Annotated in this window: 104 protein-coding genes and 1 tRNA gene (2 of these 105 only partly in view); 44 read left to right on the top strand and 61 right to left on the bottom strand. The window is 36.7% G+C overall.

What is annotated here, in order from left to right; genetic code table 11:
* The 4 genes in view from MR054_RS01030 to MR054_RS01045 are tightly spaced (at most 20 nt apart) and all read right to left on the bottom strand, a layout consistent with a single transcriptional unit that may run on beyond the window.
* On the bottom strand, positions 1–900 hold the 5' portion of the coding sequence (locus MR054_RS01030) for a UDP-glucose--hexose-1-phosphate uridylyltransferase (protein WP_242155339.1). It extends 123 nt beyond the left edge of the window; 900 of the gene's 1,023 nt are visible here — the first part of the coding sequence; the start codon lies at positions 898–900; the stop codon falls past the left edge of the window.
* Between the two features lie 20 nt (positions 901–920).
* Entirely contained in the window at positions 921–2,069 is a 1,149-nt protein-coding gene (galK, locus tag MR054_RS01035) for a galactokinase (protein WP_242085667.1), read from the bottom strand.
* Positions 2,070–2,080: 11 nt separating this feature from the next.
* A complete protein-coding gene (locus tag MR054_RS01040; protein WP_242155341.1) occupies positions 2,081–2,974 on the bottom strand; it encodes an aldose 1-epimerase in 894 nt (297 codons plus the stop codon).
* Between the two features lie 14 nt (positions 2,975–2,988).
* On the bottom strand, positions 2,989–3,981 hold the full coding sequence (locus tag MR054_RS01045; protein ID WP_242155349.1) for a GntR family transcriptional regulator: 993 nt from the start codon (positions 3,979–3,981) through the stop codon (positions 2,989–2,991).
* A gap of 138 nt (positions 3,982–4,119) precedes the next feature.
* Here MR054_RS01045 and MR054_RS01050 point away from each other — a divergent pair, with 138 nt between their 5' ends.
* Both MR054_RS01050 and MR054_RS01055 read left to right on the top strand, forming a co-directional pair.
* The gene (locus tag MR054_RS01050; RefSeq protein ID WP_242085664.1) at positions 4,120–5,769 is read left to right on the top strand and encodes a sodium/sugar symporter; all 1,650 of its coding nucleotides are present in this window, start codon (positions 4,120–4,122) and stop codon (positions 5,767–5,769) included.
* A gap of 147 nt (positions 5,770–5,916) precedes the next feature.
* Positions 5,917–6,777 (top strand): alpha/beta hydrolase, encoded by an 861-nt coding sequence (locus MR054_RS01055; RefSeq protein WP_242155350.1) that lies wholly within the window; start codon positions 5,917–5,919, stop codon positions 6,775–6,777.
* A 17-nt stretch (positions 6,778–6,794) separates the two neighbouring features.
* Here MR054_RS01055 and MR054_RS01060 read toward each other — a convergent pair whose 3' ends face one another.
* On the bottom strand, positions 6,795–7,214 hold the full coding sequence (locus tag MR054_RS01060; protein WP_242085662.1) for a (4Fe-4S)-binding protein: 420 nt from the start codon (positions 7,212–7,214) through the stop codon (positions 6,795–6,797).
* 114 nt (positions 7,215–7,328) lie between these two features.
* Between MR054_RS01060 and kynU the strand changes: the two genes are divergently transcribed.
* From kynU to MR054_RS01100, 8 genes are all read left to right on the top strand, one after another.
* On the top strand, positions 7,329–8,603 hold the full coding sequence (kynU, locus tag MR054_RS01065; RefSeq protein ID WP_242156351.1) for a kynureninase: 1,275 nt from the start codon (positions 7,329–7,331) through the stop codon (positions 8,601–8,603).
* Positions 8,596–9,993 carry an FAD-dependent oxidoreductase gene (locus MR054_RS01070; protein ID WP_242085661.1) on the top strand — a complete coding sequence of 466 codons (1,398 nt, stop codon included), beginning with the start codon at positions 8,596–8,598 and terminating at the stop codon, positions 9,991–9,993. The genes kynU and MR054_RS01070 overlap by 8 nt, the downstream gene beginning before the upstream one ends.
* Positions 9,994–10,109: 116 nt before the next feature.
* Complete coding sequence (locus MR054_RS01075; RefSeq protein ID WP_242155351.1) at positions 10,110–10,526, top strand: RidA family protein; 417 nt, start codon at positions 10,110–10,112, stop codon at positions 10,524–10,526.
* Between the two features lie 13 nt (positions 10,527–10,539).
* Positions 10,540–11,985, top strand: coding sequence for an aldehyde dehydrogenase (locus MR054_RS01080; RefSeq protein WP_242155352.1), 1,446 nt, complete (start codon positions 10,540–10,542; stop codon positions 11,983–11,985).
* A gap of 92 nt (positions 11,986–12,077) precedes the next feature.
* A complete protein-coding gene (locus tag MR054_RS01085; protein WP_242155356.1) occupies positions 12,078–12,860 on the top strand; it encodes an SDR family oxidoreductase in 783 nt (260 codons plus the stop codon).
* A gap of 57 nt (positions 12,861–12,917) precedes the next feature.
* Positions 12,918–13,451: a 3-hydroxyanthranilate 3,4-dioxygenase gene (locus tag MR054_RS01090; RefSeq protein ID WP_242155357.1), complete on the top strand. Its 534-nt coding sequence runs from the start codon at positions 12,918–12,920 to the stop codon at positions 13,449–13,451.
* A gap of 95 nt (positions 13,452–13,546) precedes the next feature.
* The gene (locus tag MR054_RS01095) at positions 13,547–14,650 is read left to right on the top strand and encodes an amidohydrolase family protein (RefSeq protein ID WP_242085656.1); all 1,104 of its coding nucleotides are present in this window, start codon (positions 13,547–13,549) and stop codon (positions 14,648–14,650) included.
* Between the two features lie 70 nt (positions 14,651–14,720).
* Positions 14,721–15,365 (top strand): O-methyltransferase, encoded by a 645-nt coding sequence (locus tag MR054_RS01100; protein ID WP_242155359.1) that lies wholly within the window; start codon positions 14,721–14,723, stop codon positions 15,363–15,365.
* On the opposite strand, the gene MR054_RS01105 is transcribed toward MR054_RS01100, so the two are convergent.
* The 3 genes from MR054_RS01105 to MR054_RS01115 all read right to left on the bottom strand — a co-directional run bounded on the left by MR054_RS01105 (position 15,360) and on the right by MR054_RS01115 (position 18,594).
* The gene (locus MR054_RS01105) at positions 15,360–15,647 is read right to left on the bottom strand and encodes a Sec-independent protein translocase subunit TatA/TatB (protein WP_338081489.1); all 288 of its coding nucleotides are present in this window, start codon (positions 15,645–15,647) and stop codon (positions 15,360–15,362) included. The two genes, MR054_RS01100 and MR054_RS01105, sit on opposite strands and share 6 nt — an antisense overlap.
* Positions 15,648–15,724: 77 nt before the next feature.
* A complete protein-coding gene (locus tag MR054_RS01110; RefSeq protein WP_420868303.1) occupies positions 15,725–17,950 on the bottom strand; it encodes a M1 family metallopeptidase in 2,226 nt (741 codons plus the stop codon).
* 146 nt (positions 17,951–18,096) lie between these two features.
* A complete protein-coding gene (locus MR054_RS01115) occupies positions 18,097–18,594 on the bottom strand; it encodes a DUF6702 family protein (protein ID WP_242155363.1) in 498 nt (165 codons plus the stop codon).
* Between the two features lie 186 nt (positions 18,595–18,780).
* Between MR054_RS01115 and pepE the strand changes: the two genes are divergently transcribed.
* Complete coding sequence (gene pepE, locus MR054_RS01120; protein ID WP_242155365.1) at positions 18,781–19,488, top strand: dipeptidase PepE; 708 nt, start codon at positions 18,781–18,783, stop codon at positions 19,486–19,488.
* Between the two features lie 133 nt (positions 19,489–19,621).
* On the opposite strand, the gene MR054_RS01125 is transcribed toward pepE, so the two are convergent.
* Positions 19,622–20,044 (bottom strand): GNAT family N-acetyltransferase, encoded by a 423-nt coding sequence (locus MR054_RS01125; RefSeq protein ID WP_242155367.1) that lies wholly within the window; start codon positions 20,042–20,044, stop codon positions 19,622–19,624.
* 382 nt (positions 20,045–20,426) lie between these two features.
* On the bottom strand, positions 20,427–20,822 hold the full coding sequence (locus tag MR054_RS01130; RefSeq protein WP_242155370.1) for an ankyrin repeat domain-containing protein: 396 nt from the start codon (positions 20,820–20,822) through the stop codon (positions 20,427–20,429).
* A gap of 245 nt (positions 20,823–21,067) precedes the next feature.
* Here MR054_RS01130 and gpmI point away from each other — a divergent pair, with 245 nt between their 5' ends.
* The 4 genes from gpmI (at position 21,068) to MR054_RS01150 (ending at position 24,700) form a co-directional block, all read left to right on the top strand.
* Positions 21,068–22,585 carry a 2,3-bisphosphoglycerate-independent phosphoglycerate mutase gene (gene gpmI / locus MR054_RS01135; RefSeq protein WP_242155372.1) on the top strand — a complete coding sequence of 506 codons (1,518 nt, stop codon included), beginning with the start codon at positions 21,068–21,070 and terminating at the stop codon, positions 22,583–22,585.
* 214 nt (positions 22,586–22,799) lie between these two features.
* Entirely contained in the window at positions 22,800–23,618 is an 819-nt protein-coding gene (gene map, locus MR054_RS01140; protein ID WP_242155374.1) for a type I methionyl aminopeptidase, read from the top strand.
* Complete coding sequence (locus MR054_RS01145) at positions 23,618–23,932, top strand: cupin domain-containing protein (protein WP_242155376.1); 315 nt, start codon at positions 23,618–23,620, stop codon at positions 23,930–23,932. Before map ends, MR054_RS01145 begins: the two co-directional genes overlap by 1 nt.
* Before the next feature lie 3 nt (positions 23,933–23,935).
* Entirely contained in the window at positions 23,936–24,700 is a 765-nt protein-coding gene (locus MR054_RS01150) for a class I SAM-dependent methyltransferase (RefSeq protein ID WP_242155378.1), read from the top strand.
* Positions 24,701–24,710: 10 nt separating this feature from the next.
* Here MR054_RS01150 and MR054_RS01155 read toward each other — a convergent pair whose 3' ends face one another.
* Positions 24,711–25,685, bottom strand: coding sequence for an FAD:protein FMN transferase (locus tag MR054_RS01155; RefSeq protein ID WP_242085645.1), 975 nt, complete (start codon positions 25,683–25,685; stop codon positions 24,711–24,713).
* Positions 25,686–25,701: 16 nt separating this feature from the next.
* Complete coding sequence (locus MR054_RS01160) at positions 25,702–26,079, bottom strand: Na(+)-translocating NADH-quinone reductase subunit F (protein ID WP_242085644.1); 378 nt, start codon at positions 26,077–26,079, stop codon at positions 25,702–25,704.
* A 65-nt stretch (positions 26,080–26,144) separates the two neighbouring features.
* On the opposite strand from MR054_RS01160, the gene MR054_RS01165 reads away from it, so the two are divergent.
* Positions 26,145–26,597, top strand: coding sequence for a Na(+)-translocating NADH-quinone reductase subunit F (locus MR054_RS01165; protein WP_242155380.1), 453 nt, complete (start codon positions 26,145–26,147; stop codon positions 26,595–26,597).
* Between the two features lie 220 nt (positions 26,598–26,817).
* Here MR054_RS01165 and nqrF read toward each other — a convergent pair whose 3' ends face one another.
* The 6 genes from nqrF to MR054_RS01195 all read right to left on the bottom strand — a co-directional run bounded on the left by nqrF (position 26,818) and on the right by MR054_RS01195 (position 32,955).
* Positions 26,818–28,128 (bottom strand): NADH:ubiquinone reductase (Na(+)-transporting) subunit F, encoded by a 1,311-nt coding sequence (gene nqrF, locus MR054_RS01170; protein ID WP_242086000.1) that lies wholly within the window; start codon positions 28,126–28,128, stop codon positions 26,818–26,820.
* A gap of 1 nt (position 28,129) precedes the next feature.
* Positions 28,130–28,903, bottom strand: coding sequence for an NADH:ubiquinone reductase (Na(+)-transporting) subunit E (gene nqrE, locus MR054_RS01175; protein ID WP_242155382.1), 774 nt, complete (start codon positions 28,901–28,903; stop codon positions 28,130–28,132).
* 73 nt (positions 28,904–28,976) lie between these two features.
* Positions 28,977–29,621, bottom strand: coding sequence for an NADH:ubiquinone reductase (Na(+)-transporting) subunit D (locus MR054_RS01180; protein WP_242085641.1), 645 nt, complete (start codon positions 29,619–29,621; stop codon positions 28,977–28,979).
* A gap of 3 nt (positions 29,622–29,624) precedes the next feature.
* The gene (locus tag MR054_RS01185) at positions 29,625–30,371 is read right to left on the bottom strand and encodes a Na(+)-translocating NADH-quinone reductase subunit C (RefSeq protein ID WP_242085640.1); all 747 of its coding nucleotides are present in this window, start codon (positions 30,369–30,371) and stop codon (positions 29,625–29,627) included.
* Positions 30,372–30,373: 2 nt separating this feature from the next.
* On the bottom strand, positions 30,374–31,600 hold the full coding sequence (locus MR054_RS01190; protein ID WP_242085639.1) for an NADH:ubiquinone reductase (Na(+)-transporting) subunit B: 1,227 nt from the start codon (positions 31,598–31,600) through the stop codon (positions 30,374–30,376).
* Positions 31,600–32,955, bottom strand: a complete 1,356-nt coding sequence (locus MR054_RS01195; RefSeq protein WP_242155384.1) for a Na(+)-translocating NADH-quinone reductase subunit A — start codon at positions 32,953–32,955, stop codon at positions 31,600–31,602. The genes MR054_RS01190 and MR054_RS01195 overlap by 1 nt, the downstream gene beginning before the upstream one ends.
* A gap of 157 nt (positions 32,956–33,112) precedes the next feature.
* Between MR054_RS01195 and MR054_RS01200 the strand changes: the two genes are divergently transcribed.
* A complete protein-coding gene (locus tag MR054_RS01200; RefSeq protein ID WP_242155386.1) occupies positions 33,113–34,363 on the top strand; it encodes a type IX secretion system plug protein in 1,251 nt (416 codons plus the stop codon).
* Positions 34,364–34,448: 85 nt separating this feature from the next.
* A complete protein-coding gene (gene apaG / locus MR054_RS01205) occupies positions 34,449–34,835 on the top strand; it encodes a Co2+/Mg2+ efflux protein ApaG (protein WP_242085636.1) in 387 nt (128 codons plus the stop codon).
* Between the two features lie 181 nt (positions 34,836–35,016).
* Here the strand turns inward: apaG and MR054_RS01210 are convergent, their stop codons facing one another.
* Complete coding sequence (locus MR054_RS01210; protein WP_242155388.1) at positions 35,017–36,015, bottom strand: DUF6695 family protein; 999 nt, start codon at positions 36,013–36,015, stop codon at positions 35,017–35,019.
* Entirely contained in the window at positions 36,008–36,733 is a 726-nt protein-coding gene (locus tag MR054_RS01215) for an NRDE family protein (protein WP_242155390.1), read from the bottom strand. Before MR054_RS01215 ends, MR054_RS01210 begins: the two co-directional genes overlap by 8 nt.
* A gap of 149 nt (positions 36,734–36,882) precedes the next feature.
* Between MR054_RS01215 and pruA the strand changes: the two genes are divergently transcribed.
* Together pruA and MR054_RS01225 are read left to right on the top strand one after the other, a co-directional pair.
* A complete protein-coding gene (gene pruA / locus MR054_RS01220; protein WP_242155392.1) occupies positions 36,883–38,511 on the top strand; it encodes an L-glutamate gamma-semialdehyde dehydrogenase in 1,629 nt (542 codons plus the stop codon).
* 343 nt (positions 38,512–38,854) lie between these two features.
* Entirely contained in the window at positions 38,855–39,811 is a 957-nt protein-coding gene (locus tag MR054_RS01225) for a tetratricopeptide repeat protein (RefSeq protein ID WP_242155394.1), read from the top strand.
* A gap of 1 nt (position 39,812) precedes the next feature.
* Here the strand turns inward: MR054_RS01225 and MR054_RS01230 are convergent, their stop codons facing one another.
* Both MR054_RS01230 and rsmG read right to left on the bottom strand, forming a co-directional pair.
* On the bottom strand, positions 39,813–44,759 hold the full coding sequence (locus tag MR054_RS01230) for a DUF8202 domain-containing protein (RefSeq protein WP_242155396.1): 4,947 nt from the start codon (positions 44,757–44,759) through the stop codon (positions 39,813–39,815).
* A gap of 264 nt (positions 44,760–45,023) precedes the next feature.
* On the bottom strand, positions 45,024–45,653 hold the full coding sequence (gene rsmG, locus MR054_RS01235) for a 16S rRNA (guanine(527)-N(7))-methyltransferase RsmG (RefSeq protein ID WP_242085630.1): 630 nt from the start codon (positions 45,651–45,653) through the stop codon (positions 45,024–45,026).
* 144 nt (positions 45,654–45,797) lie between these two features.
* Here rsmG and MR054_RS01240 point away from each other — a divergent pair, with 144 nt between their 5' ends.
* A complete protein-coding gene (locus MR054_RS01240; protein WP_242155398.1) occupies positions 45,798–46,898 on the top strand; it encodes a fatty acid desaturase family protein in 1,101 nt (366 codons plus the stop codon).
* 22 nt (positions 46,899–46,920) lie between these two features.
* Complete coding sequence (locus MR054_RS01245) at positions 46,921–48,105, top strand: pyridoxal phosphate-dependent aminotransferase (protein WP_242155400.1); 1,185 nt, start codon at positions 46,921–46,923, stop codon at positions 48,103–48,105.
* Between the two features lie 141 nt (positions 48,106–48,246).
* On the opposite strand, the gene MR054_RS01250 is transcribed toward MR054_RS01245, so the two are convergent.
* Together MR054_RS01250 and trkA are read right to left on the bottom strand one after the other, a co-directional pair.
* Entirely contained in the window at positions 48,247–49,740 is a 1,494-nt protein-coding gene (locus MR054_RS01250) for a TrkH family potassium uptake protein (RefSeq protein ID WP_242155407.1), read from the bottom strand.
* Between the two features lie 18 nt (positions 49,741–49,758).
* Positions 49,759–51,108 (bottom strand): Trk system potassium transporter TrkA, encoded by a 1,350-nt coding sequence (gene trkA / locus MR054_RS01255; RefSeq protein WP_242155409.1) that lies wholly within the window; start codon positions 51,106–51,108, stop codon positions 49,759–49,761.
* Between the two features lie 178 nt (positions 51,109–51,286).
* On the opposite strand from trkA, the gene ubiE reads away from it, so the two are divergent.
* Together ubiE and porT are read left to right on the top strand one after the other, a co-directional pair.
* Positions 51,287–52,054: a bifunctional demethylmenaquinone methyltransferase/2-methoxy-6-polyprenyl-1,4-benzoquinol methylase UbiE gene (gene ubiE, locus MR054_RS01260; protein WP_242155411.1), complete on the top strand. Its 768-nt coding sequence runs from the start codon at positions 51,287–51,289 to the stop codon at positions 52,052–52,054.
* Between the two features lies 1 nt (position 52,055).
* A complete protein-coding gene (gene porT / locus MR054_RS01265; protein WP_242155413.1) occupies positions 52,056–52,784 on the top strand; it encodes a type IX secretion/gliding motility protein PorT/SprT in 729 nt (242 codons plus the stop codon).
* An 84-nt stretch (positions 52,785–52,868) separates the two neighbouring features.
* Here the strand turns inward: porT and MR054_RS01270 are convergent, their stop codons facing one another.
* Entirely contained in the window at positions 52,869–53,606 is a 738-nt protein-coding gene (locus MR054_RS01270) for a TrmH family RNA methyltransferase (protein WP_242155415.1), read from the bottom strand.
* A gap of 203 nt (positions 53,607–53,809) precedes the next feature.
* Here MR054_RS01270 and tamL point away from each other — a divergent pair, with 203 nt between their 5' ends.
* The 5 genes from tamL (at position 53,810) to MR054_RS01295 (ending at position 61,600) form a co-directional block, all read left to right on the top strand.
* Positions 53,810–56,299 carry a translocation and assembly module lipoprotein TamL gene (gene tamL, locus MR054_RS01275; RefSeq protein WP_242155416.1) on the top strand — a complete coding sequence of 830 codons (2,490 nt, stop codon included), beginning with the start codon at positions 53,810–53,812 and terminating at the stop codon, positions 56,297–56,299.
* A gap of 130 nt (positions 56,300–56,429) precedes the next feature.
* Positions 56,430–57,497, top strand: coding sequence for a class II fructose-bisphosphate aldolase (gene fbaA / locus MR054_RS01280; protein ID WP_242085622.1), 1,068 nt, complete (start codon positions 56,430–56,432; stop codon positions 57,495–57,497).
* 223 nt (positions 57,498–57,720) lie between these two features.
* Positions 57,721–58,578 (top strand): acetyl-CoA carboxylase, carboxyltransferase subunit beta, encoded by an 858-nt coding sequence (gene accD, locus MR054_RS01285; RefSeq protein WP_242085621.1) that lies wholly within the window; start codon positions 57,721–57,723, stop codon positions 58,576–58,578.
* A 219-nt stretch (positions 58,579–58,797) separates the two neighbouring features.
* Positions 58,798–59,067, top strand: coding sequence for a 30S ribosomal protein S15 (gene rpsO / locus MR054_RS01290; protein ID WP_242085620.1), 270 nt, complete (start codon positions 58,798–58,800; stop codon positions 59,065–59,067).
* Positions 59,068–59,350: 283 nt separating this feature from the next.
* Positions 59,351–61,600 (top strand): polyribonucleotide nucleotidyltransferase, encoded by a 2,250-nt coding sequence (locus MR054_RS01295; protein WP_242155419.1) that lies wholly within the window; start codon positions 59,351–59,353, stop codon positions 61,598–61,600.
* A gap of 70 nt (positions 61,601–61,670) precedes the next feature.
* On the opposite strand, the gene MR054_RS01300 is transcribed toward MR054_RS01295, so the two are convergent.
* The 9 genes from MR054_RS01300 to MR054_RS01335 form a co-directional block, all read right to left on the bottom strand.
* Positions 61,671–62,168: a hypothetical protein gene (locus tag MR054_RS01300; protein ID WP_242155420.1), complete on the bottom strand. Its 498-nt coding sequence runs from the start codon at positions 62,166–62,168 to the stop codon at positions 61,671–61,673.
* A gap of 26 nt (positions 62,169–62,194) precedes the next feature.
* Entirely contained in the window at positions 62,195–62,968 is a 774-nt protein-coding gene (locus MR054_RS01305) for a hypothetical protein (protein ID WP_242155422.1), read from the bottom strand.
* Between the two features lie 30 nt (positions 62,969–62,998).
* Positions 62,999–63,277 (bottom strand): hypothetical protein, encoded by a 279-nt coding sequence (locus MR054_RS01310; protein ID WP_242085616.1) that lies wholly within the window; start codon positions 63,275–63,277, stop codon positions 62,999–63,001.
* 134 nt (positions 63,278–63,411) lie between these two features.
* Positions 63,412–64,410 carry an NAD-dependent epimerase/dehydratase family protein gene (locus tag MR054_RS01315; protein ID WP_242155424.1) on the bottom strand — a complete coding sequence of 333 codons (999 nt, stop codon included), beginning with the start codon at positions 64,408–64,410 and terminating at the stop codon, positions 63,412–63,414.
* A gap of 138 nt (positions 64,411–64,548) precedes the next feature.
* Positions 64,549–65,340 (bottom strand): SDR family NAD(P)-dependent oxidoreductase, encoded by a 792-nt coding sequence (locus tag MR054_RS01320; RefSeq protein WP_242155427.1) that lies wholly within the window; start codon positions 65,338–65,340, stop codon positions 64,549–64,551.
* Positions 65,337–66,323, bottom strand: a complete 987-nt coding sequence (locus MR054_RS01325) for an NAD-dependent epimerase/dehydratase family protein (protein WP_242155429.1) — start codon at positions 66,321–66,323, stop codon at positions 65,337–65,339. Before MR054_RS01325 ends, MR054_RS01320 begins: the two co-directional genes overlap by 4 nt.
* Entirely contained in the window at positions 66,320–66,994 is a 675-nt protein-coding gene (locus MR054_RS16775; RefSeq protein WP_420868304.1) for a CPBP family intramembrane glutamic endopeptidase, read from the bottom strand. The genes MR054_RS01325 and MR054_RS16775 overlap by 4 nt, the downstream gene beginning before the upstream one ends.
* Positions 66,994–67,536 carry a DUF6134 family protein gene (locus MR054_RS01330; protein ID WP_242085612.1) on the bottom strand — a complete coding sequence of 181 codons (543 nt, stop codon included), beginning with the start codon at positions 67,534–67,536 and terminating at the stop codon, positions 66,994–66,996. Before MR054_RS01330 ends, MR054_RS16775 begins: the two co-directional genes overlap by 1 nt.
* 271 nt (positions 67,537–67,807) lie before the next feature.
* Complete coding sequence (locus MR054_RS01335) at positions 67,808–68,875, bottom strand: helix-turn-helix domain-containing protein (RefSeq protein ID WP_242085611.1); 1,068 nt, start codon at positions 68,873–68,875, stop codon at positions 67,808–67,810.
* Between the two features lie 386 nt (positions 68,876–69,261).
* Between MR054_RS01335 and MR054_RS01340 the strand changes: the two genes are divergently transcribed.
* The 4 genes from MR054_RS01340 to rpe all read left to right on the top strand — a co-directional run bounded on the left by MR054_RS01340 (position 69,262) and on the right by rpe (position 72,513).
* Positions 69,262–70,260, top strand: coding sequence for a hypothetical protein (locus tag MR054_RS01340; protein ID WP_242085610.1), 999 nt, complete (start codon positions 69,262–69,264; stop codon positions 70,258–70,260).
* Positions 70,261–70,326: 66 nt separating this feature from the next.
* Positions 70,327–70,701: a hypothetical protein gene (locus tag MR054_RS01345; RefSeq protein ID WP_242155431.1), complete on the top strand. Its 375-nt coding sequence runs from the start codon at positions 70,327–70,329 to the stop codon at positions 70,699–70,701.
* Positions 70,702–70,793: 92 nt separating this feature from the next.
* Complete coding sequence (locus MR054_RS01350) at positions 70,794–71,657, top strand: sigma-70 family RNA polymerase sigma factor (RefSeq protein ID WP_242085608.1); 864 nt, start codon at positions 70,794–70,796, stop codon at positions 71,655–71,657.
* 193 nt (positions 71,658–71,850) lie between these two features.
* The gene (gene rpe, locus MR054_RS01355; RefSeq protein ID WP_242155433.1) at positions 71,851–72,513 is read left to right on the top strand and encodes a ribulose-phosphate 3-epimerase; all 663 of its coding nucleotides are present in this window, start codon (positions 71,851–71,853) and stop codon (positions 72,511–72,513) included.
* On the opposite strand, the gene MR054_RS01360 is transcribed toward rpe, so the two are convergent.
* Together MR054_RS01360 and MR054_RS01365 are read right to left on the bottom strand one after the other, a co-directional pair.
* The gene (locus MR054_RS01360) at positions 72,510–72,926 is read right to left on the bottom strand and encodes a CBS domain-containing protein (RefSeq protein ID WP_242155442.1); all 417 of its coding nucleotides are present in this window, start codon (positions 72,924–72,926) and stop codon (positions 72,510–72,512) included. The genes rpe and MR054_RS01360 overlap by 4 nt on opposite strands.
* A gap of 76 nt (positions 72,927–73,002) precedes the next feature.
* The gene (locus MR054_RS01365) at positions 73,003–73,422 is read right to left on the bottom strand and encodes a CBS domain-containing protein (protein ID WP_242085605.1); all 420 of its coding nucleotides are present in this window, start codon (positions 73,420–73,422) and stop codon (positions 73,003–73,005) included.
* Positions 73,423–73,660: 238 nt separating this feature from the next.
* On the opposite strand from MR054_RS01365, the gene MR054_RS01370 reads away from it, so the two are divergent.
* Positions 73,661–74,215, top strand: a complete 555-nt coding sequence (locus MR054_RS01370) for a CHRD domain-containing protein (RefSeq protein ID WP_242155444.1) — start codon at positions 73,661–73,663, stop codon at positions 74,213–74,215.
* 93 nt (positions 74,216–74,308) lie between these two features.
* On the opposite strand, the gene MR054_RS01375 is transcribed toward MR054_RS01370, so the two are convergent.
* The 16 genes from MR054_RS01375 to mraZ form a co-directional block, all read right to left on the bottom strand.
* Complete coding sequence (locus MR054_RS01375) at positions 74,309–75,127, bottom strand: zinc-dependent peptidase (RefSeq protein ID WP_242155446.1); 819 nt, start codon at positions 75,125–75,127, stop codon at positions 74,309–74,311.
* Between the two features lie 199 nt (positions 75,128–75,326).
* Positions 75,327–75,400: transfer RNA gene (locus tag MR054_RS01380), tRNA-Arg, on the bottom strand.
* Positions 75,401–75,407: 7 nt separating this feature from the next.
* Positions 75,408–75,857 carry a GatB/YqeY domain-containing protein gene (locus MR054_RS01385; protein WP_242155447.1) on the bottom strand — a complete coding sequence of 150 codons (450 nt, stop codon included), beginning with the start codon at positions 75,855–75,857 and terminating at the stop codon, positions 75,408–75,410.
* Between the two features lie 152 nt (positions 75,858–76,009).
* The gene (gene ftsZ / locus MR054_RS01390) at positions 76,010–77,995 is read right to left on the bottom strand and encodes a cell division protein FtsZ (RefSeq protein ID WP_242155448.1); all 1,986 of its coding nucleotides are present in this window, start codon (positions 77,993–77,995) and stop codon (positions 76,010–76,012) included.
* A 62-nt stretch (positions 77,996–78,057) separates the two neighbouring features.
* Complete coding sequence (gene ftsA / locus MR054_RS01395) at positions 78,058–79,365, bottom strand: cell division protein FtsA (protein WP_242155449.1); 1,308 nt, start codon at positions 79,363–79,365, stop codon at positions 78,058–78,060.
* Between the two features lie 3 nt (positions 79,366–79,368).
* Positions 79,369–80,058, bottom strand: a complete 690-nt coding sequence (locus MR054_RS01400; RefSeq protein WP_338081505.1) for a cell division protein FtsQ/DivIB — start codon at positions 80,056–80,058, stop codon at positions 79,369–79,371.
* Between the two features lie 19 nt (positions 80,059–80,077).
* The gene (murC, locus tag MR054_RS01405; RefSeq protein ID WP_242155451.1) at positions 80,078–81,430 is read right to left on the bottom strand and encodes a UDP-N-acetylmuramate--L-alanine ligase; all 1,353 of its coding nucleotides are present in this window, start codon (positions 81,428–81,430) and stop codon (positions 80,078–80,080) included.
* Entirely contained in the window at positions 81,430–82,533 is a 1,104-nt protein-coding gene (gene murG, locus MR054_RS01410; RefSeq protein ID WP_242155452.1) for an undecaprenyldiphospho-muramoylpentapeptide beta-N-acetylglucosaminyltransferase, read from the bottom strand. Before murG ends, murC begins: the two co-directional genes overlap by 1 nt.
* 61 nt (positions 82,534–82,594) lie before the next feature.
* On the bottom strand, positions 82,595–83,788 hold the full coding sequence (locus MR054_RS01415; protein WP_242155454.1) for an FtsW/RodA/SpoVE family cell cycle protein: 1,194 nt from the start codon (positions 83,786–83,788) through the stop codon (positions 82,595–82,597).
* A gap of 29 nt (positions 83,789–83,817) precedes the next feature.
* Positions 83,818–85,152, bottom strand: coding sequence for a UDP-N-acetylmuramoyl-L-alanine--D-glutamate ligase (gene murD, locus MR054_RS01420; protein WP_242155456.1), 1,335 nt, complete (start codon positions 85,150–85,152; stop codon positions 83,818–83,820).
* Positions 85,153–85,159: 7 nt separating this feature from the next.
* Positions 85,160–86,401: a phospho-N-acetylmuramoyl-pentapeptide-transferase gene (gene mraY / locus MR054_RS01425; protein WP_242155458.1), complete on the bottom strand. Its 1,242-nt coding sequence runs from the start codon at positions 86,399–86,401 to the stop codon at positions 85,160–85,162.
* Positions 86,402–86,445: 44 nt separating this feature from the next.
* Positions 86,446–87,909 carry a UDP-N-acetylmuramoyl-L-alanyl-D-glutamate--2,6-diaminopimelate ligase gene (locus MR054_RS01430; RefSeq protein ID WP_242155460.1) on the bottom strand — a complete coding sequence of 488 codons (1,464 nt, stop codon included), beginning with the start codon at positions 87,907–87,909 and terminating at the stop codon, positions 86,446–86,448.
* On the bottom strand, positions 87,906–89,873 hold the full coding sequence (locus MR054_RS01435) for a penicillin-binding protein (RefSeq protein WP_242156352.1): 1,968 nt from the start codon (positions 89,871–89,873) through the stop codon (positions 87,906–87,908). The genes MR054_RS01430 and MR054_RS01435 overlap by 4 nt, the downstream gene beginning before the upstream one ends.
* Before the next feature lie 63 nt (positions 89,874–89,936).
* On the bottom strand, positions 89,937–90,254 hold the full coding sequence (locus MR054_RS01440) for an FtsL-like putative cell division protein (protein ID WP_242155462.1): 318 nt from the start codon (positions 90,252–90,254) through the stop codon (positions 89,937–89,939).
* Between the two features lie 120 nt (positions 90,255–90,374).
* Positions 90,375–91,283 (bottom strand): 16S rRNA (cytosine(1402)-N(4))-methyltransferase RsmH, encoded by a 909-nt coding sequence (rsmH, locus tag MR054_RS01445; RefSeq protein WP_420868306.1) that lies wholly within the window; start codon positions 91,281–91,283, stop codon positions 90,375–90,377.
* Positions 91,258–91,728 (bottom strand): division/cell wall cluster transcriptional repressor MraZ, encoded by a 471-nt coding sequence (gene mraZ / locus MR054_RS01450; protein ID WP_242155466.1) that lies wholly within the window; start codon positions 91,726–91,728, stop codon positions 91,258–91,260. Before mraZ ends, rsmH begins: the two co-directional genes overlap by 26 nt.
* Before the next feature lie 294 nt (positions 91,729–92,022).
* Between mraZ and MR054_RS01455 the strand changes: the two genes are divergently transcribed.
* The 3 genes from MR054_RS01455 (at position 92,023) to MR054_RS01465 (ending at position 93,903) form a co-directional block, all read left to right on the top strand.
* A complete protein-coding gene (locus tag MR054_RS01455) occupies positions 92,023–92,787 on the top strand; it encodes an alpha/beta fold hydrolase (protein ID WP_242085589.1) in 765 nt (254 codons plus the stop codon).
* Positions 92,788–92,899: 112 nt separating this feature from the next.
* Complete coding sequence (gene yihA, locus MR054_RS01460; protein WP_242155474.1) at positions 92,900–93,505, top strand: ribosome biogenesis GTP-binding protein YihA/YsxC; 606 nt, start codon at positions 92,900–92,902, stop codon at positions 93,503–93,505.
* A 20-nt stretch (positions 93,506–93,525) separates the two neighbouring features.
* A complete protein-coding gene (locus tag MR054_RS01465; RefSeq protein ID WP_242155476.1) occupies positions 93,526–93,903 on the top strand; it encodes a nuclear transport factor 2 family protein in 378 nt (125 codons plus the stop codon).
* Between the two features lie 96 nt (positions 93,904–93,999).
* Here MR054_RS01465 and MR054_RS01470 read toward each other — a convergent pair whose 3' ends face one another.
* Together MR054_RS01470 and MR054_RS01475 are read right to left on the bottom strand one after the other, a co-directional pair.
* Complete coding sequence (locus MR054_RS01470; protein WP_242085586.1) at positions 94,000–95,094, bottom strand: ABC transporter permease; 1,095 nt, start codon at positions 95,092–95,094, stop codon at positions 94,000–94,002.
* An 8-nt stretch (positions 95,095–95,102) separates the two neighbouring features.
* Entirely contained in the window at positions 95,103–97,250 is a 2,148-nt protein-coding gene (locus MR054_RS01475) for a carboxy terminal-processing peptidase (protein WP_242156353.1), read from the bottom strand.
* A 176-nt stretch (positions 97,251–97,426) separates the two neighbouring features.
* On the opposite strand from MR054_RS01475, the gene surE reads away from it, so the two are divergent.
* The 5 genes from surE to MR054_RS01500 all read left to right on the top strand — a co-directional run bounded on the left by surE (position 97,427) and on the right by MR054_RS01500 (position 102,369).
* Complete coding sequence (gene surE / locus MR054_RS01480; protein WP_242155478.1) at positions 97,427–98,197, top strand: 5'/3'-nucleotidase SurE; 771 nt, start codon at positions 97,427–97,429, stop codon at positions 98,195–98,197.
* A 22-nt stretch (positions 98,198–98,219) separates the two neighbouring features.
* Positions 98,220–98,501 carry a hypothetical protein gene (locus MR054_RS01485; protein ID WP_242085584.1) on the top strand — a complete coding sequence of 94 codons (282 nt, stop codon included), beginning with the start codon at positions 98,220–98,222 and terminating at the stop codon, positions 98,499–98,501.
* A gap of 74 nt (positions 98,502–98,575) precedes the next feature.
* Positions 98,576–99,697: a lipid-A-disaccharide synthase gene (gene lpxB / locus MR054_RS01490; RefSeq protein ID WP_242155481.1), complete on the top strand. Its 1,122-nt coding sequence runs from the start codon at positions 98,576–98,578 to the stop codon at positions 99,695–99,697.
* 29 nt (positions 99,698–99,726) lie between these two features.
* Positions 99,727–100,242: a C40 family peptidase gene (locus tag MR054_RS01495; RefSeq protein WP_242155483.1), complete on the top strand. Its 516-nt coding sequence runs from the start codon at positions 99,727–99,729 to the stop codon at positions 100,240–100,242.
* An 87-nt stretch (positions 100,243–100,329) separates the two neighbouring features.
* A complete protein-coding gene (locus MR054_RS01500) occupies positions 100,330–102,369 on the top strand; it encodes a ComEC/Rec2 family competence protein (protein ID WP_242155485.1) in 2,040 nt (679 codons plus the stop codon).
* A gap of 12 nt (positions 102,370–102,381) precedes the next feature.
* On the opposite strand, the gene MR054_RS01505 is transcribed toward MR054_RS01500, so the two are convergent.
* From MR054_RS01505 to MR054_RS01525, 5 genes are all read right to left on the bottom strand, one after another.
* Positions 102,382–102,921 (bottom strand): thioredoxin family protein, encoded by a 540-nt coding sequence (locus MR054_RS01505; RefSeq protein WP_242155486.1) that lies wholly within the window; start codon positions 102,919–102,921, stop codon positions 102,382–102,384.
* A gap of 1 nt (position 102,922) precedes the next feature.
* A complete protein-coding gene (locus tag MR054_RS01510) occupies positions 102,923–103,387 on the bottom strand; it encodes a thioredoxin family protein (RefSeq protein ID WP_242155488.1) in 465 nt (154 codons plus the stop codon).
* Positions 103,388–103,501: 114 nt separating this feature from the next.
* Positions 103,502–105,274 carry a peptide MFS transporter gene (locus MR054_RS01515; protein WP_242085578.1) on the bottom strand — a complete coding sequence of 591 codons (1,773 nt, stop codon included), beginning with the start codon at positions 105,272–105,274 and terminating at the stop codon, positions 103,502–103,504.
* Between the two features lie 12 nt (positions 105,275–105,286).
* A complete protein-coding gene (locus MR054_RS01520) occupies positions 105,287–106,681 on the bottom strand; it encodes a peptide MFS transporter (protein ID WP_242155490.1) in 1,395 nt (464 codons plus the stop codon).
* Between the two features lie 20 nt (positions 106,682–106,701).
* The gene (locus MR054_RS01525) at positions 106,702–108,936 is read right to left on the bottom strand and encodes a S9 family peptidase (RefSeq protein ID WP_242155492.1); all 2,235 of its coding nucleotides are present in this window, start codon (positions 108,934–108,936) and stop codon (positions 106,702–106,704) included.
* A 227-nt stretch (positions 108,937–109,163) separates the two neighbouring features.
* Here MR054_RS01525 and MR054_RS01530 point away from each other — a divergent pair, with 227 nt between their 5' ends.
* Both MR054_RS01530 and MR054_RS01540 read left to right on the top strand, forming a co-directional pair.
* The gene (locus MR054_RS01530; protein WP_338081506.1) at positions 109,164–110,510 is read left to right on the top strand and encodes a hydroxymethylglutaryl-CoA reductase, degradative; all 1,347 of its coding nucleotides are present in this window, start codon (positions 109,164–109,166) and stop codon (positions 110,508–110,510) included.
* 96 nt (positions 110,511–110,606) lie between these two features.
* On the top strand, positions 110,607–111,902 hold the full coding sequence (locus MR054_RS01540) for a GYDIA family GHMP kinase (RefSeq protein WP_338081491.1): 1,296 nt from the start codon (positions 110,607–110,609) through the stop codon (positions 111,900–111,902).
* Between the two features lie 102 nt (positions 111,903–112,004).
* On the opposite strand, the gene MR054_RS01545 is transcribed toward MR054_RS01540, so the two are convergent.
* The gene (locus MR054_RS01545) at positions 112,005–114,161 is read right to left on the bottom strand and encodes a peptidylprolyl isomerase (RefSeq protein WP_242155496.1); all 2,157 of its coding nucleotides are present in this window, start codon (positions 114,159–114,161) and stop codon (positions 112,005–112,007) included.
* Positions 114,162–114,314: 153 nt separating this feature from the next.
* Positions 114,315–115,343: the 3' portion of a hemolysin family protein gene (locus tag MR054_RS01550; protein ID WP_242155499.1), read on the bottom strand. 261 nt of this gene lie beyond the right edge of the window; only the last 1,029 of its 1,290 coding nucleotides appear in the window; its start codon lies beyond the right edge, outside the window — the gene reads right to left on this strand; it ends in the stop codon at positions 114,315–114,317.

Here is a 115,343-nt window from a genome sequence, read left to right on the forward strand (position 1 = left end):
AAAACTCATATGCCAATGCCAATGAGCATTATCTTGTCCATTGGTTGGCGCCTGGTGTATGCCACTCGAATAGGGAAAAGAAGTATTGAACAACTTATCGTATGCCTTGGTTAACACCGAAATGGCTTCTGCATAAAGAAAAGCTTCTTCATCATTCATATCCAATATACTTGGTTGGTGTTTCTTAGGGACTATCATCGCCTCAAAAGGCCAGACTGCCCAAAACGGAATTAACACGACAAAGGCATCATTCTGAAAAATAATACGTTCTTCATGTTCCAACTCCTGTTTTAAATAATCACCCAATAAACTGCTATTGTTTTTTGTATAATAGTTTAATTGTTGGGTATTTTTCTTATCTACTTCGTTAGGCAAAGTGGATTGACTCCAAATTTGTCCATGAGGATGGGGATTGCTACATCCCATAACCGCTCCTTTATTTTCAAATATCTGTACATAATTTATCAAATCGTTTGCTCCAAGTTCGGCATATTCCTTTTGCCATGCGGCAACTACTTTTTGGATGTCGACCGGATCCATATCGGCAAGACTCTTAGAATGGTCAGGACTAAAGCAAACCACTTTACAAATGCCTTTCTCACTTTGTGCAACCATTAAACCTTCCTTCAATGAAAAATTAGGTGAATCACTTTGCAATGCGGCAAAATCATTGGTAAAAATAAATACGTCTTCATACTTTGGATTGACCTCGCCATTAATTCTTGTGTTACCCGCACATAAATAGCACGTATCATCATAGGTGGGCCGTTTTTCGTTAGACACGGCCTCATTTTGCCCTTGCCAAGGCCGTTTGGCTCTGTGGGGTGACACCAAAACCCATTCCCCCGTTAATATATTCAATCGTTTATGTGAATAATCCTGTAAATCTGTATTTTTCATTATTTGATAATTTTAATAGTCTAGTGAACAATATGAGTGCCATCTGAAAGTTCTATAAAATAAATAGAACATGCTTTACCAAATGCCTTTTGATAGGCTTGAGAAACCGTATCGGCAAAAGCCTCTGTGGCGGATTTTTCAATCAAATTAATGGTGCAACCGCCGAAACCTCCACCCATCATTCTCGCTCCCAATACCTGGTTGTTCATCTTAGCTTGTTCAACTAAAAAATCTAATTCCTCACAACTAACTTTATATTGCTTCGACAAGCCATCATGCGACCCGTATATCAATTTGCCAAGGGCCACTAAATCTCCATCCTCTATTGCCTTAGAAGCCATAACAGCCCTGTTGTTTTCCTGAATTACATACAACGCCTTTTGATAATTTTCGGGTGTTACTTCAGCCCTAACTCCTTCTAAATCAATTAAGGTAGCATCTCTTAACGCTTTAACACCTAATAATTCTGCAATGCTTTCACAGGCGGAACGTCTATCATTGTAAGCACTATCCGATAAACTATGCTTTACATTGGTATTGATTAGCATTAATTGGTGGTCTTTAAAATCTATTTCATATGGCTTGGATTTTACCGTTCTGCAATCTAATAGTAGAGCATGGTTTTTCTTTCCAAACATACTTGCATATTGATCCATTATTCCGCACTTTACACCCACATAGTTATGTTCTGCCTTTTGCGAGATGAGTATCATGTCCTGCTTAGATAAGCCTAAATCAAAAAGTTCATTGAGACCAAATACCACACTATTTTCCAATGCGGCCGATGAAGACATACCGGCACCACTTGGGATATCTCCTCTAAAAATAATATTAAAGTCCCCCACAACTTTATTTCTATTTTGGATTTCGGCCACGACACCCAAAACATAGTTCTCCCAGCTTCCCTCTGCCCGAGGTTTTAATTTATCCAATTGAAATTCAATTCGACTATCCATATCCAATGCATGTGCCGATGACAAACCGGAATCACTTTTTTGTATGGCTGCCGCAATGCCTTTATCGACAGCGGCGGGAAATACAAATCCATCATTATAATCGGTATGCTCACCTATAATATTTATTCTACCTGGAGAAAAAATAAGTAGTGGCTCAACCCCATATGCCTCCACATAACGGTTCTTCACATCATTAATTAATTGTGCTTTCATTTGTATTTAGTTTAGTTATTTTCATTTATCCTCAAACTCCATGTAATACTATATAATTCATTAGGTTGTAATTCTTGTAAACCTATTTTATTATTAAAGCTGTCTGAAATACCTGTGGTAGGTTCTATGGCGATAGCATTGTTCTTTGGTGGCGTATATATTTGCAAAAAATTATTCGTCCCTGATGCATTAAACTGTAAATTGTATTTTGGAGTCCTAAATAACACCTCATCCGAATTCAATCTCCAGCAATCATCAAGTTGTTGTCCTTTAATCAATAAGGGCAGATTTGTTCTTGTTTCAGCAACACCCGTAGTTATATTACGTTCCCCCAATATGATTTTTTGGGTACTGTTGAATTGTATTGAGCTCTCATACAGGTTATCACTAATAAAATAGGGGTGCCAACCTATAGTAAATGGAAAGGCTGTTTGATCTGTATTCTTTATATGAACTCCTAAATCCAAACTGTCTATACCAAAAATATATTCCAATTGTATGGAAAATGTATAGGGAAATCCTTTTGAGGCTTTAGTCTCTATATACTCTAAAGTAATATGTGCTGTATCTGAGGTAGTTTTACAGTCAACAAGATTAAAGGTTTTATTGTACACTAACCCATGTAGGGCATTATTTTCTTCGACTTGATTTATGTCCAACTGAAAGTTCTTACCTGCATAAGCATAAACACCATCTTTAACTCGATTTGCAAATGGAAACAATATAGAGGAGGCATAGGTGCTCTCATAGGTTAAAGGGGAAAGGTCTTGAATAATGGCATGACCGTTGAGTTGGAATTCCTGCAGGCTAGCGCCATCATTTAGGCATATTTTAGCACGGTTCTTAAGACCAGGGTGTTCTACTTCAAGTTGATTTAATTCTTTATGATGAATAATTTGGTACATATAAAATAGATTGTCTAAAGTGAATTTCTAATGATTAAATTATTGGGGTTTTCTATTTGTTTATGCTCTTTGTTAAGAATCATTTTTGCCAGACGTTGACCCATGCTGTTAAAATCTGTTGATATTGTGGTTATTCCTCCACACACAATTTCTTTTAGCAAAGAATCATTATAAGATATTACACCAACATCCTTAGCAAGAGATAGATTTTTACTTTTCAATGGTTTAATGATGTACAGTAAATTTTTATCATCTGGGATAATATATACTTCACCTCGGCTAGGCGTTATATGTTTAGCTGAATTAATCACCATATTGGGCAATTTATAGGTTTCACAGAATCGTTGAAACCCTTTCAACATCCCTATGGGTTGCTTATCCTCAGGAAAGACCAACACCAACTTATCGTATTTATGAATAAGATGTTTGACCTTACTTAGGTTCTGGTAAATGGCGTCTTCAAAATTCTGGTAAATGGCTGCATAATGGGCTAAATCGTCATGAATTTGATCCAAAATATAAACCCTGTCCGAAGGCAAATTCTTAATGACCGAATTGGTATCCGATAAGTTGGCAGGCATAATCACATAATAGTTATATGCCCCGATATTATCATAAATGAGTTTGCTAAAAATATCCTTATTAAAATGATGAAAGAATATATCAACGTGAATATTTTCACCCAGTTGTTCTAAAAAGGAATTATATAAATCCTCTTTAAACGCATTAAGCTCATCGAAAAGTAAAAATATTTTTTGCTTTACGTGGATGTCTTCACTGGACACAAAATAGCCCTTACCAACAATTGACTGAATGATGCCTCGGTTTTTCAATTCATTAAATGCCATTAAAACAGTATCTCTAGACAAAGCATGCTCTTCTTTAATAGCATTAATCGAAGGAAGTCGATCTCCATTTTTAATAACACCTGCGGCAATAGCGTCTTCAATTGAATTAACAATTTGCTTGTATTTAGCTTTCCCTATATTACTTTTTATGGTGATCATCTATAGTGCAAATATACAATTTTTTTTTAAAACCCTACTACACCCTACTAGTTTGGTTTTTTTTGTTGAAATATCATTTTTAATTTATATATTTGGCTTTTGAGATTAAATTTCTAACAACTAAACAAAACTAAAACTATGACATCTGGATTTCACATTTGGGATTATATTGTCTTTATAGCATATGCCATTCTAATATTGGGCGTAGGTTTATGGGTTTCGAGAGACAAAAAAGGGCATCAAAAAAATGCTGAGGACTATTTTTTAGCCAGTAAATCCCTACCATGGTGGGCTATTGGAGCATCATTAATTGCTGCAAACATATCTGCTGAACAGTTTATAGGGATGTCAGGTTCCGGTTTTGCATCAGGATTGGCCATAGCGTCTTATGAATGGATGGCCGCCATAACCTTAATCATTGTTGGTAAATACTTTTTGCCCATATTTATTGATAAGGGACTTTATACCATTCCGGAGTTTGTGGAAAAACGCTATTCAACAAACTTAAAGACTATTTTAGCGGTTTTCTGGATTGCACTGTATGTGTTTGTCAATCTAACCACCGTATTGTACTTAGGTTCACTGGCTCTGGAGACCATTATTGGTATCCCCTTAATTTATGGTGTGATTGGTTTGGCTTTATTTGCTGCGGCTTACTCACTGTATGGGGGTCTCTCTGCGGTTGCATGGACCGATGTTATACAAGTTGTCTTTTTGGTTTTAGGTGGGTTAGTAACCACTTATCTGGCCCTGAATACTGTATCTGAAGGTCATGGTGTCATTTCAGGTTTGCGTACTGTTTTTGAAGCCGTCCCTGAACGTTTTGAAATGATATTAGACGAATCTAATCCGGAATATAGGAACCTTCCTGGTTTAGGTGTACTTGTTGGTGGAATGTGGGTTGCGAATTTATATTATTGGGGCTTCAACCAATATATTATCCAACGTACTTTAGCAGCAAAATCGTTAAAAGAAGCTCAAAAAGGTATATTATTAGCTGCCTTTTTAAAATTGGTAATTCCATTAATTGTTGTTATTCCGGGAATTGCCGCTTACGTTATGATCAATGATCCTGAAATTATGGCCAGATTAGGTGTTATAGCTCAGGAAAACCTGCCCTCTTTGGAACAAGCCGATAAAGCATACCCTTGGTTATTACAATTTTTACCAACAGGTCTCAAAGGCGTCGCTTTCGCTGCCCTTGCCGCTGCCATTGTATCATCTTTGGCCTCCATGCTTAATTCTACTTCTACTATATTTACAATGGATATTTACAAACAGTATATCAATAAAAAGGCTAGCGATAAAGCTACAGTGAACATGGGAAGACTTTCTGCTTTTATCGCCTTGGTGATTGCCTGTATTATGGCGCCGCTGTTAGGTAATCTGGATCAGGCATTCCAATTTATTCAGGAGTATACGGGAGTTGTTAGCCCTGGTATATTAGCCGTATTTTTACTAGGATTGTTCTGGAAAAAAACAACAAACCAGGGAGCCATTGTTGGTGCATTGACCTCCATACCCATTGCCATGTATTTCAAAGTAGCTCCTAAAGGATGGTCAACCTCGGCATTCTTTGTAGATGTACCTTTTATGGATCAAATGGGCTACACCCTACTTTTAACAATGGGTGTAATTGCACTTTACAGTTATCTACAGCATCGAGGTGCTGATGACGATAAAGGCATACCAATAACCAAAGCCTTGTTTAAAACCTCTCCATTGTTTAACATTGGTTCTTTTGTTGTTTTAATCATACTCACAGTATTATACGCCCTGTTTTGGTAATATCTTAATGTAAAACTTGAAACAAACCGGAACTAAGTCAACAGTTGATTTAGTTCTGGTTTGTTTTTTACGCTAATTTTTGGATTATTTCTACAATATTTCTTTATTTATCATGTTACATAGTTTTTAAAACCCTAAAATATTCAAATGAAATTAGTCTTTTGTTTTATCGTCACGACTGCTATTTGTTTAAGTTGCTCAGATGAGCGTGTTGAAAATTCTAATCCTATTGTACTGGAATATAAAACGCTAACTAATGTTCCATATGGCTCAGACAGTAACCAAACTTATGATATTTATTTACCGGAAGGCAGGGACCTAAATACTAAAGTTATGATTTTTGTTCATGGAGGAGGTTGGAATTCAGGTGATAAAAGTAGTATGGATTATTTAATAAACTTATATCGTACTGACTTTCCCGATTTAGCATTGGTAAATATCAATTATCGTCTATCGGATGACAGTAACCCACCTTATCCTATGCAAATCGATGATATTTCAACAGTTGTAAACCAATTAAAAGCTAATAGAGAAGACTATGTTATCTCAGAAAATTATGGTTTTTTAGGAGTTAGTGCCGGTGGGCATTTATCCCTATTATGGAGTTATGCGTTTGACAACCAGAAAAATGTTAAAATGATTTGTAGCATCGTTGGCCCAACCAATTTTACTGATCCAGCTTATTTGCAAAACACTGATCCTTTATTGCAAAGTTTTTTAGACACCTATGGCATTAATCCAACCATCGCATTTCTTGAGGAGATTAGTCCTCTGCATCAGGTCACGAATACGGCGCCGCCAACCATTCTGTTCTATGGCGGTCAAGATCCCTTAATCCCAACTTCGCAAGGTACAGATTTAAGGGACAGGCTAAACACATTAAACGTCACGAATGATTTTACACTTTATCCGGAGGCAGGTCATGGTTGGGGAGTAAACCCCGGTGAATTGGATTTGTTATTGGATACCTGGAATAAAATAAAAAGTTTCACACAATCCTATTTTTAGAATAATCCTATTAAAAACTAGCCTATAAAATCTTGTTTTGAGTGAGTCCCATCACAATAAGGTTTATTCTTAGAGTATCCGCATCTGCAAAATGCCGTCGATCTATGCTTTATTTCCTTCATCTTATCCTTGTGAATAACCTCTACTGTTCCATGTATTAATAGGGGTCCATTTTTTAATACTTCAATCTTGGTGCTTACAGGATCAGGTGGTTTCTCAACCCTATTATTCAAATAATAACTTAATGCGCCCGATGGACATTGCTTAACTTGATTAATTATGTTATCAGACGTAGCCGCATCAATTTTTACCCATGGCCTAAATCTTGGTCTGAATACTTCAGGGAGCCCTTTCACACAAATACCCGAATGCACACACTTCTTCGCTTCCCAAACTACAGTTACTTCCCCATTGGTATATTCTCTTTTCGTTCCCATAACAGATATTTTCCCATAAATATACAAAAAAGTCACCCCAAAAATCCCAATTTTAAAGATCCATTACTTTAGTTATAATTCTTATTTTTGTTAGAAACAGAAAAACAACCCACATTGTCAAACTACAAATTAGGATTGGATTATGCCCTTAGGCAAGACCAAAATGATGAACTAAAATCCTATAGAAACCTATTTCACATTCCAAAAGATACCAAGGGACAGACATGCATTTATATGACTGGAAATTCGCTTGGATTACAACCAAAACAAACTAAATCTTATATAAATCAGGAACTTGAAGATTGGGCTAATTTGGGAGTAAAAGGCCATACTGAAGCAACAAACCCGTGGTTAACGTACCATGAGACTTTAACCGAAAGCATGGCTAAAATTGTGGGGGCCAAACCTTTGGAAGTTGTCATCATGAATACACTTACGGCCAATCTTCATTTCATGATGGTTTCATTTTATAGACCTACCAAAACTCGTCATAAAATTCTTATCGAAAGTGATGCTTTTCCATCGGATAAATATGCTATTGAATCCCAATTAAGGCATCACTGTCAGGACTACAAAAGCGGTGTGATTCAGTGGAAACCTCGAGAAAATGAGGAATTGCTCCGTTATGATGATCTGGAGAAAATACTTGAAGTTCATGGTGATGATATAGCCCTTATTATGGTTGGTGCGGTCAACTACTATACGGGACAATTTTTAGATTTAAAACGCATTACCAAACTTGGTCATAAACATGGTTGCACGGTTGGGTTCGACTGTGCTCATGGTGCCGGTAACGTCGCTTTAGAGTTACACGATTCCGGTGCTGATTTTGCAGTTTGGTGTACCTATAAATATTTAAATTCCGGACCTGGAAGTTTAGCCGGTTGTTTTGTACATGAGCGACATGCTTATCGTAACGATTTGAACCGATTTACAGGGTGGTGGAGTCATAACAAACAGACCCGGTTTAACATGAGACAAGAATTTGAACAATTACCCGGTGCCGAAGGCTGGCAACTCAGTAACCCGCCTATTCTTTCCATGGCGGCCATAAAAGCCTCATTGGATATCTTTAATGAAGTTGGAATGGAAAAACTAACAAAGAAATCCAAAAAGTTAACCGGATATTTTCAATTTTTATTACAACAGTTAGGAGAAGATACCATTAGAATAATTACACCCAATAACCATAAAGAACGTGGTTGTCAACTCTCCATTCAGGTCAAAGATGCAGATAAGTCCTTGTACGGGAAATTAACACATGTAGGAGTGATAAGTGATTGGCGTGAACCCGATGTTATTCGATGTGCACCTGTACCATTGTACAATACTTTTGAAGACGTATATCGCCTAGTTGACAAACTGAAATCCATTCTGCTAAATGCCTAAACAACAAAACGTACTTATAATCGGCGCTGGTCTCTGTGGGAGCCTTCTGGCATTACGCTTAGGGCAACGCGGTTATAATGTATCGGTTTATGAAATGCGCCCAGACCTACGCAAGGTCAATATAAATGCAGGTCGATCCATTAATCTTGCATTCTCAGATCGCGGTAATAAAGGTATGAAATTAGTAGGATTGGAGGATAAAGTAAAATCCCTATGTATCCCTATGTATGGGAGAATGATCCACGATGTAAAAGGTAACACATTTCAATCCAATTATAGTGGTCGCGATCATGAATATATCAATTCTGTATCTCGTAGTGGTCTCAATGCATTATTACTAGATGAAGCTGAAAAACACCCTAATGTCTCTTTCTATTTCAATAAAAAATGTAAAACTGTTGACTTTCAAAAGACAACAGCCCTTTTTAAAGACTGTGATACCAATACCGATTTTATAGAGGATGCCGATGTTATCATTGCCACTGATGGCGCGGGTTCAGCCATGCGACAAAGTTATTATTTAAGCAAAAAATTCCTTTTCAGCTTTTCACAAAACTATTTAACCCATGGTTACAAAGAACTACATATTCTGCCTAACGAAAATGGTGGTTATAGGGCTTACAAAAATGCACTTCACATATGGCCTCGTGGAAATTTTATGCTCATAGCCTTACCCAACTTAGATGGTAGTTTTACCGTTACCCTATTTTTAAGTTATGATGAAGGTGAATATAACTTTAACAACTTAACTCATAGTAGTCATGTCCTTGAATTTTTTAAAACTCAGTTTCCGGATGCTTTGACTTTAATGCCTAATCTATTGGATGATTATTTCCAAAACCCAACTTCACCATTGGGCACTGTTAAATGTTCCCCATGGCATTATAAGGGCAATACCTTGTTAATGGGTGATGCTGCTCATGCCATCGTTCCATTTTATGGACAGGGTATGAACGCTTCATTTGAAGATGTCGTTGAACTTGATAGCATTTTAGAGGAAAACCATAATGACTGGGAAGCTGTTTTTGCTGCGTATCAAAAAACCAGAAAAAAAGATACCGACGCCATTGCAGAACTGGCTATAGATAATTTTTATGAAATGCGAGATCATGTGGCCAATCCTATATTTCAAAAAAAGCGTAAATTGGAGATGGCTTTGGAAAAAGAATTTCCGGAAATCTATTATTCTAAATACGCATTGGTGACATTTAATGAACACATCGGCTATAGAGAGGCCATGATAAAAGGTCGAGCACAGGATAAAGCTATATTAAAACTATTGACCAATAACGCAATACAGGAAGAGGATGATTTAAAATCCATATTAAAAAAAGTGCAACAAGAAACAGAAGCTATTCTTGAAAACGATAGGATTGCTGGTTTCAAATAGAACGTGGATATTATCAATAAATTAAGACTGTATTCCTATATCAACATAAAAAATTGAAAAAAATAGTTTTCAGTTTTCATAAATTTATATATTCTCAAATATCAAAAGCCTAAAACATGATTACAGATAAGGACAGTGTTACCCCCAGAGGTGCTTACCCTCACACAAAACGTGTTGGTGATTTTATATTCGTATCCGGTACGAGTTCAAGACAATCCGACAACAGTATCGCAGGAGTTAAAACCATTGACCAAATGGGTACAAAGCTACTCGACATTGAGATTCAGACACGGGAAGTCCTAAAAAACATTGAACTTAAATTAATACAGGAAAGTGCTACATTAAGTGATATTGTTGATGTGACCTCTTTCTTAGTAAACATGAACGACTTTGCCGGATACAATAAGGCCTATGCCGAATTCTTTGATGCGGAAACAGGCCCCACAAGAACTACCGTAGCGGTACATCAATTACCACACCCTGATTTGGTAATTGAAATTAAAGTGGTGGCGTACTTGGGAAATAGCAGGTAAATTAACCCAAAAAATGGAAAGAATACAAAATTTTATTAACGGTCAATATTATGAGCCAAATTCTAATGAATGGTTGGACAATTACTGCCCTGCTAATGGTGAGATTTATGGGCAAATTCCAAACTCATCAAGGATAGATGTGGAAAATGCCTATATTGCGGCGCAATCCGCTTTCCCGACCTGGTCACAAACCACATTAGAAGAGCGTAGTAGAATACTTATTAAAATTTCAGAGCTATTAGAAGCTAATTTAAATCATCTCGCTAAGGTAGAAAGTAAAGATAACGGTAAACCTTTGCATTTGGCCAGTCAAATTGATATTCCAAGAGCAGCAAGTAATTTTAGATTTTTTGGAAATGCCATTACTCAATTTGCGAGTGAGAGTCATGATAGTGTAGGTCATCAAGCTATTAACTTTACCTTAAGACAACCTATAGGGGTAGTTGGATGCATTTCTCCTTGGAACCTACCACTTTATCTTTTTACCTGGAAAATAGCTCCCGCCTTGGCAGCAGGTAATTGTGTAGTGGCCAAACCTAGTGAGATAACACCAATGACAGCCTATAAACTTGGTGACATTTGTAACGAAGCTCAATTACCTCCGGGGGTCTTAAACATCGTACATGGTTTAGGCTCAACAACCGGACAAGCCATTATTGAACACCCGGACATAAAAGCCATTTCATTTACGGGAGGCACAAAAACAGGGGCGCATATTGCAAAAACAACAGCTCCCCTATTTAAAAAGTTGTCATTAGAACTAGGCGGGAAAAATCCAAATACCATTTTTGCTGATTGTGATTATAAAAATATGCTTGAAACCACTGTACAGTCTTCATTTGCCAATCAAGGTCAAATTTGTTTGTGTGGCAGTCGAATTTTCGTGGAATCATCTATTTATGATACATTTAAAGTGGACTTTGTAGAAAAGGTAAAAACCCTAAAAGTTGGCCATCCTTTAAAAGATGATACGGACATAGGTGCTTTGGTTTCAGAATCTCATTTAAAAAAAGTCATGGAATATATAAGCATAGCTAGACAAGAAAATGGACGAATACTCTGTGGTGGACATTCGGTCAAGGTGAAAGGATTTGAAAAAGGCTATTATCTTGAACCGACCGTTATTGAGGTATTAACCAATACTTGCACCATAAATCAGGAAGAAGTTTTTGGTCCAGTAGTTACCATAATGCCTTTTAATTCTGAAGACCATGTACTACAAATGATGAATGAGGTGAAATATGGACTCTCTGCAACCGTTTGGACTAATGACTTACAGCGTGCAATACGAATGAGCAAACAAATTCAAGCCGGTATAGTATGGATCAATACCTGGATGATGCGTGATTTACGCACCCCATTTGGAGGCACTAAAGCCAGTGGTATTGGTCGAGAAGGCGGATTCGAAGTGCTTCGGTTTTTTACAGAACCAAAGAATGTATGTATAAAATACGGATAACATTTGCCATGAAAAATGTTCATCGGCATCTCAACATGAATTAATTAACGATTAAATTTAATAAACCCCTAAACCAAATTCAATATAAAAATATGGATTTAAAACTGAAAAATAAGAATGCTCTGGTTTGTGGAAGCACACAAGGCATAGGTAAGGCCACTGCTTTAGTATTGGCCCGAGAAGGTGCAAATGTGACACTTGTAGCCAGGAACAGGGAAAAATTAAAAAAAGTTTTGGCAGAATTAAAAGAAGGAGGAAACCATAGCTATATAGTAGCAGATTTTTCCAATCCCAGAGATTTACAAGAACAGGTTATTAAGTTTATCGAAAATCGGCATGGATTTCATATACTAATAAATAATACAGGAGGTCCCAGAAGTGGAGATATTTTGAATGCCAGCCTCGAGGAGTTTGAAAAAGCCTTTACCCAACACTTGAAATGCAATCATGTTTTGGCACAATCTACCATACCATTTATGAAAGAGGCTGGATTCGGAAGAATCATTAATGTGATATCTACCTCGGTTAAAGAACCCATTCCTGGTTTGGGTGTTAGCAATACCATTAGGGGTGCCGTTGGAAATTGGAGTAAAACTTTAGCCACCGAACTTGGTCCATTTGGTATTACGGTAAATAATATTCTTCCCGGTTTTACAGAAACCGAACGTCTTTCTGAAATTATAAAAATAAAAGCGGCCAAAGAAGAAAAAAGTTTTGAAGAAATGTCCGAGATTATGAAAAATTATACACCTGCCAAGCGTTTTGCTGAACCGAAAGAACTAGCTGATGTCATTACATTTTTGTCAAGCGAATTGGCAAGTTACGTTAACGGAATAAATGTACCAATAGATGGTGGTCGGACAAAAAGTTTGTAACTTTATAACTAAAATCATCCCAGGTAAACAAGAGGGTCACCAAAAAATAACACAGATATGAGCAAATTAGTTTCACCAATAAATTTTAAAGCTTGGATTGAGGAAAACAGACATCTGTTAAAACCACCAGTGGGAAACAAAGTAGTCTGGAAGGATACTGATTTTATCGTCATGGTTGTTGGAGGACCCAATAGCCGAAAAGATTATCATTATAATGAAACACCTGAATTTTTTTATCAAATTGAAGGAGATATTGTACTCAAAATAATTGATAAGGGTACTCCTAAAGACGTTCACATAAAAGAAGGCGATATTTACCTGTTGCCTCCTAAAGTGCCACATTCCCCTCAACGCGGTGCCAATACAGTTGGATTAGTCATAGAATATAAGCGTCCCAGTGGAATGCAAGATGCCCTTTTATGGTTTTGTGAACATTGTACAACAAAATTATATGAGGAGGGTTTTACATTAGAAAACATTGAAACTGATATGCCGAAGATCTTTGACCATTACTACACCGATAAGGAGAAAAGAACTTGCCCCAATTGTGGTGAGATCATGGAACCCCCTAAAAAGGTGAAATTGGATTAGTTCTGCATTTTTAAAGTATGCAAAACCCTTGTTGAAAACATATTTTCATTCAAGTTTAAAATAAATTAGATTCCTGCTAAGTCAGGAATAAAACTATGAATAAACGTAAGCTACGTATAAATGGTCATTCCCACCTCCTTCCTTATCCAGAGGAAATACCAAATTACATGCGTGAAAAAGGTATTTTTTGGGTTGATAAAGATCGGAAATTCATGCTTCAAAAAGATTGGAATCGTCCCATTACCGATTCTAGTTTCTTTTTACACGAAAAACTGGAATGGATGGAACGTTACAATATTGACCATGCCGTAGTTTTAAATTTATCGCAACTTTATGGCAATGGACTACGGGTTGAAGAAATGAAAACAGCGCTGCGATTTCAAAACGATTTTAACGCTCGAATACAACATGATTACCCCAGTAAATTTACCTGTGGATTTGTTGTTCACCCGGGTTTTTTAAGAAGTGCATGTTGGGAAATTGAACGCTGTGTAGAAACCCATGGTATGCAGTTGCTTTGCTTACCTACACATTACATGGACACCATAGGTACCTGGCGTTGTATTTTTGATGAAGAAAATGAACCCTTGTTCGAATTGGCCAATTCCTATAACTTAGCTATTGAAATTCATCCTTACGATGGCGAAAAATTCATAAAACTGGAAAATACGTCCTGGCGTTTCCACCTCATCTGGATGTTAGCACAATGCGCCGACGCCTATCATTTTTTAACCTTAAATGGCTATCAGGAAAAATACCCCCATATGAGAACGTGTTTCGCGCATGGCGGCCAATTGGCACAGATAAATTTAGGACGTCGTATACAAGGTTTTGACGGTAGGCCCGATTTGTTTGAAGGCAAACACCACCCTAGGAAGGCTGTGGGTCATAAAAACATCTTTTTCGATACACTGGTCCATGACACCGGGTCCTTAGAACTGTTAATTAAAAATCAAGGGGCTAAACAAGTACTTATTGGATTGGACGACCCTTATCCTTTAGGTGAAATGGAAAGTGCCAAACAGTCCTCTTATCCAGGCAAAATTTTAGACTTGGCGATAGAAAGGCATATAATAACTAAAGCTGAACGCAATGCCATGTGGGAAGATAATGTTATTCAATGGTTATACGGAGATGACAAGGTTGGCAAGGAAAATTTTTATAATAGAATTTTAAGTTTATCCCCTCCACAATCATAAATAATGGATTGTTTTTGCGTGTTATGGGTCGTATCAACCTAACTGTATTAACTTCTTAAAATATTTGAAAATGCACTTTATCCCGGAAGAAATAGACGAGTACGTCATTAAACATTCTGAAGACGAACCCGAATTATTACAACAACTCAATCGTGAAACCCATCAGAAAATCTTACAGCCCCGAATGTTAAGTGGTCATTTTCAAGGTAGAGTGTTAAGTATGATTTCCAAATTGGTAGGTCCCAAACAAATATTAGAAATTGGAACTTATACGGGCTATTCTGCATTGTGTCTTGCTGAAGGCCTAGACCCTAAAGGTGAGTTGCATACTATTGATAGTAATGAAGAACTTTTCGAATTTCAGAGAAAGTATTTTGATCAATCAAAATATGGACATCAAATAATCCAACATATGGGTGATGCTTTGGATATAATTCCTCAGCTCCATTTGAAATTCGATTTGGTATTTATTGATGCCGATAAAGAAAACTATTCGAATTATTTTAATATCATTATCGACAAATTAAACACAGGTGGTATTATTTTAAGTGATAATGTGCTGTGGAGTGGTAAAGTTTTGGACACTAAATTTAACAAGGATGATTTGGCTACACCGGCTTTAATTGAGTATAATAGAATTCTAAAAAACGATAAGCGCGTAGAAACCGTCCTTTTACCTATTCGGGATGGCTTAACCATTAGTCGTAAACTATAATTTACGTTTTACAGAACCTGTAAAATCCTCTAAGTCATCTTTTACCTTGTCCAATTCTTTTTTAACATCGGTGGTAATACTGGTATCAATACCATGTTTTTCGGCACTTTTGGTAATCTCATTCTTAATATCATTTGTGGCATCTTTTAATGTGCGCATACCTTTACCCAAACCACGAGCGATTTCAGGTAATTTATCGGCACCAAAAACCATAATGGCTATAAAAAGCACAAATGCTATTTCAGCTCCACTAATGAATAAAACTATAGGTTGATGTATCACGCTACAAATATAATGAGATGTTTGCTACAATAAAAAAAGCCGATTATAAAAAATCGGCATAAATATTAAATTTTAGGTTATCCTCTTACTTTATCCTTAAACTTATCAAATTCACTTTCCTCTATTTTTTTCGGCCAAGAATTATTGGAAGTATCCACATCAGCAGTTTCTAAATCAGGATCTATAACAATACTTGTTATGGCTTTATCCGTTTTATATACCTTAGTTACCTGGTTTTCATTGTAACGCCAAATTTGGGCCGGATACATTTTTCTTTCTTTAGTACCATCTTCATAGGTCAACTCCACAATTATGGGCATGACCAATCCACCGGGTTTTTCATAAGTAACTTGATAAAAATGTTTCGGTGCCTTTAATAATTTAGACCGTTCTTGATCGGACAGGCTTTCCAAATAAGCCTTTAAAAATGCGAAATCTTCAACCTTTTTGGCATCACTTGGCACTATTCCATTTTCCGCTTCGGCATAATAAATCAATTTGTCCTTAAAAGCATCAAGGTTCATATTATAAAGCTCGGCTAACTTCATGGCCTTTTCAGTCGGTTTATCAGTTAAATAATATTGCTTCACTTCTTTCACCCCTATATCGGTATAATCTGTTGTATAAAACCACCCTCTCCAAAACCAATCTAAATCCATGGCCGAGGCATCTTCCATAGTTCTGAAAAAATCTGCCGGTGTAGGATGTTTAAACATCCATCTTTGGGAGTAGGTTCTAAAGGCATAATCAAACAATTCCGGTCCCATAATAGTATGCCTCAGCATATATAAACCTGCTGCCGGCTTGGTATAGGCATTTGGACCAAACTGATGCACATAATCACCATGGGACATGATCGGTGAAATATATGATTGATCACCTCCCATGTATGGCACAATATCTTTCGGTAAATTACCTGTAAAAAAATTAGGGTCATAATCTAACTCGGCCAGGGTTTCAACAAAGGAATTTAATCCTTCATCCATCCAGGTCCATTGCCGCTCATCACTATTAACAATCATTGGAAAAAAATTATGACCCACTTCATGGGTTATAACCCCAATCATTCCCCTTTTGGTTCTTTCATCGTAAGTTCCGTCTGGATTAGGTCTTCCATAGTTAAAACAAATCATTGGATATTCCATACCTTGTCTTTCTGAATGGACCGATACCGCTTTATTGTATGGATAATCAAAGGTTAATTTAGAATACTCCTCCAAAGTATTGGCTACAACACGAGTGGAATGCTCCTCCCAAAGTGGGTTACCCTCTTTTGGATAAAGTGATATGGCCATTACCTCCCGTCCATTGATATTTACGGCCATGGCATCCCAAATATACTTTCTCGATGAAGCAAATGCAAAATCCCTGACTTGATTGGCTTTAAAATGCCATGTCTTTGTTTTTGTAGTTCCTCCTTTCTCTGCTTGTTCTGCTTCTTCTTGTGTTACAATAAAAACGGGGTCCTGAAATGATTTTTTCGCTTCGTTAAATCGCCTCTGTTGTTCCTTGGTCAATACATCCTTTGGATTTTGCAAATCTCCGGTGGCTTCCAAAATATGATCGGCCGGGACGGTAATCTTCACCTCAAAATCCCCGAATTCTAAAGCAAATTCACTTCGCCCCCAAAATTGCATATTTTGCCAACCTTCCACATTATCATATACACAAAGTCTGGGATAAAATTGGGCAATGGTGTAATTGTTATTCCCATCTGGAAAAGTTTCCAAGCCAGAGCGTCCTCCATCAACATTAATATCATTGATGTTATACCACCATTTAATTTGAAACTTAAACTCGGCGTCCGGAGCCAATGGTTTAGGTAAATTAATGCGCATCATGGTTTGATTGATGGTATGTGATAGATTCGAACCATCGTCATTCTTTACATATTCTATATTAAATCCACCATCGAAACGGTCTTTTAAATTGGAACTGGTAAAACTCTGCGGACCATTAAAAGCTGCATTAAATATCTCTGTATTAATATCAGGTGTTTTTGAATTTTTAGCACGCATATTCTGATCCAACTGAACCCACAGGTATTCTAAATAATCCTTTGAATTATTATGATAGGTTATTTTTTCTTCACCAAAAATTTGATTATTCGCTTCATCCAATCTAATATCCATAATATAATCAACCTTTTGCTGAGTATATGCATACCCGGGTGCTCCCGACGCCGTTCTACTTTCATTAGGTGTCGCCAATAGGTCTTTCATTTGTCTAAACTTATTCTGATTTGTATGTCCCAAGGGCCTGCCATTTTCCTGTTCTTGTGCATATGACCCAGACAAAATCATTACCATTGATAAAATAAGGAACTTCAATTTTTCCATCACTGAATGTTGATTATATAATGAATTATTAACAATAGACCTAAAATGCTATATTTTATGTAATTTTCGGGCCCCGAAAATACTAAATTTTAAACCTCTTTTATTTTTTTTTAATTAAACTTTAACATTGCAGATGGTCTTTCTTTGGTAAGTATCATACTTTTTTGACGCGAGTAAATCTTAGTTTTCACGACATTTTGTTGTTCTTCGTATATATCGAACAATACCCGATTACTTATTTCAAAAGTTTTAATTTGTGTTATCCCCTCTACTTCTATGTAGCAGCGCATAATATCCCCATCATATTCTTTCCCAATAAAAACAATGGGCATGCTTTTACCATTAATGGTTATTAAAAATTTTTCTCTTAAGTATTTTTCCAGATAAATATTAGTGTCTTTATGCTCATCTTCTATTGCTAAAACAATACTTTCATCGTAACGTTCTCTTAATAAATTCTCCATATCATCAATAAAAATTCTAGAGATTATTTGAATGGACTGCTTTTCCTCAACATAATTAATTTGTGTAACACTAACATAAAATTTATGTAAAACAGTAAATCCAAAAAATGGTATTATCAATAAACCAATGATTATCCGACCCATACTTAAATTTCATTTAATTATTGCTAAAGTAGATATTTGTAATTTAAATCTATATTTAGCATTCCAAAAAGCATTCCAAAAAAACTTAGTACAGGTAACATCACAAAAATGACTTTTTGTTTAGACCGAATACAAAACTTTTGGTTAAACCATGTTTTTCTTAGATTTACCTAAAATTCATTTAATATGAAAAAGATAATTATTGCGAGTTCATCTAATGTTTATGGCAGTGGCTTTTTGGAGTACCTTTTCGAAGAACTGGAAACGTTTTTTGAAGTTGCTGAAGAGATTTTATTTATCCCTTACGCAAGACCCGGTGGCATATCCCATGACGATTATACAGAGAAAGTTAGCCATGCATTCCGAAAGATTGAAAAAAACGTAATAGGAATTCATACCTTTGAAAATCAAAAGCAGGCAATAAAAAATGCTAAAGCAATTTTTACGGGTGGAGGAAACACCTTTGTTTTAATTAATCAATTATACAAACACCACCTTATCGAACCATTAAAAACCTCTATTTCTAAAGGTATACCTTATTTGGGAACAAGTGCCGGAAGTAATATTTGTGGGATAAACATCATGACGACAAATGATATGCCTATTGTTTATCCCCCTAACTTTAATGCACTTGGCTTGGTCCATTTTAATATTAATCCACATTATTTAGATCCGAATCCTAAAGGAAAACACATGGGTGAAACGCGCGAGGTTCGTATAAAAGAATTTCATCAATACAATACGATTCCCGTTGTTGGTTTGCGCGAAGGAAGTTGGTTGAGGGTTAATGGAGAATCGGTTGTTCTTCAGGGTAATTTAAAGGCCCGTATTTTTGAATGTGATAAAGACCCTTATGAAATTGACCCTAATACCGAATTAACACATTTGAGGTAATATTTCGTATTTTTTTTTGGTAGAACGGCCTCGAAAGAGATGTAGTAAGCTGTAACAGTCGATGTTCTTCAGGGAAAGTGACTGACGCAAGACCCCAATAAGAAACAATCGATTTTAATTTCAATAAGTAAAATTAAAGTTTTTTTAAAAAATGAAACCCCAATATATTAAAGCCTTCATTAAAGTAAAACTTATGGGATTTATAATTGCCAACGTAGGTATTTAATTCGATAGCCTCATACCCTTTTCCTATAATATATTTATAAATCCAATCAAAAAATTGTTTTCCAAGCCCTTTATTTCTATAAGCTTCAAGAATATATACATGATCTGGTTCTACACTTCTACCTGAATAATGACGCGTACAAAACCATAAACCACAAACCCCAATTATTTTGTCGTCGCTATGCATAACAGCACATTCATAATTTTGTTCGATCATTTCTGAAAAACGTTGTTTCAATAAGTCAAAAGACACATTGCTATGATTGAGCTCATGTACCAAAGGAATGACCAGATTAATGTCCGCTTTATCTAAAATTTTGAATTGAATCATATTGCCAAATTTAACAACAGAACAATAAATAAAATTAATGGTCTGACGCAACAAAATAAAGCTATTTTAAATAATAATTATTACTTTTTTACTTAGGGAAAGAAGACTTCTAAAGTAAAGGTCATTAAAATGACATAGCAGAACCTTGAATTTTTGTGCTAAAAGGCCATAACCATATGGCAGATTACATCCCGAATTACCATAATAAAAAAGGCAGTATGGATGTATGTAACTATAATGGCACATGTATTTGCTTTGTAATAAAAGGGTATAGGTCCAAGAGGAAATGTAAAGTGACATGGACATATAAATCCCTAAAAAAATGCCCTTTTTAAAAAGGGCATTTTCGAGTGACTAGCTCTAAAAATTATAACATAAAGTGTTATTTATTTTTATTGGACAAAGCATCTTTTAAAATCTCATGTGCTTCTTTGGCTTTATGAATTTCAGCATATTTCAAAGCGGTCATGCCTTTATCCGATTTTACTTTTAATTTAGCTCCACTGTCTATTAATAATCTTAATATTTCGGTCCTGTTAAACTTAGCGGCATACATAGCCGGGGTCATACCATTTGATTTGGCATTAACATCTGCACCTAAATTAATAAGTTTTTTTACCGTTTCTATATCGCCTTTAGCTATGGAAACACAGAATGGATTAACTTTATAAACCACCGTACTGGGGTTATAATCTAAATAGGAGTTTACGGATTTGGCATTAACGGTAACTACCGAAAAACATAATGCCATAGCAGAAATGATTAACGTTTTTTTCATGATGAAAGATTTTAATTTGATTAATGATTCGTTTTTTGATACACTAAAGAGACGATTTTTTTTTTAATCTGTTACATAAAAAACAGAAAATAACATGTTTTTAACGTTTCATTTGTATTTCTTTAATACTCGTAAATAATTTTTAGGAATTTAAAAAAAAAATCGGGAATTACCTTATTCATATGGGCTTTCAGGGCTTATCTAGTACATCTTTCTTATCTTTGTTACCTAAAATTTTCATTGTAATGAATAAAAAAGTTATCCTTATGATTCTTGATGGATGGGGGCATTCCCCGGATCCCAAAGTGTCTGCTATCGATCATGCCAAGACCCCGTATATAGATGGGTTATATAAAAACTACGCATCTGCTCAGCTAAGGACCGATGGTTTAAATGTTGGACTTCCAGATGGTCAAATGGGTAACAGTGAAGTTGGACATATGAATTTAGGCGCAGGCCGTATTGTTTATCAAGATTTAGTAAAAGTCAATTTGGCTGTTGAAAATAAAACCCTTGAAAAAGAGCAAACCTTGGTTGATGCATTTAACTATGCAAAAGCTAATAATAAGGATGTCCATTTTCTGGGTCTTTTAAGCGATGGTGGTGTACATTCACATATTAATCATTTATTAGGACTAATTGACGCGGCTAACCATTTTGGTTTGGAACGTACTTTTGTACATGCCTTTACAGATGGTCGTGATGTAAGTCCGACCTCTGGATCCAGTTTTGTTACTCAATTAAAAGACCATATTAAAAACAACAATACCAAACTCGCCAGTATTACGGGTCGGTATTATGCAATGGATAGGGATAAACGTTGGGAACGTGTAAAATTAGCTTATGATGCTATCGTTAATGGTATAGGAGACCCATCCGAAGATGCTGTTGCTTCCATTAAACAAAATTATGAAAAAGGGGTCACGGACGAATTCATTAAACCAATCATTATGACCGATAAAAATAACGTCCCGATTGCAAAAGTTAAAGATGGTGATGTTATTATATTTTTTAATTTCAGAACGGACAGGGGAAGAGAACTTACAGAAGTTTTGACTCAAAAAGACTTTCATGAATATAATATGCACAAACTAAATTTACATTATGTGACCCTCACTAATTATGATGATAGCTACCAAAACATTAAAGTCATTTTTAATAAAGAAAATCTAACTGAAACTTTGGGGGAAGTATTAGAAAAAGACAACAGAAAACAAATTAGAATAGCAGAAACAGAAAAATACCCTCATGTCACTTTCTTCTTTTCAGGAGGTAGGGAAACACCTTTCGAAGGTGAGGAACGTATTTTAAGAAATTCTCCGAAAGTGGCTACTTACGACTTACAACCAGAAATGAGTGCTTTCGAATTGCGGGATGCACTTATCCCTGAATTGCAAAAAGGCGATGCAGATTTTGTATGTTTAAATTTTGCAAATGGAGACATGGTTGGTCATACAGGAGTTATGGAGGCGGCGGTAAAAGCTTGTGAAGCCGTAGACGCTTGTGTAAAAGATGTCGTTAACACCGCGTTGGAACATGGTTATACCACATTATTAATTGCCGATCATGGTAATTGCGAAACCATGATTAACCCTGATGGATCACCTCACACAGCCCACACCACTAATCCTGTACCTATTATCTTAATAGATAATGAATTAAAATCAATCAAGGACGGTATATTAGGTGATGTGGCACCCACGATTCTCAAACTTATGGGTATTAATCAACCTAAGGCCATGACTGGTAATACATTGATTTAAAATACTTTAAATTTATATTCAACCTAAAATTCCATCATTTTTAAGCTTATATCGATCCCTATATTTTCTCAGTATATTTTGATCGAACGACATCGGTGAATACTTATTCAAAAATTCTAAAGGCCTTTTGGATGTTTTGAAACCGACAAATAACAATCTATATCAAAAAGATAAAAAAGTTAATTTTAAGTATCTTTGCCATTATTTTTAAAAGATGATTGTAGTAAAAACAAAGGAAGAAATAGAATTGATGCGTGAAAGTGCGTTAATAGTATCCCGAACCTTGGGTATATTGGCAAAAGAAATAAAGCCGGGGGTTACCACGCTTCAACTTGATAAAATTGCGGAAGAGCATATAAGGGACCATGGAGCTGAACCTGGTTTTTTAGGTCTGTATGATTTTCCCAACACCCTTTGTATGAGTCCGAATGCACAAGTAGTTCATGGTATCCCAAATGGTGAACCTCTGAAAGAAGGGGATATTATCTCGATTGATTGTGGTGCTTTAAAAAATGGATTTTACGGTGATCATGCTTATACCTTTGCAGTTGGTGAGATCAATCCCGAAACTAAAAAATTATTAGAAGTCACAAAAGAGTCACTTTATGTTGGCATAAGGGCCTTTAAAAAAAATAACCGTGTAGGTGACGTAGGCTTTGCCATTCAAAACTATTGTGAATCTCATGGCTATGGTGTAGTTCGTGAATTGGTTGGTCATGGTTTGGGCACAAAAATGCATGAAGACCCAGAAATGCCCAACTATGGTAAACGTGGTCGGGGCAAGAAATTTGTTGAAGGAATGGTTGTAGCCATTGAACCCATGATAAATATGGGAACACACCGTATTAAACAGCATAGCGATGGTTGGACGATAACCACTCTGGACAATAAACCAAGTGCGCATTTTGAACACAATGTGGCATTAGTTGACGGTAAACCAGAATTACTCTCCACTTTCGGGTATATATATGAGGCATTGGGGATCGTAAGTAATGAGGAAGAAGAATTTAGACAACATCAATTAGTTTTATAATGATTGAAATTACCCAAATCGAACCAAAGGAAATAATTAAAGGCTGTAAAGGACGCTTTATACATGCCGAACGTTTTACTGTAGGGTTTTGGGAGATAGAAGTTGGAGCAGTCATACCTTTGCATTCCCATAAGCATGAACAAACCACCCAAGTTACTGAAGGTGAATTTGAAATGACCATTAATGGTATAACCAACCTTTACAAAGCAGGCTCCATAGTAGTGATCCCATCAAATGTTGTTCACGGTGGAAAGGCCATAACCAATTGTACTATTACCGATGTATTTTGTCCTGTTCGTGAAGATTATAAATAAGCATTGAAAACTTTTTTTAAAGCGATTCTTAACCTTTTTCCCAGACCAATACTCATTCGGTTGAGCTTTATCGTACGTCCTATTCTAGCTGTTTTTTTAAAGGGTACCAATTATACAGATCCTATAGACCATAAAAGTTTTAAAACCTTTCTGCCTTATGGATATGGTAAACAACGTAATAATGTGTTATCCCCTTCAACGTTATCATTAGAACGGCATAGATTATTGTGGTTATATTTAAAAAATGAGACCGATTTTTTTAAATCGAACTATAAAGTATTGCATTTTGCTCCTGAGCAAGCCTTTTATCACCGCTTTAAAACTTTGGGAAATTTAGATTATACTACCATAGACCTCCATTCACCATTGGCAGATATAAAAGCAGACATCTGTAATCTCCCCTTTGCCGACAACAGTTTTGACGTTATTTTATGTAACCATGTTTTAGAGCATATTACTAATGATATTAAGGCCATGCAAGAATTGTATCGCGTTATGAAAATTGGTGGCTGGGGTATATTTCAAATTCCTCAGGATTTAAAAAGAGAATACACATACGAAGACCCGAGCATCACCGATAGAAAAGAACGCGCTAAAATATTTGGACAATACGACCACGTTAGAATTTATGGTCTCGATTATTTTAATAAGCTTCGTTCCATTGGATTTAAGGTGGTAGAATGTGACTATACGTCGACATTGACACTTGATGAAATTGACAAATACCGCTTAGCTCCTGGTGAACTCATTCCTGTGGTCTATAAATAATGTCTTCTCATTATTCAGGAAACCCATTTAGCGAAAGTGTCTCCAATTCCTGCTTATCATTCTCAAAAATTAAATAAACCTGTAATTCCGGATGCGATTTTAATAAGGTTTTTATTTTTTCAATCCCCATAGTTTTAAAAGCTGTGGCATAGGCATCGGCAATCATACAGTCATCCGCTATTACAGATATGCTCAACAAATTGGTTTTACTAGGATATCCTGTTTTGGGATCAATAATGTGTGCATAACGATTACCCCTTTTATCCACCTTAAATTTCCTATACGTTCCAGATGTTGCCATGGCTTTTTGTTCAAGAGTAATAATGTGATTTATGGATTGTGTCCCATCAAAATTTGGATTTTCCACCCCCACTTTCCAGAGTAGATTTTTTTCAGCATTAATGCCATTTGCCTTGAGTTCCCCTCCGATATCAACCAAATAATTAGTAATACCATGGGAATTTAAATACTCAGCTATAACATCAACGGCGTAGCCCTTAGCAATGGCATTAAAATCTAAAAAAGTCTCTTGGGGCTTTTTTATACGGTTAGACTCAAGGGTTACCTTTTCCAAACCTACAGAACGCATTAAGCTATCAATTGTAAGACTGTCAAGATCCATTATTTTCCCTTCAGGACCAAAATCCCAAGCATTCACAATGGCACCAATTGTTGGATCGAAAGCACCATCAGTAGCTTCATATATTTTTTTTGAAGCCTTAAATACGGTTATAAAATGATGGTCTACGGTGTTGGTTTCATTTCTATTTAGCTTTGAAATATCTGAATTTAACTGATACGTAGACATCGATTTATTAATAACGTAAAACAAGCTGTCAACCTGTTTTTGATAATTGATATCCGAAGCATAAGTCACTCTGTAATAGGTTCCAAAAACAGAGCCTTGAAGACGGGTGTTTTTGGTAGGATGGTTACATGATAAACAATAAATAACAATACAGGAAGCAGTAATTATTCGAATCATAATTATCAAGAAGCTGTTAATTCAAATTGGTTTCAATAACTTGTATACCATTGTATTCGAGCAAATATTCCTCGTTTAAATATATTGGCAAATGTTTTCCATTTAAATTTCCTAATCCAACACCAGCATACAATACCTTAGCATTTTTCTCTTCGGCATGCTTTTTAAAAGATTCCATCCATACCACATCATAGTTGTTGGGATTATCCGGTAAAATAACCACCCTAACAATAACAAAATAATATTGGTTTTTCTTATCAATACAAACAAATTGTGGGTGCTTTTTAAGCTTGCTATTAACGGCGATAAATTCAAATCCTTGTTGTTCCAAATCTTTTCCAACATGGTTCATGGCTAGATTATGCAATTCTTGTTCTGTAAGGGCTTTGCTCATAAGACAAAAATAATATTATAATTAATTCTTTTTTTGTAATTTAATACAGAAATATCAATAAAACTTTGAGGAAAACAACAAATCGCTTTGAATCTGCGTTAAAAAAACTGTATACGGCGTTTCATAACAATACCTTAAACCCCGAGTGTTGTAAGCAGTGTGCTGTAGGAAATATATTGGATAATTCAGATAGCTGGAAACATCTTTCTGACACCCATGGATCATTACAATTAAATTATATCGGTAGAGTAAATGAAGTATTTGATAAACGTTTTAATGGATACTCACCGTCTGAATTACTGCAAATTGAGGCCACTTTTTTAAAAGCCTGTGGTTATCAATTACCGCTTCACCATAAAAACAAAAAGCCTAAAAATCCCACCGCTAAAGACAATTTATTTAAAGGGCTTTCAGCAGTTATAAGTTATTTATGCTATCTCGATAACATCGATAACTTTATGGATTATATTGAACGACTTATTCCCCAAAAAACGTCTTCAGAACTGACCTTCAAATAGTAAGTCTTTTATTTTATTGAGTTGAACTCAATTTATCAAAAAACTTGAAAAAACACATTCCTTTGTTAAAACTTAGTACATGATCGCATCGCTCCTCAAATGAATTGATGGTGTTCAACAAGTAACTTTTAACATTGAAAAAGCCCCAACATTCTTATGCAGGGGCTTGTTTTATTAGGATGCTGAATCAAGTTCAACATAACCTTATTAAGTTCATTAATTATCCACCAAAATCATCAAATCTAATATGTTCATCAGGAATACCAAAATCTTCACCCATCTTTTGTACTGCTTGATTCATTAATGGAGGGCCACAAAAATACAATTCAATATCTTCCGGGGCATCATGCTTACTTAAATAGTTGTCTATCACGCAGTTATGTATAAAACCCACAAAGCCATCACCTTCTTCATCATTAATATCCTTCTTAACTTTCCAATTATCCTCAGGTAATGGTTCGGACAATGCCAAATAAAATTTGAAGTTTGAAAAATCTTTTTCCAATTGCTTAAAGTGATCTAAATAAAATAGTTCACGTTTGGAACGTCCTCCGTACCAATAAGTTACCTTTCTATTCGTTTTTAAAGTCTTAAATAAATGGTATAAATGTGATCGCATAGGCGCCATACCTGCTCCACCTCCCACATAAAGCATTTCACTCTCAGATTCGTTAATGAAGAATTCACCATAAGGTCCTGAAATCGTTACTTTATCTCCCGGCTTTTGGGCAAAAATAAATGATGACGCTACCCCTGGATTCACATCCATCCATCCATTTTTAGAACGATCCCAGGGAGGTGTGGCAATACGCACATTTAACATAATTTCACGTCCTTCCGCCGGATAAGAGGCCATGGAATAGGCGCGTTCAACCGTATCATCATTTTTCATAACTAATGGCCATAATCCAAACTTATCCCATTCGGCTTGAAACTTATCCGGTGAATCATGTTCTTCGGGGTGTGCTGTAATATCTATATCAGCATACTTAATTTGACAAGGAGGAATTTCAATTTGTATGTAACCTCCCGCTTTATAATTCATATCCTCCGGAATTTCAACGACAAATTCCTTAATAAACGAGGCTACGTTGTAGTTTCTAACAACTGTTGCTTCCCACTTTTTAATTCCAAAAACTTCTTCCGGAATGGTGATATCCATGTCTTGTTTTACTTTAACTTGACATGCTAATCGCGCACCGTGCTGTAATTCTTTCCTTGTAAAGTGCGGTGTTTCAGTTGGTAGAGCTTCTCCACCACCTGACAATACATGGCATTCGCATTGAATACAAGTGCCTCCACCTCCACAAGCTGATGGTAAAAATATTTTCTGACTACCTAAAGTGGATAACAAACTACCGCCGGAAGCGACTTCAATTTCCTTTTCACCATTTATGGTAATCTTGACCGGTCCAGATGGGGACAATTTTTCTTTTACAACTAACAATAAGGCCACCAATAATAACGTAATAACTAAAAACGCTACTACGGTTACGACCATGGTTCCTGCTGTACCTGCGGCTAAAATCATGTTACTCATTTACTTTTGTGTTGTTCGCTAATTTTTGATTTATCTGGGGACTCTGTTCTTTGTCCTCTTCAAAGGAATTGGCCGTATTAAACTCAATATCCGAATCTTCCTTAACCTCCGAGTGAACAATATTTTTATCCTCTTTAGCTCCATCGTCACCACCCGTGAGCATTCCTCCAAAACTCATAAAACCAATAGCCATTAATCCAGTGGTAATAAATGTAATTCCCAAACCTCTTAAGGCAGGAGGGACATTTGAATATCTTATTTTTTCACGTATAGCAGCAATGGCTAAAATAGCCAAAAACCACCCAATGCCTGAACCTATTCCATATACCGTTGCCAAGCCCAAACTTGGAATTTCTCTCGATTGCATAAACAATGACCCCCCTAAAATAGCACAGTTAACAGCAATTAAAGGCAAAAATATACCAAGAGAGTTATATAAGGCCGGAGAAAATTTTTCGACTACAATTTCTACCAACTGCACCATTGTAGCTATGGTTGCAATAAACATGATGAAAGATAAAAAACTTAAATCATAATTGGCATATTCTTCCCCCAGCCAAGTCAGGGCTCCCGGTTGTAGCAAATATTGGTCAAGCAACCAGTTTAAAGGCACTGTAATCGCTAAAACAAATATTACAGCTGCTCCAAGACCAACAGCAGTACTTACTTTTTTTGACACCGCCAGATAAGAACACATTCCTAAAAATGTGGCAAAAACCATATTATCTATGAATATCGACTTAAAAAATAATTCTATATATTCCATGTTCTTTTATTTTTTTAATCAGCCCCGGTTAACAGATGTTCTTTACATTGTTATTTTGAACTGCTCAATAATTTTAGTCTTCTATTAAAGCTTTATTTCTTGATCGTTGCACCCAAATGATAATTCCAACCACAATTAAGGCCATTGGTGATAACAACATAAATCCATTATTTTCATACCCAATAGCATAAATTCCTGTTTTTTCTATAGGATCTCCTAATACTTTAAATCCTAATAAGGTTCCTGATCCAAATAATTCTCTAAAGAAACCTACTATTACCAAAATAATACCATAACCCGCTGCGTTGCCAACTCCATCTAGAAATGAACGCCATGGTCCATTACCTAAAGCGAAAGCTTCAAAACGGCCCATAATAATACAGTTGGTGATAATCAATCCAACAAATACCGATAAGGTTTTACTTAATTCGTAGGCAAATGCTTTTAGCACCTGATCCACTATAATTACCAAAGTAGCCACCACAACCAATTGAACAATAATTCTTATCTTGGAAGGAATAATGTTTCGCATTAAGGAAATAACCACATTACCAAGTCCTAGCACAAATAATACAGATATAGCCATTACTATAGAGGCCTTTAATTCGGCAGTAATTGCTAAAGCTGAACATATCCCCAAAACCTGAATAGTAATTGGGTTATTATCGGTTAATGGATCTAATATTAATTTGCTATCCTTTTTAGATAAAAGTGCCATAAACTAATTATTTTTTAAATTTTCAAAATAAGGTACATAAAGCTTTAAATCACTTTTAATCATAGCAGACACACCATTACCAGTAATGGTTGCACCAGCTATAGCATCTACCTCGTTATCGGTTTTATTTTCATTTTTGGGATCGGCATTACCTTTAGCCACATCGACACCTTTGAATTCACCATTCGATTTTAAGTGCTCTCCAATAAAGTCATCCATAAAAAATCGTTCCTTAATATTAGCACCCAATCCCGGTGTTTCTCCTTTGTGATCAAAATAAGCCCCTTGTATCACCATATCTTTATCCATGGCTATATACGCCCAAATGGCATCCCATAAACCCTTACCATATATCGGAGCGATATAGTAAGTTTTACCTTCTCGCTCACCTATGAACAGGGGCAGTCTTCTTTCTAATCCCGCTTTAGCATTGGCCTGTTCCTTTTTGACATCAATCAGGTAGGCTTGATTATCCTCTGTTACTTTATCACCTTCAATAATCAATTGTTTTTTAATGTACTGATCAAATAATTGTGGTGCATCCTCAGTTGACACAAAATTAGCACTGCTTTCATCATTTTCATTAATCCCCATGGCATACAAAATATTCTGTTGCTTTTCTAGTCGCTTATTTTCATCTATATTTGGTTTTAGTGCAGAAGCCGCAAATGCTAATAACGACCCTACAACTATAACCATACCTATGGCAAATAGAATAGTGTATGAGTTTTTTTCTGTTCTTTTTTCCATCGTTAAACAGTTTTAACTTTTAAACGTTTCATTCTCTTTCTTACATTTCCTCTAACAACATAGTGATCTATGGTTGGAGCAAATACGTTCATTAACAATATCGCCAACATCACACCTTCTGGATATGCTGGGTTGAAGACCCTAATCAAAATAGAAATAAAACCAACTAAGAATCCGTAAATCCATTTTCCCTTATTGGTTTGAGAAGCCGTTACGGGATCGGTGGCCATAAAAACAGTACCAAAGGCAAAACCACCAATAATTAGGTGATGCCACCATGTTGTATTCATTAATCCGAAAAATTTACTGCCTTCTGAAATAATGCCCGCATCAACAATAACATTAAAGATTAATCCCATTACAATAGCACCTAAAACTGAAGATAACATTATCCTCCAACTTCCAATCTTTGTAAAAATCAAAAACAAACCGCCCAATAAAATCAAAAGTGCCGATGTCTCTCCAACCGAACCCGGTATAAACCCTAAAAACATTTCACTAATTGAATAATCTGGCTGTTGGCCTTGAGCTAAACTACCTAAAATAGTTTCACCAGAAATAGCATCTAAATTCGCCCCAGCTGCAATCTCTTTCGATCGCTCAACAGCACCGTGTACCCATACCTTATCCCCACTCATCCAAGTAGGATAGGCAAAGAACAAGAAGGCACGAATGGTTAAAGCTGGATTAAGAATATTCATTCCTGTACCACCAAAAATTTCCTTACCTATCACCACACCAAAAACAACAGCAACGGCTAACATCCATAAGGGAATATCCACAGGTACTATTAACGGCACCAACATTCCGGTAACCAAATACCCTTCTTCAACTTCATGGCCTTTGATAATTGCGAAGATAAATTCAATACCCAATCCAACACCATAGGACACAATAACCAAAGGAAGAATTTTCCAAAAACCAACTAAAAAGTTATCCATTGTCCAAAATTCAGGACTGAAAAACCCTTGTGTCACAGACTGAATTTCACCTAAGGCCAAATGATGTTGGTATCCGGCGTTGAACATACCAAAAATCAAACACGGTATCATAGCCATGATAACGGTATTCATAGTACGCTTTAAATCATCTGCCGCTTTAATGTGTGTTCCACCATGGGTGGTGTCATTCGGTAAGAATAAAAACGTATGAATAGCAGAAAAAGCAGGTAACCACTTTTTACCCCTATTTTTTTCTTTAAAATTATGTAACTTACTTTTTAAACCCATTATCCTATCTCTTTAAGCATTAAGTCCAAACCTGCTCTAATTATTTTTTGATGCGGTTGTTTAGACACACATATAAATTCTGTTAATGCAAAATCTTCAGGTGCGACTTCATACATGCCTAAAGCCTCCATTTCATCAAGATCTTCATACATACACGCCTTTAAAATTTGCATGGGATAAATATCAAAAGGAAATACTTCCTCATAATTACCCGTCACTACAAAAGCCCTGTGCTCTCCATTTGTGTTTGTGTTTAAATCATATTTCTTACTTGGATTTAACCACGAAAAGGTCAATGCTCTGGAAGTTGATACTTTATTGAATATAGGTTTATTCCAACCAAAAAACTCATAATCATCCCCTTCCGGAATTACAGAAATAACATTACTGTAATAGTCCAAAGCTCCATCAGGGTCGATTTGCTTTCCGGTCAGTACGTTGCCAGAAATAATACGAACATGGGCATCTTTAGCTATGCCTTTATCATAAATCATTGTGGAAACCTCACTACCTATTAGTGTTTTAAAATATCTTGGTTTTTCTACCGACGAACCTACTAAAGCGACAACACGTTCTGCATGAAACTTACCTGTTAATAACAGTTCACCAATAATAACAAGATCTTGTGGATTAACCGTCCAAACCGTTTCACCTTTATTTATTGGATCAATTTTATTGATTTGTGTCCCGACATTTCCAGATGGGTGGGGTCCGCTAACGGTATGTAAGGTTATCCCAGATAATTCTAAAAAAGGAGAATTTGTATGCTTTCCAACAGTTACATGAACGTGACCCTCAGTAAGCTTGCTCAGTGCAGTCACTGCAGCTTGCAATTCATCCGTTTTACCTTGAAGTGCGAAATCTAAATCTGCCGCTAGGGGAGCACTGGCATAACCGGAAACAAAAATGGCTTTTGGTGACTTATTCGGATTGGCAATTACATCATAAGGACGTTGTTTAATAAATGGCCAGCAGCCTGATGCCAGGAGATAATCTTTTATGGTATCGGGTTTGGCCCCATGAACATCCAACTTACCAAAATCGAAATAGGCCTGTGATTTGTCGGCTTCAATTTTAATGGCATCGATACGCCTTTTTGGTCCTCGAACCACTTCTATAACTTTACCTGAAACAGGAGAAGCGAATTTTATGGCCTCGTTATTCTTATTGAAAAACAAGGTTTGCCCGGCCTTTACCTGTGTTCCTTCTTTTGCTATAAGTTTTGGGGTGATTCCGTGAAAATCTTCTGGTCTTATGGTGCAGTAGTTACTGATTATAGCCTGTTCAAGAGTTATTTCAGCTTCACCTTTAAGTTTAATGTCCAGACCTTTTTTAATACGAATGTCGTTTGACATATTTACTATATTGAATATTAGTTGTCTAAAAATCGGTGCAAAAATACAAATTTAATACACAGTTTTTATAAAAATGGCCCATAATTTTATTTACAAAATTGTTGTTTCTCCTTAAGGAACGAATTTTGTTTATATTTACCAAAAACAATGCTGAACAATGTCTCTTAAATCTACTTTATTTGTATTTATCGGTTTACCCTTTTTGGTATTTACCCAAGTACAAGAAGTTAATCCTCCGGACTATATTAAAACCATATACTTTAAAGGCAATACACCAGAAAGTCAATTACCAGTATTAAAATTAGGCGAATATTTGGTTTTGGAATTCGATGCCCTCAATGGTAACGAAGATGATTATTATTATAAAATCACACACTACGATTTTGACTGGACCCCTTCAAAATTGGTGCAGTCGGAATATATGGATGGTTTTGATAACCAGCGTATTAGAAATTACGAGAATTCATTTAACACCTACCAAATCTACTCTCATTATAAACTTACCATTCCCAATAAACAAACCCGAAAGCTAAAAGTTTCCGGGAATTACCTCATCAGTATCTTTGACAGCTATGGGGACTTAGTGTTCTCGAGAAAGTTTATGATTTATGAACCTAAGGCCAATGTTGGTGTGACCTTAAAGCGTTCAAGGGACCTGCGATACATAGATCAAAAACAACGCGTAGAAATAGTTATTTCTCCAATTAACATGTTACTTAACAACCCTAAACAAACCGTTAATACCCTGATTGTTCAAAACAATAACCTTAACACAGCCATAAATAATCTTAAGCCCCAATTTACTGTGGGTAACCAATTGATATATAAATACGATATTGAATCCAGTTTTTGGGGTGGTAATGAATATTTGTTTTTTGAAAATAAAGATGTAAGGGCTGCCAATACCGGAGTTGAAGCGATAGAATTAAAAGATATTTATCATAATTATTTATTTACCAATTTTGAAAGAGCTTCCAGACCGTATACCTACAACCCGGATATCAATGGGAATTATTTAATCCTTAATATTGATGCCGATAACCCAGCTATTGAAGCCGATTACGTTTGGGTACATTTTTCCCTTTTACCTAACGCATCATTCAAAAATAAGTCGATCCATATTTATGGCAATTTTAATAATTACTCCATTGATGATAGCACTAAACTGGTATATGATGAGTATACTGATCACTACCATGGTGCGTTATTATTAAAGCAAGGATTTTACAATTACAAATATGTAGCTGTTAGTGATGAAAACCGTATGTTAGATGAGGGTCTTGTAAGTGGTAATTTTTATCAAACTGAGAACAACTACAAGGTATTAGTATATTATAGGGATTTAGGCGCACGTTACGATAAAATTATTGGTTTGGGAGAGGGTAGTTCGATTAACATCTCCAATTAAATACATTTTATCGGTTTTTGTAATTTACTGAAGCTAAAATTTCTTATTTTAGCCAACCTAAAGGTATTGTTTATCAGTCATTAACATGGTTCAACAAGTAACTAAAGGCATAAAGATTTCGGTTGAAACAAACTACGAAGGGTCATTTTATAAAAACTATAAAATTCAATATGCCTTTGGGTATACCGTAACCATTGAGAATCAAAGTAAGGATTCCGTCCAATTATTAGCACGTCATTGGAACATATTAGATGCCTTAAACAATCTTGAAACGGTTACCGGTGATGGTGTTATAGGCAGAAAACCGGTTTTAAAACCCGGTGAATCCCATACTTATACTTCTGGTTGTTTATTGACTTCCCCATTTGGTGCCATGTTTGGATACTACAATATGGTTAACTTTACTACCACCAAAAATTTTAAGGTATCCATTCCAACATTTAAGTTAAGTACTCCGTTTGCTATGAATTAATTCTAGCTGTTCATTATTTTGTCTTTAATGGACCATATAAAAGTCCTAAATTTTAACCTTAATGCCACATGCTATGTTGATGCCTTCTATCTTTCACCAGGGTTTCATGCAACACCTATTGATCAAGGCAAGAATGATTACTAAATGATCGGTAGATTAGTTTTGAGTTCTGACATAAGAGCTAACCTTCACGCTTTCGATCAAACCGAAAAATTTTTCCATTTTGTTTAACGTGGAAAAATTTACAGTTGGAATAATGAATAAATTCAAAATCGAGATTATAATTAAAGGAAGGGTTGTTTACTTGGTAACTGTCATACACATCAATATTCCCATAAGGTGAAATACGTTTAAAACGATAGGCCACATCATGACCACTATGGTGCAGTTCAAACCATGCCCCAGCCGCGATCCCGGAAAGCCATTGGGCTTTTTCGTGCAAATTTTCAATCATCCTGGGCTCTAAGGTCCCTACAAAATGTGGCTCATACGTTTTTAATTTATCTAAAAAACACCGCAGATTTTCACTCTTCTGAGATCCTCGAAATTCTGATATAATACCCGATTCGGACACTTCATATATATAATTTTCGGTGTCGGCTAAAATCACATTACCGATCGTACTAGGTGTGAACCATTTTAATTTTTTAAGCTTTTGTTTAATACTTAAATCCGTTACCGAGGCAATGAGACTATCCGTTACAAAACGCGCACAATTGCAGGCATCTTTTAAAAAAGCTGCATATCTTATAAAGTGTTTATTCTGCATCCCTGTGATATGAATTCTAGCTTTCTGGTAGTCAACGGCACTGCAAACTGATGCAATTAATTTGCCATCACCATGGGTTAATTTAGGATTTGTTGCCAAAAACTTTAATATATCATCCAGGTTTTTTATGACACCATTTTCTATTTTGGCTGTTATTGGAAAGTCCAATTCGCTATCGGTATCCTTACCCCTGACTCTACCTGTGGGTTCAGGTGTAATGTAACGACCAAAATCGTGGTATTCCAAAAGACCCGTTTCTTTGTCTATCAAGACTAATGCGGCATGTCCCGCACGAACATAATTTCTTTTACCAATCCCGAAATACTTTAAAAAAGGTGAAAACCATTCTTTAGACACCATTACAATGGTCTCTGGATAAGCTAGAGTTAAAATAATGCCACCTTTACTCATTAACTATTGGGGAAAGGTTGAACGTTTTTTGATAAATAGATTGATTTTGCAGATTTTCATAACGCATATCAATAACCCTCTTTTGTTTTTCAATTTGAGTTATACTTGTAGTTTTAACAAAACCTCTGTTCATAATAACCCCATAATCTTTATTGCCATTTCCTGCAGTTTTATGAAATTTCAATAAAGTAACATCATTCAATTGTTGTGTCGCTTTAAAATTCCTGAACCAATCTAGACGTTCTTCCTTCATTGTTTGACTGTAAAGGGTGGTTGATGACCAGAGCTTAGGCTCAAGAGGCAATTCGGTAAAATGGGCCGTCATTCCGTCCCAGATAAGTTCATAGAACTTTAGTCCTGCATTCCAATCTGCCAACACCATTGTAAATGGTTCTATATTTTGATAATCATAAGCTTCAACTTCATCCGTTAAGGTTTTAAAAATCAAGAAATCTTTAGCCACCAGGCCTCTGCTTTTTTTGTAAATAGGTTTTCGTTTATGTCTTATAAATCCCCCATTTAAAACACATACCACCCGATTCTTGTCACTTATACCAATCCAGGTGCCTCCAGAAACTTTGTCCTTTGGAAAAAGTAGCGATGTATCCTTAATGTTATAAAATTCTGGAGGGAGAGATTCTCTGTTCGGGGCCTCATCCCTGTTTGAAGTTAATATAAAATCATGTTCTCCCTTTGGGACTATAGTTACTGTACACATACCAAAATTAGTCTCGAAAGTGCTTGCAACTTACAAAAAATAAACAAATTTTAACGCGTATTTAGCATTTAGAAATTCTAACAATCCTTAGAAAATTCGTAATTTTGCGGACCATTTAATAATAAATCAATATTAAAAAACTGAAAATTATGGGAAAAGGCTTTTTTAACGTGCCAATTGCGATTAATGAACCTGTTAAAAGTTATGCACCAGGATCTACAGAACGCGATGCCGTGCTTACTGCATATAGAGACATGTTTAACAGTAAAGTTGATGTTCCATTATATATAAACGGTAAAGATGTTATTACAGGTAACACCAGAACAATGTCACCACCCCATGATCACCAACACATTGTAGGAACGTATCATGTTGCCGAAAAAAAACACGTGGAAGATGCCATCGCCACGGCTTTGGAAGCAAGAAAAACATGGAGCCTAATGCCATGGGAACAACGCGCTGGTATTTTTTTGAAAGCCGCCGAATTGATAGCCGGTCCTTACCGGGCTAAAATAAATGCAGCCACAATGATTGCCCAATCTAAAACGATTCATCAAGCTGAAATTGATTCAGCTTGTGAATTGATTGATTTTCTGCGCTTCAATGTTCAATATATGACTGATATTTATTCGGAACAACCTGAAAGCACCTCCGATGCCTGGAACCGAGTAGAATACCGTCCGCTGGAAGGATTTACTTATGCAGTTACACCGTTTAACTTTACGGCTATTGCTGGGAATTTACCCTCATGTATGGCACTTATGGGAAATGTGGTAGTTTGGAAACCGAGTGATAGTCAAATTTATTCTGCCAAAGTGATTATGGATGTATTTAAGGAGGCCGGAGTACCTGCAGGTGTTATTAACGTCGTTTTTGGAGACCCCGTCATGATTACCGATACCATTCTATCCAGTCCGGATTTTTCCGGCTTACATTTTACAGGGTCCACATTTGTATTTAAAGAACTATGGAAACAAATTGGTAATAATATACACCATTACAAAACCTACCCGAGGATTGTAGGTGAAACAGGTGGCAAAGATTTTATCATTGCTCATAAAACGGCAAATGCAAAACAAGTAGCCACAGCAATTGTGCGAGGTGCATTTGAATTTCAAGGTCAAAAGTGTAGCGCAGCATCCAGGGCTTACATCCCACAAAGTCTGTGGAAGGAGGTAAAAAACCATGTTATGGAAGACATAAATTCCTTTAAGATAGGATCCCCCGAAGACATGAATAATTTCATTACTGCAGTCATTCATGAAGGGTCATTTGATAAATTAACTAAATACATCGACCAAGCCAAATCCGATAGTGAGGCTAATATTATTGCCGGTGGAGGTTATGATAAAAGCAAAGGCTATTTTATTGAACCCACGGTTATAGTAACGACTAATCCTAAATACACAACGATGTGTACCGAACTTTTTGGACCTGTTATTACCATTTATGTATACGATGATGATGCCTATAAAGAAACCTTAAAATTAGTTGATGAAACCAGTGAATATGCATTAACAGGTGCTGTACTGGCAACTGACCGATATGCCATTTCAGAAGCCACAAGAGCCTTGCAAAACAGCGCCGGAAACTTTTATATAAATGACAAGCCTACAGGTGCTGTGGTAGGACAACAACCCTTTGGTGGTGCACGGGCATCAGGCACCAACGACAAAGCAGGAAGTGCACAGAACTTATTGCGCTGGGTATCTCCGCGACTGATAAAGGAAACTTTTGTTACCCCAACGGATTACCGTTATCCCTTTTTAGGGGCGTAACCTATGTTTAATATGGAGTTCAGAGCCCATTTTGGATATTTATCGAGATGGTCTCTGAATGCTACCATTAGACCCTTATTCTATTTTTTTATCATGACACGTATTGAATGAAGTCAATATGGCGTTGGTATTCCCTGAACATTATCGTCCTTTTTCAAAAATACGATTCCCATTAGAGCAGGAATTCATTTAGTCTGCAGACTTGTCCCATTTATCCTTTTAAATTGAAAAATCTCCTTAATTTTAGAACAATCTGGATTAATTCATTTTCTTATTCTTTTTAAAAAAAATAATCCTAACTTTAGTTCTTAAAAACGGCATGTTTTTTGTTAAATATATTGCGATGAAAAAGCTATTAATCACCTTATTGATTGTAGTCCCCATGCTTACATTCGGGCAAGCCAATAAATTGTTCAGACAAGCACAAAGGTCTACCGACTTAAAAGAAAAGATTGATTTATTGGATCAGGTCATCGCCTTGGAACCTAATAATCTTGACGCCTATTTTTATCGTGCCCTCGCCAAGAATGATATGGGAGATTATCAAAGCGCAATAGTTGATTATTCTAAAATTCTACTTATTGAACCAGATGCAGATACCTATTTCAATAGGGGTAATTCCAGGTATAATTTAGAGGATTTCCAAGGTGCTAAAGCAGATTATGAAAAAGCATTCGAACTGGACAATTCATTCATTGATGCACTTTATAGTCTTGCATGTACCAAATACGATTTAGGCGAATATGAGGGTGCTATTGCAGATTTCAACAAATTAACCAGAGCTATTCCCGATCTCCAAATAGCATATACGCTGAGGGGGTCAGCTTACGCCGCACTAGAAGATTACAAAGAAGCACTCAAGGATTATTCTACAGCCATTTTAATAAGCCCGGATTCTGATGCCTTTTTTAACAGGGGCGTTTTATTTTTGGATATTAAATATTTTCAAAAGGCAAGAGCTGATTTAAATATTGCTATAAGATTAAATAAAGACAATCCCTTTCTCTACTTTTACAGAGGGACCTCTAATTTATTTTTAGGAAAATTTGAAGAGGCACAAGAAGATTATTCAACCGCATTGAAATACGATTCAAAAGATTTTGATGCTTGGCTGGGTCTAGCTATGACGCACTTAAAAATGAATGCTTTAGACCAGGCCAAAACAGATTTCAGTAAAGCAAAATCCATTGTTGGATTCGATCCCCGTAAAGACGGTTTAGAACAGTTCTCCAAGTCATACTGGTATTCCAAACATTACTATTATTTTAAGAATAATTTTGATGAGTTAACCAAGCTTTAAACTATCTAAGCATAATCTTTTTTCTGATTGTACCCTTATCCGTTTTAATATTTAGAATATATAAACCTTTTTTAATTTTTATAACGATGGTTTCATCTCCCGAATGACCTCCGAAATCTCCTATTGCCTTTCCATCAAAATTAAACAGACCTATATTCTCAATCATAAAATTAGTGTTCTCTTTTACAATGCTCAACATCCCTTCGTGAGTATTATAGGTCATGGCCAAACCAATTCCTTTATTCTTTTTGATATCCATAACTCGGGGCTGAAAGACCAATGAAAATCTTTCATCATAAATTCCGGGTTCCATATACATTTTATAAGGATTATCGTTTATTAAATAAGTTGTGTTTGTTTCCCTGTCTTGTATATAAATTTCAAAACTCGAATCTAAGTTTTCTATATCTTTCAAAGAAATGGAAACTTCTCCCGCTTGTTTTACCCTAATACCAATTGGAAACGCCTTAGTAGACTCAAAACCAGAAACGCCTTGAATGACGAATTCATGATCTGCAAGAAGCCAGTACATATCATCCTTATTGACATCTATCATCGGGGCATCAAATCCAAAATCGAAATCATCTGTAGCATGGTCGTCAGTACCAATTAATAAATACCGTTTGAATCCCGTTGGAAAAGTGCACGCCAGACGGATTTTGTAACGGTTATCAACACTTTCCACATTGACAATGTCCTTTTTCGTTTTAGAACTTGATTTAAAAAACACGGAACCTTCATTGGTACCGGTAATTCCCTCGGTTTCAAAAACGCGCTGGCTATTTTTAAATGTTATCGTGCCCCCTTCAACAGTTGATGTAGTGCCATCAATACCCAACGGTAACGTTGTACTTACAAAAAATCCTTGGTTTACAGGTATGTATCGTTCTGGTATTTTACCTCCCCCTTGTGATGGTGATGTGTTATTAATAAGGTCATCCGTGGCATAGGCTTCGGTACCACCAATTAGGGTGTAAGTGGCATACCCTCCAACATAATCGGATAGATAATGCGAATCCACATCCCCGAAATGATGCCAGAAGTATAAAACACCATTAAATACATTAACTGTATTCCTTCCCGTCTCTCCACTAATGGTATCTGTGGTTTTTATGTGATCCAAAATAAATTCATTGGCATCCAGGGCCGATGGGTATGGATTACCTATTAAGCGTTGCACGTCGCCCGATGACTTATCCAATTCCAAAGAAATATCTCCATTATTGGGAATACCTTTAAACACGTAATTTTGAAGTGTGTTTATATCTATTGAACCAGAGGTTCCTTTCATGGTGAACCCTTCACCGGGAAGTAGCGACGAGGATTCCGTAATTTTTGACCATGTATTATAATCGTCAGCAGGACCGTAAAATTTATATAGCCAGCGGGTACTTATTGTGACCGGTGACGGCGGTGTGTCCGAATCGGCCGCAGTAATCGACGGATCAAAATTGATAGTTTCATAGGATGATGATGTCGTTCCATCATTCAATACGCCCGAAATGGTATAATTGCCATTGATGTGTTCTTCACCAGTACCCCGTGTAACAGAATTTCCAGATATTGGCCCGACAGATGATGACCAGTAATTATAATTGTAACTATTGGCTGTTCCTTGTTGATCTCGTTCCAGGTAACCTCCACTATCGGCATCAATAATACTGCCTTCGCTTTGAAGAAGTTGGGATTCTCCAACCAGATCTATGACACCATCCAATTCCAAATAATGTGAAATGGTCAAAGACTGACCTGAATTGGTCTCATCTTGTAATTCATTGGGGTCAGCTATGGTTAAGGTTCCATCAGTAGACACCAACCCGAGCAAACTAATATCCCGATCTCCTGAAGAAATATCATGGGAAGTCTCAACAATGTTCCAATCAATGGTAGTAACACCATCCAAACTTAGAGCATTTGGTAACATCACCTCAGTACCATTAGCCCAGGTACTTTCAGAATCCCATGCACCGTTTGATATCGACTGATAAGGCAAAGGGGTGGTTTGGGAATCGACGACGGACTTATCTTTATTTAAATACTTAATTCTTAAGAAATTATTATTATCGGAAAACCCTTCAGCCGTCGAACCACAAAATGAATTGAAATTATAATATGCCTTTAATTTGCTCCATTCTATAGTAGCAAATTCATTGCTCACTGCTGCCTGGGGTAAAATACTTCCATTTGCATAAAACGTACCGCCAACATCCATTTTTTCAAGTTCCTGGTTCAACAAATATCTTATTTGATTCTCGCTAAGAGCTTGGTCCCATACATAAATCTCATCTATAAGGCCTAAAAATGGATTTTGGATATTATTTTTATCAATATAAAGAGCACCTAAGGAAAATCGATTGTAATTGGGTGACGGTGCCACTACATTTTGTTCCGATTTATCCAAAACACCATCAACATAAATAAAAATGGTTCCACTATTATAAACAAATGTCAGTTGGTGCCATTTATTATCATTCAAAACCATTGAAGATGTAAACCTCGGGGTAACCGAATCGTCAAGCATTACTTCTATTTGATGAGAACTGTTGAGTCTGAGTTGCAATTTATCGCCTTTGGACATGATTGTCCTGGTCGTAGTCTGGCTCGAATTCGCTTTTACCCAAGCTGATATTGTAAAGGCATTAATATTGAGATTTAAATTGTACTCACCAACCATGTAATCATTTGAACCTATATTTACAGCATGGTTTTCTAGAAGTTTAGCGGCTTTACCAAAGGTAAAATACAGTGTGCCATCAAAATCGTACCAGGTTTCTAAATTCGAACTGCCATCGGACTTTAAGGGTATAACATCTATTATATCACTATTGGTAAAATTGGAATTATCAGCAACAATTAGCACATATTCCTCATCCGTTCCCAAAGGAAAACTGCTAAATGCCGACGATGGAATGGAAACATAGACATTTTCTACATCACTATTTACATCTTCAACGGTTTCAACGACTTTCCATTTTCTATCAATTCTGGTTAGGCTAGTGGTTATACCTGTAGCAACAGTAACCGTATTGGTATTGGTGCCGTTATATGCATCGTTATTAGACCCCCAGACTAAAAAGTCGCCGTCCTTATTAAACTCATTAATATTTGAACTGTTGGTTGAAAATATACCATTAAATCCAATGGTGACTTCATTGGTCGTATTTAAAGTTTTAGATTGTTTTTGATTTAAATCTGAAATGGAATCCCTGCCAATTCCGGCAACGTGATAATTAAATCCGGTATTGGCTGACACGTCCCAAACAGAGGTCCCAAAAGAATTGATATAATCCTTTTGTGCTTCATAAGAGCTTCCTAAAGTAATACCATATTTAATGGCCAAGTAGGATTCTATCTTTTGTCTGTCCGCCTCGGGAACCCGTTCTGCAAAAGTGAATATTTCAGCCACTCGACCATTTAAACTTCCCGCTACATCATAATTTTTACCGATCCAATATTCCGTTCCCAAAGTAACATCCGGTTCTGGAACCGTATCAACATAACCTACATTTGTAAAGGATATATCACTAACACTTGAAGTGGTTAGAACCTGTGAGTTATATAAAATATCTTGACCGGTAGGTGACGTGTCAGAATTATTCCTAACGTTTATAATTCCTGCATTAGCATAAGTACTGCCTGTTTCGGCTTCACCATTAAAACTTCCTCCTCCCGGAATATCTTGGTTATATGATAAGGTTTCATTCGTAAATTCTGATGAATAATCTCCAAAACCAACACCGGTCATATCACCGGCATTGCCGGAATCAATTCCCGCAAATATGGTATTTCTGGAAGAAGCACTGGACATGGTTGCCTCAGGAATCATGACTATAAAAATATCTTGACTGTAAAACCCATTAGAACTGTTATACATGAATTGTTCTGTACTGCCTCCGTCATTCTCAAACTTTAAAACAGGATTGAAATTTATATTGTTACCCGCATCATCTAAATAGGCCGGTTCTTTCCCAGAATCGGCAACGGCATCCTTGCTATTGGTTCCAACATCTGCCCATTTCGAAACTTTTGAATTACCATCTTTTGTAATACCTCTGGAGGCTTTCAGCCATAACCTAAAATCAGCGGTAATACCGCCTGGTCCCGGAATATTAAAATCGAACATTTCTGCACTGACATTAAACGTAAATGTCGTGTTATCGGAATTGGAAATACTAATGGTCGAGGTAAGTGTACCTGTTGTTTTAGGATCTGTTACAGGGGCATTAAAGGTCACCATAAAAATGATATAAGATCCGGGGCTTATACTTTGCGATAAGGTGGTTGGAGTATAATCGGGTAACAACACATAGGACGCAACGGAAAAATCACTTAACGAACTTGTTATGGCTGTTACGTCTAAGGAACAACTGCCTGTACTGGCAATGATGAAATTTCGCGTGACAGAAGCTCCTTCCTCAACCACTCCAAAATAAGTACCATTAGTGGCATTGGTTACTGTTGAGGCGTGGGAAATATCGGCGAAAGGAGAACCTCCCAAAACATTAATTTCCGGAGATCCGGCCAGAGTAAACTCAAAGGTAAAATCACCATTGTTTCCATTTAAGGCAATGGTCACCAAAGTGCTGTTGGCACATCCTCCGTTAACATTCGTTATGGTAAAATCGGTGTATTTATCTCCGTTACTGCATTCCTCCGGTTTAATATTTTTTGGAAGGGTTTCATGACTTAACGTAAAACCTGTTGAGGGATCCAATGTAATTTCTTCCACTTTCAAATTGGCACATTTTCCTCCACCGGTAATAACGTTTTTAATTCTAAAGGACAATGCATTACCGGCTGTGATACTAATAATGTCATATTCATAGACAATCTCACCACCAATAATTTCAACTTGGATATCGCTTTGTGAATAACCACTAAAAGTTACAAGAAAAAATAAAAAGGCAAATCCATGCCAATTGAACTTTAATTTTGAGAGTGTGTTCATTAAGTCTTTACTAAATAGCATTTACATGCACAAAAATAGACTCAATTTTGAATTAATAACGATAAAGTGTATAAAATATCGGATGAAATACATTATTTTAACCGTTTATCGATGTTTTAGGATGTTTTCTTACAATTTTACAGTATCGTTTGTCATTCTAAAAATATCCAAAACGCCATTTTTTGTAGGTATTGAATGACAAAAAGCATCATATCTCGTTTTAAAGACTAATATGTGTTGCTCATATTGTAGCGGCAAAAACTTTTAATATCTATTTTTTACAGGCAAGTGTACAACCTTTTTAGTACTAAAAAATTCTTCATCATAACATTTATTTAAATCGTAAATATGGGCCTTTTTATAGTCTTGAAGTTCGTCTGTTAAATCACCGCCCTTTAAATAAAGAATACCATTTTTTAAATCATGCCTTTGTTGTTTTGCAATTTTACCCTTAACCCAATGTACAAATGTAGGCATTGTCGCTACTGCCCGACTTACTATAAAATCGTATTCACCACCTATGGATTCAACCCGACTATGTGTTGTTTCTACATTAGTTAATCCCAATCCAGATACGACCTCATCCACCACTTTTATTTTTTTACCAATACTATCCACCAAATGGAAATTAGACTCCTGAAACATAATAGCTAACGGTATTCCAGGAAACCCACCTCCCGTTCCGACATCAAGGATTCGACTTCCTGGTTTAAATTGAATCACCTTTGCAATTCCCAATGAATGCAATACATGGCGCAGATATAGCTCTTCTATATCTTTTCTGGAGACCACATTAATTTTCAAATTCCAATCCTTGTAAAGCGCTTCAAGACTTTTAAACTTGAGTATTTGATCGTGTGTGAGTTGTGGGAAATATTTTAAAATAAGATCCATTTTTGTTAAATTTTAAACAAAAATATAGCATTTACATGCATTTTTTTGTTTAAAAACGTTATAACTTCCATTCGTTTATACCTATCTTTGCGCCAGATATGGTATAATTAACAAATTGTTAAATACCATTTTAAAATTAATAGCATGATAAATAAGTCACTTTCATTTTCCCGAAAAGATTCCGCCAATTTCTTTAGAACCCTGAATAAACGCGTTAACAATTATTTTAAGGAGAATGAAATTAATAGAACCGGAAACTGGAAACTTTGGATCAAAACCATTGTTATGTTTTCTATATTTTTAACTCCCTATTTTCTAATTCTCACTTTAAATGTCCCCGGATGGTTGCAATTGTTATTCACTATAATAATGGGTGTCGGCATGGCAGGTGTAGGTATGAATGTTATGCATGATGGTAATCATGGGTCCTATTCAAATAAAGAATGGATAAACAGGTTAATGGGAAGCAGCATTTATATTCTAGCAGGCAATGTTTACAATTGGAAGGTTCAGCACAATGTCTTGCACCACACCTACACCAATATTCATGGTCATGACGAAGATTTAGATGCCGGACGGATAATGCGATTTACTGAGCATTCCGAATGGAAATGGTACCATAAATTTCAGCATTATTACTCTGTTTTATTATATGGTTTCTTAACTATAAATTGGGCGATTACAACTGACTGGGCTCAAATGAAGCGTTATATGAAACGTAAATTATCCTATGGTAAATTTCCTAACCCTGTTTGGAATTGGAGCAAATTGGTTATTTCAAAGGTTATTTATGTGGGTATTTGGATTGTTATTCCAATGGTGTTTTTAGATATTGCCTGGTGGAAAATCTTATTAGGATTCTTTTTAATGCACTATACAGCAGGTTTAATTTTAAGTGTTGTTTTCCAGTTGGCACATGTCATGGAGGATGCCGAAATGCCAAAACCCGAAAAAGATGGCACTATGAAAAATACCTGGGCCGTACATCAACTTAAGACAACCGTAAATTTTAGCACAAAAAATATGATCGTGAATTGGTTCACCGGAGGTTTAAACCATCAAGTGGAACATCATATATTTCCACATATAAGTCATATTCATTACACCAAAATTTCAAAAATAGTTAAGGAAACGGCTAAAGAATTCAATTTACCATATAACGAATACAAATCTACACGTAAGGCTATTATTGCCCATTTCAAACATTTAAGGGAGATGGGCATTAAACCGGCATTACAAGTTTAACCCTTATATTTTTAAAAGTTACATGCAATTACTATCTGATAGAATTTTAAACATGTCTATATCGGCCACCCTGGCTATGGCCGCAAAGGCAAGAGAGTTAAGAGGCGAAGGCAAAGATATTATTGGATTAAGTCTGGGCGAACCTGACTTTAATACACCAGATTTCATAAAGGATGCAGCAATAAAAGCCATTAATGAAAACTATAATTCCTACTCTCCAGTAGATGGTTATGGAGACCTTAAGGACGCCATAATTACAAAATTTAAAAGAGATAACAATTTAGTTTATAACCCGGCACAAATAGTGGTGTCTACAGGTGCTAAGCAGTGTCTTGCCAACATAGCAGGAGTCATGCTGAATAAGGGGGATGAAGTCATTTTGCCATGTCCGTATTGGGTAAGTTATTCCGATATCGTAAAACTAAACGATGGTGTTTCTGTGGAAGTTAAAACCACAATCGATACCGATTTTAAAATGACCCCGGAACAACTTGAGGCTGCCATTACCCCTAATACTAAAATGATCTGGTATAGCTCCCCATGTAACCCAAGCGGCTCTGTGTATAGTAAAGAAGAACTGAGAGCTTTAGCAGATGTTTTAGTAAAATATCCTAATATTTATGTGGTTTCTGATGAAATTTATGAACATATCAATTATGTTGGTGGTCATGCCAGTATGGCTGAATTTAAAGATATGTACGACAGAACGATAACAGTAAATGGCGTTTCCAAGGCTTTTGCGATGACTGGATGGCGTATTGGCTACCTGGGTGGTCCTGAAAAAATTGCAAGAGCATGTAACAAATTGCAAGGTCAAATAACCAGTGGTGCCAACTGTATTGCACAGCGTGCTGTAATTACGGCTTTAAACGAATCTCCTTCCAGGGTTCAGTATATGATTGATGAGTTTAAAGAGCGTCGTGATTTGGTATTGGAATTATTAAATGGTATTGATGGTTTTAAATCCAATGTGCCAGATGGTGCATTTTATATCTTTCCAAATGTCTCCGCATACTTCGGAAAGACCTTAAAAGGACATACCATCAATAATGCAACCGACTTTTCTTTATATCTTTTAGAAGAAGCCTTAGTCGCCACCGTAACAGGAGATGCCTTTGGCAATCCAGATTGTATCCGTATATCGTATGCTGCATCACAAGAACAAATTATAGAAGCCATTACCCGTATAAAGGCAGCGGTTAACTAAGGATAAGCGTGCTATAACTTAACATATTAGACCTGCCAGGTTTTACTTTAACGACGACATGTTGTAAAATTAAAATATGGCAGGTTTTTTTATGATAATGCCTTTTTCAAAGATATCATCTTAAATCGCATCAAAAACACATCATCGGTTTCTCCAAAAGAAAGGGGTAAACAAGATAAGTACCGTAAACAGTTCAAGTCGGCCAATTAACATCAGGAATGAACACCACCATTTCCCAATAATGGGCATCAGGGAAAAATTATCAACGGGACTAAAATTACCAAAAGCGGGACCAACATTACCCAAACTTGAAGCGGCAACGCCTACCGAGGATTCAAAATCCAAGCCTAAAAGGGAAAATCCTAAGGACCCAATAATAAAGCTAAGCATATACAAAATAAAAAATGCCAGGATGTTGAATACAATGTCACCAGAAATGGCCCTCTTGTTGTATCTCACCGGAACAATGGCATTGGGATGCAACGTGCGTTTAAACTCAAGAAAGCCATTTTTAATCATCAGCAAATGCCTAACCACTTTTACGCCTCCTGCAGTACTTCCTGCTGAACCTCCTAAAAACATCAACCCAAAGAAAAACACCAATAAAAATGGCGTCCATAAAGTATAATCTGCCGAAACAAAACCGGTGGTGGTAACAATAGCCAATACCTGAAATAAACCATGCCTAAAGGCACTTTCGAATTCTCCCCAAACCATAGGATGCGTTATAGACGATTGGTTGGGATCTGCAAAAAAATAGATGGTCAATGCCGCAATTACTGTAAAGACTGCTACAAACCAAAAATAAAGTCTAAACTCCTCGTCTCTTAATATTTTTTGAATTTTTCCTTTGAAAGCAAAATAACTCAACACAAAGTTCATCCCTGCCAAAAACATAAAAACAATAATAATATATTGTATGACCGGTTGCCCGTTATAATGGGCTAAACTTGCATTTTTGGTAGAAAACCCACCAGTAGACAAGGTCGCCATGGAATGGTTTATCGCATCAAAAAAAGGCATTCCTGCAATCTTAAGCAAAGCCGTTTCTATAGCCGTGTACCCGAAATAAATCAACCATAGACGTTTGGCTGTATCTGCAATACGTGGATGAAGTTTGTCTGCACTTGGCCCGGGTGCTTCTGCTGCGAAGAGTTCCATTCCTCCAATACCCAATAATGGCAAGATCGCAATAGCCAAAACAATTATTCCCATTCCTCCAATCCAGTGGGTTAAACTTCTCCAAAACAATATACCATTGGGTAATGCCTCAATATTATTCAAAATTGAAGCACCCGTTGTGGTATACCCTGACATGGTTTCAAAAAAGGCATCTGTAAAACTGGGTATGGCCCCTGTAAATAGATAAGGAATTGTGCCTGAAAGTGCCATTATTATCCATCCAAAAGCTACCACAATATAGCCCTCACGCTTGTTCATCTCCTTGTTGTGATTCAAAGAGGTAAGCATAAAAACGGCTCCAAGCGTAAGTACGGAAAGACCTGAAAAAAACAGGTTTAATGTCACCCCATCGTCGTAGATCAAACTTACCAAGGTAGAGAGCAACATAAATCCGCCATTACACAATAACAGCAAACCAAAAAAATGGATAATTATTTTGAGATTGAGTTTCACTAAATCATTCTTTATGGGCTAGAAAAAAAAACTTTCCACTTTTTTAATGGACTCAGGCAGGCAACATACCACCACCCTATCTCCAGCCTCAATTTTAAAATCACCCAAAGCCAGCATTCCTTGTCCATTTCTAATAACGCCTCCAATAATAGCGGTTAAGGGAAAGTTCAATTCTTTTATAACCCTTTCACTAATTTTAGATTTAGGTTTAACCACAAACTCCAGTAGCTCAGCATCCATACTACTTAATTTGGTCATCGCAACAACATCGCCCTTTCTTATATATCTAAAAATACTATTAGCTGCCAGTAATTTTTTGTTTATTAATGTGTCTATACCTATGGAATGTGAGAGCTCAAAATAATCTATATTCTCTACCAAAGCGATTGTTTTTTTAACACCCTTACTTTTGGCCATAAGACTTGAAATAATATTCGTTTCAGAATTACCTGTTACCGCTATAAAGGCGTCCATATCCTCAATATTCTCTTCTTCCAATAGCTCCACATTTCTACCATCAGCATTGATTATTAACGTATTAGGTAAACGGTCGGCCAGTTCGAACGCCCGTTCTTTATTGTTCTCTACAACCTTAATATTAAACCTGCCATGCGTCAGACTTTTTGCAGTTTTACGTCCAATACGTCCACCTCCAAGAATCATAACATTCTTTATTTCGGTCTTAAATAATCCTGCAAGTCTACAAAGTTCATCGTCGCCTCCTTTCGATGTTATGAATACAACATGGTCCCCCTCTAAAAATACAGTATTCCCCCGTGGAATGGTTGTAAGGTGTGAACCATAACGCTGAATAGCTATGGGGACAAAATGCACATTCGGAATTAATTTAGCGGCTTCCTTTACCGATTTCCCAACAATCTGTGCATTTTGGGTAAGATTCAATCCTAACATCGTTAATGCACCCCCTTCGAACTCGTAGGTATCATTAAATACAGATTGGTTTAACAGTAATTCTATCTCTTTAGCAGCCAGCTGTTCAGGAGAAATTAACTCATCAATACCAAATTTTGTAAAACCAACTTCATCCTTATAATTTATAAATTCTGTATTGGAAATACGTGCAATGGTTTTCTTTGCGCCTAGTTGCTTTGCCAATACACAAGCTGTTATATTTGTAGTTTGTGATGATGTTACAGCAATAAACAATTCGGCCGTTGCCACTCTGGCCTCTTTAAGCAGTCTTATAGACGTTGCGTCACCATTCAATACCTTAATATCTAAATGTGTTTCGGCATAAACAAGATTATGTTTGTTCGGGTCTATTAAAGTAATTTCCTGAGATTCGTAGGATAGTAATTTTGCTAAATGAAACCCAACTTCTCCAGCTCCAGCAATAATTATTTTCATGTGTTCATTCTTATTGTTTTTCAATGGTCATTTCTAAGCTTCCTTGTTTAAAACAACCATTAAACTCAAGATTTATTAGTTATTTTAATAAGAACAGTTTCATAAGATAACCTGACTAATAAGAGAAACAAAGATATACATTTTAACCTAATACAATTATTTGTTTTCAAGTTTCTTAATGCCCATCAATAGTTTATATTTGTCAAAAACTTTAGGATTGACAAATATTAAGCCTTATAAAGACAGCGTTCTCGGTAAAAAAGAACAAGTAAAAAAAATGTTCGACACCATTTCAGGTGATTATGATGGACTCAACCGGGTAATCTCTTTTGGAATAGATGTTAAATGGCGTAATAAAGTGGTAAAATTAGTAAAGCAACATAAGCCCAAAACCATATTGGACATTGCAACAGGAACTGGAGATCTGGCCATTAGTTTAGTAAAAACTGGTGCAGATAACATTGTTGGTCTCGATATTAGTACTGGTATGCTGGAGATTGGAAAAGAAAAAATAAAACACAAGCAACTAGAATCAAAAATACAGATGGTACTTGGTGATTCTGAAAATATTCCTTTTCAAGATAATGCCTTCGACGCCATAACAGTAGCCTTTGGAATACGAAATTTCGAAACATTAGAAAAAGGATTGAAAGAAATTCTACGCGTATTAAAACCCGGTGGTTCATTTGTTATTCTTGAGACTTCAATGCCTAACAGGGCCCCTTATAAACAAGGTTATATTTTTTACACTAAATATATTTTACCTTTAATTGGTCGTATCTTTTCTAAAGATAAGAGTGCATATAAGTATTTATCTGATTCTGCATCTGTTTTTCCTTATGGAGAAGACTTGAACAATATTTTACATAAAATCGGGTTTATTAATGTTACAGATTTTCCGCAAACATTTGGAGTTGCGACTATCTATACATCATCGAAACAGTAATATGAGGCACTTTTTTATATTAATCACATTCTTTTTTATATCATACCATTCACAGGGTCAGTTATTCACCAAGAAGAAAGTACAATATGATGCCAATCAAGGCAGGCGCTCTACCGATAACGACCTTTTGAGATGGGGGTATTTTCTGGGCTTCAACAGTTATGATTTCAATTTTGATTACAATCAAGACCTTCGTGATATTTATGTTAAAAGAAGTCCGGGGTTTAGTGTAGGTCTTATAGGAAACTTACGTATAAACAATTATATTGACTTAAGATTAGAACCCGGTTTAATAATTACTACAAGGGAACTTCATTATAGTACAAGCTATTTTGTTGGTACATCATATAATAATTCCGATTTAATGCGGGAAGTTAAATCCACTTACATCCATATTCCTTTGTTGGTTAAATTTTCAACAAAACGTATTAATAATTTTAAACCCTTTATCGTTGGCGGTGTATCCACAGCGCTGAATTTATCGAGCAATGAGAACAATCCCAACGATAATAGTAATGGTCAATTCAGATCGAAAAAAAATACCCTTTTCTATGAAATGGGATTTGGGATTGATTTCTATTTATACAATTTTAAATTCACCCCTACAATTCGTGGTGTTTTTGGAATTAATGATGAACTGGTTAGGGATAAAGATCCCGCCAGCCCATGGACAAGTAATATTACCTCTATGAAAACCAGGGGCGTATTTGTTAATTTTACATTTCAGTAAGGGGATTTAAATTTTAAATTTTAATATTTGGAAACAAATAGGTGTCTTGTTTAAAATGGAGACTTACCTCCCTTTACGTTCCATTTATATTCTTCTCCTAAATTCACTAAGTAATATGGCTGTGGCCGTGGCTACATTCAAACTTTCGGTTTTTTGTATTGCTCCAAACTGTGGAATTGCTATCTTTTTAATGGTTAAACCTTCAATTGGATTTGAAACACCATGGGCTTCGTTACCCAAAACTAAAATTGCGGATGGAGACAATTTGGTTTCATAAATATTTTCCCCTTCCATAAAGGCCCCATAAATGGGAAGATGACTCGCCTTTAAAAACAATTCCAAATCCACATAATTTATATTTACACGTATTAATGACCCCATTGTTGCCTGTACCACCTTAGGATTATAGCAATCTACCGTTTCTTTACTACAAACTAAATCGGTAATACCAAACCAATCACAAAGCCTGATTATCGTTCCTAAATTTCCTGGATCTCTAACATCATCTAAAGCAACTAGTAATCCTGAATGATTTACAGGTTGCTGAGCGGGAATCTTGAATATAGCAAGAGCAGAATTGGGTGTCGATAATAGGCTAATGCGCTTTAAATCAGATTCAGAAATTAAAATGTTATGGAGACTGGAATTGGAAATGGCATCAATATTGAAGGATTGTGTCGTATATAAGGCATGAAGCTCTAAATGGGATTGCAACAATTCTTTGATGGTTTTTAAACCTTCAGCTATAAACAACCCATGTTGCAGTCGGTATTTTTTTTGCCTCAGGCTATTAATTAATTTGATTTGATTTTTTGAAAGCATTTGCTTATGATTTTCATGTTATAAAGAAAATGAAAATTTAACGGACTAGATAATTGTGAGCCAGGATTATTTATATACAATTGAAATAATGTATTTTTGAATCCATAATGACTAAAGCAGTATTGATAATTTAAAGCATCTCTTAACCTAATTCAATTTACATTTATTTGAAACTCCAATACGTCAAAATATCAGTTTCTATAATGGTCTTAATCCACCTTACATCGTGTGATGCTGTTAAAAGAGTTCCGCAAAATGAATATTTACTTACCCATAATACTGTGATTATAAATGACAAAAAAGACAATTCAGAAACCATCAGTAATCTCATATATCAAAAGCCTAACAGAGCCATTTTAGGACTTCCATTACGCCTGCACCTATACAACCTGGCACGTCCAAATATAGATTCTATTATACAAGTCAAAATTTATGATAATAAAGATAAAATGACTTGGAAAACAAAATTGTTGTCGAGAAAACAATTGGAAAAAGATATCGCAACAAGAAAGGGATTTAATTCATGGCTAAAACGTACAGGCGAAGCACCGGTTATTTTAGATGAAGAAAAAACCAAAAAATCACTTATTAGACTTCAAAATTACCATATTAATAATGGCTGGTTTGATGCAGAAACAACCTATAATTTGATCAAAACCGATGACAAACGGGCTAAAATTGAATATAATGTTGAAACAGGCCCAGCCTTCATCATTGATTCCATTTCAAAAAAGATTGAATCGCCCTTGGTCGAATTGCTTTATGAAGCCACCCAAAAAGATGCCTTGATAAAATCTGCTGAGCAATATAGAACCGTTAATTTTGAACAGGAACGAGATAGAATTTCCACGGAGTTACGAAATAGAGGTCTTTATCGTTTTGGTCAGGAACATGTGTCTTTCGAAATAGATACCGTTGGTACAAATAAGAAAGTAAATGTAGGGGTGCTAATAAGCAACAGAATAGTCACTAATCCCGACACTACAATAGTAAAACCCTTTAAGATCTTCAAAGTGGATAAGGTCAATATTTATACGGATGACACCTTTGCTACAAGGGATTTACCGTATGAAAATGAAATCACATATAATGGCTACCAACTGTATAGTCATGATAAAATGCGCTATCGTCCGAAAGCCATTACCGATGCCGTTTTTATTGCCCCAAAGACCATCTTTAGGGACATAGATCGTACACGATCATACCGGTACTTAAATGAATTGCGTACGTTTAAATACCCGGAAATTAAATATATTGCGGAAACAGATTCCACATTAATTGCCAATGTATATTTAACTCCGCTTAAAAAATTTAGTTTAGGCTTTAGTGCTGAGGTATCTCAAAGTAACATTCAGTCGGTTGGACTAGCTTTAAACCCGAGTTTACAAATTAGAAATATTTTTAAAGGGGCCGAAACCTTTGAAATTTCGGCCATTACTTCTATTGGAGCTTCCAAGGACAAAAACAACATAGATGATCCCTTTTTTGACATCAACGAATTCGGTATCGATTTAGGGCTTAGAATACCACGACTGTTTTCTCCATTTAATACGGATAAAATAGTCCCTAAGTATATGTCACCAAGTACGAGAATAAGTTTATCCACAACCAGTCAAACCAATGTAGGGCTGGACAAACAAACGTTTAGTGGGAGTTTTAATTACAATTGGTCTCCTTCAAATAAAATCACTAATAATCTGGATTTATTTAATGTACAATATGTGAGAAACTTAAACGTAGAAAATTATTTTCGTGTTTATGAAAGTTCCTATAATTCCTTGAATAATATAGCTAAGGATGTAAACTATATTCCTCAAGACAATGATTTAGGTATCCCTGTAGACACAGATATCTTTTTGGATTATGCTCTGGCCAGTCCTACTCCCAATGAGATTAATAGTGCCCAATTATCTACCATTAACAGTATTAATGAAAGAAAAAATAGACTGACAGAAAATAATCTGATATTCTCTACCAGTTTTGGGTTAACCAGAGATGTGAGAACTAACTTGTTTGATGAAGATTTTTCTATTTTTAGGTTTAGAGTGGAGTTCGCAGGCAACTTGTTGTCCAACACTTCCAAACTGTTAGGTTTGGAAAAAGATGAAGATAATAGATATAAAATCTTTAATGTGGCCTTTTCCCAATATGCTAAAACCGAATTTGATTACATTAAGCATTGGGATTTAGGCAAAAAAAATGTATTGGCAATGCGAAGCTATTTTGGTATTGCCATCCCCTATGGGAACTCAAACAATATTCCGTTCTCAAAAAGTTTTTTTGCCGGTGGCGCCAATGATAATAGGGCATGGACAGCGTATAGTTTAGGTCCTGGAAGTTCAGAAACACGTAACGAGTTCAACGAGGCCAATTTAAAGCTGGCCTTAGGTATGGAGCAACGCTTTAATCTTTTTGAAGACCTTAATGCAGCCATTTTTATCGATGCCGGTAACATATGGAACGTACTGGACGATGTTGAAGATGAACGAGCCACTTTTACCAGTTTAAAGTCCTTAAAAGATATTGCCGTAGGTTCAGGATTTGGCCTGCGCTATGACTTTAGCTTTTTTGTATTTCGGTTTGATATTGGCTTCAAAACTTATGATCCATCATACCAAGAGGCCAACCGTTGGTTCAATGATTACAACTTTAGAAATGCCGTTTACAATATTGGTATAAACTACCCCTTCTAATCTTATAAATCTTAAAACACACTATAACGTTTTAGTTTAGTTTTATGTTTTCAACACATAAAAGGACATGTTATTATTCAAATTTTGATTACTTTTGAACCTATTACTAATCAACAAATTATTGAGAATAATGGGACACAATATTAAACCCGGAGTTGCGACTGGAAAAGAAGTGCAAGCTATTTTTAATCATGCAAAGGCCAACAATTATGCGCTCCCTGCAGTGAATGTTATTGGCTCAGACACCATTAATGGTGTTTTAGAGACTGCTAGGGACCTTAATGCACCGGTCATCATTCAGTTTTCTAATGGTGGAGCACAATTTAATGCGGGCAAAGGATTGAGTAACGAAGGACAAAAAGCGGCTATTGCCGGAGCTATTGCCGGTGCAAAACATGTACATACCTTGGCAGAAGCATACGGTGTTCCCGTAATTCTGCACACCGATCATTGTGCTAAAAAATTGCTGCCTTGGATAGATGGATTATTGGATGCTAGTGAAAAACATTTTGCTGAAACTGGTAAATCCCTTTTTAGCTCCCACATGATTGACCTTTCAGAAGAACCAATTGAAGAAAACATAGACCTCTGCAAACAATACCTGGAGCGTATGAGCAAAATGGGCATGACCCTGGAAATTGAATTGGGTATAACAGGAGGGGAAGAAGATGGTGTTGATAATACCGATGTTGATGATTCTAAGCTTTACACCCAACCTGAAGAGGTTGCTTATGCCTATGAAGAGTTAAGTAAAGTTAGCGACCAATTTACCATTGCTGCAGCATTTGGAAATGTTCATGGTGTTTATAAACCCGGTAATGTAAAATTAACCCCTAAAATCTTAAAAAATTCTCAGGAATATGTTTCAGAAAAATATGGTGTTGGGCCTAACCATATTGATTTTGTATTCCACGGCGGGTCGGGATCAACAGTTGAAGAAATTAGAGAAGGAATAAGCTATGGTGTAATTAAAATGAACATTGATACCGATTTACAATATGCCTTTATGAGTGGTATTCGTGATTATATGAGTAGCAAATCAGACTATTTACAATCACAGATTGGAAATCCGGAAGGAGAGGATTCACCAAACAAAAAATATTATGATCCACGTGTTTGGTTACGTGAAGGAGAAAAAACATTCGTAAGTCGCCTGAAAAAGGCCTTTGAAGACCTGAACAACGTGAATACCCTATAAGCCTTGTTGACCATATATAGCGGTTATATAAATCCTGCAAACAAGCAGGATTTTTTATGTCCAAATATTCGACAAATAATAATTTTCTACCGGCGCTGCCACATATTTAAAATAAAGCTTTAATTTTGTGCTGAAAGTTATTAACTCAGATAATTTTTAAATAAACCTTACCAAAATAATCCATCCTTTATGGTAATAAAGGATATCAAAAATATAAATCCATATGTCTTGGTTTAAAAGAAAAGATAAAGGAATTCAAACGTCAACCGAAGAAAAGAAAGATACACCAAAAGGACTTTGGTATAAATCCCCTACGGGAAAAATTGTCGACACCAAAGAGTTGGAACAAAATTTTTATGTAAGTCCCGAAGATGGGTATCACGTAAGAATTGGTAGCAAGGAATATTTTCAAATTCTTTTTGACGATAACAAATTTAAGGAGCTAGATTCAAATTTGGAATCTAAAGACCCTTTAAAATTTGTTGACACTAAAAAATATCCGGAACGATTAAAAGCTGCTCAAGATAAAACTAAACTAAAAGATGCGGTACGTTGTGCCGTTGGCAAGTCTAAAGGAAAAGATTTGGTCATTGCTTGTATGGATTTTAGTTTTATTGGTGGATCTATGGGCAGTGTGGTTGGAGAAAAAATAGCGCGAGCCGCCGATTATTCCTTGGAACACAACATTCCATTTATGATAATTTCAAAATCCGGGGGTGCCCGAATGATGGAGGCCGCATTATCATTAATGCAATTAGCCAAAACTTCAGCAAAATTAGCGCAGCTGGCTGATGCAGGTATTCCTTATATTTCATTATGTACAGATCCAACTACCGGAGGGACTACAGCATCCTTTGCCATGTTAGGTGATATCAATATTGCAGAACCAGGAGCATTAATCGGATTTGCAGGCCCCCGAGTTGTAAAAGACACAACAGGTAAGGACTTACCGGAGGGCTTTCAAACTTCAGAATTTTTATTAGAACACGGGTTCCTGGATTTTATAACTCATAGAAAAGAGCTTAAGGAGAAGGTTAATCAATATATTGATTTAATTACCAACCAGCCTCTCAGGGCTTAAACCGTATTGCCCTTTCGTAACCCTTGTTAGTCAACGATTAATGAGATAACAGGTTTTAAACCTATATCCTCTTATTTACAAGGCTCCCAAAAGGATAAGCTCTTGAAAAAACCTTTAGTTTTTTGATAAAGATTGAATGCAATAAAATAAAAATAACTATCTTTGCCGCTCGAAAGAAAAGCTTTCGTATACATAACAATCATTTACAATAATATTAGCATGTATTTAACTAAAGAATTAAAAGAAGAGATTTTCACCAAGTACGGTAAAGATAAAAACGATACTGGTACTGCTGAAGCTCAAATTGCGTTATTTACGCACAGAATTAATCACTTAACTGAACACTTAAAAAACAATCGTAAAGATTTTAATACAGAGCGTTCATTAGTAAAATTGGTAGGAAAGCGTCGTGCTTTATTAGATTACTTAACTAAAAAAGATATCTTAAGATATCGTGCTATAGTAAAAGAATTAGGATTAAGAAAATAAGAAAAAGGGGCTTATACAGCCTCTTTTTTGTTTTAAAATACAGTTACAACGTCATTTCGAGTAATGTAACTTACCTGTGTCAATTGCAGTCATAATCTGGTAATTGATCGAAATAAGGAAAATACCTGTTCGCCTTTAATGGGCCGCGATGACATATAGAAGAAGCTATTTAGAGTTTTTCATTGGTCTGACTTTAAAGTCAAAAACAACTACACACAACACAACGACCATTGTTTAACATTTTTCTGGTATGACTAATTACCAGATATTGAATTAAAAAATTATGATTCCAAAAACATTTAGAGAGGTCATTGACCTTGGTGACGGTAGGGAAATTTCTATTGAAACCGGAAAATTAGCAAAACAAGCTCATGGTAGTGTTGTTGTGCAATCAGGAAACTGCATGTTATTATGTACAGTTGTATCCAATTACAAAGCCTCAGACGTTGACTTTTTACCGTTAACGGTAGATTACCGAGAAAAATTTGCGGCTGCCGGACGTTATCCGGGAGGATTTTTTAAAAGAGAAGCAAGACCAAGTGACGGCGAAGTACTAACCATGCGTCTTGTAGACCGTGTTTTACGTCCATTGTTTCCTAAAGATTATCACTGTGAAACACAAGTGATGATTCAGTTAATGTCACATGACGAAAACGTAATTCCGGATGCTATGGCTGGTTTGGCTGCATCGACCGCCATTCAGCTAAGTGATATCCCATTTGAAACACCCATTTCTGAAGTTCGGATTGGACGCGTAAATGGTGAATTCATTATCAATCCTTCATTAGCACAATTAATGGAATCTGACATTGATATGGTTATTGGTGCCAGTGCAGACTCTGTAATGATGGTTGAGGGCGAGATGAATGAAGTTTCTGAAGAAGAAATGACAGAGGCCATTAAGTTTGCTCACGAAGCCATTAAAGTACAATGTGAGGCACAAACAAAACTGGCTGAAGCTTATGGTAAAAAGGACATACGCGAATATGAGTCTGAAGAGGAGGATGAGGCATTGGCCAAAAAAATTCATGACATGGCTTACAATAAAGTCTATGCTGTTGCCAAAGCAGGGTCGTCTAAACAAGAACGTAGTGCGGCGTTCACTGAAATTAAAGAAGAAATTACGGCCACTTTCACCGAGGAAGAACAAGAAGAGTTAGGAGATTTAATTTCTAAATACTACAGTAAAGCTGAAAAATCAGCGGTTAGGGATTTAACACTGAATGAAGGGTTACGTTTAGACGGACGCCAGACGACAGATATCAGACCCATATGGTGTGAAGTTAATTACTTACCATCCACACACGGTTCAGCGATTTTTACGCGTGGTGAAACTCAAGCCTTAGCGACAGTAACCTTAGGTACGTCTCGAGAAGCTAACATGATCGATATGCCGTCTTTTGAAGGTGAAGAACGCTTTTATTTACACTATAACTTCCCTCCGTTTTCAACGGGAGAAGCAAGACCCATTCGCGGGACATCAAGACGTGAGGTCGGACATGGAAATTTGGCACAACGTGCTTTAAAAAGAATGGTTCCCGAAGACTGTCCTTATACCGTGCGTGTTGTCTCAGAAGTATTAGAAAGTAATGGTTCATCTTCCATGGCCACAGTATGCTCCGGAACAATGGCTTTAATGGATGCCGGGGTGCAATTGAAAAAACCTGTTTCTGGTATTGCTATGGGACTAATAACGGATATAGAAACTGGAAAATATGCTGTGCTTTCAGATATATTAGGTGATGAAGACCACTTAGGGGACATGGACTTTAAAGTGACCGGAACTGCCGATGGTATTACAGCTTGCCAAATGGACATCAAAGTTAAAGGGTTAAGCTACGAAATTTTGGTTAAAGCATTAAAACAAGCTCGTGATGGTCGCTTGCATATTTTAGAGAAATTAACAGATACTATTGCCGCACCAAATAGCGAAGTAAAACCACACGCCCCTAAGATGGTGACTAAAGTTATTCCTGGAGAATACATAGGTGCTGTAATTGGGTCAGGTGGTAAAGTGATTCAAGAATTACAGAAAGAAACAAAAACAACCATTGTTATTAATGAAGATCCTATAACTGAAGAGGGAATAGTTGAAATTTTAGGTACCGATCAGGAAGGTATTGATAAAGTTATTGCTACCATTGATGCTTTAATGTTTAAACCGGAGGTTGGCAGTATTTATGAAATGAAAGTGACCAGAATATTGGATTTCGGGGCAGTATTGGAATATATCGAGGCGCCAGGGAATGATGTTCTCATCCATATTTCAGAATTAGCATGGGAACGTACTAATAATGTTACTGATGTTATTAATGTTGGTGACACCCTAGATGTAAAGTACCTTGGTTTCGATCCTAAGACCAAACGAGAAAAAGTATCGAGAAAGGCACTTTTACCAAAACCTGAAGGATATCAGGAACGTCCGCCAAGAGACCATAATAAAGGCCATCGCGATAACCGAGGCAGAAACAATCGTGGTAGAGATAATCGTCGTGATGACAGAAGGTCTGGAGAAAGCAGGAAGGAAGAATAATTTTTCTGTATTACATAACGTAAAAAGCCTATCAAATTCTTCTTGATAGGCTTTTTAATTCTGTGCTACACTAAAATTGTTCCTTAAATATTTTCCAATTTTCTAATTTACCATTAATAATAAAGGTTTCAGCTCTCCTTGTTCCAGCTGCTACACCGCCCACTGCTCCTCCACCAACAGCTCCCAGAGTCCCAAAGCCAATAGCCCCTTCAGTTGCTGTATACCCAAACAACTTATCTGGATTAGCACTGGCGACCCCAATTAAAATACCCAAGGAAGCACCAAAAGCCGAACCTATAAGCACGCTATGACCACCAGAACGTTTTGTTTTTATTACACCAATATCTGTAAATTTAAACTGCTTCAGTTTACCATTTAGTCGCAATCCAATAAGGGAATCGTTGACAAAATTTATGTGTCCTTTTCCAATTTTCTTCTTTTTGAGATCATAAATCCTAAAAAAATCTTTTCTGCCTTTCCCGTCACTTTGAGAATGAGCTATTGGATTAATAAATACCCCAAGTGTGACTAATGCAATTGTTTTAAGCAATAAGATTGGTGATTTCATGATATTTCGCGTTTAATCTAAATGAATTAAAATTGATAGGTCAAGCCTAATTTGGTCGATCGAATTTCATTTTCACCGGTTTCATAAATTAAGTGGAAGGTATATTTATGGAGCCTTAGACCAACTGTCAAGCCGTTAAAAACTGTATCATACCCATAACTATAATCTTGGGTAGTCTTTTTATTGAATAGTTCTCCAACATAAAATCCTAATGTCATTGCCTCTTCATGAGAAAACTTAATAACGTATTCAGAATAAATAGTATAGGTGAACATGGATTTCTGATTCACAATTATTAAACCCTCATCCATTAACTTTGAGAGCGCTTCTAATTTTTTCTGGTAATTTCCAAATTCATTATAATATGATAATTCTAAACCAATAAATCTATAATCTATTTTAGGTCTGGTTAAGGCATAATTAATACCAGTCTTAAAATTAATATTGTAAAAACTTGCTTTTTCATTGCGTTTCACAATATCCTTATAGCCTTCATTAAAACGATAATTTCCAAAACCGGCACCCAATCCATAATAATAATTATAAAAGCGACCGGATGTGTTCCGATGCACAAGTATTGAGGCTATGGTTTTTGAATCATCAAAGGTTCCTGCATCTTGCATATGCTTTCCAAAACTAACATCTCCAGACACATAAGTTTTAGTACTTTTCTTGTCAACATAATGTTGTTTTTCTGTGTAGGATTTTAAAGAACCATAGGTTCCCGATGTGTAAACTCGATGGGCTCCACAGGAGTGTAAAAGCCATATGAACAATATCCCCATAATAGATGTTTTCATGATAATTTTATTCCCTTTGATTTCTACTCTCTAAAGAAGGATTACCGATTTAATTGAATTAATATTCAGCATCATTTTTTTAATTTCTCCCTTTACCTTTTGTAGTCCGTAGAAGCTTTCAGATTCCAACACCACTTTTTTGAACGTTAGCGCCTCCTTGTTCGTTTTGATAACTTGAACAGAATTTAATTGTTTGCATGCTCTTTGGAGCTGATCGCAATTATGCTTGTATAATTGAATTTGTGAAATACTGGGGACAGACCAAAAAAGAATTATAGCAGGGGTACCGTTTTTATTTAATGCTTCCATTTTTTTGAGAATTTAGAATTGATTAACAATTCAAATATCGACTCAAAAAAAAAGGTATATATCCAGCATTATTGAATATGGACTAATTAGGATGTCCAACGATAATCTTGGACAAAATTCAACAATAACACGTTCTAAATACCTCCGTTTTTCCAATTTTTTTCACTAAACCAAGCCAGAGCTTCCTGAATACCGATGTCAATTGGATTAAATGTTAAATGAATTTGTGTTTGTGCCTTTGAGTTTGAGTAGAAGTTATTAATGCAAAGGGCTCCGGTATTTGCTTTAGATATTGGCGTCTTTATTCCAAGAGTGCGCAAAGCACTACCAATATAACCAACAGCCAATACGACCCATTTTGGCAGCCTTACGATAAGAAATGATTTTTTTGAATGGAATCTAACTTTTTTGTAGAATTCAAAAAAACTTAAATTTTCATTTGCCAATAAGTAGGCCTCTCCACGCTTCCCAAATTTCATGGCATTAATTATTCCTTTTGAGACATCCGTTACACATACAAAATTTTTTCCTCCGGGAGGACAAAACACTACTCGACTACGTAAGCAACTTAATATAATTCTACCCGAACTGGGCTTACTGTCATATGCACCAATCATGAATGTAGGGTTAACAACTGTTATATCTATTTCATGGGACTGCGACAAGACAAATTCTTGACCCATGAGTTTACTCATGGCATAGGGCATTTTATTAAATGGAGGTCGTATGGGTTTTTGCTCATTACCTAAATCACATTTTGAACCAAACCCAAAGGCATTTGCTGTACTAACATATATAACCTTTTTTATCCCAAGGTTTTTTGCGACTTGAATTACGTTTTTTGTTCCGGTTACATTTACCAATTCGAATTCATCATAATCTAAATGTTTTGGATCTATTAATGCGGCAATATGTATGACGTAATGACACCCTAACATAGCTCTTTCTAACGTTTCAATATTTACAATATTCCCTATACAAAACTCTACATTAGAATGATTAAATCGTGAAATGTACCTTTTATGTCTTATAAATGCCCGAACAAGAAATCCCTGCTTTATTAAATCCAGAACCGTATTAGTTCCAAGAAGCCCGTTTGCTCCTGTAACCAAAACTTTTGATTTCGATATCATACTTTAATACGGGTTAAAATCTATAGAAGAATGTTAAACTTAACTAGTGGAGCTCCCAACCATTAGACTAAAATTACGACTAAATCCTCACTTTAAAAGTTTAAAGTTTTTCATCAATAGATAGTTTTATGATTTGGTTTATATGGGTTTAGGAAATTTATTGATTTCACGAATGGTTAACCAATCTTTAATAGCTTCTGGCAAAATCCAATCTAAGGCCATTAAACATTTATTTACAAAACCGGGCACAATGACTTTCTTTCGACACAACATACTATCGATTGCAATTTTAGCAGCCTCCTCCGGATTTAAAACAGATTTCCTAGTAACCCAGCCCATAATTCTGTTCTGGTAACATAATCGAGTTGTTGTATTTAAACCACCCGGACAAATGGTAGTCACCGAGACACCATCATTTTTCAATTCCTTGTTCAAGCTTTTTGAAAAAGATGTGAGATATGCCTTTGTAGCACCATACACCTGTTTTTTAGGAAGTGCAAAAAACCCTGCCATACTACTTATATTCAAAATGGAAGCGGGTCTGTTTCCCTTTAGGTTATCCAGTAAAAGTTTCGTTAGTAATGTAGGAGTCGTTACATTAACTTCAATTTGTTTTAATACAAAATCATCACTTAAATCATTAAACATCCCTCTACTTAACACCCCGGCATTGTTTACCAGATATTGTATTTGAAGTTTGTTGTCGCTTACATAGTTAAAAATCTCATAACAACTTTTGGTAGCGCTTAAGTCCAATTCCATAAAATGCACCTCAACATTAAAATTATCTTCAATGAAATTAGACAAGGTTCCTAAACCAGAATGAGGCAAGGCAATGAGAATTAAATTCATTTTCCTTGTGGCACATTCCAAAGCTAAAGCCTTACCTAGACCTTGACTAGCACCGGTTATTAATATATAGGTTTTCATGATAATTTATTTAAATGTTTAGTTGTTTTCATTAGCCCCAATCCTAGTGAAGTAGGTCTATAATTTAATTCGGCTATGGCCTTATCCGAAAGAGATGGGCGGTTTACAAATAAGGCATCTAACACGCTTGGTGTAATAATTGGAGACAACCCTATAAGATATCGTATTGAATTAATTATAAAGAATGCATTTCTTAAAATACTATAATTAACCTTTAAAAACCTAACCTTGCTATTGGTTAATTGTTTAATAGTTTTAAAAAGGGTCATATAACTCACATTCTCACCTCCAATGATATAGTTGGCATTTTTGGAATTGCTTTCCAAAGCTAACAAGTGAGCATTAACCACATCCTTGATAAACACGTAATTGGATACAATCTTAAGTTTATTGGGCACTATTAATAAATCCTTCTTACATATCATAGAAACCAACCTATTCACACCATTCGAAAAGGTGCTTAATCCTGGCCCATATACTTTTGAAACATTCAGTATAATACTGGAAAGTCCCTTTTTCCGATACTTTTTAACCAATTCCTCCGCCATACTTTTTGTGAGTTCGTAATCATTGGAATATGATGTTATTCTTGGCTGGGTTTCAACAATTGGCACAGCTTTATATGAGGGGCCATAAACCGATAAGGTGCTCGTAAAAATAAATTTCTTTATTTGATACTTAAGGGATGCCTGGAGTACATTTTCTGTACCCCTGACATTAATGTTATAAAAATGATCAATGCGCTTACACTTTAAGTTAGTGTAAGCCGCCGTATGAATCACATGACTACATCCTATAATGGCTTTTAAAACAGATTGATAATCACAGATATCTCCTTGAAATAGCCTGATATTCTTGTGCAATGGTATATTCAATGAATTTCTATCTCGAACAAGGGCATGAACTTTAATATGCTTTTGAGCTAAGGCCAATGCCAATTGATGCCCTATATACCCTGTTGACCCTGTTAATAATACTATCATGATTTTGATGTTTTTATGGTTAACTGATAAAAAATAGAAATCTCATATACTGCCGATAATGCTATATGTAACAAAAAAGGATACCAAACGCTTTGTGTTAAATAAGCTAATACGCATAGGATGATACCGAATGGTATAGTTCCAATAATTTCCTTCCGGGTATCAAATAAATGTATTATTAGATATGCCGTGGCACTGATTCCGATTGCCATTAAGGGATCAAATACATTTAGAAGAGTAAACAAAATTACTCCCCTAAAGAAGTATTCATAACACAATAAAAATAAAACCCGTATAAAAAAATAAAACCAGGCATAAGAAAACTTATAGGTGCTAATGGCGTCCATCTTATGTGCTATAACATGAGATGAGCGAAAAGCAATATACGCTAATATAAATACCAATAAAATAAATGGTATCAAAATATATAGCCTGGGTATTTCAATATTTATTAATAAGGATCTTAATCCTGGAAAGTTTAAATAAAATAGGACTCCAAAAAGAACAATACCCAATCCATGTTTTAAGTTTAGAAATCGCAACCCGTTACTAGCTAATAATGCCTTCTCCAAATTAGTAATACCCAACTTATAATATACCCATGATATAACAAAATAGGTAATAAAAACCACAGTCAAAAGCATCCATATTGTATATTCATCTCTCATCATTACACCGGAATTAAAGTTACATTAAATAATGAACTATTAGCCTCAACCTTAACACATCTTCCATTTTCATAATGGAAGATATTATAGTTACTATTTGAAAAGCTAACCTTGTATTTACCCTCACCTATGGCTTTAACTCTAATCATTCGTGTTTCGTTATCAACATAAATAGAGTGGGTATTCTTGGGCTCTGTAACATATAAGGTGACTAAGTTCCGATGAATCTCATTAAATTGTAAGGCCTCTTGCTGGCCTGACTTATCTAAAAAATATCTATTGTTCTTATATATTATAGAATGGTTACTTTTTACCTTGTTGTTGATCTTTCTAAAAACCGAAGAATAGATTAAAATATCATTCTTAAAAATGGTAGTTTCCTTTCCTTTTATATGAAAGGCTAAAATATATTTAGCCTTAATCTGACTTTCTAAGACATAGGTTGTGGAATCATTTTGCGTTCTACAACTAATATTAATTTTTCCTATCACTTTACTATTTCTTACAACCTTAAAACTAACCTGATTAATTGGTTCCTTCTCCATAGTTTTGCCATAAGAAAAAGACGTGATGAGGATGGCTAAAGTAAGTTTTAACCTTAGTATTAACTTTTTAAATCCGATAAACTTTTTAAAGCGAAATGTGCTATGTTTGGCTTTTTTAATAAGGAATATAATTAACATTGGAATCATAACGTAGCGATTTAAGATTGTTAAACAATCATAAAAGTATCGGCTTCGTTTTACACCAATATCCTATAAGGTCTAGGATGTAAAAATCAGGATATCCAACGATTTTTTCGGACTTATAAAGTCTTTAATATTCGGCTCTATACGCTGTGGGGGTTTTGGAGGTAAACTTCTTAAAGGCAGAATAAAACGTAGATTTGGAATTAAATCCGCATTCCAGGCCTATAGCCACAATAGTGTATTCACTAAACTCGTCATTTGCTAAAAACTTTTTAGCTTGAGCTACCCTTAGGGAATTTATGTAATCTGAAAAATTATAATCACTGTATGAATTGATAAGTTTAGAAAAGTAGCTCTTGCTCATCCCTAGGTCCGATGCTAAGGTTTCCATACTTAATAAAGGGTCCAAATACAATTTATTTTGAATGATATGATCTTTAATTCTCTCAAAATCCCTATCGTGCTTTTTGTTAAAAAAATCATCGGCTTCATTTTGGGAATCTATTATTTCACTTGAAGTAATTAACACATCATTAGCATCTATACTGCTTCTTAATACAATTCTATCACGTAAGACATTGTATTTATAGATACCTTGATAACCCATCCAATAAAGTAATATGGAGGAACTTAGTCTTAAAAACATATATGCATCTTCATTACCCGTCAGTGTTTTTATGAACACTGCCACGGCCCAAAACCCAATGACTACAACACCCAGCCTAATAAACCACTTGATCCAATTTAAGTCATCATAGGATAATATATAGGCTATTAAATGATGTCTTCTAAAAATTATTAAACTGGCGTTAACAAATAGAAATATGCTATAGATTAAATTAAAGACATCCTCAATTTTAGTGTAATTATATATAACTGAAGTATCCCTATCGGGTATTTCATAATACACATAGGAAATTAAACAAAGACGTATTACAATTTCGGCCGTAAAAATAATCAATGACATTTTCAAGAAATCGTTCACTTTATCCTGAACTCTTAAAAAATGGGTCGTAAATGCATAAAACATGGGGAATATCAATAAATACCAGGGAATAAGAAGTTGTTTTAATACAAATAAATCGGAAGAGTAACCATTATCTATAAGCCAACGCTGCAGATTGTTTAAGGAAATAAAGAGAACGGTTAAATTGAGAAAGACAATAACTCTATCGCATTTTTTTTTTACAAACATGGTAATCAGGTTAAATGCAAAACCCTGTATTACACCGGCAATTAGTAAAAAATTAATTATCGAATCCAATAATCGTCAGTAAAATTTTACTAAAGATACTAATTTCAGGAATTCAAACTCAATTGGGATTTAATTTTTTTACAGATCAATACATAATAAATATACTTATCAACTAATTCCAAACAGTAATTTAAAAAGCCTTCTTGAGAGATATTTTCAGATTTTTTTGCTTTCATGATCCAAAATGTTTAGTGATTAAACCATTAGTTATGATTCAAATTTACTTGCAAAATTTGAGATTCGATTAGACGATTTGTCTAAAAATCCAATATTTTTTTCTTAAATTTCACAAAACAACTTACTTACTACATCTAATTTTTGATAAAATGCAAGAACAGTTTATTAAGTATCTCAAAGAGAAAGCACAGAATAACACCTCTTTTGTCGATGAAGTGTCGGATGTTTTAGATATAGGATATGATGCGGCTTATCGCCGTATCAACTTGAAAACCAGCTTAACACTGGAAGAAGCTGTAAAATTAGCAAGACATTATAAGATATCCCTGAATAAACTTTTTGAAGTAGGAAACACAAACACCTTAATTGCTGAATTACCTCCCCAACCCAAAGACGAAATGGGATTGGAGATGTGGCTTAAGGCCTCTTTAAATAATGTCTCTAACTTAATAAAGCTTAAAAATTGTGAAATCATTTATTCTGCAAAGGACATCCCTTTTTTTCACACTTTAAATGACTCTAACCTGTCCCGATACAAGATGTATGTTTGGCTGAAAGATCTCAATACGGACATGGCTAAAAGTAAAATTACGTTTGATGAATGGGTAAAGAATATCCCCGAATCTTTGCTCCAAAGCGCTTATAATTTAAGCGCTGCATATAAGTTTATTGACATTACTGAATTATGGAATGACAATACGGTGACCGGAACACTACAGCAGGTATTATATTATTTTGAGGCGGGTCTTGTTTCCAAGGAAATGGCATTGTCCATATGTGAAGACATTAATGACGTAATCAATCATACAGAAGAACAGACCATCCAACAAAGCCTGATTGGAGCAAAAAATAAAAACTCATACCACCTCTACAAGTGTGATCTGCACATGCTCACCAATACGGTCATGGTTAAAACACCATTTCAAAAAGTATTTTTTTCACCATTTACGGTTTTGAGTTATTTTAAAATTGAACATCAAGACACCTGTGAAATGATGTATGAGTTTTTACAAAAACAAATGTCAATCTCCAAACAATTAGCAACTGCCGGAGAAAGGGACAGAACCTTATTCTTTAAAACAATTCACCAAAAAATAAATACGGTTAAGGCATTCATCAGTCTGGACGATAAAATGACCTTTCTATAGCTTGGATTATTTGTTAAATCTTGTTAAAAACTTGACTTTCTTCATTTTTTGATTATATTGTAGGTTATGATCTATACAGATAAAGAAAAATACTCAGATATTCTTGTGGATTCTATTGCCTATCTAGAAAATAGGGGATATGAGAATATTAAAGCAGATATTGAAGGTTACGAAACTCCAAAATCTTACCTAAAAAAAGGAAGTGATATAGCAGTAACGCCTGATATAGTAGCCACCAAAGAGGGCAGAAAGCATGTATTTGATGTAAGTTTAAAATCCGAAAAACCCAAACTACTCAAATCCAAGTGGTTATTTTTGAATACTTTAAGCAATTTAAAATCTTACCGATTTAAATTAATTACTACACGAGGGCATTATAAGTTTACAAATGAAATGCTGGAAGCTATAAACTTAAGTGACAAAAATTTAATTAAAATCTAAAATTGTTTTGCCTTTTTGTAACATTTTTAGTTATTCCAACGTATAACTAAGGAAAAAGAATTGCAATCCCTCTAAAATAACGATAGTATTACATGAGACAACTTAAAATTACGAAGCAGGTAACCAATAGAGAAACCGCTTCGTTAGACAAGTACCTGCAGGAAATTGGCAAAGTAGATCTAATCACCGCTGATGAAGAAGTAGAATTAGCACAACGTATTAAAGCCGGTGATCAATTGGCATTGGAAAAATTAACCAAGGCAAATTTACGTTTTGTTGTATCTGTAGCCAAACAATATCAAAATCAGGGTTTAACACTGCCGGATTTAATCAACGAAGGTAATTTGGGCCTTATTAAAGCTGCACAACGTTTTGATGAAACTCGTGGCTTTAAGTTCATTTCCTATGCCGTTTGGTGGATTCGCCAATCGATTCTTCAGGCATTGGCGGAGCAGTCGCGTATTGTACGATTGCCGTTAAATAAAATTGGATCGATAAACAAAATTAATAAGACATTTGCCTTTTTAGAGCAGAGTCATGAGCGCCCGCCTAGTGCTGAAGAAATTGCCAAAGAGTTGGATATGACCATTAATGATGTCAAGGAGTCCATGAAAAACTCTGGCCGGCATGTAAGTATGGATGCGCCTTTGGTTGAAGGTGAAGATTCTAATTTATATGACGTTTTAAATAGTGGAGAGTCCCCCAATCCGGATAAAGAATTATTGCACGAATCTTTACGTACAGAAATAGAACGAGCACTAGAAACCCTAACACCTCGTGAAGCCGATGTTATTAGGTTGTACTTTGGCCTAGGTAACCAACACCCTATGACTTTAGAAGAAATTGGTGAAACATTTGATCTAACTCGTGAACGCGTAAGGCAGATTAAAGAAAAAGCCATTCGCCGTTTAAAACATACCTCTCGTAGCAAAATATTAAAAACTTATTTAGGATAATTGTATAATTACGACTAAATTACCACAACAAACAGTTTCACATAACTGTTCGTTTTTTGATTGATGAAAGAACCCCCGGCTGATTACCGGGGGTTTATTTTATACCAATGGAAATCCCTCCCTAAAGAAATACGACATGAAAAAGACTTTTCTATCTTTGCATTGTAACCCAATAATTCAAAATCAAAATTGAATGAGTTCTAAATTTATTGCACCATCATTATTAGCAGCCGATTTTGCTAACCTGCAACGTGACATTGAAATGGTAAACCAAAGTGATGCCGACTGGTTTCATGTTGATATCATGGATGGCGTATTTGTGCCAAACATCTCCTTTGGTGCACCCGTATTACAAGCCATTACCAGGCATGCCAAAAAAATTATTGATGTCCATTTAATGATTGTGGACCCAGATCGCTACATCCATACCTTTGCCAAATTAGGGAGCAATATACTAACCGTTCATTATGAAGCCTGCACACATTTGCATAGGACCTTACAAGCCATAAAAGCAGAAGGCATGCAAGCCGGGGTCGCTCTAAACCCACATACTAATATTAATGTCCTGGAGGATACTATTAACGATATAGACCTCGTGTGTGTAATGAGTGTTAACCCGGGCTTTGGGGGACAAAGTTTTATTGATAACACCTACCATAAAGTTTCGCAATTAAAAGAATTGATTACACGTAAAGGAGCAAAAGCCCTTATTGAAATTGATGGTGGTGTAACTAATAAAAATGCTAAATCATTGGTCGACAGTGGTGCTGATGTTTTAGTGGCAGGAAGTTTTGTTTTTAAAAGCAGTAATCCGCTTCATACCATAAGCGATTTAAAGAAACTTGCCAATTCTTAAAGTTCTTTGAGCATATATTTGATCAAATCTGTTGTTGTCACGATACCAACTAATATGGAATCATCAACCACGGGTAACGCATGAAATTCCCGAACTGATAGAATTTTTGCAACTTCCTTAATAGACGTACTGCTACTCACTGTAACCAAATTTTTAGACATGACTTGTTCCACAGTGAACACATTGTAAACAACGGTATCTACATCCCGGTCATCATTAGTAGTATCTGCAAGACTTATCTTAAGTAAATCAGAATAACTTAACATGCCAATAATAGATTCTTCTTGAACCACAGGAATATGTCTTATATGGTGTTGTTTGAATAACGCCTCAGCTCTTGTTAAATCATCTGTTCTGTCTAAGGCAATAATATGTTTTGTCATTATTTCAGATACGGGAATCAATGCTTTCATCTCTATTATATTTATAAATTGATATCAATTAAACTTTAAACCCAAACGATATATGATACGTAAATCCATTATCAAATTAAAACTGCCTCAAAAGATATTTTATAATATCGGTGGTAGTAACTATGCCCACCAATTGGTTATTATCCACTACCGGTAGCGCATGAAATTCTTTAGTGGCAAATATTTCGGCCACTTCCTTTATAGAGCTTGAAGAGGGCACTGAAACAATTTTCTGTCGCATGACTTGCTCGATGGTAAATAGTTTGTATATAAACACATCAGTATCTAAATGTTCATCATCACCATAATCTGCAAATTTAAGCCGAAGTAAATCTGTTTTACTAAGCATCCCAATAACCACATTATTAGTGACAACAGGTAAATGTCTAATATTGTGTTTTTTAAAAATTTGCTCCGCTTTTTCCAGACTATCTCTCTTATTCAATGTTATAACATGCTCTGTCATTATCATTGAAACCGGTGCCTTTCGTATCATAGCATTTGATTTTAGTTTAGTTAAGTCTAAAATTATTAAACTACTCATTAATTTATTATGACTTTAATCATGTATTGATAATAAAGAACGAAGCCATGATATCATCGGTTTACAGGAATTCATTTAATTTTTAATTATTAGTAAAAATTTTGTATCTTTAATATCCACCCTTTTCAAAACCCATACCTTTTCCGCTTCTGTTAGGTAAAATTAGGTGTATTAACTTTAAAAAAATGCAATGAAAACACGAATCAAAATTTTGATGCGGATTTTGTTGTTGGCTGCTTTTTGCCTGTCCATAACAAGATGCTCGAACGAACCACTAAATCTGGAAGCTGACCTGCAGGGTAATGCTTTATTGACTAAAACTTCTAATTCAAAGTCTTCTAATGTTAAATTTAACTTTACGACTAACTTATCGGGTGACAATGAAGTACCGGCAGTAGAAACAAACGCCACTGGGGAGGCAATCGTAAAAATAAGCAGGGATGAAAGTTGGATTTATTATAAACTTATTGTGGCCAATATTGAAAATGTAAGGATGTCGCACTTTCATATGGCTCAGGCTGGAACAAATGGGGGCATAGTTGTTTGGCTCTATGATAACAGGGACGGACAACCCTCAGGTCCTTCCAATGGTGTTATAGCTGAAGGAGTAATAATGGCTGAAGATATTGGCGGAGCACTAGAAGGAGATATGGCCGCGCTTATAGAAGCTATTAGAAATGGAAATATCTATGTAAATGTACATACACTACAAGTTGGATCTGGAGAAATAAGAGGTCAACTATAATAGCCATAAAAAAATACCGGGGGTGAATTCCTCCGGTATTTTTAATTCTCATAACGCATTAGATGCTCTTCAAATCAATTTTGGAATCTTTTATCAATACCCCGCATAATTAAAATTAAGCATTTGCTTAATTTTTGCATATAACTTTGGAAACTCATTTTTAAAGTCTTGTGGTGTCTCGATGAAATGTTCTATGGCCACAGCCAAAAACTCGAATTGATTGGTATAAGCATAGGTTCTAAAATATTTCGAAGAGGTAATACGATCCCTGAGCAACTCATCTTTGGACAACATTTCGGAAAGTTCCTTAAAGGTATCACTGAATATCGTAGAACTAATATCGCGTTCTTTTATGCTATTTATGTGGATGGCATGGGTGAATTCATGAATACCCAAATTTAAATTGTCATCATCAACGTCAAAACCTTTTAAAAAATCTTCCCAGGACAACACCAAAGCTTTAAGTTTTGGATTAAATTCGCCTTTATGATAAGTATCGTTAGATTTTGAATAAAACCGTGTCGGATAAACCACGATTTTAGAGATTAATCCAATATAAAAATCCCTAAATCCAAAGGTTAACATCACGGCTGTTGCTGCCAATAGAACTTTCATTTCTTCCGTAATAACCAATCCTCCTCTTCCAATAAAATCTTTATCTATCATAAAAGAAGCCACACGATGCTCAAAAAAATGCTTATTTTTTTCTGACAACTTATTATAAAACCGAAATTTGGTTCGTAAAATTTCCTTTTGTTTATCACTAAGCTTTCGTTTAAACCAATAAAAATGTACATAATACGGCTTTCCATGTCTAAGCACATAACCCATTTCAATTAATTTAATTGCAAAATAAAAGAACATGAAGGTCATGGCCGCAAAGAAAATACCCAGTATTATTTTGCTTCCCAAATTATATTTTATAATAAGCAGTAGTAACAACACCTTTTATTAACGTTTTAAGGTGCTTCGAAATTACATTAATCCTTTTTAAAAAAGTAATTTATTGGATAAAAAGAATTCAAGTTAAAACCATTCAGGTAGGAAAAATATAAAACCAAACCTCAAAACAAGTTAACTTGATTTTAAAAAGTTTGGTTTTATTAAAAAGTGACCACGGAGGGATTCAAACCCCCGACCGCTGGAGCCGAAATCCAGTGCTCTATTCAGCTGAGCTACGTGGCCAATGTATTTAAGCTAAATTTGCCTTTACTATGGTCGATATGGTTTTGCCATCGGCTTTACCTGCTAATTCCTTGCTAACAATACCCATAACCTTACCCATATCCTTCATACCTTCGGCATTAATACGTTTGATAGTTGTTATAACAACATGTTCTATTTCTTCTTCAGACAAAGCCTCAGGTAAAAAGCGTTCAATAATTTTTGCTTCTGCCAGTTCTGGAGATGCCAGATCTTCCCTGCCTTGTTCTAGATATATAGCGGCACTATCCTTACGTTGCTTGACTTGTTTCTGAAGAATCTTCAGTTCTTGCTCTTCTGTCAATTCATTCTTTGCACCACTTTCGGTTTGCGCCAACAAGATCGCTGATTTTACAGCCCTGAGAGCTGTTAAGGCTATTTGATCCTTAGATTTCATTGCCTCCTTTAATGTCGTCATGATGTCCTGTTGTAAACTCATTGTTTTAGGTCTTTTCTAAAGCAAAAAATTAGTTTCTATCTTAATTAGGAATGCAAAAATAATGAATTTACTTGAGCCATATTATAAAAAAACCCGAAAAGCTGAGAGAATCTTTTCGGGTTCATAACTAAGTATGATAAGTGGCATTTATTTTAATCTACATTGTCGTGTAAAAATGAATTATTACTTCTCAACTGAATATCATCATTGTCATCTAAACCAACACTGGTTCTTGACCTGTCGGTCTCAGAAGAATGCTTAACCTCATTTAGATCAACACCTTGCCGTTTATAGGCAGGAACTCTTTCAATATCATCTATCTTAGCGTTATTAAACTTATAATTGAAATCCTTCATTTTACGTTTACGTTCTTCGGCTCGCTCCTTAAGCATTTGTGAAATTGGTGAATGCATTGGGTCTACCTCGTCTAATATCACTTCTTCTTCCCTAGTTTCCTCGGGTAATACCTTTTTTTCAAAAACTATATCTTCGTCCAATTCCTCAAGATGGCCATTTTTCTTTTCTCTTTTGTTATTCATGGAAGACTCTAACTCAATATAGTCATCCAGTGCATAACGGACCTCTCCATCCTCATTGGCCTCGGTAACGGTAATCAGTTCAATATAATCTTTTACAGGTATCTTTTTCACCTTATCATTAACCAAAGGGTCAAACTCTTGATCGTCATCATCTTTATGAGTATTATCATTCGATGATATTGGCAAATCGAAGGTTAATGTTATTTGCTGTTCCTCCTCAACCACACTTTCATCATCCTTTAGGGTGTTTACCGGCTCAATTTTATAATCATCTTCTTCTTGAACTTTACCTTTAATTTCCTGATATTCCACATTAATGTTTCTAATGCTATCAGAAGTCGGAATTAAATTGATATCATAATCATTAGAAATAGTAATTTTTTTGGATTTATCCTTCCCCAGGAACTTGTCTTCCAATTGAATGGATTCGGTTTCCTCTTCATCCAAATCTAAAGTATGGCGCACAACAGAAGTTTTCTTTTTCTCATTATTTTCTTCCATCTCAATGACTGGTGTAATGATAATGGGATCACTGTTTTTTCCTGACAGATCTTGTTCCTCTTCCAATGAATGGATTACTTTTTTGGTTTCTGTATTCGAAATCTCATCTTGTTGTTCCACATTAAAACCAGTTGCAATAATGGTTACAGCAATAGATTCTTCCAACGATTCGTCTTCACCAACTCCCATAATAATATTGGCACCATGACCGGCCTCATCTTGAATATGGTCATTAATATCCCCAATTTCATCAATAGTTATCTCATGGGATCCTGATACAATCAGCAATAGTACATTTTTGGCGCCTGTTATTTTATTGTCATTCAGGAGTGGTGAATCCAAGGCCTTACGAATGGCCTCTTCAGCACGATTTTGTCCGGATGCAATAGCAGATCCCATAATGGCAGTACCACTATTGCTCAACACCGTTTTGGCATCCCGTAAATCAATATTTTGGGTATAGTGGTGGGTAATGACTTCGGCTATACCACGAGCAGCTGTAGATAGCACCTCATCTGCTTTTGAAAACCCAGCCTTAAAGCCCAGATTACCATACACTTCACGAAGCTTATTGTTATTAATTACAATCAAGGAATCGACCACATCCCTTAGTTTTTCAATGCCCTTTTGTGATTGCTCCAAACGCATTTTTCCTTCAAACTGAAAGGGCATGGTAACAATTCCAACCGTTAGAATATCCTGGTCTTTGGCCATTCTTGCTATAATTGGTGCTGCGCCTGTACCTGTTCCGCCACCCATTCCTGCGGTTATAAAAACCATCTTGGTATTGGTATCCAACATCCGAGAAATTTCCTCGAAACTTTCTACGGCCGATTGCTCTCCTATTTCCGGATTAGCTCCTGCTCCGAGACCCTCAGTTAAATTAACACCTAATTGAATTTTGTTAGGCACACCACTATTTTGTAATGCTTGGGCATCGGTATTGCAAATGTAAAAATCCACACCTTTAATACCTTGTTGGAACATGTGATTAATGGCATTACTACCACCACCGCCAACACCAATAACCTTAATAACATTTGATTGGTTTTTAGGTAAATCAAATGCAATGCTTTCGAATTCTTTTTTACTGCTCATAAATTCTTGTTTATTGGTTTTAACTTTTAATATTTACTTTTTTATCAATGGACTATTTTATACTACTCGGCGTTGTCTAAAAAATCTTTAACACGCTCGGTTAATTTATCTAAAAATGACCGGCGCTCTTTCACCGGTTTTTTAGTTAATGCTTCGTCAACAGATTCATTTTCTTCTCGTTCTAATTGTTTTATTTCAGTCTTTCGCCTTTCTTGGCGTTTCAATCCATCCAGTACCAGACCCACAGCGGTAGCATACAAGGGGCTAGTAATGTCTTCATCGCTATCACCAGCCAAATGTTCATTGGGATAACCAATTCGCGTATCCATTCCTGTGATATATTCCACAAGCTGTTTTAAATGCTTTAATTGACTGCCCCCTCCAGTTAATACAATCCCCGCTATTAATTTTTTCTTTTGTTCTTCATGCCCATAGTTTTTTATTTCTACATAGACCTGCTCAATAATTTCCACAACTCGTGCATGAATAATTTTAGATAGGTTTTTAAGTGTAATTTCTTTGGGCTCCCTCCCTCTTAAACCTGGTATCGATACGATTTCATTATCCTTATTCTCACCTGGCCATGCCGAACCAAATTTTATTTTTAATAATTCGGCTTGCTTTTCAATAATGGAACACCCTTCTTTAATGTCTTCGGTTATTACGTTTCCCCCAAATGGTATCACAGCGGTATGCCTAATAATACCATCTCTAAAAATGGCTAAATCTGTGGTACCTCCGCCAATATCAATGAGGGCAACTCCAGCTTCTTTTTCTTCCTGACTCAATACTGCATTTGCCGAAGCTAGAGGTTCTAAGGTGATCCCTTCTAAACTCAACCCTGAACTTTGCACGCAACGTCCTATATTTCTAATGGAAGACACCTGGCCAACGACAACATGGAAATTGGCCTCTAAACGACCTCCATACATCCCTATAGGTTCTTTTACTTCTCCCTGTCCGTCAACTTTATATTCCTGAGGTAACACATGGATAATCTCCTCTCCGGGAAGCATAACCAGTTTATGTACCTGGTTTATGAGTCTCTCAATATCGTTGTCATCAATGACATTTTCAGAATTCGGTCGTGTAATGTAATCGCTATGTTGTAAGCTTCGTATGTGTTGTCCTGCAATTCCAACAGTGACTCCGTCTATTTTCATATCAGCTGAAGCCTCTGCTTCCTGAGCTGCCTGCTGTATAGACTGAATGGTTTGGGTTATATTATTTACAACACCGCGATGAACCCCTAAACTTTTTGATCTACCAATTCCTAAAATCTCAACTTTACCATACTCGTTTTTACGACCAATCATGGCCACTATTTTAGTGGTTCCAATGTCTAACCCTACTGCTATATTATGTTCCATGTGTTATGTTTTGGTACAGACGACTTGATTGTCAAATTGCAAATTAATTACACTATAGCTGCTAAGTGTATGTTCTTTTAAGTTCTTTTTATAAAACACCTTTAGGTTATTAATCTTTTTGTCCAATAATTCTATAGTTCCCAGTTTAACTACAAAATCACAACGTCTTAGTTTCAAAAAAATCTCTTTTTTATTGTTTTGATAAATTTCAATAACGTTCTTTTTCAAAAAATCATCTTCATGTACCGTTTTCGCTACCTTATAAATATTGTTTAAATTATTTTTTTCTACATACCCTGATATCAAGGGTACCCTTGCCGAATAATTAACAGACAATGGCATATATGCACCTTCATCATCGATATAATATGACGCATTTGTATGGACACGTGCTATTGGTGTTTTTTGTTCAATATCGGCATTAAGTGTACCGTTTACAGATACATATACTTCAGCCGATTTAATCATTGGGTTAGAATTTAGGGCGCGCTCTAATTCATTCAAATCTAAAGTTTCTTTAAGCACATTTTTAACACCGTGTTGATTTTGTATTAACAATTTACTAACAGTTTGGTTGGTTATAAATAGATTGTTTTCTCCAATAAATTTAATATTCGGAGGTGTAACTGTTCTGGCCTTATTCCTTATTGATGCAAATCCAAACAGGAAGACCAGCAATCCAAGCAAAAACACTATTTTTAAAAAACTCCAATTAACTCGCAATACTTAATTCTTTTTTAATTCGCTTAACTTCTTCTCCTATATCACCTGCTCCTATGGTTAACAGAATTTGAGCATGAATATCATGAATCTTTGAAACCAATTCCTTTTTATCCACCAACTGCTTATTGTCTAAATCAATTTTATCAAGCAGCCAAGCAGATGTTATGCCTTCGATGGGTAACTCCCTTGCAGGGTAAATATCTAATAATATCAATGCGTCGAACTGGGCCAGGCTTTTTGCAAAATCGTCTGCAAAATCACGAGTTCGGCTATATAGGTGAGGCTGAAAAACAGCCAGTACTTTCTTCTGGGGATACATTTCACGAACGGCTTGATATACCGCATTAATTTCTTCCGGATGATGCGCATAATCATCAATAAAAACAAAATTTTCTGTTTTTATGTGATAGGTAAAACGCCGTTTTACACCTTGATAAGATGCTAAAGCTTTGACGAGCTGCTGGTGAGGGCAACCATACTCTACAGCCATCGCCAAAGCTATTAATGCATTCGACAAATTATGTCTACCGGGTAGGTTAAATTTTAAATTTTCTAGAACGGTTAAAGGTGTTTTAACATCAAATACATACGTTCCATTTTTTATCTTAATATTTTGTATACTATAATCTGAATGGTCTTCAATACCAAAAGTTATCCCTTTTAGGGGTAATCCATTTTTAATAAATAATTTCCCATTAGGTTTTAAGCCTCGTGCAAAAGCCTTAAATGAATCTCTTAGTGATTCTGCTTCGCCATAAATATCCAGATGATCGATATCCATAGAGGTAATACAGGCCATATCCGGTTTTAGAGTGAGGAACGATCGGTCAAACTCATCAGCCTCCACAACAGTTACTTTAGTTCCTTTAAGGATCAAATTGGTGTTGTAGTTTTCACTGATCCCTCCAAGAAATGCAGTTAACGGGATATTACATTCGTATAACAAATGTCCTAAAATACTTGTTGTTGTCGTCTTACCATGGGTACCTGCTATGGCGATACAATAGGTGTGCGCTGTAATCAGCCCCAAAACCTGGGAGCGCTTCAAAACATTATAGCCATGACTCTTAAAATAAGTCAGTTCACCGTGCATCTTTGGCACGGCAGGGGTATAAATCACTAAAGTTTTTGCTTTATCCAAAAATAGACGACTTATGTGTTCACCCCGATCTTCAAAATGAATCTTTATACCCAGTTGGGATAAGGTATCTGTTATTTCACTTGGTGTTTTATCATATCCGGCAACATGTTTATCCTTGGCCACAAAGTAACGTGCCAGAGCACTCATCCCTATGCCTCCGATGCCAATAAAATAAACACTATGTATCTTTTTTAAATCCATTAAGCCTTTAACAGTTTTTCTACTTCGTCCACAATCTGCGACGTTGCATTGACATACGCCATCTTTCTAATATTTTCACCCAATTGCTTTTGTTTATCCGGAGCGTTTAAAAGCTGACTCAATTTATTTTTAAAGTCAACTTCTAAATCTTCTTCCTTAATTAACATGGCAGCATTCTCGTTTACAATTGACATGGCATTCTTTGTTTGATGATCTTCCGCCACATTGGGTGATGGAATAAAAACAACAGGTTTTCCAACAATGCATAACTCCGAAACCGAGCTCGCTCCGGCTCGAGATATAATAATATCGGCGGCCGCATAAGCTAAGTCCATATGATTTAAAAACTCATAAACTTGCACGCCATTAGTATTATTGTATATCTTATACTGTGGATAGTAAAGTTTTCCACACTGCCAGATGATTTGAATGTTCTGGGTATCTAAAAAATCGAGTTCATGTTCAATTAATTCATTTATACGTTTAGCTCCCAGGCTTCCACCCAAAACCAAAAGGGTGTATTTGCCATGCTTTAATTTGAAAAAGTTTTTGGCTTCCACCGTCTTGGCCTCAATTTCCAGAAGGTCCTGCCTAACCGGGTTACCCGTTATAATAATTTTGTCTTTTGGAAAAAACCGCTCCAACCCATTATAGGCCACACATATTTTCTGAACTCTTTTCGCTAATAATTTATTAGTAATTCCCGGAAATGAATTCTGTTCCTGAATTAAGCATGGTATCTTTCTAAACGATGCCATATATAATAGAGGCCCACTGGCAAATCCTCCCGTACCTATCACAACATCCGGTTTAAAATCCTTCACAATATGTCTTGCTACCCATAAGCTACTGAGCAATTTAAAAGGAAACATCAAGTTTTTTAAGGTTAGCTTTCGCTGAATACCCGAAATCCACAATCCTTTTATTTCATATCCCGCTTGCGGTACTTTTTCCATTTCCATCCTATGCTTAGCCCCAACGAACAAAAATTTAGCATTGGAATACCGTCGTTTCAATTCATTAGCAATAGCGATAGCGGGGTAAATATGGCCTCCGGTACCACCACCCGATAAAATAATTTTATATGACTGTTCCTTTCCCACTAATTCACTTCAATTTTTATACTTTTTATACTGCGCATTTATAACTTTAATAATTTATGAATCAGATAGCTTCCGATAGGATTTCCAATGGATTATCCTCATTTTTTTCTTGTTCTTTAATATCCTGCCTATGGGCACTAACACTTAAAATAATACCAATAGCCAAACAGGTCATCCAAATGGAGGTGCCTCCACTGCTTATTAACGGCAAGGTTTGCCCTGTTACGGGAAACAATTCAACAGCTACAGCCATATTAATCAACGCCTGAAATACAATGGGCAACCCCACCCCCAACACCAAAAGTTTACCAAAAATGGTATCACTTTTTTGCGAAACAATTACGATTCTAAACAGCAGCCACATGTACAAAATCATAATAAAAATCCCTCCCAGTAAACCATACTCCTCTATAATAATGGCGAAAATAAAATCCGATGACGATTGGGGTAAAAAGTTTTTTTGAATGCTTTTACCCGGTCCAACACCCTTAATACCTCCTGATGCAATAGCTATTTTTGCTTTTTCTATTTGATAATCGGCTTCCGTATCGTCGTCATTGGAATAATTTTTAATTCTATTTTCCCAGGTTGTCACCTTAACATGTAAGGGTCCCTTAGTTAACTTGGCGAACATTATAAATAAGACCAGGGCCATTATACCCAATCCAATTACAATCCCGAGATAGCGTATGGGGTAGCCTCCGATAAATACCAATATGGAAACCATTAAAAAGAGTATGGCAGCAGTTGAAAAATTTGAAGGTAATATCATAACCAGAACTAAAAACACCGGTAACCAAAGAGGTAATAAAGATTCTCTAAAGGTTATGACCTTATCTTTAATTTTTGACATATAGCGCGCCACATAGACCATTAAAACAACCGATGCAAATGTGGATGTCTGAAAGGACACCCCTACAAAGGGAATTTGAATCCACCGACTTGCACTGGCACCTTCAACAGTATGACCTTGAATCATGGTAAGACCCAACAGCACCATTACAACAGGGATCATGATTAGCGATAACCCCCTAAAGTATCGGTATGGTATCTTGTGCACGGCATACATAATGGCAAAACCTAAGAACAAATGCATAAAGTGCCTTACAAAAAAGGCAAAAGTATTACCGTCTCCAGCTCTGTAGGCTAAATTACTGGCCGCACTGTAGACTGGTAAAAAGGACACGATAGCCAACAATGCCACAATGGCCCAGATCAACCTATCTCCTTTTATATTTTTAACTATTTGTTGCACTTATTTTTTCGTTATTTATCAACTTTATGTTATAAATTTCTAACCGCTTCTTTAAACTGACGTCCTCTATCTTCATAATTTTCAAACAAATCAAAACTGGCACAGGCTGGGGATAATAAGACATTATCACCAGCTTCAGCTATTTTATAAGCAATCTTAACGGCTTCACTCATAAATTGAGTTTCAACCATTATATCAACCATTCCACCAAACGCCTCCATGATTTTATCATTATCAATTCCCAAACAAATAATGGCCTTTACCTTTTCATTAATAAAGGGATAAAGTTCCTTGTAATTATTACCCTTATCAAGACCTCCTACAATCCATACCGTGGGTGCATCCATACTCTCCAACGCATAATAGGTGGCATTTACGTTGGTTGCTTTAGAATCGTTTATGTATTGAACCTTGTTAATTTTTAGTACATGCTCCAATCGATGTTCCACCCCTTGAAAGTTTTCTAAACTTTCACGTATGGTCTGTTTTCTAATCTTTAACAAATGGGCAACTGTTGAAGCTGCCATGGCATTTTTAATGTTGTGATTTCCCTTTAAGGTTAAGTTTGTTGTTGGCATAATTATGTTTTGGTTATCAATAGTTATTATTATATTATTATTTTTAAAGTACGCTCCATTTTCAATGGGCCTTGTCAATGAAAATGGCAGTAACTTCGATGCAACTGGATGATGTTTTAAATGGGTAACAATTACGTCGTTATCAGCGTCATAGATCAAATAATCATCTGCAGTCTGATTCATTGCGATTTTAAATTTTGAAGCGATATAATTTTCAAACTGATAATCATACCGATCCAAATGATCCGGAGTTATATTTGTGATTACAGCAATTCTTGGCCTGAAATCAATAATATCATCCAATTGGAAACTGCTGATTTCAAGCACATAATTTTTGTAATTCTGCTCTAATACCAGCTTTGCAAAACTGTAGCCAATGTTTCCTGCTAAGCCCACGTTTAAATCCTGTTTCAACAAATGATGCGTTAAGGTTGCCGTAGTGGTTTTACCATTACTGCCCGTAATCCCTATAATAGTCGCTTCGGTATATCGTGAAGCAAATTCTATCTCGGATATGACCGGAATTTGAGCTTCCAGTATACGGGTCACGATATCCACTTTACTCGGAATTCCCGGGCTTTTCATAACCAGGTCTGCGGTCAAAATTCGTTCATTGGAATGTTTTCCCTCCTCCCATTCAATCTCATTATGTATAAGAACTTGTTTATAGTTTTCTTTAATTATTCCTTTATCCGAAACGAATACTTCATAGCCTTTTGCCCTTCCAAGTAGGGCTGTTCCCACACCACTTTCTCCCCCTCCCAGTATGACTAGCCGCTTCCGCATATCTGTTTTATCTAATTTTCAATGTAACCAGACTTATTATGGCCAGTAAAATCCCAATAATCCAGAACCGTGTTACTATTTTACTTTCATGATACCCTGACTTCTGATAATGATGGTGCAATGGCGACATCTTAAAAATGCGCCTACCTTCTCCATATTTCTTTTTGGTATATTTAAACCAACTCACCTGTATGACTACCGATAAATTTTCAGCCAAAAAGATGCCACATAACAATGGAATTAACCATTCTTTACGAACAGCAATGGCTATGACGGCTATGATACCGCCAATAGTTAAACTTCCTGTATCTCCCATAAAAACTTGGGCCGGATAGGTATTGTACCATAAAAATCCAATTAATGCTCCCACAAAAGCTGCTATATAAATGGTTATTTCCTCCACCCGTGGGATATACATGATATTGAGGTAATCTGAAAAAACAATATTACTCGATACCCAGGCGAATATGCCCAGTGTAAGCACAACTATGGCCGACGTTCCTGCTGCCAGTCCATCAATTCCATCGGTTAGATTGGCACCATTAGAGACCGCTGTAATAATAAAAATGGAAACCAAAATAAAAATGATCCAGGCATATTTATCCAAATCCGGGTGAATCCAGGTGATTAAAGAGGCGTAATCAAATTCATTGTTCTTTACAAATGGAATAGTGGTTTTCGTGGATTTCTCTTCTTCCTGAAATAATTTGGAAGGTGAAATATTAGGATCTTTGATGAGTAACTCCTGCTGTTCGTTTACCGGTAATTTTTCTTTTATGGTGACATCTGAATTGAAAAACAAGGTTAACCCAACAATCAATCCTAACCCAACCTGACCTAAAATTTTAAACCTTCCTTTCAGGCCTTCTTTATCATTTTTGAACTTTTTTAAATAGTCGTCAACAAAACCGATTGTTCCCATCCATAGTGTTGTGACTAATAGAAGAATGATATATATATTATCAAGTTTGGCCAATAGTAATACAGGAATTAACGTTGCCAGTATGATAATGATCCCTCCCATAGTTGGGGTTCCGGCCTTTTCCTGCTGCCCTTGTAATCCCAAATCTCTGATGGTTTCACCCATTTGCTTTCGTAATAACAACCTGATAATCCGTTTACCATAAATGGTAGATATTAATAGCGATAAAATAATTGCAAAAGCCGCCCGAAACGTTATAAATCCGAAAAGCGAAGCCCCCGGAAACTGGAATTCTTGTTCTAAATATTCAAATAGATAGTATAACATTAATCTGGTCTGTTAGTATTCTTCGATTTTTCTTAGAATGTCCTTTATTTTTGTAATTGCTTTAAATAGTCCTTTATGATTTTAAAATCATCAAAATCAAAACGTTCTCCTTTAATCTCCTGATAGGTCTCATGTCCTTTTCCGGCTATTAAAATGATATCGTTCGCACTAGCCATCTGACAGGCTGTTTTTATGGCCTGTCTTCTATCGATTATCGACACCACCTTTTTAAAGTGTTGGGAGGCTACACCCTGTTCTATATCTCTTATAATATCCTCTGGAACTTCACTTCTTGGATTATCACTTGTAAAAATGACTTTTGTGCTTAGAAGCGCGGCAATATTCCCCATTATTGGACGCTTGGTTTTGTCTCTATCGCCCCCACAGCCTACTACGGTAATTAATTCTTCATTTTTTGTTCTAATACTGTTAATAGTTTCCAATACATTTTTTAAAGCGTCAGGTGTATGGGCGTAATCGACGATAGCTGTAATTTTTTCATCTGAAATAAAATATTGAAAACGTCCACTCACACTATCCAAATCACTTATTAAACGCAGCACTTCTGCTTTTTCAAGACCCAATAATTCTGCCGTGGCGTAAATGGCTACAATGTTATAGGCATTAAAATGTCCAATTAGTTTGGTCCATATTTCACTATCATCTATTTTGAGTAAAAGACCACCCAATTGATTTTCCAAAATCTGGGCTTTATAATCAGCATACCCCTTTAAGGCATAAGTGAATATTTTAGCTTTGGTATTTTGCACCATGAACATCCCATTTTTATCATCCACATTGACCAAGGCAAAGGCTTTAGGCGACAATCCATCAAAGAATTGCTTTTTGACATCCCTGTACTCGGAGAACGTATGGTGATAGTCCAGATGATCATGGGTTAAATTGGTAAATATTCCACCAACAAAGTGCAACCCTTCAGTACGCTTTTGATGGATTCCATGAGAGCTGACTTCCATAAAGCAAAACTCAACACCAACCTCATTCATTTCCTTTAAATACCTGTTAATGGCAATAGAATCGGGCGTTGTGTGAGTCGCATTGAATACCTTATCATCTACCATTATTTTCACTGTAGAGAGTAAGCCTACTTTATAACCTGCTTTTTTAAATAATTGATAAAGCAAACTGGCTACTGTTGTTTTCCCATTAGTACCAGTAACGCCTACTAATTTTAAGTTTTCCGAAGGCACGCCATAATAATTGGATGCCATCACTGCCAAGGCTTTGTTTGTATTTTCGACTTCTATGTAGGTGATATCTTTTACTAGGTTTTTTGGAAGTTTTTCACAAACAATAGCAATAGCTCCAAATTCAATAGCTTGATCAATGTATTTATGACCATCGGCAACAAGCCCTTTAATAGCTATAAAAACAAAATTCTTTTCAACCTTTCTCGAATCAAACTCCAAGGCATGAATTGACACCCCGGTACTTCCCACAACTGCGTTAATTGTTACCTTATACAGGATGTCTTTTAATACCATCATGAAGCCGTTAATATTATGGTTTGATTATCGCTTAACTTTATATGTTCCTTAACCGATTGCGTTTTCACAATACCATTACCCTGCAGGTTTACCTTAACCTTAACATGCATATTTTCCAAAAGGGTAAGTGCATCCATAGCTGGCATCCCAACAACATTAGGCATAACCGTCTTATAGGTTTTAGCCAGCTTATAGTAATTTTCAAATTCTTGTTCAGCCAATACACTTTTTATTTCAAGCGATTTTACCTCATCTATAATCGGTGTATCTGTAAATATTTTTTGTGCTATTTTTTGAAATACAGGTCCGGATACATCTGCACCATAGTATCCAACACTTTTATCCGGTTCATGTATGACCACGATGCAGGAGTACTTAGGGTTTTCGGCTGGAAAATAGCCTACAAAAGAGGAAATGTAATTGAGTTTATCTTTATCTCTGTAATCCTTTTGGCAGGTTCCTGTTTTACCCGCCATGGAAAAGTTTTCATTGTATAACCGATGTCCTGTGCCGTGTTTTTTAATGACAACATTTTTTAACAATTGCTGTAACTTGGCTACGGTTTCCTTGGAACAGACCTGCTTATTAATAACCTCTTTTTTAAAAGGCACTATAACATTATCAAATTCCTTAACCTCTTTTAAAAATTGAGGTTTCACCATTTCACCATCATTGGCAATAGCATTATAAAACGTTAAGGTCTGCAATGGTGTAAAAGACACACCATAGCCATAGGCCATCCATTGCAAAGCAATACCGCTCCATCGTCCATTTTTAATCCTGGGGTCGGGAATGGTCATTTTACCCTCTCCAATTATGGGAATTCCTAACGAATCATTATGTCTTAAATTCATCCGATACAAACGATCAATAAACTGACTCGGCTGCTTTCGATAGGCCTGATCTATTACTTTTACAATGCCGGTATTCGAGGAGACTTCAAACGCTTTGGAGATAGTAATCTTACCATATCCACCATTCTTGGAATCCCGTACTTTTTTACCATAAAAGGATATAACCCCCTTTTCTGTATCTACAACGTCACTGGTATCGACCAATTTATCTTCAAATGCTGCAGCCAAGGCCATTAATTTAAATGTAGAACCCGGTTCATGACTTTCTCCAACCGCATAATTCAATCGTTCATAATACACCCCTTTAGAACTACGGCCCAAATTAGAAATGGCTTTAATTTCACCTGTTTTGGTTTCCATAACCACCACACAGCCGTGATCGGCCTTATACTTATCCAATTGCTCCAAAAGGGCATGATGCGCGATATCCTGAATATTGACATCAATGGTGGTATAAATATCATAACCATCCTGAGGCTCTATTTGATTATAATCGGTTAACGGCTTCCATTTATCCTTACCTATCTTTTGTTTCCAGCGCTTTCCATCAACACCACGTAAATATTTTACGCCAAAAGCGCCATCGATACCTGGTCTGGTCACATTCCCATAATCATCAATATGCTCATATCCAATGGTTCTTCTGGCAATGCTTCCCATGGGAAACTCACGTTTCGTATTTTGCTCCACAATCAACCCTCCCGGTATGGCTCCTTTATTTAATAACGGGAATCCTCTAAAACGTAAATAATCTGAATAGCCAATGTTTCTGGCCAACAGAAGGTATTGATCTTTATTAATCCGTGCTTTTCTTATCAGTTTGTCATAATCCGCAGATGGTCTACCGAAGTATCCGGACAACGAGTCGCATAGTCCTTTGATTTGGTCCTCAAAAAGTTTGTTCGAAGACACTACGGCATCTATAGCAATGTTATACTTTGGAATGGATGTGGCCAACAAACTGCCATCATCGGCATAAACATTACCTCGATTTGCCGGAATGGTGACATTCTTAACGGCTTGTTTTTCAACCAAGCTTTTATATTTATCACCTTGCAGGAATTGTAGGCTCACCAACTTAAACACGACAGCAAGGCCGAAGACGAACATACATCCTGCCACAAAATACAATCGGTTTAATATGTTTTTCTCGTTTACTGCCAATTTATAACGCTACTTTTGAGATTTTACTTTTATTTTTTTCGGTGGAATTACAGACGGCCCCAGCCCCTTTTCCTTCATTTTTAAAGCCACTGCCGATTCCATTTTAAGCTGCATGAGTCGGGAACGACCATCCAAAAACCTAGACCGTAATTCTTTTACTTCATTATTTAATCGTGCAATTTCATATACTTTTTTATCTGCACTGTGAGAACTTGCAATCATGACGATAGCCAGAACCGATAAGAAAATGATGAATCTCCAATTTTTAAAAGAGTCATCACTGATCAAAAAAGTCCCTTTTAATATGCTATACATGTTTTTCTTCATTCCTTGTCTTTAAGGTATGCCCAGACCAACTTTTAAGGTCTGAGTAAATTAGGTCTTGCTTAACGTCCCCATACCATCCAATTATTTGGAATCTCTCCTGGGGCCATTTTGACTGATCATCTATATCTTCTCCGCAATACGAAGTTTGGCACTTCTTGCCCTGTTATTCAATGCTATTTCTTCCTTTGTTGGCACAATAAGTCCATTAACTTTTTTAAGTGGCACATCAAAATTTCCAAAAACATCTCGCTCAGGCTCCCCTTCAAACATGCCATTTCTTATAAATCGTTTCACCAATCTATCTTCCAGAGAGTGATAAGAAATAAAACTTAATCGGCCTCCTTCTTTTAACAACTCCGGCAGTTGCTGTAAAAACTCCTTTAAGGCTTCAACCTCCTGATTAACCTCTATACGAATGGCCTGATAGATTTGTGCCAACACCTTATTTTCATGTTTTGGCGGCAAAAACTTTTTTAATACTGTCTTCAATTGGTTACTGGTTACAATGGGCTTTTGTTCCCTCGATTCAACAATCACCCTTGCCATGGCTGGTGCAGCTCGTAATTCACCATACCGAAAAAACACTTGTTTTAAACGCTCCTCATCATATTCATTAACCACATGGTAAGCAGATAGTTTATGGTGCTGGTTCATCCGCATGTCCAAATTGGCTTCAAATCGGGTTGAAAATCCTCTTTCTGCCACATCGAACTGATGGGAAGACACCCCAAAATCGGCTAAAACTCCATCTACTTGTTTTACGCCATGAAACCGCAAGAAGCGCTTTACATACCTAAAATTTTCATTTATGAAGGTAAAGCGATCGTCATCGATTATATTTTTAAGAACGTCCTGATCTTGATCAAAAGCATACAGCCGGCCTTCAGGCCCCAACCGCTTCAATATTTCTTTACTGTGTCCCCCTCCGCCAAAGGTGACATCTACATAAATACCATCAGACTTAATATTTAACCCGTCAACGGTTTCCTTTAATAGCACTGGATTATGATAAGCCATGATCATCATCATCTTGTCCCATTACCTCCTCAGCCAAATCGGCAAAGTCTAAAGCAGCATCACTTATAACCTGTTCATATAAATCCTTGTCCCATATTTCAACAATATGTATTGCAGAAGCCACCACAATATGCTTTGAAATATTTGCAAAAACCGTTAAATCCTTGGGTATTAATAATCGGCCGTTGAGATCCACTTCAACCATTTTGACCCCTGCAGTAAACCGACGGATAAAATCGTTGTTCTTTTTTTTAAACCTGTTAAGCTTATTAACCTTCTGCATTACGTTTTGCCACTCTTGCATGGGATATAGCTCCAGACACTTTTGAAAAACGGAACGACGCAATACAAACCCATCCTGCAATACTGGTGAAAGTTGCTTTTTCAACGCAGCAGGCATCATCAATCGACCTTTTGCATCGACTTTACATTCGTATGTACCAATTAATGAGTCCAATTAGGTTGGTTAGTTTTTTGGTGTTTAAGTTTCAAATATATTGAAAATTTTACCACATTTTACCACTTTATACCACTTTGTTAATAAATTTTTATCAAAAAAGGACGTAATCCGGTTTTAAAACCAACCCCAATATCCTTTTAGGGGCAGTATCAAATGTTTAAGAGCAAGGGGGAAATCTAATCTATGGTTAACGACTTAAGACGGGCAAATTTTTTTTGATAATCAATTAAAATGATTGTAATATGAATGATTTAATTATATTTGTTTTTAACGCAATGACCAACTGAATTAATGACGCATCATTTAAAAAAGGAAAAAAATTACCGTTATATTGAAGTAGGTGAAGGCACTCCCATTATTGTGCTTCATGGGCTTATGGGGGGCTTGAGTAACTTTAGTTCTGTATTGGATTTTTTTAGTGCTAATAATTATAAAGTTATTATTCCCGAACTTCCCATTTACACGATGTCCTTATTGAAAACCAATGTAAAGAGTTTCGCTAAATACCTGCATGAATTCATAGATTTCAAGGGTTTTAAGGAAGTTATTCTGCTCGGTAATTCACTGGGTGGACATATTGGTCTTTACCATACCAAGCATTACCCTGACAAGGTGAAGGCCCTTGTTATTACAGGTAGTTCCGGACTTTACGAAAGTGCTATGGGTGGCGGTTACACCAAACGGAGTGACTACGAAGTGATTAAGAAAAAGGCTCAAGAAGTATTTTACGATCCTGCTATAGCCACCAAGGAGATTGTTGACGAAGTTTATGAAACCGTTAATGATCGAAATAAACTCATAAAAACTCTCGCTATTGCCAAAAGTGCCATACGTCATAATATGGCAAAAGATTTACCTAAAATGTATACCCCAACCTGTATCATTTGGGGTAAAAATGACAGTGTAACTCCACCGGAGGTAGCACAAGAATTCAATGATCTCTTACCGGATTCCGATTTGTTTTGGATTGACAAATGTGGTCATGCTGCCATGATGGAGCATCCTGATGAATTCAATCAAATTTTGATTGGGTGGCTTCAGCAAAAGGGATTTTAGAAAAATCCGGAATCCAAGTAAAATATCAGGAATACGATTGTTAAATTTCAAACCTTGTTTCAGGATAGGTAGCGCTTGAATCTTGGTCTTTGAACATGGAATCATTATCACGATGCATATAAAATCGGCCGAATTTATAATGAGTAACTCCAATGTGGCAAAATGCCCTAAAAGCATGCTCCCTGAGTATGCATTTATTGGCAGAAGCAATGTGGGTAAGTCATCACTCATCAATATGATAACGGGTAGAAAGAGTTTGGCAAAAACGTCCGGTCGTCCGGGAAAAACTCAGCTCATCAATCATTTCTTGATCAATAAAAATTGGCATTTGGTAGATTTACCGGGTTACGGTTACGCACGAGTCTCCAAATCGGCAAAAAAAACATTTCAAAAGTTTATTACCGAATATCTTGCCTTGCGTGAGCAATTGGTCTCCGCCTTTGTGCTAGTGGATATACGTCACCAACCCCAAACTATAGATTTGGAATTTATGCAATGGCTCGGTGAAAATAATGTTCCCTTTTCCATCATATTTACCAAAGCCGACAAATTAAAGCCCAATGCCATTAAAAGACATGTCGAGGATTACCAAAATGTACTTTTAGAAACTTGGGAAACCATGCCCAATTACTTTATTACCTCGTCATCAATGAGTATGGGTAAAGAGGAGCTATTACATTATATTGATGAACTCAATGTAAATATGGAGCGCATTTAACCATACAATGGAAATGGATAATGGATAGACGACACATTGCAAAACGCTATTTAAAATACCTCGAAGAAGGTCATATTACCCCGTTAATGGAGTTGTTCGAGGAAGATGGGCTTGTTGAATCTCCTATTTATGGTATTAAAAAGGCTTCGGAATTTTATTCTGAATTATATAATGATACCTCCCGTTCCACCATAAAGCTAAAAGGGATCTTTGAAGAAAATGATTCTCATCGTTTGGCCCTATACTTTACTTATATATGGACCTTGAAAAATAAAGAATCGGTAACTTTTGATGTTGTTGATATTATTGAGTTTAACACCAATAATAAAATCAAAACATTAAAAATAATTTACGACACGGTGGTATCCAGAACTTTGGTGGAACGCCTAAAGGCTTAGATTAAACATATACAAGATCCCCATTCTTAGTATTTTAAAGCCGCTAAAATAAACGCCTTTGTCTGATAAGCGCCTTTTATCAGTTCCAAATAACATTTACCCCTTCACATCCAAAGCATCACGCAAGGCATTTCCCATAAGCATAAATGCCATGACCAAACCCATAATGCACAGACCCGGAATAATAGCCAAATACGGTTTCCCAAGAATAATATAGTTGTAATGGTCTTTAATCATGGCACCCCAACTGGCCATAGGTGGCTGTGCTCCAATACCCAAAAAGCTCAATCCACTTTCTATTAATATGGCTGCTGCAAAATTCGCTGCAGAAATGACAATAACCGGAGCCATAATATTTGGCAAAATATGCTTGGTAATGATCCTGAAATTACTAAATCCTAAGGCTCTTGCAGCGGTAACATATTGCATTTCCTTAACACTCATCATTTGACCCCGCACTACTCTGGCCACTTCCACCCACATGGTTAACCCAACAGCAATAAACACCTGCCAAAAGCCCTTGCCCAGTGCCAAAGTTATGGCAATGACTAACAATAAGGTAGGAATGGACCATGTTACATTGATAATCCACATGATAAAGGCATCTATTTTCCCCCCGAAATAGCCTGCTATACTACCCATAAAAACGCCAATTACCAACGAAATAAATACGGCTATAAACCCTATAGAAAACGATATTCTTGCCCCTACTAAAACGCGACTTAACAGGTCCCTGCCGTATTTATCAGTTCCAAATAAAAACGTTTTCTCTTTAATAAATTGATCAATTGATGCCTTTGGAAACAGGCCTAGACTAATAGATTTTTCAACGCCTTGCAATCCATCAGAGGCATATTCTACATAGGTTAACACCGTGTCTTTAACACTAAAATGGGAAATAGGAACTTCGGTCTCAGCATTCTTTATACCAAAAAAGACTCTATTAAATGCCGTCTGCTCTGTTTTAGATTTGGAGGGGATGGTTAACATGGCTACCTTAAAACCAGGTTTTTTAGAATGGATGGCCAAATGCATCTGGTTGGCGTGTTGTGATTTATCCGGAGCCAATGCATAGGCAAATATCGAAATAAAGCCAACCAGAAGAACTACAAAAAAACTTAAAACGCCCCAAAAGTTTCTTTTAAACTTCTGGAGCGCTAAATGTTTTAACGAGTTTGATCTAGAACCCATACATGAGGTTAATTCTTAATTTTACCCGATGTCGTAACGACTCTTTTAACACCTAAAGAACGATTTAAATCTTCCAAAACATTCAGAGCCTCTTCCACATAAACATCCTGACTCAGACTCTCGTGCCAACGTTCCCGTTTCTCACGTAAATTGGTGGTGTCAGATTCAAATAAGGCACGCTCGTAAGCCAAGGAATTAAAACTTAAATTGGTCTTGTAATCTGCTATGGCATCAAATTTTTTCGATTCCTCCTCGTTTAACTGTAATTGGGCCTTATAAGTCTTATAATTTAAAGAATAAACGGTTTCATCAATTTTACTTTTTACCCATCTCGCATTTTCTTCAATGAGCTTCAATTGTTCATTATTTTTCATACGCGCATTACTATTGCTGATGGCTTTATCGTAATCAAAATAATTATCCCAAACTTTATAATTAGCCGGATCTATTTCATCGTAAGGCAATGGATTATCCTTATCCTTTTCTCCTACTTCAATAAAACTGAAACGGCCAGGAACCATAACATCACTCTTTACCCCTTCTAATTGTACAGAACCACCATTTATTCTATAATATTTTTGAGTTGTTAAAGCCAACGCTCCTAAATCCCCTTGAGAACTATTCCGAAGAATATTATTAAGGTTTATCACATTTTGTACGGTCCCTTTACCATAGGTTTGTTTACTGCCAATTATGATCGCCCTTTTGTAATCTTGCATAGCGGCGGCCATAATTTCGGAGGCTGAGGCTGATATTTCATTAACTAAAATTACTAATGGGCCATCCCATACAACAGACCGATCCCTATCGCTAAGCACTTCCTTAGATTTCCCTGAGGACCGTACTTGTACCACGGGGCCATCTTTAATAAACAGACCGGCCATATCCACAACGGCCGGTAATGAACCACCACCGTTATTTCTTAAATCTAATACAAGCCCCTCCATCCCTTCAGCTTTAAGTCGTTCTATCTCCAACTTAACATCCTTGGCTGCATTCAGAGTTTTATAATCTTGAAAATCAACGTAAAAAGAAGGTAAATTAATCACTCCAAATTTCTGATTGTCCTTTTCAACTATAGAGGCTTTAGCGTACGTCTCACCCAGCTCTATAATATCCCTTACAAGAACCACATCCTTTATGGTACCATCTATTTTTTTTATGGTAAGGGTCACCTTGGTGCCCTTGGGGCCCTTTATATATTTAATAGCATCATTAATACGCATGCCCACAATATTAACAGGGACATCTTCATCTTCCTGTTTTACCTTTAAAATAACATCTTCAACTTCCAATTCGTTACTTCTCCATGCCGGTCCCCCAGAGATGAGTTCAACTATTTTAATATAATCCATGCGTTTTTGTAATCGCGCTCCAATACCCTCGAGTTTTCCTGACATACGCTCATCAAAATTCTCCTTATTTTTTGGGGCCAAGTAATAGGTATGGGGATCAAACTCACTCACAATGGCATCCACATAAAGCGAAAACCATTCTTCGCGGGTTAAATCATCTATGTTGTCATTAAAATAAATTTCTATGGAATTTAAAGTCGCCTCTCGTGCTTCCTTTTCAATTTCTATTTCTGTTTTCATCACATGGGATGGATCTCTATCCTTGGCCGCTTTTTCATCCATGATCAAATCGTCATAATTGGTAAGCGTGGAAAATTTGAGTTGTTTTCTCCACCGCTCCCTCATCTGCTTTTTGTTTTTCACATAGTTCACCTTGTCATAATTGGTCTCAAAGGTTTCATCAATGGTGTAATCAAATGGTTTAGAAAGTACGTCTTTGTAAATTTCCCGAGCCTCTTCGATTCGCTGCAATAACCGCTCGTGCACCACATTAAAAAAAGTGACGTCAACCGCTTTTATTTGATCGTCCAAACTCCATTTATACCTTTCAAAATCCTTTATATCAGAATCATAGAAGTAACGCTTAACAGGATCGATAGTTTCAAGGTAATCGTCAAATAATGCTACCGAAAAGTCATCGTTTATCTCAATCGGGTCAAAATGACCCTGTTCCAAAACATAGCTAATAATACGAACCAGCAACTTATCCTTATCCGTATCGTCAAAAGTTTTGGCAGTAAAACTACAGGAAGCAAATGCCAGTAATAATACCAGCAATAAAACCTTATAATTCCTCTTCATCATTTTTTTCATCATTTTAAATGTCTCTTTTAATAAAAAGCTGCAATATATTTTCCACTAAAATAAAGAAAAAACTATGCCAACTGGGTTTATTGCCGCTAATTTTTTGTTAAACCAAAGAAATAAAGTGTTTACATAGGAATTTATGTATTTTAGCGTTGTTAAAATTAACATGAATGAGCAAAAAGCCCTTAATTTTAGTCACTAACGACGATGGTATAAATGCCAGTGGGATACGCACCTTAATTGCCATCATGAAAACCATAGGTGATGTTATTGTGGTAGCTCCGGACAGTCCACAAAGTGGTATGGGGCATGCCATTACCTTAGATTCTACACTTTATGCCGAAGAGCTTACATTTAAGAAAGGTACACATAAGGAATATAGCTGCTCCGGAACCCCTGCAGATTGTGTAAAGTTGGCGATAAGACAACTTACGGATAGAACTCCAGATTTATGCGTATCTGGAATTAATCATGGGTCGAATTCATCCATCAATGTGATCTATTCCGGAACCATGAGTGCAGCCATTGAAGCCGGTATTGAAGGCATTCCTGCCATTGGGTTTTCCTTGTTAAACTATAAATGGAATGCCAAGTTTGATGCCTGTGAGCCCTATGTAAAAACCATCACGGAAAATGTTCTGGCTAACGGCTTACCTAATGGTGTCGTATTAAATGTAAACATCCCCGATATACAGGGCATTGACATCAGGGGAATTAAAATTTGCAGACAAGCCAGGGCCAACTGGGTAGAAGAATTTGATAAGCGCATCAACCCTCAGGGCAAGGATTATTATTGGTTAACCGGTAAGTTTGTTAACTTGGATGAAGGCGAAGATACTGATGAATGGGCCTTAGCTAATAATTTCGTTTCGGTGGTTCCCGTTCAATTCGATTTGACAGCCCATCACTACATTAATAACCTAAAAAATTGGAATTTTTAACCATAACCGCATTGAATTATAGATGAAGAAAGATATTTTTATTGGCATTATTGTTGGACTTATTGCAAATGCAATGGGGCTCTTTTTTGCAGCCACATTACTTGGTCAGGGAGATGATTTTACCAAAGTCGTTAGAGCTGCAGCACAAGAAGGCTTTTTAGGAAAACTGATTAGTTTGGGTGCGATTTTGAACCTCATCGCTTTTTTTATTTTTATTAGAAAAAAACAGGATTATCGCGCCCGCGGTGTATTGCTCATCACCGTTTTTATCGCTGTTTTTACGTTTATTTTTAAATTATTTTAATGAATCTAAAAATAAGAGTGCCGTAATATCCTTTGCGAAAAAAGGTTTCAAGTGCACTCGACCGGACAGAATAAATGAGATACTACATTATAGCTGGTGAAGCATCGGGAGACTTACATGGCTCAAACCTTATGAAGGCCTTACGTAAAAAGGACGTTAATGCCGATATTAGGTTTTGGGGAGGTGATCTTATGGCAGCTGCCGGTGGCCATATGGTGAAACATTATAAAGAACGTTCCTTTATGGGTTTTATTGAAGTTCTAAAAAATTTACCAAAAATATTCAATGACATCGCCCTTTGCAAAAAAGACATCACCAATTACCAACCGGATGTTATTATTTTTATCGACAATTCCGGTTTTAACCTAAGGATTGCCAAATGGGCCAGAAAACAGAGATACCGAACTAACTACTATATTTCGCCACAGGTATGGGCCTCTAGAGCCCAAAGAGTACAAGCCATTAAGCGTGATATTGATGCGATGTACGTTATACTTCCTTTTGAAAAAGCGTTCTATAAATCTTATAATTATGAGGTTACCTTTGTGGGCCACCCCCTGATTGATGCGATTTCCGAAAGACCGGTTATAGACGAATATGAGTTTAGAAGAAAACATTTGCTAAGTGATAAGCCTATTATTGCTTTACTTCCCGGGAGCAGAAAACAGGAAATTACTAAAACACTTTCTGTTATGCTCAGTGTAATTGACCATTATCCGAATTATCAATTTGTCATTGCCGGAGCACCGAGTCAGGATTTTGAGTTTTATAAACCTTATATTACCAATCCCAATGTCAATTTTGTAGATAATAAAACCTACGACCTGTTGAGCATGTCCATGGCGGCATTGGTAACTTCGGGCACGGCCACTTTGGAAACGGCCTTGTTTAAAGTACCACAAGTGGTTTGCTATAAAGGAAGTAATATATCCTATCAAATTGCCAAACGTATTATTACCTTGAAATACATTTCTTTGGTGAATTTAATTATGGACAAAAAGGTGGTTACGGAACTCATACAAAACGATTTTAACCCCGGTCGGCTAAAAAAGGAATTAGACCTTATTTTAGATGATCATGAACGTACAAAGTTATTTTTGAATTATTACGAATTAGAAAAAAAACTGGGCGGTAAAGGAGCAAGTGAGAAAACCGCCGATTTAATTTTTAAATCCCTTCAATCCATCGGTAAGTAATGCGAATATTTTTGATTCTTTTTATCCTCATGACTTGTTATACAAGTTGTAAGTCCACAAAGCGTGCTAAGGGTTCGAAATCAAAAACTTCAAAAACAATACCTGAATATTCTGAATCCGATCCATACAATAACGCTTCAAATTCACTTAAGGTCTTTACATTACAGGACCGCATTACCGATTACGCCAAAACGTTTGTAGGAGTTAAATACAAATGGGGTGGTACTACAAAATCAGGTATGGATTGTTCCGGTTTGGTATTTGAATCGTTTAGAGAACACCGCATTTTTTTACCACGAATTTCCAGGGATATGGCCAAAAAAGGCCTGAGAATAGACCGTAGTCAAGTTGAAAAAGGAGATTTACTTTTTTTTAAAACAGGTAAAAGTAGACGTCAGGCCATCAATCATGTGGGATTGGTGGTTGAAGTTTCTCAAAGTGATATCGCGTTTATTCACTCCACTACAAAAAAAGGTGTTATGATTTCCCGTCTTTCCGACCACTATTGGTATTCCGCTTTTATTGAAGCACGACGGTATCTTTAACAGCATGCTCCGCTCCCAATAAATAAGATACCATATTTGAAAGTAATTACATCGTAATTTATAGGCTATTTCTTATATTTATGCCGTATGATTGCCTTAAACTTTACGGTAATAAAACTTACCCTATGCCTGATTCTAGGTATTTTGGTTGGCTATTTTTATCCTTTTGAATGTACTACCCTTATCCTCATTACCATTTTTCTCCTAACGGGTTTGTTCATCTTTCACTTAATGTCGAACAAACCCTTTAAAACGACATTTTGGTTTGGTTGTTTTAGCTATATGGCATTCATTGTTATAGGTATGTTAACCGTGTTTAGCCATGATCAAAAGCAATTTACAAATCACTATTCCCATCATATTGAACCCACTGAAAATGTACATGCGGCCCTTACATTTACAATTCATGAAGCTTTAAAATCGAGTACATCTTACGACAGGTATGTTATTCGTACTTCTCGAATTAACGCAAAAACCGTCAATGGTAAACTCCTGTTACATATTAAAAAAGATACCTTAAGCCACCCCTTGAATGTAGATGAGCAATACCGGGCTATGGTACAAATTAAGGCTGTAACGCCTCCCCTAAATCCAAATCAATTTGATTATAAGGCCTATTTGGCCAGGCAATACATCTATCATCAAATCTTTACGGAATCTCAAAAATTAGTTAACGTTAAACCAGGCGGGCATTCTATTTTTGGTCTGGCCGATATGGTTAGACGTTACCTGAACTCGAAACTGAACCATTACCATTTTAAACCCGACGAACGCGCCATCATCAACGCCTTGCTTTTGGGGCAGCGTCAGTATATAAGCGATGACGTTTACTCCCATTATGCTCATGCAGGCGTCATCCACATTCTTGCTGTATCGGGGCTGCATATTGGAATATTACTGCTCATTTTTAGTTACATCCTTAACCCCTTGGAACGCCTAAAATATGGTAAAACAATTAAAGTTGTTTTGCTCTTAGGCTTACTGTGGAGCTTTGCCATTATCACCGGTCTTTCAGCTTCAGTAACAAGGGCCGTAACCATGTTTAGCCTTGTTGCCATAGCCTCAAACCTCAAGCGTCCAACAAACATTTATAATACCCTAACCGTTAGTATGTTTATCCTGCTTCTATGGAAACCGATGGCCTTATTCGATGTGGGCTTCCAATTGAGTTATTTGGCTGTTTTTTCCATTGTATCCCTGGATCCCATGTTCTATAAACTGTTCCAATCTAAATATTGGATTGTGGATAAACTATGGCACACCTTTACAATTACCATGGCCGCTCAATTGGGAATCCTCCCGGTAAGCTTATATTACTTCCACCAATTTCCCGGTTTATTTTTTATGTCCAACCTGGTTATTGTTCCTGTTTTAGGTTTGATTTTAGGGCTGGGATTACTAACTATGGCGTTGTCCATTTTTAATGCCCTACCCCATGGACTTGCCCATGGTTATGGTTCTATCATATCTACTATGAATGATTTTGTGGATTGGATAGCAAAACAGGATTCATTTTTGTTTACGGACATTCCTTTTAACGGGTTATATGTTCTGGCAAGCTATTTTTTTATTACAGCCCTGGTGTGTTTTCGTTTTAAATCACTTTATTTCTGTCTTAAAATGATATTATGTGGTCTGCTTTTTACACAAATCGCAGTCATGATAACAGCATACCGTGCACCCCATAACACCTTGATCATATTTAACAAAAGCAGGTATACTTTAATTGGCCATGTTACCGCTAACCACATGAAGGTGGCCCAGAACCTGAATCAAGGGCATTCTGCTTCCATCAAAACCATAAAAGACTATGCCTTGGGTAACCACATCAAAACTATTGAAAACGAATCCTTAAAATCTGTTTATGTATTGGATAAAACATCTCTTTTAATTGTAGATAGCCTATGTGTTTACAACGTGAAATCTTTCCGCCCGGATTATGTTCTATTACGTGGGTCTCCAAAACTTAATGTCAATCGTTTGATCGATTCTCTTAGACCCAAACTAATCATAGCAGATGGCAGTAATTTTAAATCGTATGTTTTACAATGGAAATCCGTTTGTGAGCAAAGAAAACTCCCCTTCCATTATACCGGCGAAAGGGGAGCTTTTATTATTAATTATTAGTCCTGTAAAGATCTAAAACTCCGGATTAAAAGCCTTATAATAGGCGTTAAACTTCTCCTGAGTATCTAGTGCCCTATGATCGTCGTTTTTAAACATTTTCAAATACAATTCCAATTGAGTTGGTGTTTTATAGCCTCTTATGGGGGCAATCATATTTGCTTCTTCATCAAAAAACACAATGGTGGGATAGGCACTAACCTGTAAATATCCGGTTAATTGATGCGCTGCATTACGCCTGTTGGCATTGGCCGGATTGTAATTAGGATTTTCAAAGGTTTTATTATCAAAGGTCACCACCTCATTACCTTCGCCATTAAACTTTACAGCATAATAATGTTTGTTCACATAATCCACAACGTCCTTATTTTGAAAGGTGTTTTTATCTAACATTTTACAGGGGCCACACCAATTGGTATACACATCCATCATTATTTTTTTTGGCGTTTTCTTTTGAAGTGCCAGAGCGTTGTCCAAGGATAACCAATTAATTTCCTGTGCTATCCCCTTCAAGGACATTGCACTCAGAATCAGTAGTATAATTTTTAATTTCATTCTATTTTTGTATAAAATTATTGGCAACGGTTAACCATTCCTGAGCTCCGCCACGAACATAACCGGTTTTACCTAAACTATTCAAATTCATTTTGCCATCCGCTTTCTTCTCCGGGTTCACAAAGAATACGGTCGGGTATCCTCTCACATTAAAAATTTGCTGCAATTGGTAATTTTGAACCTTAACGGATTGCTCCTGGGCGGTTCGCCTTGGAAAGTCCAGTTCCATTAAAACCACATTATCTTTCGCCCATGATTCGAAATCTTGGGTTTGAAATACTTCTTTTTGGAGCCTTTTACACCAACCACACCAATCCGATCCCGTAAAAAACATGAGTACAGGCTTGCTTTCTCTAATCGCAATTTCGGACGCCTTTTTCATATCAGTATGCCATATTAATTCCTGGCCAACACTAAAGAATGACACAAAAATAATAAACATAATCGAAAGCACAATTCTTCTCATATTTCCATCTTTTTTATTGCAAAAATCTTTAATCTATTCGCAAAATCCATACCTAACTTACAAAAAAAGCCCTTAAACAAGAGCTTTTTGAGTTTACTTTAACGTTTTTTTCGATTAACGTACCCCGTGCATGAGCTTTTTGATTACCGGATATAAAATAGCCGACAATACTGCCAGGGCCAGAGATACTCCAGTAAGAATCCAGAAAAAATAACTTATGCCATGCTCCTGGGCAATACTCTCGGAAGATTCGGCGAACATGCCTGCCAATTTCATCCCTATGGCAATCGCTAAGTACCAAATGCCAAACATGGTCGCAATCATTCTCGGGGGAACTAATTTACTAACATAGGACAAGCCTACCGGTGAGATACAAAGTTCACCCATGGTGTGAAATAAATAAACCAATATGAGCCATACCATACTAACCTGGGCCGTTTTTGCCCCGGGTTCAATACCGCCGGCACCAAAAGCCACGCAGGCCATACCTAATCCCAAAAGGCCCATTCCAATGGCCCATTTCATATTGGCATTAGGATTGTACTTACTCTCCCACCATTTGGAAAATAAAGGGGCTAAGGTGATTATAAATAACGAATTCAATACAGAAAACCACGAGGCAGGCACCTCGGTTTGTTCCTTTTGAAATTCTGTAGACAGCATCCATAGGGCAATACCCCAAACAATGAGAAAACTTAAGGATAAGAACATATTGGATAAGGCATATTTGGCAAAAGTCTTTTTAAACAGCATGACCAACACCCAGGTAATAACACCCAAAGGGATTATCGTCATTAAGGAATTCGCAATTTTAAAGGTTAATCCCGCTCCTCCCAACAACGTGCGCTGTGTATAGTCTCTGGCGAAAACCGTTAAGGAACTTGGGGATTGTTCAAAAATGGCCCAAAAAAACATGGTAACAAAAGCAAAAAATATAATAGCTAACATTTTCTCCTTGGTTGTTTTTACATATTTGGGAATTCTAATTATCAGTAAAAGGACAAATAAAGCTAAAGCAAATAAAATGGTTATGGTAGATCCCGATAATCCGAACATTTCAAAATTAAACAGATTGTATTGGCCTTCAGATATCTTGGATATGGGATCATTTAAAATCCAGGCTAAACCAAGTACAGCGGCTACAACAATCATGAGTCTTTGTACAGATGTAAACGGGTTCCTTTGGTCTTCCGATTCAGGATCCGGTGACGTATCCATAACGATGTCCAGGACATCTTCGTTTTTCTTTTTAGGTTTCAGTGCAATAGTCCCGAAAATACCTTGGGCAAACCAAAACTGCAACAGCCCGAACAGCATGAATATTCCGGCAATTCCAAAGCCCCAGGACCATCCGACTTTTTCTCCAAGGTAACCACATAATAAAATACCCAGAAAGGCTCCTGCGTTAACACCCATATAAAAAATAGTATAAGCCCCATCCTTTTTCTCCGGCTTTTCCTTGTACATTTCAGAAATTATGGAGGTCATATTGGGCTTAAAAAACCCACTGCCAAAAACCAAAAGTGTTAACCCAGAATAAATGAAGAATGTCGTTTCAAGGGCCATACAAGCATGTCCTAAAGTCATTAACAAGGCGCCCAGTACCACAGACTTTCTAATGCCTATCACATTATCGGCAAAATACCCCCCTAACATGGTGGATAAATAGACCAAAGAGGTATAGGTTCCAAAAATAGCGTAGGCCCATTCTTTAGGCCAACCCCATCCCCCTTCCCCCATAATGGAGGCCGTGAAGAATAATATGAGCAGGGCCCGCATCCCATAATAGGAGAAACGCTCCCACATTTCCGTAAAGAACAGCACAAATAAGCCTGCAGGGTGTCCCAGGACTTTATCCTTAAAAAGATTTTCTACATCTGTAGTCATAGATCATAAATATTAGTTAGTATCGGCCAATTCAAAACCTTCAGTTTCTTCGACATAATGCATCTCTCTTTCATCATCTTCGGCATTATGGGTTAAATATTCTAATTTCTTTCTTAAAACCAATATTAACGATCCAAAGACAACACAAAATACAGCAATTCCGGTAAATACGGTAAACTCACCGACACCTTCTGCCGACTCACCCAACAATCCTGCCAATTTGTTTCCAAAACCGGTCATTGCAAAATAAATCCCCATCATTAAGGAGGCATATTTAACCGGAGCTAATTTGGTAATATAGGATAAGGCCACCGGAGATATGCACAATTCTCCAACCGTATGAAACAGATACGCCAGCACCAACCAATACATGGCCGAAGAACCTGTATTATTGAATTCTGAAGCAGCAGCAGACATAAAGAAAAAACCGGTACCCATAATAATCAATCCAAGGATCATTTTAAATAAAGAGGTAGCGACTTTCCCTTTTAGTTTCCGCTTTGCCCAATAAGCGGCAACCGAAGTTCCTAAAAATATGATAAACATAGCATTTAAGGATTGAAACCAGGACGCCGGTATTTCCCAACCCAATAACATTCTATTGGTATTCTCTTTGGCATAAATATTCATCAATCCACCGGCTTGTTCAAATGCTCCCCAAAAAACAATAACCAATAAAAAAGAAATCATTAGGACCACAATCCTATCTTTCTCAATCTTGGTTAACGGTTTTTTCATGAGGTCCTTATCTTCTTCATTCATGGAGGTTCCTAAATAATTACCGACATGCCTTAAATATTTTTGACCAACAACATACTGTATCAATCCTAAAGCCATCCCTATTCCGGCAAGCCCAAAGCCATAATGCCAACCATGCACCTCCCCAACATAACCTACAATTAAACTTGATAAAAAAGCACCGACATTTATTCCAATATAAAATATAGTAAACCCTTTATCCCTTCTAATGTCTCCTTGTTTATACAAGCCCCCTACCATGGTGGAGATATTTGGCTTCAGCATCCCGACACCCGCAATAATTAACCCTAAACCTGAATAAAAAGCCCACATTTGTTCCACCGCCAGAATACTATGGCCGGCCACTAACAGTATCCCTCCGTAAAGCACCGATTTTTTCTGACCTAAAAACTTGTCAGCGATCCAACCTCCCGGTATAGACATCACATATACGAGCATGGTATACCAACCATAAAGTGCTAAAGCTTCTCCATTAGACCATCCCAGACCCGCATTAGAATCGGTTGTCGATTGAACGAGATAAAGTACTAATATGGCACGCATCCCATAATAGGAGAAACGCTCCCACATTTCAGTAAAAAATAATACATAGAGCCCTACCGGATGTCCAAAAAGTTCTTTAACATGAGGTTGTTTAATATTTGCCATAAAATGTTGTTATTAGTTAATTATCCTTTAAGTTCTTGTTTCTCTTTTACTTTTTCCTGCTCTTGTTGTTCTCGCTTATCGCCCAGTTTTTCATGAATGAATCTCGTCATCTTTTTATACAAATGCAATCTGGTATTTCCGCCATAGATCCCATGATTATCATCCGGATAGACGGCCCAATCAAACGGTTTATCAGCCTGAATTAAGGCTTCTGCCAAACGCATGGTATTTTGTAAGTGGACGTTATCGTCTGCCGATCCATGTATCAATAAAAAATCTCCTTTAAGTTTATCGATGTGATTTAAGGGGGAGTTATCATCATAGCCATCCGGATTTTCCTGAGGTGTGGTCATATACCGTTCGGTGTATATGGTATCATAAAACCGCCAACTGGTAACCGGTGCAACGGCTATGGCCATTTTAAATACATCATTCCCCTTAAACAGACAATTACTGCTCATAAACCCCCCATAGCTCCAACCCCAGATTCCAATCCTACTCGCATCGATATAGGGCAATTCCCCAAGGTATTTTGCGGCGGCTATTTGATCTTCTACCTCATACTTCCCCAATTCGTTCTGTGTTACTTTTTTAAATGCTGCGCCTTTAAATCCCGTACCACGGCCGTCTACACATGCAATAACATAACCCTCCTGAGCCAAATGCTGAAACCAATAATCGTTGGGTTCATTCCAATGGTTCACTACTTCCTGGGAACCGGGCCCCGAATACTGGTACATTAACAAAGGATATTGCTTATTCGGATCAAAATCGTGGGGTTTAATCATCCACATATTCAAATCGTTCCCATTAATAGGTATCGTACTAAATTCCTTCCTCGAGGTTTTATAATCTGAAAGCTTTTGCGTCAATACATCATTATCTTGAATGCTCTTAATGACGTTCCCGGAGGCAGCGCTGTTAAGGGTATACTCCGGTGGTGTTGTAGCACTGGAAAACGAATTGATGAAATAGGAAAAGTCAGCACTGAACGAGGCGCTATTGGTACCTTCACTTTTTGTTAATCGCGTCTTATCGCGACCGTTTAATTTTATGGCATAAACATCCCTGTTGATGGAGCCATTTTCTACAGACTGATAAAAAATGGTGTTGGTCATCTCATCATAACCGTAATAATTGGTGACTTCCCATTTTCCATTGGTGACCTGATTAATCAATTTTCCTGTAGGATCGTAATGGTAAATATGGTTATATCCGTCCTTTTCACTGGTCCAAATAAAACTGTGGTCCTTTAAAAAGGTAAGGTTATCGGTAACAGAAACATAGGCTGTATCGGTTTCGGACAGCACCAATTTAGCGGTATCGTTTTTTGTATCAATAAACCATAAATCCAATTCATTTTGATGCCGGTTCATAAATTGTGCACTTAACACATCTGGTTTATGGGTCCATTGTAAGCGTGGTATGTAAAAATCATGATAGGGTTTATCCACTTGCACTTCCTTAGTCATTGCTTTTTTAACATCATAGATATGAAGGGACACTTCAGAATTGGCCTCCCCGGCTTTGGGATACTTAAACACCTGTTGATCCGGATAAAGCCCTGTGCCATAAATATCCATTGAAATTTCGGGAACCTTGGATTCATCAAAGCGTATAAATGCAATCTTATCACTATCGGCATTCCATTCAAAAGCACGAACAAACGCAAATTCTTCTTCATAAACCCAATCGGTTATGCCATTAATAACGGTATTGAATGCACCGTCATCCGTTATCTGAATGGTCTCCCCTGTTTTCAAATCTTTAAGGTACAGATTATTTTCAAAGCCATAGGCGACCTTATGACCGTCGGGTGAAAAGGTAGGTTCCTGGATTTTATGTTCACTGATTGACCTTATGGAATGATCCATCAAATCGTAAACAAAATAATGCCCTTTTGTGGAGCGTCTGTAAATGGCCTCTTCTTTGGTGGCCAGCATCACCTTCGACTCATCGTCACTAAAGGCGTAGTCTGTAAAATACGACAATTCATCAATATCTATGGAACTCACCAGGGTTTGAACCTTGCTTAAGGTCTTGTAATCATAAACATCTATAGCAGTACTGCGCGTGGCCCGATCAAAATGAAGCACCGTGTATTGCTGCCCATTTTTCATGGAATGCAGAACATCCATTCCTTTAGTTATAAAGGCGCCATGCCATAGCTCTTCCAGGGTAATGGACTTCTGTTGTGCCGACAAAAGGGTTGTTAAAAAAAGGCAAACAACCAGGGAAAATTTAAGATGCTTCATCCGTAAGTAACTGGTCTTTATTAAGTTCAATGATCACCATGATCCTGCTTTTTCAAGGTGATGGAAATTACAAATCATTTGTAAATTGACAAAAAAACTATTTTTTTCTTAAAATGAGGTCAAGTTTACTAAAAATTATGCAAAATCCTAAATTATTAACACTTTAATAACCCGACCAACTTTGGGATATTCAATATTCACCACAAGAGTAGTATCTTTGCAATGAAATCGCATTATTTATGAGCAAATCTATTTCAGGCTTTTCAAAATTATCCAAAGCAAAAAAAATTGATTGGATTGTCACCACCTATTTTTCAAATTCCGAAGAAGCCAGAACCATCATAGAACAGTATTGGAATACCGATGCGAAAATCCAACAACTCCATGACGAGTTTATTGAAAACACGATAACCAACTATTATTTGCCATTGGGTGTCGCTCCCAATTTTCTTATCAACGACAAGCTTTATACCATTCCCATGGTCATTGAGGAAAGTTCGGTTGTAGCGGCCGCCAGCAAGGCGGCCAAGTTTTGGTTGGATCGTGGTGGATTCAAAACGAAAGTCCTTTCTACTACTAAAATTGGCCAGGTCCATTTTATATACCATGGCGACGTCCATAAACTTCGGGCATTTTTTAAGCATATTAAGCCACAACTGTTAAGTGATACGGCCTCCATTACTAAAAATATGGCCGATCGCGGTGGGGGCATACTCGATATTGAATTGCGGGATAAGACCAAGGATAAAAAAGGATACTATCAACTGCACGTATCATTCGAAACCTTAAATGCGATGGGGGCCAATTTTATAAATTCCTGCCTGGAACAGTTTGCCAAAACCCTTAAGGATGGTGCAAAATCCTTCGAATTATTTTCTGATGAAGAAAAGAAAATCGATATCGTCATGAGCATTCTTTCCAATTATGTGCCGGATTGCCTGGTTCGTGCCGAAGTGAGTTGTAAGGTTGAGGACCTGACTGAAAGCGACCTTATTTCCGGAGAAGCCTTTGCCTATAAATTTATACAAGCCGTTAGTATTGCCGAGGTTGAACCCTATCGCGCGGTAACCCACAATAAAGGCATTATGAACGGGATCGATGCGGTTGTTTTGGCTACAGGAAATGATTTTAGGGCTGTTGAGGCGGGCGTGCATGCCTATGCCGCACGACATGGTCGTTATCGCAGCTTAACCCATGCCAAGGTGGAAGATGGGATTTTCCATTTTTGGATAGAAATCCCTTTAGCACTTGGTACGGTAGGAGGCCTTACCAAATTACACCCCCTCGTGAAATTAGCACTGGAACTTTTGCATCATCCTTCGGCCAAAGAGCTTATGCAGATCGTCGCCGTGGCCGGTTTGGCTCAAAATTTTGCAGCTTTGCGTTCCTTGACTACAACTGGCATTCAGAAAGGACATATGAAAATGCACCTCTTGAATATTTTAAATCAATGTGGTGCTAATGAAATGGAGAAACAAACTTTAACCGAATATTTTAAATCCCATACAGTATCACACAGTGCTGTCTCGGAAGCTTTGCATCATTTAAGATCCGGGCCCGGAGTGTCAGGTTGAGTCTGTAAAAATTAGATGAAGACCCGGTTAGGGAATATAAACGCAACTCAATTGAGGCTTCGACAATCCCGGCCTCCAAAAAAAATTAAATAGACCATGCCTAAAGGCTTTGTTTACATATTAGAATGTTCAGATGGCAGCTTTTATACCGGTAGAACGGTGGATTTGGGCAAACGACTAAGAGCACACCAAAGTGGCCGTGGTGCCAATCATACTAGAATAAGGCTTCCCTTGAGATTAGTTTATGTTGAAGCGTTCCAAACCATCGATGATGCCATTTACAGAAAAAAACAAATACAGGGCTGGAACAGGGCAGAAAAAATGACTTTGATAAAAGGTAAACGCAATGCGCTTCCAAAATGGTCGATGACCTATGGAGATAAAGCAGTTCCCAAGACTATGGCCGCTTCGAAGGCCTCAATACCCAATACCGTATCGAGTAATCTGGTATCTCAAACTCTCGAAGAGACCAAGACCTATTACTCCAACGGTAAACTGCTGTTCACGGGAGAATATGTTATTTTGGATGGTGCCAGGGCTTTGGCCCTTCCCACTTCATTAGGTCAATCCTTAACCGTTGCTCCTTTGGACGGGTCACGGCTGGTGTGGACCAGCCTGGATGACCAGGGTAAGGTATGGTATGAAGAGGGGTTCGACATTGAAAAACAAGGGTGGTCCTCTTCGCGCTCTGCGGGTCGGGATACGCACGGTATTGGACTGAGGCTCAGGGAAATTTTGGAAGCCGCCAGATCGCTTAATCCGCATTTTCTTAACGGCAGCCGGGGGTATCGGGTGACCACTCAATTGGCTTTTCCCAAAGATTGGGGATTGGGGACCTCGTCCACCTTAATCAACAATATAGCACAATGGGCACATGTTGACCCCTATCGGCTCCTGGCACTTACTTTTGGTGGCAGCGGATATGATATTGCGTGCGCACAGCACAACTACGCCTTGACCTATCAACTTAAAAACAAAGCCCCTATTGTCACAGCAGTAGACTTCAACCCGTCCTTTAAAGACCGGTTGTATTTTGTATACCTCAACAAAAAGCAAAATAGTCGTGAGGGCATTGCCCACTACAAAAAGGCGAAAACGACATCCCGGGACCTTATCAAAACCATTTCCAACATTACCGAAGCGATGGTCTGTTGCGCTTCGTTTAGCACCTTTCAGGATTTGATGCGGCAGCATGAAGCGATGATTTCAAAAGCCATACAGCAAGTTCCTGTTAAAGTGCGGTTATTTCCAGATTTTAAAGGGGCCGTCAAAAGTTTAGGGGCCTGGGGTGGCGATTTTATTTTAGTGGCCTCAAAGGAGGATCCCGGACCCTATTTTAAGGGGAAGGGCTATCCTACGGTACTCCGCTATTCCGATTTAATATCGGTATAGGGTGGTCTTCAGATCTCCCCATCCCCATTGTAGGTATGTGCACCAAAAAAAAACATGCTCCTTTAGAGAGCATGTCTTATTCATTAATTTAAATATAATATCTTATTGCACCTGGGTTTTGGCCCGGTTATCTTCAATTACGGCAGCCGCCTTTAGGGCGTTATAGACTTTAGTGGTTACTGCTCCGGTTTTACGCTGCTCCACTCTATTGGCAGCAGCTTGATAGTTTTCAAGGGCTACCGCTGGGGTTACCTTGGTCACCTGAATCATATACACCCCTTTTTCACCTTCAATCAAACCGGAAGTCTCACCTTCATCCAACCCAAACGCCGTGCCGACGACTAAGGGTTCCCTGCCGGCTCCCGAAATCGTTGGTGTTTTCATCGTAATGGCCGATGCCGTTCTTACGGTTGTATTTTCGGCTGCAGCCACATCTTCCAATGTGGTTGCGCTAATGCGGTCTTTAATAATTTGGGCTTTCTTTTCTTTACGTATCAAGGGTAACACCGATGCCGAGGCATCCTCAACGGCCATAAGGCCCTTATCGTGCTTCGCCACCAATTGTACAATGGCATAGCCTGAAGAAATGGTGAACCGCTTAATATCACCCACCTTAGACTCATCTTCAAAAGCCCAACGTACAATTTGTCTCTGACTTCCTATTCCCGTGATATTTTCGTCCAGCACCTTAATCCCATTGATAGGGCGAACGGTATACTTACTTTCCGTAGCGACCTCCTGGAAGTCTTTTTTATCCACTTCAACCTCGAATTTCGAGGCATCTCTGAACACCTTATTTATGGTGGCTTCCGAAGGTTCAATCTTTTTAGAAATCGTTCCCACGTTTACCGCTCGTTTTTTGTCCTTCTGACCTTCAATTTCAATAATATGGAATCCAAAAACCGTTTTTACAACGCCGAGATCACCCACTTCGCCTTCAAACTCAAAATCGTTAAATTCCGGGACCATGGTATTGTAGGGATGCCAGTCATAGCGTCCTTCATTTTGAACACTCCCCTGATCTGAAGAGAATTCTTCAACAAACTCAGGGAATTTTGAACGGTCTTTCTTAAGAATAGCAAGTAAACTATCTGCAGTGGCCTTGGCTTCAGCTTCCGTTTGAATGATATCCGGAGCAGCACTTTGGGCACCCAAAAATGGAATTAAAATATGCCTAACCTTGGCGGAATCGGGAATATTTTTTTCTGCAATGAGCTTCGTTAATTTAAATTGACCATCGTGTTTGTAAGGGCCAAAAACTTCACCTACATTCAAGTTGTATATACTATCGGCATAGGGTGTCGGTAAACTGTTTTTAAACACAAAACGTTCCTCATATTTCTCGTTTGACCCTGCAATGGTATTGATATACTGGGCGTGGTTCTTCACTTGAGAAAAGGCAACGATGGTATCTTTTCTTCCCGTGTCATCCACCAGACGTCCATTCAAATACATGTTTAACTCTGCTTTAATGGCTTCTTCATCCTCCAAAGTCGCTTCTTCCTTAAATTCCACATAGCGTATATCCCTGGATTCATCAACTTCATATTGCTTTTTATGGGCTTTTATGTAAGCCGAAATATCAGATTTAGATACCGCAACCGTACTATCGGGAATAGCCGTATAAGGCACTTGTACATATTTAATATCTACTTTATGTCCTTCCAGGTTATGGTCTAACTCTCCTTCAGCAAGGGTTCCTGTTAGTCCTGCTTTTACCAGGTTATAATAATTTTGCTGCAAAGCGTTTGTCGCTAAGCTTTGTTCGTAATTGGTCCAGTCGGAATAGGTAATGGGTTGCCCATTAAAAAACCCTGGTTGTGGTGCTATTTCCTTAAGGTTGGCTATAAATTCGTTTAACTTGTTCTCATCAAATATTCCGGCTTCATTTAAGAATTCCGGATTGGTGGCCAAAGCGGTTTTTATCAGGTCCCTCATTTTGTCCTTTTCAATGGAAATCCCCAAGGCTTCGTATTGCGATTCCATCACTGCTTTTCTAACCTCCTGATCCCAAATACGGTTCACAACCTGAGTATTGGTGGCGTTAGGTCCGGCCTGCCTTTGGGCCACTTCAACCTTCTGTAAAAAATCTTCTCGGGTAATATCCTTACCATTAATTGTAGCCACAATATTTTGCGACTTTGAAGTTAACGCATCGCTATTCCTAAATAAATCTGCCAGCACAAAAGAAAACAAGGCCAATGCAATAATTAATATTAAAAAAAGAGAACGTTGTCTAATCTTATTTAAAACTGCCATTTTTGAAATTTTATATTAAACCAGATGTACCGGTATATCATTGTTCATGGTTTTTATTTGCCTCGTTGGCAAAAATACCGTGCGCGAAAATACCATTTTCTAATTAATAATAAAAGTAGATTCTTGCAATAATTGGATTCATCCTTATAGTTCTTAATCTGCCTCCAAAATCTTGAGTTCCACAAGGTCAATCTTGGTATTGGACACTTCCAAAATAGTAAACTGGAACAGATCAATGGTCACGATCTCATTTTGTCGCGGAATTTCTTCGGTGTGATTCACGATTAAACCGCCAAGTGTTTCGTAATTTTCACTTTCCGGGAGACTCAATTTATAGGTTTCATTAATTTGATCAACTTCCATACGTGCCGAAAATCGATAGGTCTCTTCATCAATACGTTCCTCAATTAGAACCGCCGTATCGTGTTCATCCTCAATTTCACCAAACAGCTCTTCAACGATATCCTCAACGGTCATAATACCCGAAGTCCCACCATATTCGTCGATGACCACGGCAATACTTTTATGCTTTTTTGTAAGCACCCCTAAAACATCTTTAATCAATACCGTTTCGGGAACAAATTCAACAGGTACCATAACCGATTTAATGTTTTTGGGTTTTTTAAACAGTTCAAAGGAATGTACATAGCCTAAAATATCATCTATGGTGTCCTGGTATACCAAAATTTTGGTACAGCCCGATTCGGTAAACAGGGTATTTAACGTCTTAATGGATTCCTTAATTTCAACCGCGATGATTTCGGTACGGGGAACCATAACCTCACGTGCCTTGACCTCTGAAAACTCTAAGGCATTTTGAAAAATCTGGATCTCGGTATCGACATCATCATGTTCCTCAACGGATTCCATTTGTTCACTTATATAATTACCCAATTCCACTTTAGTAAAGGCCAGTTGAATCTGATCCCCTTCTGTTTTAAAAAATGTTTTTAACACCGTATCGGAAATCCAAATAATGAAATCCGAAACAAAGGTAAACAACACATAAAACATATAGGCCGGAATGGCCAGGGCTTTTATAAGGGTATTGGCATACACCTGAAAGAACACTTTGGGTAAAAATTCAGCGGTAATCAGGATCACTATTGTTGAAATAATGGTTTGCGACAACAAACTTAAATCGGTAATCATATAGCTCAATACCCCTGATGCCGAAGGCAA

Origin of the sequence: Aestuariivivens sediminis (assembly GCF_022662105.1) — a bacterium.
GTDB lineage: Bacteria > Bacteroidota > Bacteroidia > Flavobacteriales > Flavobacteriaceae > Aestuariivivens > Aestuariivivens sediminis.

Bases quoted from the DNA above. Each gene is read 5' to 3' on its own strand.
- galK (WP_242085667.1), bottom strand. From the start codon at position 2,069: ATGAAAGCACAATTAATTAATGATGTGAAGAACCGTTATGTGGAGGCA.
- MR054_RS01040 (WP_242155341.1), bottom strand. From the start codon at position 2,974: ATGTACCAAATTATTCATCATAAAGAATTAAATCAACTTGAAGTAGAA.
- MR054_RS01045 (WP_242155349.1), bottom strand. From the start codon at position 3,981: ATGATCACCATAAAAAGTAATATAGGGAAAGCTAAATACAAGCAAATT.
- MR054_RS01050 (WP_242085664.1), top strand. From the start codon at position 4,120: ATGACATCTGGATTTCACATTTGGGATTATATTGTCTTTATAGCATAT.
- MR054_RS01055 (WP_242155350.1), top strand. From the start codon at position 5,917: ATGAAATTAGTCTTTTGTTTTATCGTCACGACTGCTATTTGTTTAAGT.
- MR054_RS01060 (WP_242085662.1), bottom strand. From the start codon at position 7,214: ATGGGAACGAAAAGAGAATATACCAATGGGGAAGTAACTGTAGTTTGG.
- MR054_RS01070 (WP_242085661.1), top strand. From the start codon at position 8,596: ATGCCTAAACAACAAAACGTACTTATAATCGGCGCTGGTCTCTGTGGG.
- MR054_RS01075 (WP_242155351.1), top strand. From the start codon at position 10,110: ATGATTACAGATAAGGACAGTGTTACCCCCAGAGGTGCTTACCCTCAC.
- MR054_RS01080 (WP_242155352.1), top strand. From the start codon at position 10,540: ATGGAAAGAATACAAAATTTTATTAACGGTCAATATTATGAGCCAAAT.
- MR054_RS01085 (WP_242155356.1), top strand. From the start codon at position 12,078: ATGGATTTAAAACTGAAAAATAAGAATGCTCTGGTTTGTGGAAGCACA.
- MR054_RS01090 (WP_242155357.1), top strand. From the start codon at position 12,918: ATGAGCAAATTAGTTTCACCAATAAATTTTAAAGCTTGGATTGAGGAA.
- MR054_RS01095 (WP_242085656.1), top strand. From the start codon at position 13,547: ATGAATAAACGTAAGCTACGTATAAATGGTCATTCCCACCTCCTTCCT.
- MR054_RS01100 (WP_242155359.1), top strand. From the start codon at position 14,721: ATGCACTTTATCCCGGAAGAAATAGACGAGTACGTCATTAAACATTCT.
- MR054_RS01110 (WP_420868303.1), bottom strand. From the start codon at position 17,950: ATGATTTTGTCTGGGTCATATGCACAAGAACAGGAAAATGGCAGGCCC.
- MR054_RS01115 (WP_242155363.1), bottom strand. From the start codon at position 18,594: ATGGGTCGGATAATCATTGGTTTATTGATAATACCATTTTTTGGATTT.
- pepE (WP_242155365.1), top strand. From the start codon at position 18,781: ATGAAAAAGATAATTATTGCGAGTTCATCTAATGTTTATGGCAGTGGC.
- MR054_RS01125 (WP_242155367.1), bottom strand. From the start codon at position 20,044: ATGATTCAATTCAAAATTTTAGATAAAGCGGACATTAATCTGGTCATT.
- MR054_RS01130 (WP_242155370.1), bottom strand. From the start codon at position 20,822: ATGAAAAAAACGTTAATCATTTCTGCTATGGCATTATGTTTTTCGGTA.
- gpmI (WP_242155372.1), top strand. From the start codon at position 21,068: ATGAATAAAAAAGTTATCCTTATGATTCTTGATGGATGGGGGCATTCC.
- map (WP_242155374.1), top strand. From the start codon at position 22,800: ATGATTGTAGTAAAAACAAAGGAAGAAATAGAATTGATGCGTGAAAGT.
- MR054_RS01145 (WP_242155376.1), top strand. From the start codon at position 23,618: ATGATTGAAATTACCCAAATCGAACCAAAGGAAATAATTAAAGGCTGT.
- MR054_RS01155 (WP_242085645.1), bottom strand. From the start codon at position 25,685: ATGATTCGAATAATTACTGCTTCCTGTATTGTTATTTATTGTTTATCA.
- MR054_RS01160 (WP_242085644.1), bottom strand. From the start codon at position 26,079: ATGAGCAAAGCCCTTACAGAACAAGAATTGCATAATCTAGCCATGAAC.
- nqrF (WP_242086000.1), bottom strand. From the start codon at position 28,128: ATGATTTTAGCCGCAGGTACAGCAGGAACCATGGTCGTAACCGTAGTA.
- nqrE (WP_242155382.1), bottom strand. From the start codon at position 28,903: ATGGAATATATAGAATTATTTTTTAAGTCGATATTCATAGATAATATG.
- MR054_RS01180 (WP_242085641.1), bottom strand. From the start codon at position 29,621: ATGGCACTTTTATCTAAAAAGGATAGCAAATTAATATTAGATCCATTA.
- MR054_RS01185 (WP_242085640.1), bottom strand. From the start codon at position 30,371: ATGGAAAAAAGAACAGAAAAAAACTCATACACTATTCTATTTGCCATA.
- MR054_RS01190 (WP_242085639.1), bottom strand. From the start codon at position 31,600: ATGGGTTTAAAAAGTAAGTTACATAATTTTAAAGAAAAAAATAGGGGT.
- MR054_RS01195 (WP_242155384.1), bottom strand. From the start codon at position 32,955: ATGTCAAACGACATTCGTATTAAAAAAGGTCTGGACATTAAACTTAAA.
- MR054_RS01200 (WP_242155386.1), top strand. From the start codon at position 33,113: ATGTCTCTTAAATCTACTTTATTTGTATTTATCGGTTTACCCTTTTTG.
- apaG (WP_242085636.1), top strand. From the start codon at position 34,449: ATGGTTCAACAAGTAACTAAAGGCATAAAGATTTCGGTTGAAACAAAC.
- MR054_RS01210 (WP_242155388.1), bottom strand. From the start codon at position 36,015: ATGAGTAAAGGTGGCATTATTTTAACTCTAGCTTATCCAGAGACCATT.
- MR054_RS01215 (WP_242155390.1), bottom strand. From the start codon at position 36,733: ATGTGTACAGTAACTATAGTCCCAAAGGGAGAACATGATTTTATATTA.
- pruA (WP_242155392.1), top strand. From the start codon at position 36,883: ATGGGAAAAGGCTTTTTTAACGTGCCAATTGCGATTAATGAACCTGTT.
- MR054_RS01225 (WP_242155394.1), top strand. From the start codon at position 38,855: ATGAAAAAGCTATTAATCACCTTATTGATTGTAGTCCCCATGCTTACA.
- MR054_RS01230 (WP_242155396.1), bottom strand. From the start codon at position 44,759: ATGAACACACTCTCAAAATTAAAGTTCAATTGGCATGGATTTGCCTTT.
- rsmG (WP_242085630.1), bottom strand. From the start codon at position 45,653: ATGGATCTTATTTTAAAATATTTCCCACAACTCACACACGATCAAATA.
- MR054_RS01240 (WP_242155398.1), top strand. From the start codon at position 45,798: ATGATAAATAAGTCACTTTCATTTTCCCGAAAAGATTCCGCCAATTTC.
- MR054_RS01245 (WP_242155400.1), top strand. From the start codon at position 46,921: ATGCAATTACTATCTGATAGAATTTTAAACATGTCTATATCGGCCACC.
- trkA (WP_242155409.1), bottom strand. From the start codon at position 51,108: ATGAAAATAATTATTGCTGGAGCTGGAGAAGTTGGGTTTCATTTAGCA.
- ubiE (WP_242155411.1), top strand. From the start codon at position 51,287: ATGCCCATCAATAGTTTATATTTGTCAAAAACTTTAGGATTGACAAAT.
- porT (WP_242155413.1), top strand. From the start codon at position 52,056: ATGAGGCACTTTTTTATATTAATCACATTCTTTTTTATATCATACCAT.
- MR054_RS01270 (WP_242155415.1), bottom strand. From the start codon at position 53,606: ATGCTTTCAAAAAATCAAATCAAATTAATTAATAGCCTGAGGCAAAAA.
- tamL (WP_242155416.1), top strand. From the start codon at position 53,810: ATGGTCTTAATCCACCTTACATCGTGTGATGCTGTTAAAAGAGTTCCG.
- fbaA (WP_242085622.1), top strand. From the start codon at position 56,430: ATGGGACACAATATTAAACCCGGAGTTGCGACTGGAAAAGAAGTGCAA.
- accD (WP_242085621.1), top strand. From the start codon at position 57,721: ATGTCTTGGTTTAAAAGAAAAGATAAAGGAATTCAAACGTCAACCGAA.
- rpsO (WP_242085620.1), top strand. From the start codon at position 58,798: ATGTATTTAACTAAAGAATTAAAAGAAGAGATTTTCACCAAGTACGGT.
- MR054_RS01295 (WP_242155419.1), top strand. From the start codon at position 59,351: ATGATTCCAAAAACATTTAGAGAGGTCATTGACCTTGGTGACGGTAGG.
- MR054_RS01300 (WP_242155420.1), bottom strand. From the start codon at position 62,168: ATGAAATCACCAATCTTATTGCTTAAAACAATTGCATTAGTCACACTT.
- MR054_RS01305 (WP_242155422.1), bottom strand. From the start codon at position 62,968: ATGAAAACATCTATTATGGGGATATTGTTCATATGGCTTTTACACTCC.
- MR054_RS01310 (WP_242085616.1), bottom strand. From the start codon at position 63,277: ATGGAAGCATTAAATAAAAACGGTACCCCTGCTATAATTCTTTTTTGG.
- MR054_RS01315 (WP_242155424.1), bottom strand. From the start codon at position 64,410: ATGATATCGAAATCAAAAGTTTTGGTTACAGGAGCAAACGGGCTTCTT.
- MR054_RS01320 (WP_242155427.1), bottom strand. From the start codon at position 65,340: ATGAAAACCTATATATTAATAACCGGTGCTAGTCAAGGTCTAGGTAAG.
- MR054_RS01325 (WP_242155429.1), bottom strand. From the start codon at position 66,323: ATGATAGTATTATTAACAGGGTCAACAGGGTATATAGGGCATCAATTG.
- MR054_RS16775 (WP_420868304.1), bottom strand. From the start codon at position 66,994: ATGATGAGAGATGAATATACAATATGGATGCTTTTGACTGTGGTTTTT.
- MR054_RS01330 (WP_242085612.1), bottom strand. From the start codon at position 67,536: ATGGAGAAGGAACCAATTAATCAGGTTAGTTTTAAGGTTGTAAGAAAT.
- MR054_RS01335 (WP_242085611.1), bottom strand. From the start codon at position 68,875: ATGTTTGTAAAAAAAAAATGCGATAGAGTTATTGTCTTTCTCAATTTA.
- MR054_RS01340 (WP_242085610.1), top strand. From the start codon at position 69,262: ATGCAAGAACAGTTTATTAAGTATCTCAAAGAGAAAGCACAGAATAAC.
- MR054_RS01345 (WP_242155431.1), top strand. From the start codon at position 70,327: ATGATCTATACAGATAAAGAAAAATACTCAGATATTCTTGTGGATTCT.
- MR054_RS01350 (WP_242085608.1), top strand. From the start codon at position 70,794: ATGAGACAACTTAAAATTACGAAGCAGGTAACCAATAGAGAAACCGCT.
- rpe (WP_242155433.1), top strand. From the start codon at position 71,851: ATGAGTTCTAAATTTATTGCACCATCATTATTAGCAGCCGATTTTGCT.
- MR054_RS01360 (WP_242155442.1), bottom strand. From the start codon at position 72,926: ATGAAAGCATTGATTCCCGTATCTGAAATAATGACAAAACATATTATT.
- MR054_RS01365 (WP_242085605.1), bottom strand. From the start codon at position 73,422: ATGATACGAAAGGCACCGGTTTCAATGATAATGACAGAGCATGTTATA.
- MR054_RS01370 (WP_242155444.1), top strand. From the start codon at position 73,661: ATGAAAACACGAATCAAAATTTTGATGCGGATTTTGTTGTTGGCTGCT.
- MR054_RS01385 (WP_242155447.1), bottom strand. From the start codon at position 75,857: ATGAGTTTACAACAGGACATCATGACGACATTAAAGGAGGCAATGAAA.
- ftsZ (WP_242155448.1), bottom strand. From the start codon at position 77,995: ATGAGCAGTAAAAAAGAATTCGAAAGCATTGCATTTGATTTACCTAAA.
- ftsA (WP_242155449.1), bottom strand. From the start codon at position 79,365: ATGGAACATAATATAGCAGTAGGGTTAGACATTGGAACCACTAAAATA.
- murC (WP_242155451.1), bottom strand. From the start codon at position 81,430: ATGGATTTAAAAAAGATACATAGTGTTTATTTTATTGGCATCGGAGGC.
- murD (WP_242155456.1), bottom strand. From the start codon at position 85,152: ATGCGGAAGCGGCTAGTCATACTGGGAGGGGGAGAAAGTGGTGTGGGA.
- mraY (WP_242155458.1), bottom strand. From the start codon at position 86,401: ATGTTATACTATCTATTTGAATATTTAGAACAAGAATTCCAGTTTCCG.
- MR054_RS01430 (WP_242155460.1), bottom strand. From the start codon at position 87,909: ATGATGGTATTAAAAGACATCCTGTATAAGGTAACAATTAACGCAGTT.
- MR054_RS01435 (WP_242156352.1), bottom strand. From the start codon at position 89,873: ATGTTCGTCTTCGGCCTTGCTGTCGTGTTTAAGTTGGTGAGCCTACAA.
- MR054_RS01440 (WP_242155462.1), bottom strand. From the start codon at position 90,254: ATGAAGAAAAACATGTATAGCATATTAAAAGGGACTTTTTTGATCAGT.
- rsmH (WP_420868306.1), bottom strand. From the start codon at position 91,283: ATGATGATGATCATGGCTTATCATAATCCAGTGCTATTAAAGGAAACC.
- MR054_RS01455 (WP_242085589.1), top strand. From the start codon at position 92,023: ATGACGCATCATTTAAAAAAGGAAAAAAATTACCGTTATATTGAAGTA.
- yihA (WP_242155474.1), top strand. From the start codon at position 92,900: ATGCATATAAAATCGGCCGAATTTATAATGAGTAACTCCAATGTGGCA.
- MR054_RS01465 (WP_242155476.1), top strand. From the start codon at position 93,526: ATGGATAGACGACACATTGCAAAACGCTATTTAAAATACCTCGAAGAA.
- MR054_RS01470 (WP_242085586.1), bottom strand. From the start codon at position 95,094: ATGGGTTCTAGATCAAACTCGTTAAAACATTTAGCGCTCCAGAAGTTT.
- MR054_RS01475 (WP_242156353.1), bottom strand. From the start codon at position 97,250: ATGAAGAGGAATTATAAGGTTTTATTGCTGGTATTATTACTGGCATTT.
- surE (WP_242155478.1), top strand. From the start codon at position 97,427: ATGAGCAAAAAGCCCTTAATTTTAGTCACTAACGACGATGGTATAAAT.
- MR054_RS01485 (WP_242085584.1), top strand. From the start codon at position 98,220: ATGAAGAAAGATATTTTTATTGGCATTATTGTTGGACTTATTGCAAAT.
- lpxB (WP_242155481.1), top strand. From the start codon at position 98,576: ATGAGATACTACATTATAGCTGGTGAAGCATCGGGAGACTTACATGGC.
- MR054_RS01495 (WP_242155483.1), top strand. From the start codon at position 99,727: ATGACTTGTTATACAAGTTGTAAGTCCACAAAGCGTGCTAAGGGTTCG.
- MR054_RS01500 (WP_242155485.1), top strand. From the start codon at position 100,330: ATGATTGCCTTAAACTTTACGGTAATAAAACTTACCCTATGCCTGATT.
- MR054_RS01505 (WP_242155486.1), bottom strand. From the start codon at position 102,921: ATGAAATTAAAAATTATACTACTGATTCTGAGTGCAATGTCCTTGAAG.
- MR054_RS01510 (WP_242155488.1), bottom strand. From the start codon at position 103,387: ATGAGAAGAATTGTGCTTTCGATTATGTTTATTATTTTTGTGTCATTC.
- MR054_RS01515 (WP_242085578.1), bottom strand. From the start codon at position 105,274: ATGACTACAGATGTAGAAAATCTTTTTAAGGATAAAGTCCTGGGACAC.
- MR054_RS01520 (WP_242155490.1), bottom strand. From the start codon at position 106,681: ATGGCAAATATTAAACAACCTCATGTTAAAGAACTTTTTGGACATCCG.
- MR054_RS01525 (WP_242155492.1), bottom strand. From the start codon at position 108,936: ATGAAGCATCTTAAATTTTCCCTGGTTGTTTGCCTTTTTTTAACAACC.
- MR054_RS01540 (WP_338081491.1), top strand. From the start codon at position 110,607: ATGCCTAAAGGCTTTGTTTACATATTAGAATGTTCAGATGGCAGCTTT.
- MR054_RS01545 (WP_242155496.1), bottom strand. From the start codon at position 114,161: ATGGCAGTTTTAAATAAGATTAGACAACGTTCTCTTTTTTTAATATTA.